The 112,965-nt window shown below is 72.5% G+C and carries 97 protein-coding genes and 1 tRNA gene (2 of these 98 cut by a window edge); 56 read left to right on the top strand and 42 right to left on the bottom strand.

Going from position 1 to position 112,965, the window contains the following annotated elements:
• The 4 genes from CR162_RS04180 to CR162_RS04165 all read right to left on the bottom strand — a co-directional run.
• Positions 1 to 938, bottom strand: the 5' portion of a protein-coding gene (locus CR162_RS04180) for an ABC transporter permease (RefSeq protein ID WP_099094260.1). Its footprint begins 67 nt before the window's first position; only the first 938 of its 1,005 coding nucleotides appear in the window; it begins with the start codon at positions 936 to 938; its stop codon lies beyond the left edge, outside the window.
• 60 nt (positions 939 to 998) lie between these two features.
• Positions 999 to 2,558 (bottom strand): ABC transporter substrate-binding protein, encoded by a 1,560-nt coding sequence (locus tag CR162_RS04175; RefSeq protein ID WP_099094259.1) that lies wholly within the window; start codon positions 2,556 to 2,558, stop codon positions 999 to 1,001.
• Between the two features lie 69 nt (positions 2,559 to 2,627).
• Positions 2,628 to 3,371 carry an SDR family NAD(P)-dependent oxidoreductase gene (locus CR162_RS04170; RefSeq protein ID WP_367604088.1) on the bottom strand — a complete coding sequence of 248 codons (744 nt, stop codon included), beginning with the start codon at positions 3,369 to 3,371 and terminating at the stop codon, positions 2,628 to 2,630.
• The gene (locus CR162_RS04165; protein ID WP_099094258.1) at positions 3,368 to 4,153 is read right to left on the bottom strand and encodes an IclR family transcriptional regulator; all 786 of its coding nucleotides are present in this window, start codon (positions 4,151 to 4,153) and stop codon (positions 3,368 to 3,370) included. The genes CR162_RS04170 and CR162_RS04165 overlap by 4 nt, the downstream gene beginning before the upstream one ends.
• Before the next feature lie 107 nt (positions 4,154 to 4,260).
• Between CR162_RS04165 and CR162_RS04160 the strand changes: the two genes are divergently transcribed.
• The 4 genes from CR162_RS04160 to CR162_RS04145 all read left to right on the top strand — a co-directional run bounded on the left by CR162_RS04160 (position 4,261) and on the right by CR162_RS04145 (position 11,273).
• On the top strand, positions 4,261 to 5,004 hold the full coding sequence (locus CR162_RS04160; RefSeq protein WP_099094257.1) for an SDR family NAD(P)-dependent oxidoreductase: 744 nt from the start codon (positions 4,261 to 4,263) through the stop codon (positions 5,002 to 5,004).
• 7 nt (positions 5,005 to 5,011) lie between these two features.
• A complete protein-coding gene (locus tag CR162_RS04155; RefSeq protein ID WP_176559708.1) occupies positions 5,012 to 6,244 on the top strand; it encodes an MFS transporter in 1,233 nt (410 codons plus the stop codon).
• A gap of 192 nt (positions 6,245 to 6,436) precedes the next feature.
• A complete protein-coding gene (locus CR162_RS04150) occupies positions 6,437 to 8,692 on the top strand; it encodes a two-component system response regulator (protein WP_099094255.1) in 2,256 nt (751 codons plus the stop codon).
• Between the two features lie 7 nt (positions 8,693 to 8,699).
• Positions 8,700 to 11,273: a hybrid sensor histidine kinase/response regulator gene (locus tag CR162_RS04145; RefSeq protein ID WP_099094254.1), complete on the top strand. Its 2,574-nt coding sequence runs from the start codon at positions 8,700 to 8,702 to the stop codon at positions 11,271 to 11,273.
• 63 nt (positions 11,274 to 11,336) lie between these two features.
• Here CR162_RS04145 and CR162_RS04140 read toward each other — a convergent pair whose 3' ends face one another.
• The gene (locus CR162_RS04140; protein WP_099094253.1) at positions 11,337 to 12,296 is read right to left on the bottom strand and encodes a crotonase/enoyl-CoA hydratase family protein; all 960 of its coding nucleotides are present in this window, start codon (positions 12,294 to 12,296) and stop codon (positions 11,337 to 11,339) included.
• Positions 12,297 to 12,511: 215 nt separating this feature from the next.
• Here CR162_RS04140 and CR162_RS04135 point away from each other — a divergent pair, with 215 nt between their 5' ends.
• A complete protein-coding gene (locus CR162_RS04135; protein WP_099094252.1) occupies positions 12,512 to 13,081 on the top strand; it encodes a sigma-70 family RNA polymerase sigma factor in 570 nt (189 codons plus the stop codon).
• 70 nt (positions 13,082 to 13,151) lie between these two features.
• Here CR162_RS04135 and CR162_RS04130 read toward each other — a convergent pair whose 3' ends face one another.
• Positions 13,152 to 13,559: a PRC-barrel domain-containing protein gene (locus tag CR162_RS04130; protein WP_245870113.1), complete on the bottom strand. Its 408-nt coding sequence runs from the start codon at positions 13,557 to 13,559 to the stop codon at positions 13,152 to 13,154.
• Positions 13,560 to 13,712: 153 nt separating this feature from the next.
• Here CR162_RS04130 and CR162_RS04125 point away from each other — a divergent pair, with 153 nt between their 5' ends.
• The 5 genes from CR162_RS04125 to CR162_RS04105 all read left to right on the top strand — a co-directional run bounded on the left by CR162_RS04125 (position 13,713) and on the right by CR162_RS04105 (position 15,888).
• Complete coding sequence (locus CR162_RS04125; protein WP_099094250.1) at positions 13,713 to 13,919, top strand: hypothetical protein; 207 nt, start codon at positions 13,713 to 13,715, stop codon at positions 13,917 to 13,919.
• 218 nt (positions 13,920 to 14,137) lie between these two features.
• Positions 14,138 to 14,428 carry a con-10 family general stress protein gene (locus CR162_RS04120; protein ID WP_245870112.1) on the top strand — a complete coding sequence of 97 codons (291 nt, stop codon included), beginning with the start codon at positions 14,138 to 14,140 and terminating at the stop codon, positions 14,426 to 14,428.
• A gap of 64 nt (positions 14,429 to 14,492) precedes the next feature.
• Entirely contained in the window at positions 14,493 to 14,705 is a 213-nt protein-coding gene (locus CR162_RS04115) for a hypothetical protein (RefSeq protein ID WP_099094248.1), read from the top strand.
• Between the two features lie 20 nt (positions 14,706 to 14,725).
• Complete coding sequence (locus CR162_RS04110; protein WP_099094247.1) at positions 14,726 to 15,028, top strand: hypothetical protein; 303 nt, start codon at positions 14,726 to 14,728, stop codon at positions 15,026 to 15,028.
• 218 nt (positions 15,029 to 15,246) lie between these two features.
• Positions 15,247 to 15,888: a PA2169 family four-helix-bundle protein gene (locus tag CR162_RS04105; RefSeq protein ID WP_141563065.1), complete on the top strand. Its 642-nt coding sequence runs from the start codon at positions 15,247 to 15,249 to the stop codon at positions 15,886 to 15,888.
• A gap of 60 nt (positions 15,889 to 15,948) precedes the next feature.
• On the opposite strand, the gene egtD is transcribed toward CR162_RS04105, so the two are convergent.
• Positions 15,949 to 16,896 (bottom strand): L-histidine N(alpha)-methyltransferase, encoded by a 948-nt coding sequence (egtD, locus tag CR162_RS04100; protein WP_099094245.1) that lies wholly within the window; start codon positions 16,894 to 16,896, stop codon positions 15,949 to 15,951.
• 5 nt (positions 16,897 to 16,901) lie between these two features.
• On the bottom strand, positions 16,902 to 18,098 hold the full coding sequence (gene egtB, locus CR162_RS04095) for an ergothioneine biosynthesis protein EgtB (protein ID WP_245870111.1): 1,197 nt from the start codon (positions 18,096 to 18,098) through the stop codon (positions 16,902 to 16,904).
• Positions 18,099 to 18,318: 220 nt separating this feature from the next.
• On the opposite strand from egtB, the gene CR162_RS04090 reads away from it, so the two are divergent.
• The 17 genes from CR162_RS04090 (at position 18,319) to CR162_RS04015 (ending at position 46,543) form a co-directional block, all read left to right on the top strand.
• Positions 18,319 to 21,549 carry a maltotransferase domain-containing protein gene (locus CR162_RS04090; protein ID WP_099094243.1) on the top strand — a complete coding sequence of 1,077 codons (3,231 nt, stop codon included), beginning with the start codon at positions 18,319 to 18,321 and terminating at the stop codon, positions 21,547 to 21,549.
• 3 nt (positions 21,550 to 21,552) lie between these two features.
• Positions 21,553 to 24,834 (top strand): maltose alpha-D-glucosyltransferase, encoded by a 3,282-nt coding sequence (treS, locus tag CR162_RS04085; RefSeq protein WP_099094242.1) that lies wholly within the window; start codon positions 21,553 to 21,555, stop codon positions 24,832 to 24,834.
• 3 nt (positions 24,835 to 24,837) lie between these two features.
• On the top strand, positions 24,838 to 27,006 hold the full coding sequence (gene glgB / locus CR162_RS04080) for a 1,4-alpha-glucan branching protein GlgB (protein WP_099094241.1): 2,169 nt from the start codon (positions 24,838 to 24,840) through the stop codon (positions 27,004 to 27,006).
• 4 nt (positions 27,007 to 27,010) lie between these two features.
• Entirely contained in the window at positions 27,011 to 29,125 is a 2,115-nt protein-coding gene (gene glgX / locus CR162_RS04075) for a glycogen debranching protein GlgX (RefSeq protein ID WP_218014829.1), read from the top strand.
• The gene (gene treZ, locus CR162_RS04070; RefSeq protein ID WP_099094240.1) at positions 29,122 to 30,903 is read left to right on the top strand and encodes a malto-oligosyltrehalose trehalohydrolase; all 1,782 of its coding nucleotides are present in this window, start codon (positions 29,122 to 29,124) and stop codon (positions 30,901 to 30,903) included. Before glgX ends, treZ begins: the two co-directional genes overlap by 4 nt.
• Complete coding sequence (malQ, locus tag CR162_RS04065; RefSeq protein WP_099094239.1) at positions 30,900 to 32,942, top strand: 4-alpha-glucanotransferase; 2,043 nt, start codon at positions 30,900 to 30,902, stop codon at positions 32,940 to 32,942. Before treZ ends, malQ begins: the two co-directional genes overlap by 4 nt.
• Positions 32,939 to 35,623, top strand: coding sequence for a malto-oligosyltrehalose synthase (gene treY / locus CR162_RS04060; RefSeq protein WP_099094238.1), 2,685 nt, complete (start codon positions 32,939 to 32,941; stop codon positions 35,621 to 35,623). The genes malQ and treY overlap by 4 nt, the downstream gene beginning before the upstream one ends.
• Positions 35,624 to 35,755: 132 nt before the next feature.
• Positions 35,756 to 36,790 carry an extracellular solute-binding protein gene (locus CR162_RS04055; protein WP_099094237.1) on the top strand — a complete coding sequence of 345 codons (1,035 nt, stop codon included), beginning with the start codon at positions 35,756 to 35,758 and terminating at the stop codon, positions 36,788 to 36,790.
• 228 nt (positions 36,791 to 37,018) lie between these two features.
• On the top strand, positions 37,019 to 37,273 hold the full coding sequence (locus tag CR162_RS04050; RefSeq protein ID WP_099094236.1) for a hypothetical protein: 255 nt from the start codon (positions 37,019 to 37,021) through the stop codon (positions 37,271 to 37,273).
• A gap of 73 nt (positions 37,274 to 37,346) precedes the next feature.
• A complete protein-coding gene (locus CR162_RS04045; RefSeq protein WP_099094235.1) occupies positions 37,347 to 38,123 on the top strand; it encodes an SDR family oxidoreductase in 777 nt (258 codons plus the stop codon).
• Positions 38,124 to 38,592: 469 nt separating this feature from the next.
• On the top strand, positions 38,593 to 40,431 hold the full coding sequence (locus CR162_RS04040) for an ELWxxDGT repeat protein (RefSeq protein WP_099094234.1): 1,839 nt from the start codon (positions 38,593 to 38,595) through the stop codon (positions 40,429 to 40,431).
• 417 nt (positions 40,432 to 40,848) lie between these two features.
• On the top strand, positions 40,849 to 41,022 hold the full coding sequence (locus tag CR162_RS22285) for a hypothetical protein (RefSeq protein WP_176559707.1): 174 nt from the start codon (positions 40,849 to 40,851) through the stop codon (positions 41,020 to 41,022).
• Positions 41,023 to 41,315: 293 nt separating this feature from the next.
• Complete coding sequence (locus CR162_RS04035; protein WP_099094233.1) at positions 41,316 to 42,575, top strand: ABC transporter substrate-binding protein; 1,260 nt, start codon at positions 41,316 to 41,318, stop codon at positions 42,573 to 42,575.
• Positions 42,576 to 42,592: 17 nt separating this feature from the next.
• The gene (locus CR162_RS04030; protein WP_218014828.1) at positions 42,593 to 43,522 is read left to right on the top strand and encodes a carbohydrate ABC transporter permease; all 930 of its coding nucleotides are present in this window, start codon (positions 42,593 to 42,595) and stop codon (positions 43,520 to 43,522) included.
• Complete coding sequence (locus CR162_RS04025) at positions 43,519 to 44,352, top strand: carbohydrate ABC transporter permease (protein WP_099094231.1); 834 nt, start codon at positions 43,519 to 43,521, stop codon at positions 44,350 to 44,352. Before CR162_RS04030 ends, CR162_RS04025 begins: the two co-directional genes overlap by 4 nt.
• 23 nt (positions 44,353 to 44,375) lie before the next feature.
• Positions 44,376 to 45,479: an ABC transporter ATP-binding protein gene (locus CR162_RS04020; protein ID WP_099094230.1), complete on the top strand. Its 1,104-nt coding sequence runs from the start codon at positions 44,376 to 44,378 to the stop codon at positions 45,477 to 45,479.
• An 80-nt stretch (positions 45,480 to 45,559) separates the two neighbouring features.
• Positions 45,560 to 46,543 (top strand): Bug family tripartite tricarboxylate transporter substrate binding protein, encoded by a 984-nt coding sequence (locus tag CR162_RS04015; protein WP_099094229.1) that lies wholly within the window; start codon positions 45,560 to 45,562, stop codon positions 46,541 to 46,543.
• 9 nt (positions 46,544 to 46,552) lie between these two features.
• On the opposite strand, the gene CR162_RS04010 is transcribed toward CR162_RS04015, so the two are convergent.
• From CR162_RS04010 to CR162_RS03980, 7 genes are all read right to left on the bottom strand, one after another.
• A complete protein-coding gene (locus CR162_RS04010; RefSeq protein ID WP_176559706.1) occupies positions 46,553 to 47,950 on the bottom strand; it encodes an amidohydrolase family protein in 1,398 nt (465 codons plus the stop codon).
• 87 nt (positions 47,951 to 48,037) lie between these two features.
• Positions 48,038 to 48,889, bottom strand: a complete 852-nt coding sequence (locus CR162_RS04005; RefSeq protein ID WP_099094227.1) for a transporter substrate-binding domain-containing protein — start codon at positions 48,887 to 48,889, stop codon at positions 48,038 to 48,040.
• Between the two features lie 50 nt (positions 48,890 to 48,939).
• Positions 48,940 to 49,839: a polysaccharide deacetylase family protein gene (locus CR162_RS04000; RefSeq protein WP_099094226.1), complete on the bottom strand. Its 900-nt coding sequence runs from the start codon at positions 49,837 to 49,839 to the stop codon at positions 48,940 to 48,942.
• On the bottom strand, positions 49,826 to 50,650 hold the full coding sequence (locus CR162_RS03995) for an ABC transporter substrate-binding protein (RefSeq protein ID WP_099094225.1): 825 nt from the start codon (positions 50,648 to 50,650) through the stop codon (positions 49,826 to 49,828). Before CR162_RS03995 ends, CR162_RS04000 begins: the two co-directional genes overlap by 14 nt.
• A 13-nt stretch (positions 50,651 to 50,663) precedes the next feature.
• Positions 50,664 to 51,428, bottom strand: coding sequence for an amino acid ABC transporter ATP-binding protein (locus CR162_RS03990; RefSeq protein WP_099094224.1), 765 nt, complete (start codon positions 51,426 to 51,428; stop codon positions 50,664 to 50,666).
• Positions 51,425 to 52,246, bottom strand: a complete 822-nt coding sequence (locus CR162_RS03985; protein WP_245870110.1) for an amino acid ABC transporter permease — start codon at positions 52,244 to 52,246, stop codon at positions 51,425 to 51,427. Before CR162_RS03985 ends, CR162_RS03990 begins: the two co-directional genes overlap by 4 nt.
• Before the next feature lie 32 nt (positions 52,247 to 52,278).
• Positions 52,279 to 53,232, bottom strand: coding sequence for an N-carbamoyl-D-amino-acid hydrolase (locus tag CR162_RS03980; protein WP_099094222.1), 954 nt, complete (start codon positions 53,230 to 53,232; stop codon positions 52,279 to 52,281).
• Positions 53,233 to 53,360: 128 nt separating this feature from the next.
• On the opposite strand from CR162_RS03980, the gene CR162_RS03975 reads away from it, so the two are divergent.
• The 3 genes from CR162_RS03975 (at position 53,361) to cysS (ending at position 57,792) form a co-directional block, all read left to right on the top strand.
• Complete coding sequence (locus CR162_RS03975; RefSeq protein ID WP_099094221.1) at positions 53,361 to 54,260, top strand: LysR family transcriptional regulator; 900 nt, start codon at positions 53,361 to 53,363, stop codon at positions 54,258 to 54,260.
• Positions 54,261 to 54,347: 87 nt separating this feature from the next.
• Positions 54,348 to 56,237, top strand: coding sequence for a putative bifunctional diguanylate cyclase/phosphodiesterase (locus CR162_RS03970; protein WP_099094220.1), 1,890 nt, complete (start codon positions 54,348 to 54,350; stop codon positions 56,235 to 56,237).
• A gap of 121 nt (positions 56,238 to 56,358) precedes the next feature.
• Positions 56,359 to 57,792, top strand: a complete 1,434-nt coding sequence (gene cysS / locus CR162_RS03965) for a cysteine--tRNA ligase (protein WP_099094219.1) — start codon at positions 56,359 to 56,361, stop codon at positions 57,790 to 57,792.
• A gap of 7 nt (positions 57,793 to 57,799) precedes the next feature.
• On the opposite strand, the gene CR162_RS03960 is transcribed toward cysS, so the two are convergent.
• A complete protein-coding gene (locus tag CR162_RS03960; RefSeq protein WP_245870109.1) occupies positions 57,800 to 58,669 on the bottom strand; it encodes a protein-methionine-sulfoxide reductase heme-binding subunit MsrQ in 870 nt (289 codons plus the stop codon).
• A 210-nt stretch (positions 58,670 to 58,879) separates the two neighbouring features.
• Between CR162_RS03960 and copM the strand changes: the two genes are divergently transcribed.
• Both copM and CR162_RS03950 read left to right on the top strand, forming a co-directional pair.
• Entirely contained in the window at positions 58,880 to 59,260 is a 381-nt protein-coding gene (gene copM, locus CR162_RS03955) for a CopM family metallochaperone (RefSeq protein ID WP_099094217.1), read from the top strand.
• Between the two features lie 88 nt (positions 59,261 to 59,348).
• Positions 59,349 to 60,179 carry an RNA methyltransferase gene (locus CR162_RS03950; protein WP_099094216.1) on the top strand — a complete coding sequence of 277 codons (831 nt, stop codon included), beginning with the start codon at positions 59,349 to 59,351 and terminating at the stop codon, positions 60,177 to 60,179.
• Between the two features lie 46 nt (positions 60,180 to 60,225).
• On the opposite strand, the gene CR162_RS22280 is transcribed toward CR162_RS03950, so the two are convergent.
• From CR162_RS22280 to CR162_RS03940, 3 genes are all read right to left on the bottom strand, one after another.
• A complete protein-coding gene (locus tag CR162_RS22280) occupies positions 60,226 to 60,372 on the bottom strand; it encodes a hypothetical protein (RefSeq protein ID WP_176559705.1) in 147 nt (48 codons plus the stop codon).
• A gap of 46 nt (positions 60,373 to 60,418) precedes the next feature.
• Positions 60,419 to 61,777: a glutathione-disulfide reductase gene (gene gorA, locus CR162_RS03945; RefSeq protein WP_099094215.1), complete on the bottom strand. Its 1,359-nt coding sequence runs from the start codon at positions 61,775 to 61,777 to the stop codon at positions 60,419 to 60,421.
• A gap of 102 nt (positions 61,778 to 61,879) precedes the next feature.
• On the bottom strand, positions 61,880 to 62,830 hold the full coding sequence (locus CR162_RS03940; RefSeq protein WP_099094214.1) for a Gfo/Idh/MocA family protein: 951 nt from the start codon (positions 62,828 to 62,830) through the stop codon (positions 61,880 to 61,882).
• 129 nt (positions 62,831 to 62,959) lie between these two features.
• Here CR162_RS03940 and secD point away from each other — a divergent pair, with 129 nt between their 5' ends.
• The 3 genes from secD (at position 62,960) to CR162_RS03920 (ending at position 67,212) form a co-directional block, all read left to right on the top strand.
• The gene (secD, locus tag CR162_RS03935; protein ID WP_099094213.1) at positions 62,960 to 64,546 is read left to right on the top strand and encodes a protein translocase subunit SecD; all 1,587 of its coding nucleotides are present in this window, start codon (positions 62,960 to 62,962) and stop codon (positions 64,544 to 64,546) included.
• A gap of 12 nt (positions 64,547 to 64,558) precedes the next feature.
• Positions 64,559 to 65,533: a protein translocase subunit SecF gene (gene secF, locus CR162_RS03930; RefSeq protein ID WP_176559704.1), complete on the top strand. Its 975-nt coding sequence runs from the start codon at positions 64,559 to 64,561 to the stop codon at positions 65,531 to 65,533.
• 446 nt (positions 65,534 to 65,979) lie between these two features.
• On the top strand, positions 65,980 to 67,212 hold the full coding sequence (locus tag CR162_RS03920; RefSeq protein WP_099094211.1) for an EAL domain-containing protein: 1,233 nt from the start codon (positions 65,980 to 65,982) through the stop codon (positions 67,210 to 67,212).
• Positions 67,213 to 67,233: 21 nt separating this feature from the next.
• On the opposite strand, the gene CR162_RS03915 is transcribed toward CR162_RS03920, so the two are convergent.
• On the bottom strand, positions 67,234 to 68,400 hold the full coding sequence (locus CR162_RS03915; protein ID WP_099094210.1) for an iron-containing alcohol dehydrogenase: 1,167 nt from the start codon (positions 68,398 to 68,400) through the stop codon (positions 67,234 to 67,236).
• A gap of 154 nt (positions 68,401 to 68,554) precedes the next feature.
• Between CR162_RS03915 and CR162_RS03910 the strand changes: the two genes are divergently transcribed.
• Positions 68,555 to 69,979: a hypothetical protein gene (locus CR162_RS03910; protein ID WP_141563064.1), complete on the top strand. Its 1,425-nt coding sequence runs from the start codon at positions 68,555 to 68,557 to the stop codon at positions 69,977 to 69,979.
• 19 nt (positions 69,980 to 69,998) lie between these two features.
• Here CR162_RS03910 and CR162_RS03905 read toward each other — a convergent pair whose 3' ends face one another.
• Positions 69,999 to 70,784, bottom strand: coding sequence for an enoyl-CoA hydratase-related protein (locus tag CR162_RS03905; RefSeq protein ID WP_176559703.1), 786 nt, complete (start codon positions 70,782 to 70,784; stop codon positions 69,999 to 70,001).
• Positions 70,785 to 70,932: 148 nt separating this feature from the next.
• On the opposite strand from CR162_RS03905, the gene CR162_RS03900 reads away from it, so the two are divergent.
• From CR162_RS03900 to CR162_RS23035, 3 genes are read left to right on the top strand one after another with little or no spacing between them, the layout of a single operon-like run.
• Positions 70,933 to 72,366: an aldehyde dehydrogenase family protein gene (locus CR162_RS03900; RefSeq protein WP_099094207.1), complete on the top strand. Its 1,434-nt coding sequence runs from the start codon at positions 70,933 to 70,935 to the stop codon at positions 72,364 to 72,366.
• A gap of 7 nt (positions 72,367 to 72,373) precedes the next feature.
• Complete coding sequence (locus CR162_RS03895) at positions 72,374 to 72,703, top strand: YnfA family protein (RefSeq protein ID WP_099094206.1); 330 nt, start codon at positions 72,374 to 72,376, stop codon at positions 72,701 to 72,703.
• Between the two features lie 53 nt (positions 72,704 to 72,756).
• A complete protein-coding gene (locus CR162_RS23035) occupies positions 72,757 to 72,882 on the top strand; it encodes a hypothetical protein (RefSeq protein WP_281254947.1) in 126 nt (41 codons plus the stop codon).
• Positions 72,883 to 72,915: 33 nt separating this feature from the next.
• On the opposite strand, the gene CR162_RS03890 is transcribed toward CR162_RS23035, so the two are convergent.
• A complete protein-coding gene (locus tag CR162_RS03890; protein ID WP_099094205.1) occupies positions 72,916 to 74,127 on the bottom strand; it encodes an MFS transporter in 1,212 nt (403 codons plus the stop codon).
• Positions 74,128 to 74,306: 179 nt separating this feature from the next.
• On the opposite strand from CR162_RS03890, the gene CR162_RS03885 reads away from it, so the two are divergent.
• The 4 genes from CR162_RS03885 (at position 74,307) to CR162_RS03870 (ending at position 77,974) form a co-directional block, all read left to right on the top strand.
• Complete coding sequence (locus tag CR162_RS03885) at positions 74,307 to 75,299, top strand: TRAP transporter substrate-binding protein (protein ID WP_099094204.1); 993 nt, start codon at positions 74,307 to 74,309, stop codon at positions 75,297 to 75,299.
• Between the two features lie 124 nt (positions 75,300 to 75,423).
• Positions 75,424 to 76,026, top strand: a complete 603-nt coding sequence (locus CR162_RS03880; RefSeq protein WP_245870108.1) for a TRAP transporter small permease — start codon at positions 75,424 to 75,426, stop codon at positions 76,024 to 76,026.
• Positions 76,023 to 77,300 (top strand): TRAP transporter large permease, encoded by a 1,278-nt coding sequence (locus CR162_RS03875; protein ID WP_099094203.1) that lies wholly within the window; start codon positions 76,023 to 76,025, stop codon positions 77,298 to 77,300. The genes CR162_RS03880 and CR162_RS03875 overlap by 4 nt, the downstream gene beginning before the upstream one ends.
• Positions 77,300 to 77,974, top strand: a complete 675-nt coding sequence (locus CR162_RS03870; RefSeq protein WP_099094202.1) for a DNA-3-methyladenine glycosylase family protein — start codon at positions 77,300 to 77,302, stop codon at positions 77,972 to 77,974. The genes CR162_RS03875 and CR162_RS03870 overlap by 1 nt, the downstream gene beginning before the upstream one ends.
• Before the next feature lie 15 nt (positions 77,975 to 77,989).
• On the opposite strand, the gene CR162_RS03865 is transcribed toward CR162_RS03870, so the two are convergent.
• The 7 genes from CR162_RS03865 to CR162_RS03835 form a co-directional block, all read right to left on the bottom strand.
• Entirely contained in the window at positions 77,990 to 78,997 is a 1,008-nt protein-coding gene (locus CR162_RS03865; protein WP_099094201.1) for a Bug family tripartite tricarboxylate transporter substrate binding protein, read from the bottom strand.
• A gap of 162 nt (positions 78,998 to 79,159) precedes the next feature.
• Complete coding sequence (locus CR162_RS03860; protein ID WP_099094200.1) at positions 79,160 to 79,960, bottom strand: SDR family NAD(P)-dependent oxidoreductase; 801 nt, start codon at positions 79,958 to 79,960, stop codon at positions 79,160 to 79,162.
• A 17-nt stretch (positions 79,961 to 79,977) separates the two neighbouring features.
• The gene (locus CR162_RS03855) at positions 79,978 to 80,787 is read right to left on the bottom strand and encodes an SDR family NAD(P)-dependent oxidoreductase (protein WP_099094199.1); all 810 of its coding nucleotides are present in this window, start codon (positions 80,785 to 80,787) and stop codon (positions 79,978 to 79,980) included.
• Entirely contained in the window at positions 80,784 to 81,323 is a 540-nt protein-coding gene (locus CR162_RS03850; RefSeq protein WP_099094198.1) for a carboxymuconolactone decarboxylase family protein, read from the bottom strand. The genes CR162_RS03855 and CR162_RS03850 overlap by 4 nt, the downstream gene beginning before the upstream one ends.
• A gap of 170 nt (positions 81,324 to 81,493) precedes the next feature.
• Complete coding sequence (locus CR162_RS03845; RefSeq protein ID WP_099094197.1) at positions 81,494 to 82,258, bottom strand: alpha/beta fold hydrolase; 765 nt, start codon at positions 82,256 to 82,258, stop codon at positions 81,494 to 81,496.
• 11 nt (positions 82,259 to 82,269) lie between these two features.
• Positions 82,270 to 83,133 carry a DMT family transporter gene (locus tag CR162_RS03840; protein WP_099094196.1) on the bottom strand — a complete coding sequence of 288 codons (864 nt, stop codon included), beginning with the start codon at positions 83,131 to 83,133 and terminating at the stop codon, positions 82,270 to 82,272.
• Between the two features lie 9 nt (positions 83,134 to 83,142).
• A complete protein-coding gene (locus CR162_RS03835) occupies positions 83,143 to 84,150 on the bottom strand; it encodes an NAD(P)H-quinone oxidoreductase (RefSeq protein WP_099094195.1) in 1,008 nt (335 codons plus the stop codon).
• Between the two features lie 90 nt (positions 84,151 to 84,240).
• Here CR162_RS03835 and CR162_RS03830 point away from each other — a divergent pair, with 90 nt between their 5' ends.
• Positions 84,241 to 85,566, top strand: coding sequence for an ABC transporter substrate-binding protein (locus CR162_RS03830; protein WP_176559702.1), 1,326 nt, complete (start codon positions 84,241 to 84,243; stop codon positions 85,564 to 85,566).
• Positions 85,567 to 85,660: 94 nt separating this feature from the next.
• Here the strand turns inward: CR162_RS03830 and CR162_RS03825 are convergent, their stop codons facing one another.
• Positions 85,661 to 86,647, bottom strand: coding sequence for a Bug family tripartite tricarboxylate transporter substrate binding protein (locus CR162_RS03825; RefSeq protein ID WP_245870107.1), 987 nt, complete (start codon positions 86,645 to 86,647; stop codon positions 85,661 to 85,663).
• 157 nt (positions 86,648 to 86,804) lie between these two features.
• Positions 86,805 to 88,238: an amidase gene (locus tag CR162_RS03820; protein ID WP_099094192.1), complete on the bottom strand. Its 1,434-nt coding sequence runs from the start codon at positions 88,236 to 88,238 to the stop codon at positions 86,805 to 86,807.
• 191 nt (positions 88,239 to 88,429) lie between these two features.
• On the opposite strand from CR162_RS03820, the gene CR162_RS03815 reads away from it, so the two are divergent.
• Positions 88,430 to 89,335: a polysaccharide deacetylase family protein gene (locus CR162_RS03815; protein ID WP_099094191.1), complete on the top strand. Its 906-nt coding sequence runs from the start codon at positions 88,430 to 88,432 to the stop codon at positions 89,333 to 89,335.
• Between the two features lie 82 nt (positions 89,336 to 89,417).
• Complete coding sequence (locus CR162_RS03810) at positions 89,418 to 90,581, top strand: diaminopropionate ammonia-lyase (protein ID WP_099094190.1); 1,164 nt, start codon at positions 89,418 to 89,420, stop codon at positions 90,579 to 90,581.
• A gap of 12 nt (positions 90,582 to 90,593) precedes the next feature.
• On the opposite strand, the gene CR162_RS23030 is transcribed toward CR162_RS03810, so the two are convergent.
• Positions 90,594 to 93,239, bottom strand: coding sequence for a response regulator (locus tag CR162_RS23030; RefSeq protein WP_099094189.1), 2,646 nt, complete (start codon positions 93,237 to 93,239; stop codon positions 90,594 to 90,596).
• A gap of 156 nt (positions 93,240 to 93,395) precedes the next feature.
• On the opposite strand from CR162_RS23030, the gene CR162_RS03800 reads away from it, so the two are divergent.
• The gene (locus CR162_RS03800) at positions 93,396 to 94,580 is read left to right on the top strand and encodes a M20 family metallopeptidase (protein ID WP_099094188.1); all 1,185 of its coding nucleotides are present in this window, start codon (positions 93,396 to 93,398) and stop codon (positions 94,578 to 94,580) included.
• Positions 94,581 to 94,622: 42 nt separating this feature from the next.
• On the opposite strand, the gene CR162_RS03795 is transcribed toward CR162_RS03800, so the two are convergent.
• The 5 genes from CR162_RS03795 to CR162_RS03775 all read right to left on the bottom strand — a co-directional run bounded on the left by CR162_RS03795 (position 94,623) and on the right by CR162_RS03775 (position 100,856).
• Positions 94,623 to 96,197, bottom strand: a complete 1,575-nt coding sequence (locus CR162_RS03795) for a hypothetical protein (RefSeq protein ID WP_099094187.1) — start codon at positions 96,195 to 96,197, stop codon at positions 94,623 to 94,625.
• Positions 96,198 to 96,328: 131 nt separating this feature from the next.
• Positions 96,329 to 97,966, bottom strand: coding sequence for an NAD(P)/FAD-dependent oxidoreductase (locus tag CR162_RS03790; RefSeq protein WP_099094186.1), 1,638 nt, complete (start codon positions 97,964 to 97,966; stop codon positions 96,329 to 96,331).
• Positions 97,967 to 98,105: 139 nt separating this feature from the next.
• Positions 98,106 to 99,242 carry a DegT/DnrJ/EryC1/StrS family aminotransferase gene (locus CR162_RS03785; protein ID WP_099094185.1) on the bottom strand — a complete coding sequence of 379 codons (1,137 nt, stop codon included), beginning with the start codon at positions 99,240 to 99,242 and terminating at the stop codon, positions 98,106 to 98,108.
• Between the two features lie 29 nt (positions 99,243 to 99,271).
• Complete coding sequence (locus CR162_RS03780; RefSeq protein WP_099094307.1) at positions 99,272 to 100,303, bottom strand: NAD-dependent epimerase/dehydratase family protein; 1,032 nt, start codon at positions 100,301 to 100,303, stop codon at positions 99,272 to 99,274.
• 172 nt (positions 100,304 to 100,475) lie between these two features.
• Entirely contained in the window at positions 100,476 to 100,856 is a 381-nt protein-coding gene (locus CR162_RS03775) for a RidA family protein (protein ID WP_099094184.1), read from the bottom strand.
• Between the two features lie 181 nt (positions 100,857 to 101,037).
• Between CR162_RS03775 and CR162_RS03770 the strand changes: the two genes are divergently transcribed.
• Entirely contained in the window at positions 101,038 to 101,646 is a 609-nt protein-coding gene (locus tag CR162_RS03770; RefSeq protein WP_176559701.1) for an exopolysaccharide biosynthesis protein, read from the top strand.
• A gap of 9 nt (positions 101,647 to 101,655) precedes the next feature.
• Here CR162_RS03770 and CR162_RS03765 read toward each other — a convergent pair whose 3' ends face one another.
• Positions 101,656 to 102,537 carry a metal ABC transporter permease gene (locus CR162_RS03765; RefSeq protein ID WP_099094306.1) on the bottom strand — a complete coding sequence of 294 codons (882 nt, stop codon included), beginning with the start codon at positions 102,535 to 102,537 and terminating at the stop codon, positions 101,656 to 101,658.
• Positions 102,537 to 103,292 (bottom strand): metal ABC transporter ATP-binding protein, encoded by a 756-nt coding sequence (locus CR162_RS03760; protein ID WP_099094182.1) that lies wholly within the window; start codon positions 103,290 to 103,292, stop codon positions 102,537 to 102,539. The genes CR162_RS03765 and CR162_RS03760 overlap by 1 nt, the downstream gene beginning before the upstream one ends.
• 345 nt (positions 103,293 to 103,637) lie before the next feature.
• Here CR162_RS03760 and CR162_RS03755 point away from each other — a divergent pair, with 345 nt between their 5' ends.
• The 6 genes from CR162_RS03755 to CR162_RS03730 all read left to right on the top strand — a co-directional run bounded on the left by CR162_RS03755 (position 103,638) and on the right by CR162_RS03730 (position 110,315).
• Entirely contained in the window at positions 103,638 to 104,930 is a 1,293-nt protein-coding gene (locus CR162_RS03755) for a DUF445 domain-containing protein (protein WP_245870106.1), read from the top strand.
• Positions 104,931 to 105,099: 169 nt separating this feature from the next.
• Entirely contained in the window at positions 105,100 to 105,666 is a 567-nt protein-coding gene (gene efp / locus CR162_RS03750; protein ID WP_099094181.1) for an elongation factor P, read from the top strand.
• Between the two features lie 140 nt (positions 105,667 to 105,806).
• Positions 105,807 to 106,652 (top strand): inositol monophosphatase family protein, encoded by an 846-nt coding sequence (locus CR162_RS03745; RefSeq protein ID WP_099094180.1) that lies wholly within the window; start codon positions 105,807 to 105,809, stop codon positions 106,650 to 106,652.
• A gap of 124 nt (positions 106,653 to 106,776) precedes the next feature.
• Positions 106,777 to 107,406, top strand: a complete 630-nt coding sequence (locus CR162_RS03740; RefSeq protein ID WP_099094179.1) for a hypothetical protein — start codon at positions 106,777 to 106,779, stop codon at positions 107,404 to 107,406.
• Entirely contained in the window at positions 107,403 to 108,563 is a 1,161-nt protein-coding gene (locus CR162_RS03735) for a coiled-coil domain-containing protein (protein ID WP_099094178.1), read from the top strand. Before CR162_RS03740 ends, CR162_RS03735 begins: the two co-directional genes overlap by 4 nt.
• A 33-nt stretch (positions 108,564 to 108,596) precedes the next feature.
• On the top strand, positions 108,597 to 110,315 hold the full coding sequence (locus CR162_RS03730; protein ID WP_245870105.1) for a peptidoglycan -binding protein: 1,719 nt from the start codon (positions 108,597 to 108,599) through the stop codon (positions 110,313 to 110,315).
• Between the two features lie 52 nt (positions 110,316 to 110,367).
• Here the strand turns inward: CR162_RS03730 and CR162_RS03725 are convergent.
• Both CR162_RS03725 and CR162_RS03720 read right to left on the bottom strand, forming a co-directional pair.
• Positions 110,368 to 110,449, bottom strand: a tRNA-Leu gene (locus CR162_RS03725).
• Between the two features lie 72 nt (positions 110,450 to 110,521).
• Positions 110,522 to 111,148, bottom strand: coding sequence for a glutathione S-transferase family protein (locus tag CR162_RS03720; protein ID WP_099094177.1), 627 nt, complete (start codon positions 111,146 to 111,148; stop codon positions 110,522 to 110,524).
• A gap of 209 nt (positions 111,149 to 111,357) precedes the next feature.
• Between CR162_RS03720 and cysE the strand changes: the two genes are divergently transcribed.
• Entirely contained in the window at positions 111,358 to 112,191 is an 834-nt protein-coding gene (gene cysE / locus CR162_RS03715; protein ID WP_099094176.1) for a serine O-acetyltransferase, read from the top strand.
• Positions 112,188 to 112,667: a disulfide bond formation protein B gene (locus tag CR162_RS03710; protein WP_099094175.1), complete on the top strand. Its 480-nt coding sequence runs from the start codon at positions 112,188 to 112,190 to the stop codon at positions 112,665 to 112,667. The genes cysE and CR162_RS03710 overlap by 4 nt, the downstream gene beginning before the upstream one ends.
• 10 nt (positions 112,668 to 112,677) lie before the next feature.
• On the opposite strand, the gene CR162_RS03705 is transcribed toward CR162_RS03710, so the two are convergent.
• A protein-coding gene (locus CR162_RS03705) for an HNH endonuclease (RefSeq protein ID WP_099094174.1) crosses the window boundary here: on the bottom strand, positions 112,678 to 112,965 show its 3' portion. Its footprint extends 288 nt past the window's final position; 288 of the gene's 576 nt are visible here — the last part of the coding sequence; its start codon lies off the right edge, out of view — the gene reads right to left on this strand; its stop codon occupies positions 112,678 to 112,680.

Below are 112,965 nucleotides of genomic sequence, written 5' to 3'. Positions count from 1 at the left end.
ATGGCGCCGGCCCAGAGGGTGAAGCCCATTACCGCGCGGTGGTCGGACTGGATGATGGAGATGACGGCGAAGGCGCCGAGGCCCGGCCAATCGAACACCGCCTCCACCACCACGGCGCCGGAAAGCAGCACACCGAAGATCAGGCCGATCTGGGTGACGGTGGAGATCAGCGCGTTGCGCAGCACGTATTTCCACGTCACCAGCGCGCCCGGCAGGCCCATGGCGCACTCGTAGAGGACATAGTTGCTGGTCACCACCTCCAGCACGCCGGCGCGGGTGAAACGGGCGATGGTGGCCGCCGCCGGCAGCGCCAGGGTGATGGCCGGCAGCGCGATGTGGCGCAGCGCCCCGCCAAGCGACTCCCAGTCCGCCTGCAACAGGGAATCGAGGATCATCATGCCGGTGAGCGGCTCCGGGCCGAAGCCGTCGATCCGCCCGTTCAGCGGCGCGATGCCGACCTTCATGGCGAAGAGGTATTGCAGCTGGATGGCCAGCCAGAAGCTCGGGATGGCCAGGCCCGAGACGGTGACGACGCGCAGCGCGTGGTCGATCGCGCTGTTGCGCCGCAACGCCGAGACGACGCCGAGCGGGATGCCGATGGCGGAGGCCAGCAGCACGGCGGCGAAGGTCAGCTCCAGCGTCGCCGGCAGCCGCGTGGCCAGTTCCTCGGCGATGGGCTGCTGGCTGAACAGGCTGACGCCCATGTCGCCCCGCAGCAGGTCCTGGAAATAGGCCAGGAGCTGCACGGGGAGCGGCCGGTCGAAGCCCAGCTCGCGGCGCAGGGCGGCGATCTGCTCGGCCGTGGCGTTCTCGCCCGCCAGGATGGCGACCGGATCGGTGGGAATGACATGGCTGATGAGGAAGGTGATGACGCCCAGACCGATGAGCGTCGGTACCAGCCACAGCAGCCGTGACAGGATGAGTTCCAGCCTTTTCATGCGGCGCCCCGGCGGGCCCCCGGCGCGGAAGGGCGCCGGGGGAGGATCAAGGAAGAAGGCTCAGGCGAAATGGGCCCAGCGCATGTCCTGCCCGCTGCCGACAGGGCAGAAGCGGATGCCGGCGATGCGCTTCGAATACGGCCCGAACCATTTCGTGTTGTAGATCCAGACGCCGGCCGCATCGTCGAACACCAGCCGCGCCGCCTCCTCGTTCAGCCGCTGGCGCTCCTCCTGGTCGGTGGAGACCAGCGCGCGCTCGATGCGCTTATCCACCTCCGGGTTGCTGTAGTAGGAGACGTTGCCGCCGCCGAGGTAGCGGGAGCCGTACAGCTCGCCCAGCCAGTTGTTGGGGTCGGCGTAGTAGGTGCTCTTCCAGTAGGGCACCATGTCGTATTGCTGGTCCTTGTTGCGCATGCGGGAGGAGACGGTGGGCCAGGGCGCGGATTCGATGCGCGCCTCGATGCCGATCTTGCGCAGGTTGGCCTGGAACACGGACGCCGCCTGTTCCGTCTCGCTGAAGCCCGCCAGTGTGCCGATGGTGATGGGCCGCAGCGGCGCCTTTACCTTCGCCAGCTCCGCCTTCGCCAGCTCGAGGTCGAACTTGTAGCCCTCGATCCCGGGCGGCGCGCCCCACATGTTGTTCGGGATGATGGTGGGGTTGCGCACCACCGAACCCTTCAGCACGTCGTTGATGAAGCCGTCATAGTCGAAGGCATGCACCAGCGCCTTGCGGAAATGGATGTCGTTCATCGGCGCGCGGTCATTGTGGATGCAGAAGTGGAACACCCGCATCGATTCCTGTTCCAGGATCTGCACCGTGTCCGAGGCGCGGAAGCGGTCGATCTGGTCCGGCGTCATGTAGCCGTCCGTGCCATGGTAGTCGCCACGGATCATGCCCAGCACCCGCGTGTTCGTCTCCAGTACCGTGCGGAACTCGATCTCGTCGAGGTATTTCGGCCCCCAGCCGGCGAAGTGGTCGGGGAAGCGCTGGGCGATGAAGCCCACTGCCGGGTCGTAGCGCCGCAGGCGGAAGCTGCCCGTGCCCGCGACGTTGCGCGCCAGCCAGGCGCGGCCCCAGTCGCCGTCGCGCTCGTTGCGCTTCACCAGCTTCGCATTCACCACCGTGATGTCGGGCACCAGCGAGCCGAAGATGGCGGAAGGCTCCTTCAGCCGGAAGCGCACCGTGTGCGGGTCGGCCGCCGTGGTGGCGCCCGGCTCCAGCAGCGGGCGGAACAGCGGCGCGGCGCCGAGGTTCAGCGCCAGGATGCGCTCGATGCTGTAGACCACGTCATCGGCGGTCATCAGGCTGCCGTCGTGGAACTTCACGTCGCGGCGCAGCTTGAACACCCATTCCAGCCCGTCCGCGCTCACCTCGTGGCTTTCGGCGAGCCAGGGGATCAGCTTGGGCGGGTTGTCCACCCAGCGGTACAGCCCGTCATAGAAGTTCAGCCGCACCGCCACGCGCGCGGTGTCGAACACGACATGCGGGTCGAGCGTGTCGAAGTTGCTGTTGTTGGCGTAGACGAAGCGGTTGGCCGCCTGCGCCTCGCGCGGCATGGCGGCGGTGGCCGCGGCGGCGGCGGCAAGCCCGAGGAGGGGCCGCCGGGAGATCGGCATCATCGCAGGCACCTTTCCTTCCGAAGGTTGCGGTCTTGGCGGCATGCCGCCGTCAGGCGATGGGACTTCCCGTCACCGGCAGCACCTGTCCGGTGATCCAGGAGGCGTAGTCGGAAGCGAGGAACAGCACGGCATGGGCAATGTCTCCGGCTCGCCCAGGCGGCGCATGGCGATGCCCTCCACCATGGCGCGCTGCCCCGCCGCGCCATAGGATTCCCATTGCCGCTCATAGTCCGGGCTGGTGCGCAGGAAGCCCGGCGCCACGGCGTTCACCGTGATGCCGAAGCGCCCCAGCTCGTGCCCGAGCTGCCGCACCAGGCCAAGCTGCGCGGCCTTGGCCGTGCCGTAGGACTGGATGCCCGTGCGGCTGACGCCGAGCCCGGCGCGGCTGGAGATGACGACGATCCGCCCGTATCCGGCCGCCTTCATCCCCGGCACCACGGCGCGGGCGGCGAGAAAGGCGCCCTTCACATTGGCGTCCTGGATCGCGTCCCACTCCGCCTCCGTCACCGCATCGAAGGGCTTCGGGCTCTGGCCGCGCACGCCGCCGGCGACATGCACCAGCACATCCGGTGCGCCGGTCGCGGCGACCAGCGCGGCGAAGGCGGCGGCGTCCGTCACGTCGAGCCGGCGCGTCGTCAGGCTGCCGCCCTCGCCCGGCGCCACGCGGCGGGCCAGCGCCGCAAGCTCCGCCTCCAGCAGGTCCGTTGCGACGACCCGCGCGCCGCGCTCCGCGAAGGCGGCCGCGATGCCGCCACCGATGCCGCGCGCCGCACCCGTCACCAGAACCGAGCGCCCCTCGAAGCCGATCCTCATGCGGCGCTCTCCATCGTGGCCAGGTGGCCCATGCGGAAGCTGAGCTGCCGCGCGGCCGCCACCACCAGCCCGATCATCCGCTCGCGGTTGGCGGCGTAGCGCTGGGTGACGACGCCGAGGTTGATCGCCGCCTCGACGCGCCCGCTGCGCGTCCGCACGGGCGCGGCGATGCCGGTGCCGCCCAGCACCATCTCCTCGTCGCTGATGGCATAGCCGTCGCGCCGCGCCGCCTCGATCAGGCCGCGCAGCGCGGCGCTGTCGGTCACGGTGTTGGGCGTCATCTTCTCGGGACGCAGCCGCGCGAGATAGGAATCCACGACGCCGGGCTCGGCGAAGGCGAGCAGCACGCGGCCCATGGCGGTGCAGTAGGCCGGCATCTGCGCCTCGTGCGTGGTGTCGTAGCGCACGGCCTGCAGGCTCACGACCTTGGCGCAGCGCTTCACATCCTGGTTCCGCATGCGCACGCCGAGCACGACGGTCTCGCCGCTCTCGTCGCGCAGCCGCTCCATCACCGGCCGCGCGACCGCGACGAGATGCGCCGTCGGCCCGCCGCTCCAGCCTGGCCCGCTGCGGCAGGCGGGGTTGAGCACGTAGCGGTCCCCTTCCTCGCGCAGCGCGTAGCCACGGCCAACCAGCGTCTGCAACAGGCCGTGCGCGCTGCTGCGCGGAAAGCCGAGCTCCAGCGCGACATCCTTGAGCGAGACGGGCTCCGAGGCGCTGGCGAGGAACTCCAGCAACTCCAGGATACGCCCCGCGGACTTCACTTCCAGATTCATGGACATGAATGTCAATCCCGTTGCTGAACGACGTTCGTTGGCGGAGAGTGTCGGTGTCAAGGCCAAATGAAGCGGGCGTCATCAAGCACGGCGCCGTCGAGGGGAATGCTTCCATGAGCAAGGTTGCGATCGTCACGGGTGGCGCGCGCGGCATCGGGCGCGCCTGCGCCCACGCCCTGGCGCGGCAGGGCTTCGACATCGCGCTGGTGGACCTGCTGGTGCCGGAGATGCAGCGCACGCAAGGCGAGATCGAGGCGCTCGGCCGCAGCGTGTCGATCCACGAGGCGGATGTGTCGGACTTCGCGCGCGCCGGCGAGATCGTCGCGGCGGTGACGCGGCAGCATGGCCGCGTCGACGTGCTGGTGAACAATGCCGGGCGCGGCAACCCCACTGGCATCCTCGACATCACCGAGGAGGAGTTCGACCGCACCATCGCGGTCAACCTCAAGAGCTGCTTCAACTACATCCGCCACGTGGCGCCGCTGATGAAGGCGCAGGGCTCGGGGCGCATCATCAGCATGTCGTCGCTGAACGCGCATTCGGGCGGCGTCACCGCGGCCGTCAGCCGCTTCTCCTACGCCGCCGCCAAGGCCGGCATCCTCGGCATGACGCGCGCGCTCGCCAAGGAGCTGGGGCCGGAGATCCTGGTCAACGCCATCTGCCCCGGCGTGATCGAGACGGAGCTGGGCAACAGCATCACCCGCGCGCGCGGGCCGGAGCTGGCGCGCGGCATCGCGCTGCAGCGTCTCGGCAAGCCGGCGGATGTCGCCAACATCGTGGCCTTCCTCGCCGCCTCGGAGCCCTGCTTCATCACCGGGCAGGACTTCGTCGTGGACGGCTTCCAGTACAACGTCTGACCGCCCGGTGCCGGAAGCCGAACCCCGTCCCCCCTGGGTCGCCGCGCTCGGTGTCGCGCTGCTGATGCAGACGGTGAGCGCCTGCCTGACGCGGGTCTTCCCCGTGCTGGCGCCGGCGCTGACGCAGGCGGCGGGCGTGCCGGAAGGCAGCATCGGCCTGCTCGCCTCGGTGGGCTCGGCCGGCACCATGGCGTGGCTGGTGCTGGGCAACGGGGTGATGGCGCAGCTCGGCGCCGTCCGCACCCTCCAGTTCGGCGCCGTGCTGGGCGTGGCGGGGCTGCTGCTGGCGGTGGCCGGAAGCTGGGCGGCGCTGCTGCTGGCCTCGCTGCTGATCGGGCTGGGCTATGGCCCCTCGCCGCCCGCCGGAAGCGACCTGCTGCGCCGCCACGCGCCGGCGCGGCACCGCTCTCTCGTGTTCTCCATCAAGCAGTCGGGCGTGCCGCTGGGCGGCGCGGTGGCCGGCCTCGCCGTGCCGTTGCTGCTGCTGGGCGGGGACTGGCGCTGGGCCTGCCTGGGCATCGCCCTGCCCGCCCTGGCCGCGACGCTGCTCTCCGAGGTCTTCCGCCGCCGCATCGACCGCCCCGGCCCCGCGCGCTTCTCCCTGCGCGCCGCGCTGCGCCCGGCCCAGATGGCGGCGCCGTTCCGCCTGCTCGTCGCGCAGCGGGGGCTGCTCGGCGTCAGCTATGTCAGCCTCGCCTTCGCGGTGGCGCAGGGCAGCGTCTTCGCCTTCCTGGTCCTCTACCTGACGGCCCGGCACGGGTTCAGCCTGGCCGAGGCGGGCTCGGCCTTCGCCGCCATGCAGGGGGTGGGGGTCGCCGGCCGCATCCTGGTGGGCTGGCTGGCCGACCGGGCGGGTTCCGCGCGCCATGTGCTGGTGATGCTGGCCTTCGCCTCCGCCGCCGTCACCGCCCTGCTCGCGGCGATCGGCCCCGCCTGGCCGGCTGCGGCGGTGGTGGGGCTGAGCGCGCTGGGCGGCATCGCCATCGCCAGCTGGAACGGCGTGTTCATGGCGGAGGTGAGCGGCATGGTGCCGGAGCCGCAGGTGGGCGAGGCCACGGCGGCCACCACCTTCGTCACCTTCATCGGCTATGTGCTGGGCCCGGCGCTGGTCGGGGCCTGCCTGGCGCTGGGCACGGGCTACGGCGCCGCCTTCCTGGCCGTGGCGGCGCTGCCCTTCACCGGCGGGCTGGTGCTGCTGCTGTCGCGCGCCGGCCCCGCCGCCTCCCAACCGGACCGGTAAAGGAGCCGAGGCGGGCACCACCGCAGGATGCCGGGACTGCTCCAGGAATCGCCCCGGTTTACCAGAGCTGACCGAACGCACCACATTGTGGGCCTCATCTTTGGTGCAAGACGGCGGCAGATCGTATACCCTGGCGGTCTCTCGCGCCCGCCGCCGGTGGGCGCCGCACGGCGCAGGCTTAAGATTAGAAATATGGCAACGATCCTGATCCTGGACGACAGGACGACCAACCGGGATATCTTCGCCAGACTCGCCGTGTCGCTCGACAAGGATGTCCGGGTCGAGGCTTTCGGGGACCCGCGCGAGGCGCTGGCCTGGCTGCGCGACAACAGCGCCGACCTGGTGGTCACCGATTTCCGCATGCCGGAAATGGATGGGGCGGAGTTCACCCGCCAGCTTCGTGCCCTTGGCCCCGCCTCCGGCGCCTCGGACGTGCCGGTGATCGTCATCACCGCCTACAATGACCGCGCCTACCGGCTGCGCGCGCTGGAGGCCGGCGCCACGGACTTCCTGCTCAGCCCGGTGGACCATTACGAGTTCATGACGCGGGCGCGCAACCTGCTGCGCATGCGCTGGCAGCAGCAGGTCATCCAGCGCCGCGCCGCCACGCTCGAGCAGGAGCTGGAGGACAGCGCCCGCTCGCAGGAGGAGCTGCTCCGGCACAGCCGCCGCGCCCTGGCGCAGGTGATCGACACCGTGCCGGCCATGATCAGCGCCGCTGACCGCCAGGGGCGCTGCGTCTTCGTCAATGCCTGGCAGGCCCGCTTCTCCGGCTCCACGCCCGACGCCCTGGTGGGCAACGCGGTGGAGGCCCTGTTCGGGCCGGAGCGCGGCCGCCGCTCCCGCGCGCTCGACCTGCTGGTGTTCGAGTCGGGCGAGGCGCTGCCCGGCCGCGAGGAGGAGGCGGTGGACGCCGACGGGCAGGCGCGCATCTTCATCACCACCAAGGCCCCGCTGCGCGGGGTGCGGGGGGAGATCGAATCCGTCCTGACCACCTCCCTCGAGATCACCGACCGCAAGCAGGCCGAGCAGCGCCTGGGCCACCTGGCCCATCACGACACCCTCACCGGCCTGCCCAACCGCGCCTTCCTGCGCAACCGGCTGCGGCGCGAGCTGGCGCGCGGCCGGCGCGGCGACCACATCTTCGCCCTGCTCTTCCTCGACCTCGACCGCTTCAAGCCGGTGAACGACGCCTTCGGCCACCACCTGGGGGACGAGCTGCTGCGCGCCGTGGCCGAGCGGCTGCGCCAGGTGGCGCAGGAGAACGACATCATCGCCCGCCTCGGCGGCGACGAGTTCGCCATCGTGCAGACCGGCATCAGCCAGGCGGAGGAAGCCGCCGCCCTGGCCGAGAAGGTGGTGGCCAGCCTGTCGCAGCCCTTCCATTGCGGCGGCCAGACGCTGACGGTGGGCGCCAGCATCGGCATCACCCTCTACCCGCGCGACGGCACGGACGCCGCAGAGCTGCTGCGCAACGCCGACCTCGCCATGTACCGCGCCAAGGCGGAGGGGCGGAACGGCTGGCGCTTCTTCGCCGCCGCCATGGACGCGCGGGCGCGCGAGGCGATGCAGATCGAGGCGGCGCTGCGCGAGGGGCTCGCGCGCGGCGAGTTCCTGCTGCACTACCAGCCGCAGGTGGATTTGCGCACCGGCCGCATCACCGGCGCGGAGGCGCTGCTGCGCTGGCAGCGCTCCGGCCAGACCCTGATGGGCCCCGGCCGCTTCCTGCCGGTGGCCGAGGAGACGGGGCTGATCGGCCCGATCAACGAATGGGTGCTGGGCGAGGCCTGCCGCCAGGCCGTGCGCTGGCGGGAGGCGGGCCTGCCGCCGATCCGCATGGGGGTGAACCTCTCGCCCGTGCAGTTCCGCCGGCAGGACGTGGCGGCGATCGTGCTCCGGGCGCTGGCCGAGAGCGGTCTGAACCCGGCGCAGCTCGACCTGGAGCTGACCGAGGGCATCCTGATGGAGCAGGCGCCGGAAACGGCGGCGGTGCTGCAGGCGCTGCGCGCCCGCGGCATCCGGATCTCGGTGGACGATTTCGGGACGGGCTACTCCTCCCTGAACTACGTCAAGAACTTCCCGATCGACCGCCTCAAGATCGACCAGTCCTTTGTGCGCGGCATGACCACGGAGCCGAACGACGCGGCCATCGTGCGCACCATCGTGGAGCTCAGCCACATGCTGCGCCTCCAGGTGATCGCGGAAGGGGTGGAGACCGAGGCGCAGCTGCTGCAGCTGAAGGCCGAGGGCTGCGACGAGGTGCAGGGCTTCTACTACAGCGAGGCCGTGCCGCCCGAGCACTTCGCCGAGATGCTGCGCCATCCCGTGGCGCTCCCCCGCGCCACCGTCGCGCAGGATGCCGGGCCGCCCCGGATCGGCGACCTCGTGACCGGCGCCGCCCCGGAGCGCGAGGCCATGGCCCATCCACAGCTGCTGCGCGGACCCTGAGGACGCCATGAGCGCCCCGCCTCCCCGGCGCGGCCTGCTTTCCCGGCTGCGCGAGCGGCTGCGCGGGCGGCCCGACACCGAGCACGAGATGCGGTTCAACGGCCTGATCTTCGCCGTGATCATCATCCTCGTGCTGCTGGCGGACGGCACCGCGGAATCCCGCACCTCGCTGATCGGGATGGCGCTCTACGTCTCGCTGGCGCTCGGCATCCTCGCGCACATCATCGCCTATCCGGGCGTCTGCCGGCCGAGGCGCTTCGCCGCCGTGCTGCTCGATTGCGGCTTCCTGTCCTGGCAGATCTACCTGGGCGGCGAGCCTGTGGCCATGTTCTGGCCCATTTATCTGTGGGTGGTGTTCGGCAACGGCTTCCGCTTCGGCATCGCCTGGCTGCGCATCGCCATGGTGGCGGCTCTGGCGGGCTTCGGCGCCGTCATCCTCACCACGCCCTACTGGTACGGCCAGCCGCATCTGGCGGTGGGGCTGCTGATCGGGCTGCTGATCCTGCCGCTCTACGCCGGCACGCTGATCCGCAAGCTTTCCCTGGCCAAGCAGCAGGCGGAGGAGGCGAACAGCGCCAAGTCGCTCTTCCTGGCCAGCGTCAGCCACGAGCTGCGCACGCCGCTCAACGCCATCATCGGCATGGGCGGCCTGCTGCGCGGCACCAGCCTGGATGACGAGCAGCGGGAGATGACGCGGACGGTGGACAGCGCCGCCCGCTCCCTGCTGGCGCTGATCGACGACATCCTCGACCTGTCCCGCATCGAGGCGGGCCGGATGCCGACCGAGGACGCGCCCTTCGAGGTGGCCGGGCTGCTGACGGAGCTGCGCGCCCTCCTGGCCAGCCAGTGCCTCGACAAGGGGCTGCGCTTCTCCGTCCATGTCAGCGCCCGCACGCCCCTGGTGCTGCGCGGCGACCGGCGGCACCTGCTGGAGGTGCTGCTGAACCTGGCCAGCAACGCCGTGAAGTTCACCACCACCGGCGGCGTGACGGTGGCGCTGGATGCCGGCCCCGCCGCTTCCGGCAGCCGCCAGCTTCGCCTCACCGCCGAGGTGACCGACACCGGCATCGGCATCGCGCCCGAGGCGCAGGAGCGCATCTTCGAGGCCTTCACCCAGGCCGATTCGAGCATCATCAACCGCTTCGGCGGCACCGGGCTGGGCCTCGCCATCTGCCGCCGCCTGGTGGGGCTGATGGGGGGCGAGATCGGTGTCCGCTCCAGCCCGGGCCAGGGCAGCACCTTCCATTTCAGCCTGCCCCTGGAGCCGGCCGAGGCATTGGCACCCTCCGGCCTCGCCGGCCTGGCCGTGGTGCTGCTGGACCCGGCGCCGATCCGCGCCGCCGCGCTGACGGAGACGCTGGCCGGGCTCGGCATCGAGGTCCGCCACGCCACCGTCCCGACCGAGGCCGCCGCCCTGCTGCGCCTGCGCCCCGAAGGGCCGGAGGGGCGCTGCCTGCTGCTCACCTATGGCGGGCCGGGCGCCGCCCTGCCGCCGGAGGCGCCGCTCCATCCGCGCGTGCTGATCACGCCGCTGCCCGAGGCCCTGGCGGCGGAGCCGGCGCGGCGCGACCACGTCACCGCCCTGGCCCCGGAGGCAGGGCCCGAGGAGATCGCGCACGCGCTGCGGCTGGCGCTCGCGCTCGGCGCCCCCCCCGTTGCCGCTCCCTCCCTCGCCAGGGCCGCCGCGGAAGCCACCCCCCGGCCGGCCGCGGGCACAGAAGCGGCGGAAGCCGCCGCCGAGCGGCCGGCCGGCCCCGCGCCCATCGCGCTGCCGGGCCGCAAGCTGCGGGTGCTGGTCGCCGATGACAGCCGGGTGAACCAGCGCGTCGTGGCCAAGATCCTGGAGCGTTCCGGCCACGAGGCGCGGCTGGCCGATGACGGCGATGCCGCGCTCGACATCCTGGAGCAGGAGGCCGACAGCTTCGACCTGGTGCTGATGGACGTGAACATGCCGGGGCTGGACGGCATCGAGGCGACCAAGCTGTTCCGCGTCATGGCGCTGGGGCAGCCGCACCTGCCGATCCTGGCGCTGACGGCCGATGCCACGGAGGAAAGCGCCAGGCGCTGCGCCGAGGCCGGCATGGACGGCCACGTGATCAAGCCCGTGCAGCCGGAGGAGCTGCTCCGCATCGTCGAGGCGAATGCCAGGCCGCCGCGCGGCGGGGCGGCCGGCGCCGCCGCCCCGGTGGCCGACATCGCCTCGCACCCGCGCTTCCGCATGACCAGCCCGGCGCTGGACGCCGAGACGCTGGAGAACCTGCGCAGCCTGGGCGGCGAGGAGTTCGTGGACGGGCTGGCGCGGGACTTCCTGTCGGACGCGGCGCAGCTCATCGAGTCGATCTCGGCCGCCGCCATCGCCGGCGATGCGTCCCGCTTCCACGCGGAGGCGCACGCCCTGCGCAGCAGCGCCGCCAATATCGGTGCCGCCGCGCTGTGCCGGCTTTGCGAGGAATGGCGCAAGATGGGGCGCGAGGCGCTGATGCGCGAGGGGGCGGAGCTCGCGCTGCGCGCCCGCGCCGAGCTGGAACGCACGCGCCGCGCGCTGCTGCAGGAAGTGGACCCGCAAAGTCACCGCGGCTGAACGCCCCTCCCCTGGCGTGCAGCCACGATCGACCCTGGCAGGGATCCGGCCGGCGCGTGGCCCTCACTCCGCCGCGGTGGCCAGACCCGGCGAGCCGAGCGAACCCAGCCGCCGCTCCTGCGCCGCCACCAGGCGGCCCATCTTCTTCAGGTCCGCCTCGCCGAGGTTCATGGCGGCGGCGGCCCACATCTCCACCACGTCGCGCAGCTCCTCCAGCGTCACCGGATTCACCCGCCGGCGGGCGCGGTAGAGGGTGGTGTGGGCGTTGTGCTTGCGGCTGTGGCGGGCGATGTACTCGCGCACCGTCACCTCGCCCTCGCCATCCTCGGCCAGCACGTCCACCACGCCCATGGCATGCAGCTCCTCCGCGCCATACAGGCGGCCGGAGGTGATCATCTCCTCGGCGGCCCGCCGGTCGATGCGGCGCGACAGGAAGCTGTAGGCGCCCATGCCGGGGAACATGTTGAACAGGATCTCGGGCAGGCCGAGCTTGGCGCTGCGCTCGGCCACGATCAGGTCGAAGGACAGGGCGTGCTCGAAGCCGCCGCCCAGCGCGTCGCCCTGCACCAGCGCCATGGTCACCATGGGCAGGCCGAAGGCGATGTGGTTGCGGTGGATGGCCTCGACGGCGATGTGGCCGTAGCGCACCAGCGAGGCATGGTCGCGCGAGCGGATGCGCTCGGCGAAATGGGCGAGGTCGCCGCCGAGATTGTAGATGCCCGGCACCGCCGAGGCCATGACGAACCATTCCGAGGGCGCCTGCCCCGCCGCCACCTGCTCGGCATGGAAGCGCGCCATGATGTCCTGCATGCGGTGGACATCCTGCATCAAGGCCAGCGTGTAGCTCGGCCGGCCCTGCGGGCGCATGGTGCACCAGGCGGTGCGAGTCGCCGCCTCCAGCCGCAGTTCGAGGTTGTCGAGGCGCGCCTCCATCGGCAGCGTGCCGGAAGCGGCGCCGAGGGCGGCGTCGCGGCTGGTGGCGTTGCTGTCGGCCTGCGGGGCGGCGGTGCGATCGAGGTACATGCGGAACTCTCCTGCTGGGCGGCCAGGCCGCCCTGTTGGGCGAGGCACCCATCCGCCGACCGCCGGCAGATGTGATGGCGCAGCTCGCTGGCTCCATCCTAGCCTCCGAAGATGCCCGCGCGCCCGCACCGCTTCGCGGTGGCGTAAATCCGGCCGCCGCAACTTCCCGCAGATGGCGGTGTTTCCTGTTTGTCTCCGCTGCATGACAGGTCACTATGACGCAGATCGACGACGAGCTACTCCGCTGTCTTCCTGATCTCCGTGCCTATGCACGATCTCTGACACGCAACCGTCATGACGCCGACGACCTCGTGCAGGACGCCGTGCTCCGCATCCTCCACGCGGCGGACCGCTACCAGCCGGGCACGAATTTCAAGGCGTGGGCCTTCACCATCCTCCGCAACCGCTTCCTCAACGAGTTCGTGGCCAAGCGCCGGGCGACGCGGGAGTTCGACGAGGGGGAGATGGAGCGCGTTCCCGTGGGGGCGCGGCAGGAGGACGGGCTGGAGCTGTCGGACTTCCAGCGCATCTTCCACCGCCTGCCCGAGGACCAGCGCTCGATCCTGACCCTCGTTTCCGGCTCCAACCTTCCCTATGAGGACGTGGCGCGCGTGCTGAACTGCGCGGTGGGAACGGTGAAGAGCCGGGTGCACCGCGCCCGCTCCGCCCTGCTGGCGCTGCTGGAGGAGGAGAAGCTCCAGCGCGCCGTGCCGCGCCGCCCGCCGCCACCCCGCGCCAGCCTCCGCGCCATGGCCGCGGAGGAGCAGCGCCGGCTGAGCTTCTGAGACGCTCTCCCGGCCCCCTCCTCCCCACCCTGCCCTCTCGGGCGGCGCCTGCCGCCGGGCCCGCTCCGGCTCAGAGCCCGTCGCGCGAGCCATAGGGCGAGGGGCCGTAATAGCCGCGCACCTCGCTGCCCCACCGTTCGTCGGACCAGTCGATCGCCTCGTCCGGCTTGAAGGAGGGAGCCTCGGCGAGCTGCTCCTCGGTGACATCGACCACATAGCCGCCGAGCCCGGTGTCGTAGCGGAGCTGGTCCCAGGGCAGCGGGAAGCGCGACCCGCCGAAGCCCAGGAAGCCGCCGAAGGACAGCACGGCGTATTCCACCCGCCCCCGGACCTTGTCGATCATCAGGGTGGAGATGGAGCCCAGCCGGTTGCCCGAGGTGTCGAAGACCGCCGTGCCCTCGACGCGGTCCGACGAGATCAGCCCGGACGCGCCCCGCTGCGGCGCCTGGCCGCCCGGATCTGTCATTGGCTCTGCCATGGGAAAACCTCCCCTGAGGGTTGCTTGTCTCGGCCAGAACAACGCCATGGCCGGTTCGGGGTTCCAGCTCTGGCGATGCAACTCTCCGGGGGGCGGGGCTTTCTCCCCTCATCACGGGGCCTCACCCCGTGCCGCGAGAGGAGTTCCGCCGGTATGTCCGACACCAACAAAGATATGCCCGCGCGCGAGCGGGTGATCGAACCGCCTCCAGGCCCGCACCAGGCCCCCATGCCGGAGAAGTCGATCCCGACCACCAAGGCCCGCCAGGGCGTCACCTTCGGGCATATGCGCTGGGTGCTGCTGGCGTCGCTGATCCTGGTGATCGTCGCCTTCATCCTGGCCCGGGTCTTCACCGTCTAGGCGGGCCGGCGGCGTGGCCATGGGCTCCATCGCCACGGCCTTGATGAGCATGGCCTTCATCACAGGGAAGTTTTCGGCTGGAACGGCCACGCTGGCCGTTGAACCGGAACTTGGCCACGGCCGGGCGGTTGATGACAAGCCTGGGCCGAGCGGTGCCGGGCACCGTCAACCAATCCTGCCCGCGTGGCATGCCGCGCGGCGCCCCTAGGGAGATTTCCATGCCCCAGTCCCGAACCGGCAGTGGCAAGCAGGGCTTTGCCTCGATGGACGAGGCGAAGCAGCGGACCATTGCCTCCAAGGGCGGCCAGAGCGTGCCGGCGGCCAAGCGCAGCTTCGCGCAGGACCCCGCCCTGGCCGCAGAGGCCGGCCGCAAGGGTGGCCAGGCCGTGCAGGCCGCCGACCGCTCCTTCTCGCGCGACCGCACCCTGGCGGCCCAGGCCGGCCGCAAGGGCGGCCAGGCCACGCATGGCCGCGCCCAGCAGAAGAACCCGCCCGCCGGCGAGAACTGAACCCGAGGCCGGCGCCGCCGCGCCGGTCCCGCCTCGCCCGCAAAGGCCCCACCAGGAGTTCACCATGGCCAGCGAGAGCATCGCGCCCCTGACCACCCGTTCCGCCGCCGACAGCCCTTCCTATGCCCTGCGTGCCGCCCTGGCGGAACGCCTGGCGGCGCACCGCCTTCTGGCGCGGGAGGCGGGGGCGATGCTGACGCGGGCGCTGCCCTACCGCTCCCTGGCCTTCAGACCCGGCATGGCGTCGCCGCCCGCCAAGGCCCCGGGTGTGGCCTGAGCCGGAGGAGGATGTCCGACATGTCCAACGCAAGCCCGCCCCCCCGTCCGCCACGCGGCGAGGCTGAGACCCAGGTGCCCGAGGGACAGCGCGACCGGAAGCAGGCGCAACTCACGCCGGAAACGCCGGCCCAGGGCGTGGCGCCCGAGGAGCCCGCCAAGGCCCCGCCCCCGCCGCAACCCGAGCCGCCCTCGCAGGGCACGGCGCATGAGAACGAGCCGGAGCCGAAGCCGCTTCCCGCCTCGGCGCAGCAGCAATTGCCGGAAGCCAAGTACGGCAAGGGCGACCCGGTGAATCCGCCACCCGAGACGGTGAAGCGCTGACACCCCGGCGGCGGGAGCGAAGCCTCCGCCGCTGCTTCCTGGCGCGGCCGCGAGCGCCCTCGCCTGGCGGTGGCCATCCACCGCCCCCGGGCGGCTCCGGGACCGGAACCCTGCGGCTCCGATCAAGCCGTCCGGCAAGCTGGAACGATCGATGCCCCCAGGCGTTGTTGCGGCAGAGCGGCCGCGCCCGGCGCGGCTTCCGGACAGTGGAGACCAGCATGAAGACAATCGAGGACAGGCTCGTCGCCGCCGCCGATGGGATCAAGCCCTCGGCCCTCAAGACGCTGAGCGCCTATCTGCATGACAGCCACCGCGGCTACGACCAGGGCCGCCACCTGACGCATGACCGCTTCCTGCGCATCGAGTTCACCGAGCTCGCGGAGAAGCGGGAGAAGATGGCGCAGGACGTGGACGCCCTGCTCCGCCAGCATGACGAGGTCCCGAGCAAGGAAGGCAGCACCCTGGGCGCCGCCCACCGCGCCTTCCTCGACCTGAAGGGCGCGCTGTTCGGCCAGGGGCGCCAGCGGGTGCTGCGCGAGGTGGTGCGCGGCGAGTCGGCGCTGGAGGATGCCTATGACGCGGTCCTCTCCGGCGATCTGCCGCCCGAGACCCGCCAGTTCCTGCAGCGCCAGCACCGGCAGGTGCGCGCCACCCGCGACCGCTACGCCGCCATGCTGGACGACAGCGACGAGCCGCGGGACAACGCCCTGGCCCTGCAGGGCGACGGTCTGATCGCGCGCTTCAACCGCCTGACCCACCCGGTGACGAGCAACCCCATCCTCTCGGCCATTGTTGTCACGGCCGTCTCGGCGCTGACCGCCCGGCTGCTCAGGAGCCGCTCCTCCTACCGCTACCGCTGACAAGGGAGGCGGGGGAGGCAAGCCCCTCCCCCTTGGGCTTTTCCCCCTTCGGGCTCCGGTTCAGGCGGCCAGCAGGTGCAGGGAGAACAGACCCTCCGGGTCCTGCCACACCGCCTCGCTCCGCCAGCCGGTTTCCTGCGCCATGGCCTGGAACGCCTCCGGCGCGCGCTTGTAGCTGTTCTCGGTGTGGATGGTCTCGCCCGCCTCGAAGCGGACGCTCTCCCCGGCCACGGAAACGGTCTGCGCGGCGAGGCTGCGGAGATGCATCTCGATCCGGCTTTCCGCCGCGTTCCACACCGCCTGGTGCGCGAAGCCCGCCAGGTTGAAATCGGCCGCCGCCTCGCGGTTCAGCCGGTGCAGCAGGTTCATGTTGAAGGCGGCGGTGACGCCGGCGGCGTCGTCATAGGCGGGCACCAGCACATCGGGCGATTTCGGCAGGTCCACCCCCACCAGGAAGCGCGCCCCCTGCCCCAGCGAGGCACGCACCGCGCGGAGGAAGTCGAGCGCCGCGCCGGTGTCGAGGTTGCCGATGGTCGAGCCGGGAAAGAAGCCCAGCAGCGGCGCAGGCAGCAATGGCAGCGCGATGCGCCCGTTGAAGTCGCAGACCTGAGGGTGCACCGCGACTCCCGGGAAGCGCGCGCGGATCTCGCGGGCCGAGGCGCGCACCGCGCCCTCGGCGATGTCGAGCGGCACATAGGCAGCCGGTGCCTCCAGGGCCGAAAGCAGCAGCGCCGCCTTGGTGGCCGAGCCCGCGCCATATTCCACCACCGACGCGCCACGGCCGACATGCGCCCGCAGCTCCGGCCCCACCCGCTTCAGCAGCGCCAGCTCGGTGCGGGTGACATAGTATTCCGGCAGGGTGGTGATGGCCTCGAACAGCCGGCACCCTTCCGGGTCGTAGAGCAGGTGGGGCGGCAGCGTCTTGCGCGGCGCGGTCAGGCCGCGCAGCACCGTCTCGGCAATCAGCGGGTCGAAGGCGGAAGCGGCGGCGGGGGCAACGGCGCGCATGCGGTTCACAGCTCCTCGGCGAGGCGCAGGCCGGTGAACTGCCAGCGCTTGTCGGGGTGGAAGAAGTTGCGGTAGGTCAGCCGGGCATGGCCGGGCGGCGTGGCCAGCGAGCCGCCGCGCAGCACCATGGTGTTGATCATGAACTTGCCGTTGTACTCGCCGACCGCGCCGGGCGGCGGGCGGAAGCCCGGATAGGGGCGGTAGGCGCTGCCGGTCCATTCCCAGACGAAGCGGCCGGCATCCTCCAGCAGGCGGCGCCGGGCGGCGGTCTCCCATTCCTCCTCGGTCGGCAGGCGCTTGCCGGCCCAGCGGGCAAAGGCATCCGCCTCGTACCAGCTGACATGCCGCACCGGCGCCACAGGGTCGAGCGGGCGCAGGCCGCCGGGCGTCATCTGCCACCACTGGCTGTCCCGCTTCTCCCAGTGGAGCGGCGCCTCCCAGCCTTCCTGCTGCGCCGCGGCCCAGCCCTCGGCCATCCAGAGCAGCGGCTGGCGGTACCCGCCATCGGCGATGAAGGCGCACCATTCGGCGTTGCGCACGAGCTGGGAGCTGATGCGGCCCGCCGGCACCAGCGCGTCGTGGCAGGGCCGCTCATTGTCGAAGGCGAAGCCGGAATGCAGCGCGCCGATGCGGACGATGCCGCCTTCCAGCGGCTGCATCGCCGCCGTCTCGCGCGAGGGGGCCGGCGGCTCCCGCCAGTCCGGCAGCATGGCCGGCCGCAGCGGGTTGAAGGAAAAGGCGTGCAGCAGGTCGGTGACCAGCAGCTCCTGGTGCTGCTGCTCGTGCTGCAGGCCGAGCTCGACGAGTTCCGCCAGCTCCGGCGCCGCCTCGCGCTCCAGCAGGCGCTCCATCGCCGCGTCCACATGCGCGCGGTAGGCGCCCACCTCGGTGGCGGAGGGGCGGGTGAGCAGGCCGCGATGCGGCCTGGCGTGGCGCGGGCCGACCTGCTCGTAATAGGAGTTGAAGAGATAGGAGAAGCGCCCGTCGAACGCCTCGTAGCCGGGCAGGTTCGGCCCCAGGACGAACTGCTCGAAGAACCAGGTGGTGTGCGCCCGGTGCCACTTGGCCGGGCTCGCATCCGGCATGGACTGGATGCACTGGTCCTCGTCGCTGAGGGCGGCGGCGAGGTGGTCCGTGTGCCGGCGCACCTGCCGCCAGCGCGCGACAAGGGCGATGTCCTCCGTCAGCGCCGCGCTCAGCATCGGCGGATGGTCCGCCGGCGGGATGGATGGCCGGGGCGGAACGCAGGCATGGTTGCCCTCCCTCATGCGGCTGACCGGAGGCGGCTGGTCAGGGGGCTAACACGCGCCTGCGCGGGTGGTTGCCACGCCGGGGCCTTTCCTTGCGCAACCCTCGGCGCCACGCTGCGTTGCCGAACCCGACAGCCCTCCCCCGCTCCCGGCGAAAAAGGACGCATCTCTCTTGCCTGATGCCGCTCTCCCCAACGCCATCTATTATGTGAACCCGCTTGCCATCGGCCCGCTCAACGGTTGGGATTCGGAGTTCGAGCGCATCGCCGCGCTGGGCTTCGACAGCGTGGCCCTGGCGCCGCCCTTCGAGCCCGGCACCGGAGGCGACCTCTTCCAGACGCGCGACCACGCCCGGCTCCACCCGGCACTGGGCGGCGGGGAGGCGCTGGCGGGCTTGCGGAGCCTGGCCGAGGCGGCCAGGGCGCGGGGACTTTCCCTGCTGCTCGACCTGCCGACACGGCGCATGGCGCGCGACGCCCTGCCGTTGCGGCACAACCATGGCTGGCAGGAGCGTGGCACCGAGCCCGACGCGCCGCCCGACCCCCGTGCCGAGCCCGGCGTGGCGCTGGCCAGCCCCGCGCCGGAGGGGCTGAAGGCCTGGTGGGCGGAACGGCTGGAGGAATGGGCGCTGGCCGGTATCGCCGGCTTCCGCTGCGTCTCGCCCGGCATGGGCGCCGGCTTCTGGGAGCAGGTGATCGGGGCGACGCGGCAGGCCGTGCCGGGGGCGGCCTTCATCGCCTGGGCACCCGGCCTGCCCGCCGGCGCGGTGCCGGAGCTGAGGGATGCGGGCTTCGACCTGATCGCCTCATCCCTGCCCTGGTGGGACTTCTCCGCCGGCTGGTGGCAGGACGAGGCCGGCCGCCTCGGCGCCGTGGCGCCGCTGCTCGCCGCGCCCGAGGCGCCCTTCGCCCCGCGCCTGGCCGCGCGTCACCCCGACCGCGCCGAGGCCGGCCGGGCCGCGCTGCGCGCGCTGCGCTTCGCCGCCCTGTCCGGCACGGCCTGGATGCTGCCGATGGGCTACGAATACGGCGCCATCCACCGCATGGGGCATGGCGCGGGCGAGGCGCGGGCCTTCGCCGCGCTGCGCCAGTCGCCGCGCCTCGACCTGTCCGCCGCGGTGCGCGAGGCCAATGCCGAGCGCGCCCGCCTGCCGGCGGCGCGGGGCCGCGCCACGCCCACCCCGCTCTCCGCCCCCCGCGCGCCCGTGGCGCTGCTGCGCGAGGCGGGCGCGAAGCGCATGGTGGTTCTGGCCAACCCGTCGCTGCGCCGGCCCGCGCGGCTTTCCGCCGCGCAGGTCATCGGCCTCCTGCCGCGCCCCGGCAGCCTGCCTGAAAACGCCATCACCCCCGAGGGGCGCCTCGAGCTGGCGCCGGGAGAGGTCCGCAGCATGCCGATCGACGACGTGGCCGAGATCCGCCTGAAGCTGCGGGACGAGAAGGAGGCGGTGGGCCAGGCGGTGGCCGCGCCCCGCATCGCCATCGAGAACATCCAGCCTTCCGTGGACATGGGCCGCTTCCCGGTGAAGCGCCCGGTGGGCCAGGCGGTGATCGTCACCGCCGACGTGTTCACCGAGGGGCATGGCAAGATCGCCGTCCGCCTGCTGTGGCGCACCGCCGATGCCGATGGCTGGCGCGAGCTGCCGATGGTTCACACGGTGAACGACATCTACACCGCCGCCTTCGTGCCCGAGCGGATCGGCCGCCACGAATACACGGTGGAGGCCTGGGTCGACCACTACGCCGCCTTCCGCGACGAGATCGCCAAGAAGCACGCGGCCGGCGTGCGCATCGTGCTGGAGCGGCAGGAGGGGCTGATCCAACTCGAGGAGGCGAAGCGTGTCCTGAGCGGCGCCGAGGCGGAGGCGATGGCCGGCCTCATCGCGCAGATCCGCGGGGCGGACGACGCGACGGCGGTCGCCCTGTTCACCGCGCCCGAGACGGTGCGGCTGATGACCCTGGCCGACAGCCGCCCCTTCCGGGTGCGCGAGGCCGCGATGCCGCTCGACGTGGAGCGGCGCGGCGCCGGCTTCTCCTCCTGGTACGAGATCTTTCCCCGCTCCCAGAGCGGCGACGCCAACCGCCACGGCACCTTCGACGACGTGATCCGCGCCCTTCCGCGCGTGCGCGACATGGGCTTCGACGTGCTCTACTTCCCGCCCATCCACCCGATCGGGAAGAAGAACCGCAAGGGCCGCAACAACACCCTGACGCCGGGGCCGGACGATCCTGGCAGCCCCTACGCCATCGGCGCGCCGGAGGGCGGGCATGACGCGCTGCATCCCGAGCTTGGCACCTTCGAGGATTTCCGCCGCCTGCGGGACGCCGCCACGCAGCACGGGCTGGAGCTGGCGCTCGACTTCGCCATCCAGTGCTCGCCCGACCATCCGTGGCTGAAGGAGCACCCCGAGTGGTTCGACTGGCGGCCCGACGGCTCCATCCGCTACGCCGAGAACCCGCCCAAGAAGTACGAGGACATCGTCAACGTCGATTTCTACAAGCCGGGCGCCATGCCGGCGCTGTGGCTGACGCTGCGCGACGTCGTGCTGTTCTGGGTGAAGCAGGGCGTGAAGCTGTTCCGTGTGGACAACCCGCACACCAAGCCGCTCCCCTTCTGGGAATGGATGATCGGCGAGGTGCGGGCGCGCGACCCGGAGGTGGTGTTCCTGTCCGAGGCCTTCACCCGCCCCAAGGTGATGTACCGGCTGGCCAAGGTGGGCTTCGGCCAGTCCTACACCTACTTCACCTGGCGCAACACCGCCTGGGAGATGCGGCAATATCTGGAGGAGCTGAACCAGGCGCCGGTGCGGGACTTCTTCAAGCCGCATTTCTTCGTCAACACGCCGGACATCAACCCGGTCTTCCTGCAGAACAGCGGGCGGCCCGGCCACCTGATCCGCGCCGCGCTGGCGGCCACGCTGTCCGGGCTGTGGGGCGTCTATAACGGCTTCGAGCTGTGCGAGGCGCGCCCCGTCCCGGGCAAGGAGGAGTATCTCGACAGCGAGAAGTACGAGATCAAGGTCTGGGACTATGACCGCCCCGGCAACATCACCGGCGAGATCACCGCGCTGAACCGCATCCGCCGGCAGAACCCGGCGCTGCAGACCCATCTCGGCGTCACCTTCCTCCGCTCCAACCACGACGGCATCCTGCTCTACGTGAAGATGACGCCGGAAAAGGAGAACGTGATCCTCGTCGCCGTCTCGATGGACCCGCAGCAGCCGCTGGAGACGCATGCCGAGCTGCCGCAATACGCGATGGGCCTGCCCGATGGCGCGCCCCTCGTGGTGGAAAACCTGATGCAGGGCGGCGAGGAGGTCTGGCACGGCACGCACCGCCACCTCCGCCTCGACCCGCATTCCATGCCCTTCGCCATCTGGCGCGTCCGCGCCGCCGACAAGGCCTGATCCATGCCGCGTAACGACAAGCCGCACATGCCGGAAGATCCGCTCTGGTACAAGGACGCCGTGATCTACCAGCTCCACATCAAGTCGTTCTTCGATTCGAACGACGACGGCGTGGGCGACCTGCCCGGCCTGATGGCGAAGCTGGACTACATCGCCTCGCTCGGCGTGGACGCGGTCTGGCTGCTGCCCTTCTATCCCTCCCCGCGGCGCGACGACGGCTACGACATCGCCGAATACAAGGCGGTGCATCCCGAATACGGCTCGATGGCCGACATCAGGCGCTTCATCGCCGCAGCCCATGCGCGCGGCATCCGCGTCATCACCGAGCTGGTCATCAACCACACCTCGGACCAGCACCCGTGGTTCCAGCGCGCCCGCCGGGCCAAGCCGGGCTCGGTGCACCGCGACTACTACGTCTGGTCGGACACCGACAAGAAGTACGAAGGCACGCGCATCATCTTCCTCGACACCGAGAAGTCGAACTGGACCTGGGACCCGGTGGCCGGCGCCTATTTCTGGCACCGCTTCTACAGCCACCAGCCGGACCTGAACTTCGACAACCCGCAGGTGATGAAGGAAGTGCTCTCCGTCATGCGCTTCTGGCTCGACGCCGGGGTGGACGGGCTGCGGCTGGACGCCATTCCCTACCTGATCGAGCGCGACGGCACCAACAACGAGAACCTGCCCGAGACGCATGTCGTCCTGAAGAAGATCAGGGCGGCGCTGGACGCGCACGCACCCGGCCGGATGCTGCTGGCCGAGGCCAACCAGTGGCCGGAGGACACGCAGCAGTATTTCGGCGACGGCGACGAGTGCCACATGTCGTTCCACTTCCCCCTGATGCCGCGCATGTACATGGCGATGGCGCAGGAGGACCGCTTCCCGATCACCGACATCCTGCGCCAGACCCCGGACATCCCGGAGAACTGCCAGTGGGCCATCTTTCTGCGCAACCATGACGAGCTGACGCTGGAGATGGTCACCGACAAGGAGCGGGACTACCTCTGGGAAACCTACGCCTCCGACAAGCGGGCGCGCATCAACCTCGGCATCCGCCGCCGCCTGGCGCCGCTGCTGGAGCATGACCGCCGCCGCATCGAGCTGATGAACTCGCTGCTGCTCTCCATGCCCGGCACGCCCGTGCTGTATTACGGCGACGAGATCGGCATGGGCGACAACATCCATCTCGGCGACCGCGACGGCGTGCGCACGCCGATGCAGTGGTCCCCCGACCGGAACGGCGGCTTCTCCCGCGCCAACCCGGCGAAGCTGGTGCTGCCCGCCATCATGGATCCCGTCTATGGCTACGAGGCGGTGAATGTCGAGGCGCAGTCGGCCGACCAGCACTCGCTGCTGAACTGGACGCGGCGGATGCTCGCCGTGCGCCGACGGCACAAGGCCTTCGGCCGCGGCAGCTTCGGCTATCTTTATCCCGGCAACCGCAAGGTGCTGGCCTATCTGCGCGAGCATGAGGGCGAGACCATCCTCTGCGTCTGCAACCTGTCGCGCACCGCGCAGGCGGTGGAGCTGGACCTGTCCAACTTCGCCGGCCGCGTGCCGGTCGAGCTGCTGGGCGGCACCTCCTTTCCGCCGATCGGCCAGCTCACCTACCTGCTGACGCTCCCGCCCTACGGCTTCTACTGGTTCGTCCTCGCCACAGAGGCGGCGATGCCCGCCTGGCACAACCCGGCGCCGGAACCCATGACCGAACTTTCCACCCTGGTGATGCGCAGCGGCCTGGGCGAGGTGCTCGCCCCCGCCTCGCGCAAGGTGATCGAGCAGGACGCCCTGCCGAAATACCTGACGAAGCGGCGCTGGTTCGCCGGCAAGGATGCCGGGGCGCTGGAGCCGCGCCTGGCCTTCGCCGAGGCGCTGGCCGGCCGCACCGTGGAGGTGCTGCTGGCCGAGGTGGAGGTGGCGGAGGGCACGAGCCATGCCCGCTACCTGCTGCCGCTCGGCATCGCCTGGGAGGACGAGACCAGCGCCGCCCTACCGCAGCAGCTGGCGCTCGCCCGCATCCGCCGCGGCCGCCGCGTCGGCGTCCTGACCGACGCCTTCGCCCTCGATGCCCTGCCCTGGGCCGTGCTTCGCGGCCTGGCCGAGAAGGCGGTGATGCCGCTTTCCGAGGGCGAGATCCGCTTCATGCCCACCACCCTGTTCGATGCCGCCGCCTTCTCGCAGGATGCGGAGATCCGCCGCCTCTCGGCCGAGCAGTCCAACTCCTCGCTGATCATCGGCGACCAGGCGGTGCTGAAGCTGGTCCGCCGCGTCACGGAAGGCATCAGCCCCGAGACGGAGATGACCCGCCACCTGACCGAGAAGGGCTTCGGCCAGACCGCGCCGCTGCTGGGCGAGGTGGTGCGGGTGACGCCGGACGGCACGCCGCGCACGCTGGTCGTGGTGCAGGGCTTCGTCCGCAACCAGGGCGACGGCTGGGGCTGGACCACCGACTATCTGAGCCGCACCGTCGGCCAGATCGCCATGACCGAGGCACCGGCGGGCGAGCAGGAGGACGTGTTCTCCAACTACACCATGTTCGCCACCGCCCTTGGCCGGCGCCTGGCCGAGATGCACGCGCTCCTGGCAGAGGACAGCGACGACGCGGCCTTCAGCCCCGAGCCCGTGACGGCGCAGGACGCGCGGGCCTGGGCGCAGGCGGCACGCACCCAGATCGAGGCCGCGCTGAAGGCGATCGGTGCCGCCAGGGACTGGGCGAACCCCGAGGACGCCGAGCGCGCCCAGCGCCTGCTGGCGGGCAGGGACGGATTGCTGGCCGCGGTGGACGGCCTCGCCGCCGCCGCCGAGGGCGCGCTCAAGACGCGCATCCATGGCGACTTCCATCTCGGCCAGGTGCTGGTGGTGCAGGGCGATGCCTGCATCATCGACTTCGAGGGCGAGCCGGCCAAGACGCTGGAACAGCGCCGCGCCAAGTCCTCGCCGCTGCGCGACGTGGCGGGGCTGCTGCGCTCCTTCGACTATGCCGTGGCGACGGTGATGCCGGAGCTGGAGGCCACCGCGCCGGAAGGCGATGGCCGCCGCGCCGCGCTGCTGGCGGAGTTCCACGGCCGCGCCAGCGCCGCCTTCCTCGACGCCTACCGCGCCGTGCATGCCGAGACGCCGCGCCCCTGGGTGCGGCCCGAGGCGGAAGCCGCGCTGCTCGACCTCTTCCTGCTGGAAAAGGCCGCCTACGAAATCTGCTACGAGGCCGCCAACCGCCCGACCTGGCTGCGCATCCCGATGCGCGGTCTGGACGAGCTGGTCGGCCGCCTCCCGGCGAAGGACTGACGCATGGCCGAGACCACGCTGATCCCCGAGGCCATCCACGCCCTGGCGGAGGGCCGCCATGGCGACCCCTTCGCCGTGCTGGGCCCGCACGACACCCCGGCCGGGCGGGTGGTGCGCGCCATGCTGCCCGGAGCCGTCTCCGTCGCGGCTCTGGCGCCGGACGGCACGGCCCACCGCCTCGCTCCCCTGCACGCGGCGGGTCTGTTCGAGGGGCCGGTGCCGGCGGGCGGGCGCTACCTGCTGCGCATCGACTGGGGCGGGGCGGTGGAGGAGGTCGAGGATCCCTATTCCTTCGGCCGGCTCCTGGGCGAGCTGGACATCCACCTGCTGCGCGAGGGCACCCACCGCGACATCGCCCGCTGCCTCGGCGCCCACCCGATGGAGGTGGATGGCGTGCAGGGCGTGCGCTTCGCCGTCTGGGCGCCCAATGCCCGGCGCGTCTCGGTCGTGGGGGACTTCAACAACTGGGATGGCCGCCGCGCGCCCATGCGGCTGCGCCAGGAATGCGGCGTGTGGGAGATCTTCCTCCCGCGCCTCGGCCCGGGCGCCGTCTACAAGTTCGAGCTGCTGGACCCGAATGGCAGCCTGCTGCCGCTGAAGGCCGACCCTGTCGCCTGGCAGGCCGAGCCCGCCCCCGCCACCGGCTCCGTGGTGGCCGACACGGCGGCGATCCGCGTGGCGCCGCGCCCCATCCCGCCCGGTGATCCGGCGGCGCAGCCCATCTCGGTCTATGAGGTCCATGCCGCCTCCTGGATGCGCGGCGAGGACAACCTGCCCCTCTCCTGGGAGGAGCTGGGCGACAAGCTCATCCCCTATGTGAAGGAGATGGGCTTCACCCATGTCGAGTTCCTGCCCGTCATGGCGCATCCCTTCGGCGGGTCCTGGGGCTACCAGCCGCTCGGGCAGTTCGCGCCGCAGGGCGCGCTCGGCCCGCCGGAGCACTTCGCGCGGCTGGTGGAGCGGTTCCACGAGGCCGGCATCGGCGTCATCCTGGACTGGGTGCCGGCGCACTTCCCGACCGACACGCACGGCCTCGCCCATTTCGACGGCACCGCGCTCTACGAGCACACCGACCCGCGCGAGGGCTTCCACCAGGACTGGAACACGCTGATCTACAACCTCGGCCGGCGCGAGGTGCGGAACTTCATGATCGGCAGCGCGCTGCACTGGCTGGAGCATTACGGCGTGGACGCGCTGCGCGTCGATGCCGTGGCCTCCATGCTCTACCGCGACTACAGCCGCAAGGAAGGCGAGTGGGTGCCCAACATCCATGGCGGGCGCGAGAACCTCGAGAACATCTCCTTCCTCCAGGAGCTGTCCAACGTCGTCGCCGAGCGCTGCCCGGGCAAGCTGCTGATCGCCGAGGAATCCACCGCCTTCCCCGGCGTCACGCGCAAGGCCCATGAAGGGGGGCTCGGCTTCGACTTCAAGTGGAACATGGGCTGGATGCACGACACGCTCCACTACATGGAGCGCGACCCGATCTACCGGCAGTACCAGCATGGCGGCATGACCTTCGGCATGGTCTATGCCTATTCCGAGCGCTTCATGCTGCCGCTCTCCCATGACGAGGTGGTGCACGGCAAGGGTTCGCTGATCGGCAAGATGCCCGGCGACGACTGGCAGAAATTCGCCAACCTCCGCGCCTACCTGGCCTTCATGTGGACGCATCCGGGCAAGAAGCTGCTGTTCATGGGCGGCGAGATCGGCCAGTGGCGCGAATGGAGCCATGACCGCTCGCTCGACTGGCACCTGCTGGACGAGCCGCGCCATGCCGGCCTCCAGCGCATGCTGCGCGACCTCAACCGCCTCTATGCCCGCACGCCCGCGCTGCACGCGCTGGACTGCGACCCGGCCGGCTTCCGCTGGGTGGTGATGGACGATGCCGCAAACAGCGTCCTCGCCTTCCTGCGCCTCGGACCGGAGGGCAGCAGCCCCGTGCTGGTGGTCTGCAACATGACGCCCGTCAGCCGCTCCGGCTACCGCCTCGGCGCGCCCGCGGGCGGCGCATGGCGCGAGGTGTTCAACTCGGACGCGGCGATCTATGGCGGCGCCAATGGCGGCAATGGCGGCCGCGTGCAGGCGCAGGAGATGGAATCGCACGGCCTGGATGCCTCGCTGGTGCTGGAGCTCCCCGCCCTTTCCACGCTGGTGCTGACGCCGGAGGAGTGATCCCTTGCCCCTGCTCCCCGACTGGCTGCTGCCGGGCCGGCCCGCCCCGCTCGGCGCCACCTGGGACGGGCTGGGGATCAACTTCGCCGTCTTCTCCGCGCATGCGGCCCGGGTGGAGCTTTGCCTGTTCGACCCCTCGGGCCGCAAGGAGGTGGCGCGCCTCGACCTGCCCGAATGCACGGACGAGGTGTGGCACGGCTACCTCCCCGAGGCGCGCCCCGGCCTGGTCTATGGCTACCGCGCGCACGGCCCCTACCAGCCGGAGCAGGGCCACCGCTTCAACCCCAACAAGCTGCTGCTCGACCCCTATGCGCGGCAGATCTCCGGCGCGCTGCGCTGGTCGGATGCGCTGTTCGGCCACCGCCACGGTCCCGGCCGCACCGATCTCAGCTTCGACCGGCGGGACAGCGCCGCCGCCATGCCCAAGGGCGTGGTGGTGGACGATGTCTTCAACTGGGGCGATGACCGCCCGCCCAACGTGCCATGGGACCGCACCGTCATCTACGAGACACATCTGCGCGGCCTGACCATGCGGCGGGACGACCTGGCGCCGCGCGAGCGGGGCACCTTCGCGGCGCTGGCCAGCCCGCCGGTGATCGAGCACCTGCTGCGGCTCGGCGTCACGGCGGTGGAGCTGCTGCCCGTGCAGGCCTTCCTGCAGGACCGCTTCCTGGTGGAGCGGCGGCTGCGCAACTACTGGGGCTACTCCCCCCTCTCCTATTTCGCGCCGGAGCCGGGCTATCTCGCCAGCGGCGGGCTGGACGAGATCCGCGTGGCCATCCGCCGCCTGCACGCCGCCGGCATCGAGGTGATCCTCGACGTGGTCTACAACCACACCTGCGAGGGCGATGGGCTCGGTCCCACCCTCTCCTGGCGCGGCCTCGACAATGCCAGCTACTACCGCCTGCAGCCGGGGGAGGAGCGGCGCTACATCGACGAGACGGGCTGCGGCAACACGGTCAACCTCTCGCACCCCCGCGTGCTGCAGATGGTGATGGACAGCCTGCGCCACTGGGCCACCGCCTTTCATGTCGATGGCTTCCGCTTCGACCTGTGCAGCACGCTCGGGCGCGAGGCGCATGGCTTCGACCCGGGCTCCGGCTTCTTCGACGCCATCCGGCAGGATCCGGTGCTGTCCCGCCTGAAGCTGATCGCCGAGCCCTGGGATCTCGGGCCCGGCGGCTACCAGCTCGGCAACCACCCGCCCGGCTTCTCCGAATGGAACGACCGCTTCCGCGACGGCGTCCGCCGCTTCTGGCGCGGCGATGCGGGGCTCCGCCCCGATCTCGCCGCGCGCCTTTCCGGCTCGGGGGACCTGTTCGAGCGCCGCCGGCGCCGCCCCTGGGCCTCGGTCAACTTCGTCGCCGCGCATGACGGCTTCACGCTGGAGGACCTCGTCAGCCACGAGGAGCGCCACAACGAGGCCAATGGCGAGGGCAACCGCGACGGGCATGGCGAGAACTTCAGCGCCAACTGGGGCGCCGAGGGCGCGACCGACGACCCCGACATCCTGTCGCTGCGCCGCCGGCTGAAGCGGGCCATGCTGCTCACGCTGTTCGCCGCGCATGGCACGCCAATGCTGCTCGGCGGCGACGAGTTCGGCCGCACCCAGCACGGCAACAACAATGCCTATTGCCAGGACAACGAGACCTCCTGGCTGGACTGGAGCCTGGCCGCGGCGCCCGAGGGGCGGAAGCTCGCGGCCTTCGTCGCCCGCCTGGCCGCGCTGCGCCGCCAGCACCCGACGCTGCGCAGCCCCGTCTTCCGCCACGGCGTGACCGAGCCCCTCCCGGGCCTGCCCGACACCGCCTGGTTCGACGCGGACGGCACGCTGATGACGCCGGAGCGGTGGAACGACCCGGAGGGCCGCGTCCTGCAACTGCGGCGCGCCGGCGCGGCCGAGGCGGGGGGCGTCGAGGTCACGCTGCTGCTGCTGAACGCCTCCGAGCGCGACCGGGTGGCGACGCTGCCCGCCCCCGCCCTGGCCTGGGTTTCCGTCCTCGACACGACGGACCCGGAAGCGCCGGGCCACCCGGTGGCCGGCGCAACCCTGCGTCTGGCCGCACGTTCCGCCCGTCTGCTGGTGGCACTACCGCCCCTTGAGGATATCTCCGGATGACGCGACGCTTCTCCTACGGGCCCTCGCCTGACGCCAAGGGCAAGGGCGGTTCCAGCCGGACCGGGTTCCGTCTCTGGGCGCCAGGGCAGCCGGGCGTCACGCTGCAACGGCGCGATGCCGAGCCCGTCGCCATGCAGGCCACCGCCGGTGGCTGGTGGGAATGCGAGGCGGCGGCCGCGCCCGGCACCCGCTACCGCTACGCCCTGGGCAACGGCCCCACCGTGCCCGATCCCGCCTCCCACGCGCAGGATGGGGACGTGGATGGCTGGAGCGTGGTGGTGGACCACCATGCCTATCGCTGGAAGCATGGCGACTGGCGCACCCATCCCTGGCCGCAGAGCGTGGTGTACGAGCTGCACGCCGGCGCCATGGGCGGCTTCCGCGGGCTGGTCGGGCACCTGCCGCGCCTCGCCGCGCTCGGCGTCAACACCATCGAGCTGATGCCGGTGAACGACTTCGCCGGGAGCCGCAACTGGGGCTATGACGGCGTGCTGCCCTATGCGCCGGACGAGACCTATGGCACGCCGGACGACCTCAAGGCGCTGGTGGACGCCGCGCATGGCCACGGCCTCGCCGTGATGCTGGACGTGGTCTACAACCATTTCGGCCCGGCCGGGAACTATTGGCACGCCATCGCGCCCGACTTCTTCCGCAAGGACATCAGGACGCCCTGGGGCGACGCCATCGACTTCCGCGAGAAGCCGGTGCGGGATTTCTTCATCGAGAACGCCATCTTCTGGCTCACCGAATACCGTTTCGACGGGCTGCGGCTCGATGCGGTGCATGCCATTCCGGACGACACCTTCCTGCCCGAGCTGTCCCGCCGCGTGCGGGAGGCCTGTGGCAGCCGGCGCGTCTACCTGGTGCTGGAGAACGAGAACAACGACGCCACGCTGCTGGAGAGCGCCTTCGACGCCCAGTGGAACGACGACGCGCATCACTGCCTGCACGTGCTGCTGACCGGCGAGAAGGACGCCTACTACGCCGACTACGCCGACCGCCCGGCCGAGCATCTGGCGCGCTCGCTGGCGGAGGGCTTCGTCTATCAGGGCGAGGTTTCCGCCAATCTCGGCCATGCGCGCGGCAAGCCGAGCGGCCACCTGCCGCCTTCCGCCTTCGTCAACGCGCTGCAGAACCACGACCAGGTGGGCAACCGCGCCTTCGGCGACCGCATCCACAGCCTCGCACCCTCCGACGGGGTGCGCGCCGCGCTGCTGCTGAAGCTGCTCTCCCCCTTCGTGCCGATGCTGTTCATGGGCGACGAGTTCTTCTCCGAGCGTCCCTTCCTGTTCTTCACCGGCTTCCCCTCGGAGGATCTGGCAAAGGCGGTGCGCGAGGGGCGGCGCAAGGAATTCGCCAAGTTCGCCGCCTTTGCCGACCCGGAGAAGCGCGAGCGCATCCCCGACCCCAACGCCCCCGGCACCTTCGAGGCCAGCCGCCTCGACCTGTCCGAGCGCGACAAGCCGGCCCAGGCCGAGGCGGAGCGCTTCGTGACGGACCTGCTGCGGCTGCGCGCCCGCCGCCTCGCCCCACACCTGGCCGAGGCCCGGGCGGTCGGCGCCGAGGCGCTGGGCACGCAGGGCGTGCGGGCGCAGTGGAGGCTGGGCGACGGCTCGCTGCTGACCATCCTGGCGCAGTTCGGCGACACGGCCATTCCCGTCCAGCCCGGCCCGGGCACGCTGCTGGCGGAATCCCTGCCCGGCCTGGGCGCGGCCGTGGCCGAGAACGGCATCGGCCCGCGCGCCGCCATCGCCTGGCTGCAGGAGCCCGCGGCATGAGCGACGATCTGGCCCTGCGGCGCCTGGCCCGTGCCGTCGGGCTGATGATCGACTGGGAGGACGCCAATGGCCGCAGGCAGCAGACCACGCCCGAGACGCTGCGCAGCGTGCTCGGCGCGCTCGGCCTGCCGGCCAATGGCGCGGGCGCGCTGCGCGACAGCACCGCGCGCTTCCGCGAGGCCAGCCGCGCCCTGCCGCCGCTGCGCACCGCCGAGCCCGGCATCGACATCCGCCTGGCGCTGCCGCCCGGCCGCTACAGCCTGACCGCCGAGGACGGCACGCAGGTGGAAGGCATGGCCGAGGCCGCGCCGGGCGGCGCCCGCCTCACCGCCCCTGCCCTGCCCGGCTACTACACGCTGGAGCTGTCCGGCCACGCCCTCACCCTTGCTGTGGCTCCCGCCCATGGCCACCGCATCGAGGATGCCTGCGAGGGTCAGGCGGCCTGGGGGCTGGCGGTGCAGCTCTATTCGCTCAAGCGCACGGGCGATGGCGGCGTCGGCGACTATGCCGCGTTGTGCGCCTTCGCCGCGGCGGCGGCCGCGCAGGGCGCGGATGCCATCGCCATCTCCCCCGTGCACGCGCAGTTCAGCGCCGACCCGAGCCGCAGCAGCCCCTACGCGCCGTCAAGCCGCCTCTGGCTCGACGTGCGCCACGCCGATGGCGAGGACCTGCTGCCGGCCCTGCCGCCCTTCGGCGCCGGGCTTGCGGCGGAATGGGCGCGGCTGGAGGCGCTGCCGATGGTGGAGTGGCCCGCCGTGGCGAAGGCCCGGCTGGCCCGGCTGCGGCAGCTCCACCGCGCCTTCCGCGAGGCGCCGCGCAGCGAGGCGCATGCCGCCTTCGAGCGGTTCCTGGCCGGGGGCGGCACATCCCTCACCCGCCATGCCCGCTTCGAGGCGCTGCATGCCGCCCAGCTCGCCGCCGACCCCGCCCGCTGGCACTGGCGCGACTGGCCCGCCGCGCTGCGCGACCCGGACAGCCCCGAGGTCGCCGCCTTCGCCGAGGCGAATGCCGAGGCGGTGGCCTTCCACGCCTTCGCGCAGTTCCTCGCCGATCGCGGGCTGTCCGCCGCGCAGCGGGCGGCGCGCGAGAATGGCGCGCGCATCGGCCTGATCGCCGACCTCGCCATCGGCGTCGATGGCGGCGGCGCCGATGCCTGGGCGCGGCAGACCGAGTTCCTGTCCGGCGTCGAGATCGGCGCGCCGCCGGACATCTTCAACGCGCAGGGGCAGAGCTGGGGCATCACCACCTATTCGCCACACGGGCTGGCGGCCAACGGCTTCGCCGCCTTCCGCGAGATGCTCGCCGCCGCCTTCCGCAACGCGGGCGGGGTGCGGCTCGACCATGTGCTGGGGCTGCGCCGGCTGTGGCTGGTGCCGCAGGGCGGCGGGCCGGCGAGCGGCTGCTACCTGCGCTACCCGCTGGAGGACATGCTGCGGCTGGTGGCGCTGGAATCGCACCGCCACCGCGCCATCGCCATCGGCGAGGATCTCGGCACGGTGCCGGAGGGCTTCCGGCCAAGGATGCAGAAGAGCGGCATCGCCGGCATGCGGGTGATGTGGTTCGAGCAGGCCGGCAAGGGCTTCAAGGAGCCCTCCCGCTGGAGCCGCGAGGCCGTCGCCATGACCTCCACACACGACCTGCCGACGGTGGCGGGCTGGTGGGAGGGGCGCGACCTGCTCTGGCGCGAGACGCTCGGCACCACGCTGGAAGGCCAGGCGGAAACCCGCCGGGAGGAGCGCCCGAAGCTGTGGGCCGCCTTCCGCAAGGCGGGCGTGGCCGAGGGGCCGATGCCCGCTCCGGAAGAGGCCGCGCGCGTGGCCGATGCCGCCGCCGCCTATGTCGGCCGCGCCCGCTGCGCCCTGGCGCTGCTGCCGCTGGAGGATGCCGTGGCGGCGGTGGAGCAGCCCAACATGCCCGGCACCACCGATGAGCACCCCAACTGGCGGCGCCGGCTGGACCCGCCGGTGGAGCGCCTTTTCCACGACCCCGCGATTGAACAGCGCCTGCGCGGCCTCGCCCGGGCGCGGAGAGCCCCATGAGCCACGCGCAGCCCCACCCGGCCGCCAACGCCACCCCCGCCGCCACCCGGCCCCGCGCCACCTACCGCATCCAGTTCCATGCGGAGTTCACGCTGGACGACGCGGTGGCCATCGTCCCCTACCTGTCGCGGCTGGGGGTGAGCCATCTCTACGCCTCGCCCCTGCTGCCGGCCGCGCCCGGCTCCACCCATGGCTACGACATCACCGCGCATGACGCGGTCAACCCGGCGCTGGGGGGCGAGCCGGCGCTGCGCCGCCTGGTGGCCGCGCTGCGCGCCGAGGGCATGGGGCTGCTGCTCGACATCGTGCCCAACCACATGGGCGTGGACGGCCCGCACAATGCCTGGTGGCAGGACGTGCTGGCAAAGGGGCAGGAGAGCGACTACGCCCGCTTCTTCGACATCGACTGGAATTCCGACGACCCTTCGCTGAAGGGACGCATGCTGGCCCCCTTCCTCGGCCGCCCCTATGGGGAGGCGCTGGCCGAGGGCGAGCTGACCCTGGTGAAGGACGGCCCGACGGGCCTGTCCGTCGCCTATTTCGACAACCGCTTCCCCATCGCGCCGCGCGATGCGGAGGCCATCCTCGACGACCCGGAGGGCCTCGCCGGACACGATCCGAAGAGCCTGACGGGCGCCGCGCGGCTGCACGCGCTGCTGGAGCGGCAGAACTACCGCCTCGCCTGGTGGCGCACCGCGACGGACGAGATCAACTGGCGCCGCTTCTTCGACGTCACCGGCCTGGCCGGCCTGCGCGCCGAGGAGCCGGCGGTGTTCGACGCGACGCACGCGCTGATCCTGCGCCTCTACGCCGAGGGGCTGATCGACGGCGTGCGCATCGACCATGTGGACGGGCTGGCCGATCCGGGTGGCTATTGCCGCAAGCTGCGCCGCCGCATGGAGGCCATCGCCCATCGCCGCCCGGCCGAGGCTCCCGCCGGGCCGCCCTACATCCTGATCGAGAAGATCCTGGCGCCCGGCGAGCCGCTGGAGACGCGGTGGAAGACCGACGGCACCACCGGCTACGACTTCATGGACCAGGTCTCGGCCGTGCTGCACGACCCGGCCGGCGAGGCGCCGCTTTCCGCCCTGTGGCGCGAGACCAGCGGCAGCGAGGCGGATTTCCACGCCGAGGAGATCCAGGCCCGCAAGCAGATCCTGCGCGACAACCTCGCCGCCGAGCTGGATGGCTGCGCCCGCGCCTTCCACCACCTGGCGCGCGGCCATCTCCGCTCGCGCGACTTCTCCTTCAACGCCATCCGCCGCGTGCTGGCGCAGCTTCTGGTGCATTTCCCGGTCTACCGCGTCTATGTCCGCAACGGCGCGCCCACGGCGCAGGACGTGGCGGTGCTGCGGCAGGCGGCCGATGCCGCCCGCGCCAGCCTGCGGACCACCGACCACGTCGTGCTGAGCCACCTGCTCTACTGGCTGGCGGAGGAGCCGGTGCGGGAGCGCTCGGCCGGCGAGGCCCGCCGCGCCCTGCTGGTGGCCCGCACCCGCTTCCAGCAGCTTTCCTCCCCCACCGCCGCCAAGTCGGTGGAGGACACGGCCTTCTACCGCTATGGCCGGCTGCTCTCGCGCAACGAGGTGGGCTCCAATCCCGGCCAGTTCGCGCTGCCGCCGGAGGGCTTCCACGCGCTCATGGCCGCCCGCGCCACGGACTGGCCGGGCGCGCTGCTCGCCACCGCCACGCATGACCACAAGCGTGGCGAGGATGTGCGGATGCGCCTCGCCGTGCTGTCCGAGATCCCGGATGAATGGGCCGCCGCGCTGCGCGGCTTCCTGGCCGAGAGCCGGGAGCTGGTGCAGGCGCTGCCCGAGGGGCCCGCCCCCTCGCCGGGCGACGCGGTGATGCTGTTGCAGATGGTCGTCGCCTCCTGGCCGCTGGGCCTGCCGGTGACGGACCGCGCCGGCGTCGATGCCTGGGTGGAGCGGCTGTCCGGCTGGCTCCAGAAGGCGATGCGCGAGGCCAAGCGCCGCTCCGGCTGGGCGATGCCGGACGAGGCCTATGAGGCCGCCACCGCCGGCTTCCTGCGCGGCGTGCTGGATGTCTCGGCGCGCCCCGCCCTGGCCACCGGGCTGCAGGGCCTCGCCGCGCGCATCGCCCTGCCCGGGGCGCTGAAGAGCCTGGCGCAGACCACCCTGCGCATGACCTGCCCGGGCGTGCCGGACCTCTACCAGGGTGCCGAGTTCTGGGACGAATCCCTGGTGGACCCGGACAACCGCCGCCCCGTGGACTACGCCGCCCGCCGCGCCGCGCTGGAGCGGGGCGCGGAGCCACTCGGCCTCCTGGCCGACTGGTCCTCGGGCGCGGTGAAGCAGGCGCTGATCCACCGGCTGCTGCTGGCGCGGGCCGAGGCGCCGTCGCTGTTCACCGGCGGGCACTATGTTCCGCTGCGGCTGGAGGGCCGCCAGGCGGACGCCATGCTGGCCTTCCTGCGCCAGGAGGCGGGCGAGGCCCTGCTGGTGGCGGTGCCGCGCCTGGCCGTGCCGCTGCTCGGCCATGCCGAGACGCTTTCCGTGCCCGACACGGCCTGGAGCGACACGCGCCTGGTGCTGCCCGCGGAGCTTTCCGCGCGCTCCTGGCACTGCCTGCTGACGGGCGCCACCCTGCCCGCCGGCGGCACGCTGCCCCTCGCGGGCAATCCGCTCCCGCTGCGGGTGCTGCGCGCCACAGGTTGAGGCGGGGCCGCCCATGCGGAACGAGCCAGGGCCGGGAAAACACTTCCTGGCCCTGGCGCCGGATTTTCTTGCGAAGCGTTCTCAGTTCCAATAAGCATCCCCACCAAAAGCCCGCCAGAACGAGGACATGCCATGCTTCGCCGCACGATGCTCGCCGCCCTTTCGGTGCTCGCCCTGTCCGCGCCCGTGGCGGCGCGGGCGCAGAATGCGGGGGAGATCAACCTCTACTCGGCCCGCCACTACGACACCGACCGCGCCCTCTACGAGGCCTTCACGCAGGAGACGGGCATCCGCGTGCGGCTGATCGAGGGGCAGGCGGACCAGCTCATCGAGCGCATCCGCAACGAGGGCGCCAACAGCCCGGCCGACGTGTTCCTGACCGTCGATGCCGCCCGCCTCGCCCGTGCCGCGCAGGCCGGCATCCTGGCGCCGCACGGCTCGGCCGTGATCGCCGGGCGCGTTCCCGCCGCGCTGCGCGACCCCGAGGGGCTGTGGTTCGCCTTCAGCCAGCGCGCCCGCCTGATCATGTATGACCGCGAGAAGGGCCGGCCCGAGGGGCTCGACCGCTACGAGGACCTGGCCGATCCGCGCTTCAAGGGCATGCTCTGCACGCGCAGCGGCGCCCATCCCTACAACACCAGCCTTGGCGCCTCGATCCTGATGGCGGACGGGCCGCAGAAGACGGAGGAATGGGCGCGCGGCGTCGTCGCCAATTTCGCCCGCCCGCCGCAGGGCGGCGACCGCGACCAGTTCCGCGCCATCCCCTCCGGGCAGTGCGGCCTCGCCATCGCCAACAGCTATTATCTCGGCCATTTCGGCCGCTCCGAGAAGCCGGAGGACCAGGCGCTGTTCAGGCGCATCGGCGTCATCTTCCCCAACCAGGGCGAGGGCGACCGCGGCACGCATGTGAACATCTCGGGCGGCGGGCTGGTGAAGTCGGCGCCGAACCGCGCCAACGCCATCCGCTTCCTGGAGTTCATGACCACGCACAAGGCGCAGGAAGCCTTCGCCCTCGGCAACATGGAATATCCGGTGGTGGCCGATACGCCGCTGCACCCGGCGCTGGCCGCCATGGGCAGGTTCCGCGCCGAACCGGTGAACGCGGCCGGCAATCTCGACAAGACGCCCGAGGCGCTCCAGATCATGCAGCGGGCCGGCTGGAACTGAGAGGGAAGTAAAGGCCGGGCAGGCATCCTCCCGGCCGGCTTCCTCTTCTTCCTGGCAGGCCGGGGCGCTCCTTCGGGGGCGCCTTTTTCTTTCGGCTCCGCTCAAGGTTGACGGCGCGGGCCTGATCTGTTCCCACCCTCCTGCCTTCTCTTCGCCAGCGTTCAGGGTCGCCATGTCCGCTTCGCCGCCTCCTTCCCGCTTCTTCCATCCGCCGCAGGGGGGCGCGGCATGACAGGCACCACGCCCCGCAAGCCGGCCCCACGCCGGCGCCCCGCCAAGGCCCCGGAGCCCATGGCCGCCAAGGCGCCACGCCGTGCCAAGACGGCCGCGCCGAAGGCCGTTGCCCGCCGCAAGGCCGCGCCGCGCGCCACGCCGCCGGCGGGCGGCAACCCGATCTGGCGCGAGGTGGCCGACTACCTGGCCGGCGTCGCCATGCTGGGCGCCGCCGCCTGGGGGCTGATGGCCTTTCTCGACGTGATCTGAACCGCCCTTCCCCCGCTGGCCCGATCGGCCGCGCTGCGGCAGGCTGTGCCGGTCAACGGGAGGAAGGGTCACCATGGAAATCAGTCTGCGCGGCCGGGCGGCCGTCATCACCGGCGGCAGCAAGGGGCTCGGCCTGGCCATGGCCCGGCGCTTCGCCGCCTCGGGCGCCGATGTCGCCATCCTGGCGCGCGGCCAGGCGGCGCTGGAAGCGGCCGAGCGGGAGATCCGCGCCACGGCGCAGGGGAAGGTCGCCGCCATCGCCTGTGACGTCGCCACCGCCGAGGGCATCCAGGCGGGCCATGACGGCGCCATGGCGGCGCTGGGGCGGATCGACATCGTGGTGAACAATGCCGGCGCCTCCCGCACCGGCGCCTTCGAGACGGTGACGGACGCGGTCTGGCAGGAGGATCTGGACCTCAAGCTGTTCGCCGCCATCCGGCTGACGCGCCTGGCCTGGCCGCAGATGCGCGAGCGCGGATGGGGCCGTGTCATCAACGTGCTCAACACCCATGCCAAGGCGCCCCGCGCCGGCACCGCCCCCACCGCCATCAGCCGCGCCGCCGGGCTGGCGCTGACCAAGGTGCTCTCCGGCGAGGGCGCGCCGCACGGCATCCTGGTCAACGCCCTGCTCGTCGGGCTGATCGAGAGCGACCAGTGGCGCCGGCGCGCCGAGGCCGCCGGCCGGCCGCTCGACGCGCTGCTGGCCGAGATGGGGCGGGGCGTGCCGCTCGGCCGCGTCGGGCGGGCGGAGGAATTCGCCCAGGCCGCCTGCTTCCTGGCCTCGGACGCGGCCTCCTACATCACCGGCACGGCGATCAACGTCGATGGGGGAAGTTGCCCCATCCCCTGACCCGGAGGCGGTGCGCGGGGAGGAGGGCACCGCCTTCATCGCCGCCCTGCGCGCACCGAATCGGCAAGGCCTGGGGGCGATTTGCCCAGCCACTCCACAACCGGCGGCCAGGCCAGTGTGGCCAGGGGAAAACCGCCGGCTGCGGGCCTGGTCAGGGACGGAACGGCGGCTCCAAGCAATTCTTGGCGATCAGGAAGCCGGGCATCGCCGCGCCAGACGGGACGGCCGATGGTTTTCGAGACAGGCCGCACCGCCGGATGCCTTGCGGCGCAAGGCCGGCGGGCCGCTTTCCCGCCGGCAAGAGCCGCCCGGCGCGGCTTTTGGAGCGGGCCGCCACCCTCCCCCGCCCTGCCTTCATTGCCGTTGACCCGCCCCGCCGATCCTGCGGACAAACGGGGATAGGCAAGCGGAAGCCACGCCCCATCGCCGGTTCCTCCGCTCCTGCCCGGATGGGAACGAGGAGTGACGCATGGCCTTGCGTGACGGATTTGTTTTCCAGGCTGGCGACCCCGACCACGGCACCGAGCTCTGGCGCACCGACGGCACCGCCGAAGGCACCTTCCTGCTGCGCGACATCCGCTCCGGGCCGGCGGGCTCCTTCCCCTTCTCCCTGGCCGCGACGGTGGGCGGGCGCCTGCTCTTCACCGCTGATGACGGCATCCACGGCCAGGAGCTGTGGGTGACCGACGGCACGGAGGCGGGCACCACCCTGCTGCGCGACATCCTGCCCGGCGCCTCCGGCGGCTCCCCCTTCGGCTACTTCACCATGGCCGACGGCACGGTGCTGTTCAGCGCGCAGGGCCAGGACTTCAACGCCGAGTTGTGGAGGAGCGACGGCACCGCCGCCGGCACCTACCTGCTGCGGGAACTAGCCCCCAGCGAGACCGGCTCCTTTCCCGGCGGCTTCACCGCCCTGCCCGATGGCCGCGCCGTCTTCACCGCCCACGATCCGCAGGCCGGCGGCCAGCTCTGGATCACCGACGGCACGGCGGCGGGCACCCGCCTCATCACCGCCACCCCGAACGAGAGCGGCATCTCCGACCCGGGCGACCTGGTGGCGCTGGGGAATGGGCGCATCCTGTTCAAGGCTTCCGGCCCGCTGCCCGAGACGGAGGTCTGGGTCACGGATGGCACGGCGGCCGGCACCATCCCCCTCATCGGCCTGCCGCCGGGGGAGAGGCCCTATTACGGCAGCCCCGACTTCACGCCGCTCGGGGCCGGGCGCGCGGTCTTCCACGCCGACAACGGCACGGAAGGGCGCGCGCTCTGGGGCACGGACGGCACGCCGGCGGGAACCGCCCTGCTCCGGCAGTTCGGCACCGGCTTCAGCGGCCAGGGCCCGCAGGAGCTGACGGCGCTGGGCAATGGCCGCGCGGTCTTCGCCGCGGGCGATGCCGAGCACGGCATCGAGGTCTGGGTGACCGATGGCACCGCCGCCGGCACCGTGCTGCTGCGCGACATCGTTCCGGGGGAGCAAGGCTCCGGCCCCATCGGCTTCCAGGCGCTGGGCAATGGACGCGTGGCGTTCACGGTCCAGCAGGCGCCGGAGAATTCCGGCGAGCTGTGGGTGACGGACGGCACCCGCGAAGGCACCACCCTCCTTGTCGCCCTGCCCGAGGGGAGCCGCTTCGCCGCCGAGCTGGTGCCGGCGGGAGATGGCGGCCTGCTGTTCTCCGCCGTCACCGAGAAGACCGGCCGCGAGCTCTGGTATTCGGACGGCACCTCCGCCGGCACGCGGCTGGTGGAGGACATCACCCCCGGCATGGAGGGCTCCTTCCCCACCGGCTTCACCGCCCTGCCCCGGAGCCCGGCCGGAGAGCCGGAGCCGCCGCCCGCCAGCCCCTCCTGCTTCGACGCCGGCTTCTACCTGGCGCGGAACCCGGACGTGCTGGCCGCCGGCCTCGACCCGCGGGCGCATTACGAGGCCTTCGGCTGGGCGGAGGGGCGCGATCCCAGCGCGCTGTTCAGCATCAGCCACTATCTCGGCCAGAACCCCGACGTGCTCGCCGCCCGCATCGACCCGCTGGCGCATTTCAACATGTTCGGCTGGCGCGAGGGGCGCGACCCGAACGCCTTCTTCGACAGCAGCTACTATCTCGCCGCCAATCCGGACGTGGCGGCCGCCCGCCTCGATCCGCTCTGGCACTATGCCGAGCATGGCTACCGGGAAGGCCGTGACCCGAGCATGGCGTTCGACGCGGGAGCCTATCTCGCGGCGAACCCGGATGTGGCCGCCGCCGGGCTGAACCCGCTGGCGCATTACCTACTCCACGGCGCCGCCGAGGGCCGGGAAGTCTTTCCGGTGTGACCTGAAGCGCGGCCCTGCTCCGGCAAGCGGGGCCGCCCGACCGTCCTTCCAGGCCTCGCCCTCCTCGGGGCAGCGCCGCCCTGCGCGCCGGGGCTTTGGCCGCTCCCGGATCTGCATCCGGCGACTCCGCGGCAGGTTGCCGGCGGCGCCATGAAGCGCTGGTTGTGTGCGGGCGTCAGGCTTGGCGATGCATGCCCCATTCCGCCATTTTCCCGCCACATTTGAGATCCACCGCATCAAGCCCCTGATTAATAGGGCTGTCTTGCGAGGCTTTTGCTCCTCCCCGGGCGCTTTCCGGCTGCCGCCCCTTGTTCCTCCAGACCCAATTATGGCGTGAACGTGACGCTGCCTGCCAAATTGGGGCTGGAATAAGGCAGGCATTCGCCCTAATTGTGTTCTCAGCAAAGGAGGCCAGCCATGATGGACCGCACCCAGATCATCGCCGACACGGCCGCCGACCGCCGCCAGGCCGCCGAGGCCGAGAGCCGCCGCGAGGAAAGCTGGCGCAACGAGGCGTCGGGCCTTTACGCCTCCTGGAATTCCTGGGGTGAGCGCAGCCCCTTCGCGCTGGGCGCCACGGGCCGCTGGTAAGCCGCCCCACCCCAATCCGCCTGATCGGCTGAAAGCCCGGCCCCAGCCGGGCTTTTTCATGTTCGCTTGCGCCAGGGCTGGCACCCCAGCCAATCGGCCAGCGGGCGGGTTGCATCATCGGGCAGGCGGGGCTAGCGATTCCGGCGCCCGTCATGGCCAGCGCCCTGGCCATGCACCCCGACCGGAACCCGCCACGCGCCCCGCCGCGCGGCCCTGGAGGAGACGGCGCCGCGCTCCAGCCTTCGTGCCCGGCCCGGTGCCTTCCCGCCAATCCTTGCTGGGAGGACACCGTCATGCGCCTGCTCAGGGCGTTGCGCATCTGCGGCCTGCTTGCCGGCCTTTCCTCCCCCGCGCCCGCGGCGGAGATCACCATCTCCTGCGGCGCGCTCGGGCAGGAGCTGGAGCTGTGCCGCGATGGCGCGGCGGCCTGGGCCCGGCAGACCGGCCACACGGTCCAGACCGTCTCGGTGCCCAATTCCGCCAGCGAGCGCCTGGCGCTCTACCAGATGATGCTGGCCGGCGGCGCCGCGCGGATCGATGTCTACCAGATCGACGTGGTGTGGCCCGGCATCCTGGCCAGCCACTTCATCGACCTGAAGCCTTACAGCCAAGGTGCCGAGGCGGCGCATTTCCCCGCCATCATCGAGAACAACACGGTGGAGGCGCGGCTGATCGCCATGCCGCTCTACACCGATGCCGGCGTGCTGTTCTACCGCCGCGACCTGCTGGAGAAGCACGGCCGCCCCGTTCCCGCCACCTGGGGCGAGATGGAGGAGACGGCGCGGGTGATCCAGGAGGCGGAGCGCGCGGCGGGGAATGGCGGCCTCTGGGGCTATGTGTTCCAGGGCCGCGCCTATGAAGGGCTCACCGTCAACGCTCTGGAATGGGTGGCTAGTTCCGGCGGCGGCACCATCGTCGATGAGGAGGGCAGCATCACCATCGACAATCCTCGTGCCGCCGGGGCCATCGGCCGTGCCGCCGGCTGGATCGGCCGCATCACGCCCGAGGGGGCGCTGACCTACACGGAGGAGGAGGCGCGCGGCATCTTCCAGTCCGGCAACGCGGTGTTCATGCGCAACTGGCCCTATGCCTGGGCGCTGGCGGAAGGACCGGACAGCCCGGTGCGCGGCAAGGTGGGCATCACCGGCCTTCCGCATGGCACGGAAGGGCGGCAGACCGGCGTGCTCGGCGGCTGGAACCTCGGCGTCTCGCGCTATTCCCGCCACCCTGAAGCGGCGGCGGCCCTGGTGATGCACCTCACCGGCGCGGCCGAGCAGAAGCGCCGCGCCGTGGTGGCGGCCTACAACCCCACCCGCCCCGCGCTCTACGAGGATGAGGAGGTGATCGCGGCCAACCCCTTCTTCCGGGCCCTGTACGGCACCTTCAGCAACGCGGTGGCACGGCCTTCCCGCGCCACGGGCACCCGCTACAACCGCGCCTCCCACGCCTTCTGGAGCCGGGTGCATGCCGTGCTCTCGGGGCAGCAGCAGGCCGCGCCGGCGCTCGAAGCCTTGCGCCACGACCTCCGCCGCCTCAGCCGGCGCGGCTGGTGAGCGGAGGCATGGACCGCATGGCGAAGGACGATCTGGGCCTGGCGCGGGTGCGGGTGCGCGCCGCCTGGCTGTTCCTGGCACCCACCCTGGCGGTGCTGGCGGCGGTGGCCGGCTGGCCGCTGCTGCGCACCGTCTGGTTCAGCTTCACCGATGCCGAGCTGATCGAGCTGGAGAACTACCGCTTCATCGGCTTCGCCAACTATCTCGAATACTACGAGGGGGAATGGCTCGGCCTGCTGGCAGACCCGCAATGGTGGCGGGCGGTGTGGCGCACCGTGTGGTTCGCCGCCGTCTCGGTCTCCATCGAGGCGGTGCTGGGCATGGTGGTGGCGCTGGCGCTGAATGCCCGCTTCCCGCTGCGCGGGCTGGTGCGCGCGGCCATCCTGATCCCGTGGGCCATCCCCACCATCGTCTCGGCGCGGATGTGGGCCTGGATGCTGAACGACCAGTTCGGCGTCATCAACCACGCGCTGCTCGCCATCGGCGCAATCGACGCGCCGGTCGCCTGGATGGCCGACCCGGACCTCGCCATGTGGGCCGTCGTCATCGTCGATGTGTGGAAGACCACGCCCTTCGTCGCCCTGCTGATCCTGGCCGCGCTGCAGATGCTGCCCGCCGATTGCTACGAGGCGGCGCGGGTCGACGGCATCCATCCCATACGGGTCTTCTTCCGCGTGACGCTGCCGCTGATCCGCCCCGCCCTGGTGGTGGCACTGGTGTTCCGCGCGCTGGACGCGCTGCGGGTGTTCGACCTCATCTATGTGCTGACGGCCAATGCCTCGGGCACGCAGTCCATGTCAGTCTATGCCCGGCAGCAGCTCGTGGACTTCCAGGATGTGGGCTACGGCTCCGCCGCCTCCACCCTGCTCTTCCTGGTGATCGCGCTGCTCACCCTGTCCGTGGTGCTGCTCGGGCGGCTGCGGCTGGAAGGGGAGAGCGCCCGATGAACGCCCGCACCCTGCTCGCCCGCGCGGGTTTCGCGCTGCTTCTGCTGGCGATCGGCGCCTTCGCGCTGTTCCCCTTCTACCATGCCCTGGTCACCTCCTTCCGCTCCGGCACCGCGCTGTTCTCGCCCTCCCTCTGGCCCGAGACGCTGGATCTCTCCAACTACGCGCAGGTCTTCACCCAGCTCGATTTCGGCCGCACCATCCTCAACTCGGTGCTGGTGGCGGCGGTGGTGGTGGCGCTCTCGCTGCTGCTGGCCGTCACGGCGGCCTATGCGCTGGGGCGGGTGCGCTTCCGCGGCCGCGGGGCGCTGATGCTCGCCATCCTCGGCGTGTCGATGTTCCCGCAGGTGGCGGTGCTGTCCGGCATGTTCGAGCTGATCCGCGCGCTTGGCCTCTACGACACGCTGCCCGGCCTGGTGCTGGCCAACCTGGTGCTGACCCTGCCCTTCACGGTGTGGGTGCTCACCACCTTCATGCGCGAGCTGCCGAAGGAGCTGGAGGAGGCGGCCTATGCCGACGGCGCCTCGCCGCTCACCGTCATCCGCCGCGTCTTCCTGCCGCTGCTCTGGCCGGCCATGGCGCCCACCGCGCTGCTCGCCTTCATCGTCTCCTGGAACGAGTTCCTGTTCGCCTTCACCTTCACCCTCTCGGCCGAGACGCGCACCGTGCCCGTCGCCATCGCGCTGCTCAGCGGCGGCAGCCGGCAGGAACTGCCCTGGGGGCTGGTGATGGCCGCCTCCGTCATCGTCACCATCCCCATCGTGCTGCTGGTGCTGGCCTTCCAGCGCAAGATCGTCTCCGGCCTCACCGCCGGCGCGGTGAAGGGATGAGCATCGCGGAAGGAGAGCGCCACATGGCAGACGTCGAACTGCGCGGGGTGCGGAAGCGCTTCGACGGCACGCAGGTGATCCGCGACGTCGATCTCCGGATCGGCGATGGCGAGTTCTGCGTCTTTGTCGGCCCCTCGGGCTGCGGCAAGTCCACCCTGCTGCGGCTGGTGGCGGGGCTGGAGAGCGTCAGCGCCGGCTCGGTCCATATCGGCGGGGAGGACGTGACGGCCAGGCCCCCGCGCGAGCGCGGCATCGCCATGGTGTTCCAGTCCTACGCGCTTTATCCGCACATGACGGTGCGGGAGAACATCGCCTTCGGGCTGGAGATGGGCCGCGCCAGGCGCGCCGAGATCGACGCCCGCGTGCGCGACGTGGCCGGGAAGCTGGAGCTGGCGCCGCTGCTGGACCGGCTGCCGAAGCAGCTCTCGGGCGGGCAGCGGCAGCGCGTGGCGATCGGCCGCGCCATCGTGCGGGAGCCGAAGGTGTTCCTGTTCGACGAGCCGCTTTCCAATCTCGACGCCAGCCTGCGGGTGCAGATGCGCATCGAGATCGCGCGCCTGCACCAGTCCATGCGCAGCACCATGATCTATGTGACGCACGACCAGGTGGAGGCGATGACGCTGGCCGACCGGATCGTGGTGCTGAACGCCGGCCGCGTCGAGCAGGCCGGCGCGCCGGTGGAGCTGTACCGGCACCCGCGCAACATCTTCGTGGCCGGCTTCATCGGCAGCACGCGGATGAACTTCCTGGCCGTGCGGGCCGAAGGCGGTTCGGAGGGCACGGTCGCCGTCAGCCTGCCCGGCGGGGCGCGGCTCGACGTACCTGTGGCGGGCGCGGGCGCGCGGCCGGGCGAGGCGCTGACGCTCGGCATCCGCCCCGAGCACGTCCGGCTGGCAGGCGATGGCGCCGCCCTGTCCGGGCCCGTCGAGGTGGTGGAGGAGCTGGGCGACGAGCAGCTCGCCTATCTGCGCGCCTCGGACGGCACGCTGCTGACGGCGCGCATCCCCGAGGGCGTGCGGCTGCGCGAGGGCCAGCCGGGACGGTTCCACCTTCCCCCCGCCGCCTGCCACCTGTTCCGCGAGGACGGCACCGCCCTGCCCCGCCCCCGGACTGACGAGCGGGATTGAAGGCTGGACGGCGCCGCCCCCCTGGCCGATCCTCTCCCTGTGGCGCCGCAACGAACGGCGCGAAACGGGAGAAACGAACCATGATCGAACGCCGCGCCCTGCTGCGCGCCGCCGCCTTCGCGGCACCCGCCGTCCTTTCCGCGCCCGCGCTGGCGCAGGGCCTCGCGGGGCAGCGCCCGATCCGGCTGATCGTGCCCTATCCGCCCGGCGGCTCCACCGACGTGCTGAGCCGCCTCTATGCCGAGCGCATGGGCGCCGTGCTGGGCCAGCCCGTGGTGGTGGAGAACCGGGCGGGCGCCAGCGGCAATCTCGGCACCGACGCGGTGGCCAAGGCGGCGCCGGACGGGCTGACCATCGGCGCCGTGACGGCCAGCATCATGGCCATCAACCAGTTCCTGTTCCAGAGCATGCCCTTCGACCCCGAGAAGGACCTGGTGCCGATCGGCCTGGCCTGGGACACGCCCAACGTCGCCGTCATCGCGCCCGACAAGAATCCGTCGAAGACGCTGGCCGAGTTCATCGACTGGGCGAAGAAGAAGCCGGACGGCATCACCTACGGCTCGACCGGCATCGGCCAGACCACGCACCTGTCCAGCAGCATGCTGTTCAGCCGCACCGGCGTGAAGGCGACGCATGTGCCCTACCGCGGCGCGGCGCAGACCGTTCCGGCGCTGCTGGCGGGCGACGTGGACATCGCGCTGGACAACCTCGCCTCGCATATCGGGCTGATCCAGGAAGGGCGGATGCGCGGCCTGGCGGTGACCGGCGCCACGCGCTGGCCCACCCTGCCCAACATCCCCACCATGGCGGAAGCGGGCATCCCGGACTTCGTCATCAGCGTCTGGGGTGCCTTCGTGGCGCCGGCCGGCACGCCGGCACCCGTCATCGAGCGGCTGAACAACGCCATGCGGCAGGTAGCGCAGGACGAGGCGATGCAGAAGCGCTTCATCCAGGGCGGCGCGCAGGCGCTGTGGACCACGGCCGCGGACGCCGCCGCCCGCGCCAACCGCGAGCGGCCGATGTGGAAGCAGGTGGTGCAGGCTTCCGGCGCGCGCGCAGACTAAGGGAGCGGATCAAAGCTCCAGCCAGGGCAGCTCGGAGGCCGGGCGCGCGAGATCGGGGTTCTGCTCGATCATGCGCGCCCAGACGCGGCGGGTGACGGCATCGGCCTCGCGCAGCAAAGCGGGCTCGTCCACCGTCAGGACCCGGCGGTCGCGCAGGATGAACGCGCCATCCACCATTACCGAGTGCACCGCGCCGGGATGGCCGTAATGGACGATGTTGGAAACGAGGCGGATCACCGGGCGCAGCGCCGGCGTGTTGAGGTCGAGGAAGGTCAGGTCCGCCTTCCAGCCCGGCGCGACGCGGCCGATCTCATGGCCCGCGCCGACGCTCGCGGCGGCATCGCGCGTCACCGCGTCCAGGATGGCGTCGGGCCCCGGCAGCACGCCGCCCTCCTCCTCGCGGCCGCGCCCGGTGCGGTGCAGGATGGAGCCGATGGTCATGGCCTGGAACATGTCCTCGGTCATGTTGTCCGTGCCGAAGGCGACGCGCACGCCGGCATCGCGGATCGGGCCCAGCAGGGCGCGGTGCATGCCGCGGCGGCGGGAGATGCTGGCCGGCGTGTGCGCCATGGTGACGCCACGCGCGGCGAGGATCTCGATGTCCTCGCGGTTGCAGAAGGTCCAGTGCGCGGCGGTGAGGTCCGGGCCGAGGAAGCCCTCGCGGTCCAGGTAGCCGGCGGAGGTGGTGCCGCGCGCCGCGCGCACCGCCTTCTCCTCGCCCGGGCTCTGCGAGAGATGCACGGTGCGGGTGAGACTGTGCCTCGCCGCGAGGTCCAGCAGCTTGCGCAGCATGGCGGGGGAGCAGTTGTCCGGCGCGTGGGCGGCCACCTGGCAGCGCACGCGGTCTCCATGGCTGCCGTGCAACCCCTCGATCATCGCCTCGGCGCGGTCCAGGAACTGCGCGCCGAAGGCCGGGTCCTCGCGGTAGTCGCCATGGCGGATGCGGCGCGTATCGATGTCGGCGCAGCTTTCCGAAAGCCACAGGCGCAGCCCGGTAGAGGCCATGGCGCGGCCATAGGAGAGCACGTGGCGGAAGGGATCGACCAGGGTGGTGCTGCCGCTGCGGATGGCCTCGACGCAGCCGAGCATGGCCATCACGGCCCGCTCCTCGTCGGTCATGGTGTAGGAGATGGGCGACATGTAGCCGTAGATCATGTCGCCCTCCCAGTCCTCGACCGAGCCGCGCAGCGCGGTCAGCACGGTGTGGGTGTGGGCGTTGATCAGCCCCGGCAGCACGGCCAGCCCGTGCGCATCGAAGCGCGGCACGCCGGGATGCGCCGCCTCAAGCTCCACGCTCGGCCCGAGGCCCTCGATGCGGTTCCCCCGGACGAGGATGGCGTGCCGCCCCAGAACCCGCCTTTCATCGTCGCAGGTGACAACGGCGGCGTTGGTGATCAGCAGGTCCATGGAAGGCATATCCGGAAAACTGATGGCGGGGTCCGGGGTGACACTGTCACTCCGGCGGGGGCCAGGGGGCAGCGCCCCCTGCATTGTTCAAGGCTGCCCGGCGTCGATCGAGACGGTGCGGATCGCCTGCCCCTCGATCCCGTGCTTTTTCAGGATCTCGGCGTAGGTCCCGTTGTCGATGAGCCTTTGCAGCGAGGCCGCGATGGCGTCGCGCAGCGCGGTCGAATCCTTCGGGAAGGCCAGCCCGGACAGGTTGTTGGTGATGGGCTTGCCGACCGCCACCCAGTTCTCCGGCTCGGTGCGCTGGAGATGCGCCACGAACTCGGCGCCGAGGATGGCGCCCTGGTTGCGCTCCTGCCGCAGATCGGTGCGGGAGGCGGTGGCGCCGTTGCTGCCCACCACCTGCATGGGCTGCCGGCCGGCGCAGGCGCGCTCGCTCCAGGCCTGGGCGGAGGGGAAGTAGTTGGTGAAGCGCGGCGTGGAGACGGACTTGCCGCAGAAATCCGTCGCCTCGCGGATGGAGGCGGCCAGCGCCCGCGTGGTGAAGAGCTGCCCGCCCGTGGTGATGTAGTCCACGAAGGTCAGCTTCTCGCGCCGCGCCGGCAGGTCGGTCATGGAGGTGCCGCTGAAGTCGATGCGGCCGGTGGTGAGCGAGTTGACGATCTGCTCGAAGGACATCTCCTCCCAGCGGATCTCGATGCCGAGGTCGCGGCCGATGGCGGTGACGAGATCGACATTGACGCCGCGCCGCTCATTGGTGGCGGGATCCTTGTAGGCCATGGGCGGATAGGTGGCCTCGATGCCGACCCGCAGCGCGCCCGCGCTGCGGACGGCGTCCGGCAGCGCGGCGTTCTGCTTGTCCGTTTGGGCGGCGGCGGGCAGCGCCCCCGCCAGGGCCATGGCGAGCCCCACCGCCAGCATACGCTTGAAGGGAATCATGCGATGTCTCCGGTGTTGGGTCGTGCCGTGGCGCTGGCGAGAGGGCCGGTTCAGCCGGCCTTCCGCTCGCAGTCGGTGAAGTGCGCGGCGATCTGCTCGCCGGTGGCGATCCAGACGTCGCCGCAGCCTTGGGCGTATTGCAGGAACTCGCGCAGCAGGCGCAGCCGCATCGGCCGGCCGCTGCATTGCGGGTGCAGCACGGTGGTCACCATGGCGCCCCAGTCGCGGATCTCGTCCAGCTCGTCCTTCCACATGGACAGCACGGCCTCGCGCGGCTGGATGGTGTGGCGGCTGTAGCGCTGCGACAGCCCCAGCAGCCAGTCGTCGTAGCTGGCGGTGACGGGCAGCTCCACCAGCCCCGGCGTGCCATCGGCCAGCAGGTGGCGGTAGGGACGCACATCGTCGCGGAAGGAGGAGGTGTAGAGCAGGCCGCGCTGCTTCAACAGGACGCGCAGCGCCTCGCAGAACTCGCCCGAGGGCGCGCGGTAGCCCTTCGGCACCACGCCGAGCCGCCGCTTCAGCACCTCCAGGCCGCGGTCCACCTCCTCCGCCAGCATCGGGTCGCCCGGCTGCGGCATCAGGTGGTGGAAGCCGTGGTGGCCGATCTCGTGGCCATCCCTCAGGATGGCCTCGCACATGGCGGGGTGCGCCTCGACCGACCAGCCGGTGATGAAGAAGGTGGCCTTCAGACCGAGCTGGCGCAGCATCTCCAACAGCTTCGGCGTGCCGACCCGCGCCTCGTAGCCGCCGAAGGACATGGTCACCAGCTCGCCATAGCGGGCGGGGTCCTTGGCGGTCCAGGCGCTCTCGGCATCGACGTCGAAGCTCAGGAACATCGCCGCGCCGTGCCCCGCCGGCCACGGGAACTCCGGCGCCAGTGGCGCGCGGTTGGCGGGCAGCAGCGGCAGGGCGTCGAGCCCTGCCTTCAGCGCCAGGTCACTCGCCGCCATTGATCTGCACCTCGGGGATCTTGGAGGGCGAGAGCTGCCACTTCTCGGCCAGCTTCGCATAGGTGCCGTCCGCCATCAGCCCGCGCAGCCCCTCGGCCAGCGCCTGCTGGAGCTGCGTCTCCTCCTTGCCGACCGCGATGCCCATCAGCGTGAAGCGCACCGGCTCGCCGACGGGGGCGTAGGTGTTGGGCTCGAGGCCCATGATGTAGGGCAGCGTCTCGCCACCCTGCATGGCGGCGTCGATGCGCCCCTGGCGGAGCTGGGTGCGCGCATCGGCCGAGCCCTCGGTGGGCACGTACTCGATGGCGGGCTTGCCCTTGCCCACGCAGTTCGCGTCGCTGAAGGCCTTGATGTCGTTCGGCAGGGCGGTGCGGCGGCTGGCGCCCACGCGCTTGCCGCACAGCGCCTCGGGGTTCGGGAACTCGGCGGCGCGGCTGGCCTGGGTGAAGAACTGGCTGCCCGAGCGCAGGTAGTCGATGAAGGTCGCGGTTTCCTGGCGCGACTTCAGGTCGGACATGCCGGACAGGATGATGTCCACGCGCCCCGTGCGCACCGAGGCCAGCATCTGGTCGAAGCTGGTCTCCTGCCACTGCATCTTCACGCCGAGCTTCTCGGCCAGGGCGTTGCCCAGCTCCACGTCGAAGCCGGTGAGCTGGTTGGTCTGCGGGTCGCGCAGGTCCAGCGGCGGATAGTTCGGCACGATGGCGGCGACGATGGTGCCGCGCGACTTGATGCGGGACGGCAGCTCGGCCGCCTGCGCCGCGACGGGCAGGGCGAGGACGGTGGCGGCCAGCAGCAGCTTCTTGAACATGCTCAGATTTCCTTCAGGCGATGACAGCGGAGAGAAAGGCCTTCAGCCGGGCTTCCTTCGGGTTGCCGAGCACCTCGGCGGCCGGGCCGGATTCGACGATGGCGCCGCGGTCCATGTACACGACGCGGTCCGCCACCTCGCGGGCGAAGCCCAGCTCGTGCGTCACCACGATCATGGTCATGCCGGAAGCGGCCAGCTCCTTCATCACTGCCAGCACCTCGCCCACCAGCTCGGGGTCGAGGGCGCTGGTCGGCTCGTCGAACAGCATCAGCTTGGGCTTCATGGCGAGCGCGCGGGCGATGGCCACGCGCTGCTGCTGGCCGCCCGAGAGGTTGGCCGGGTAGGCGCCGGCCTTGTCGGCCAGGCCGACGCGCGCCAGCAGCGCCTCGGCCTCGCGCGAGGCCTCGGCGCGGTCCCTGCCCTGCACCTGCACCGGCCCCTCGATGATGTTCTCGAGCGCCGTCATGTGCGGAAAGAGGTTGAAGCGCTGGAACACCATGCCGGTGGCCAGGCGCTGCCGGGCGATCTCCTTTTCCGGCAGGGCATGCAGGCGGTTGCCGTCGATGCGCCAGCCGGTCAGCTCGCCATCCACCCAGATGGCGCCGCCATCGATGGTGACGAGCTGGTTGACGCAGCGCAGCAGCGTGGTCTTGCCCGAGCCGGAGGCGCCGATGATGCAGAGCACCTCGCCGGCATGCACGTCGAGCGAGACGCCGTCCAGCGCCTGGAAGTCGCCGAACTTCTTGCGGACATCGACGATCGAGACGAGGGGGCTCACCGGCTTCCTCCCGTGCCGCGGGCGAAGCGGCGCTCCAGCAGCATCTGCAAGGGCGTCAGGACCGAGACGATGATCAGGTACCAGATGGCGGCCACGATCAGCAGCTCGATGACGCGGGAATTGGCGTAGTAGATGTTCTGCGCGGCGTGCAGGATCTCGGCGAACTGGATGACGCTGGCCAGCGAGGTCAGCTTCACCATGCCGATGAACTCGTTGCCGAGCGGCGGGATCACCACCCGCATCGCCTGCGGGAAGATGATGCGCCGCAGCGCCCGCAGCCGCGTCATGCCGATGGCCTTGGCCGCCTCGTACTGCCCGGCATCGACCGAGAGCATGCCGGCGCGGATCACCTCCGAGGTGTAGGCGCCCTGGTTGATGCCGAGGCCGAGCAGGGCGGCCAGCGCCGGCGTCATCACGTCCACCGTGCGCACCGAGAAGTCGCCGAAGCCCAGGCGCGGGAAGATCAGCGCCAGGTTGAACCACAGCAGCAGCTGCAGGATCACCGGCGTGCCCCGGAACAGCCAGGTGTAGCCCATCGCCACGCCCTGGAGCACGGGGTTGGGCGACATGCGCATCACCGCCGTGACGACGCCGAGCGCGATGCCCAGCGCCATGGCGCCGAAGGTCATCCACAGCGTGTTGGCGAGGCCCGCCATGATGGCCGGTGCCGTGAAGAAGGCGCCCACGAAGCGCCACTCGATGTCGCCCACCGCGAAGGCCCGGGCGAGCCCGGTCAGCAGCAGCAGGATGATGGCGACCGCCGCCCACCGCCCCCAGTGCCGGTTGGGCACATGGGTGTAGTGGGCGATGTCCGGCAAAGCGGAAGGGGTCTTTCCCTGCCCCATCGGCCTCAGCCCGCCTTGCGCGGCGGCGCCACGGCGCCGGTGCGGCTGGTGATCAGCCCGTACATCTCCGGCCGGCGGTGCTGGGCGAAGTTGAACATCTTCTCCTTGCCCTGGGCGCACAGGTCGAGGTCGCAATCGGCCACCACCACCTCGTCGCCCAGCGTCCTCGTCTCGGCGACGATGCGGCCGTTGGGATCGACGATGCAGGAGCCGCCGATCAGGCCGGAGCCGTCCTCGTCGCCCGCCTTGGCCACGGCCACCGCCCAGGCGGCGTTCATGTAGGCGTTGGACTGGGCGGCGAGCTGCGAATGGAAGGTGCGCAACCCGGCATCCTCGGTGTTGCCGCCATTCGGGTCGTAGGCCGCCGAGTTGTAGCCGACGAGCAGCATCTCCAGCCCCTGGAGACCATAGACGCGCCAGGCCTCCGGCCAACGGCGGTCGTTGCAGACCAGCATGCCGAGCACCGGCGCGCCCCATTCCTCCGGCCCGCGGAAGGCGGGGAAGCCCAGGTCGCCATACTCGAAGTAGCGCTTCTCCAGCTGCTGGAAGCGCGAGCCCTCGCGCGGCTCCACCGAGCCCGGCAGGTGCACCTTGCGGTACTTCTCCAGGATGGCGCCGTCCGGCCCCACGGTGACGGCGCTGTTGAAGCGCTTGCCGTCCGCCGTCCGCTCCGCGTAGCCGACATAGAAGCCGACGCCGAGCGCCTTGGCGCGGTCGAACAGGGGCTGGGTGTCGGGGCCGGGCAGCGCGCTCTCGAAATACTGGTCCAGCTCCGCCTCGCTCAGCAGCCAGCGCGGAAAGAAGGTGGTGAAGGCCAGCTCGGGAAACACCACGAGCCGCGCGCCCTGGGCAGCCGCCTGCTCCAGCAGCGCGATCATGCGCGAAAGGGTGTGCTCGCGGCTGTCAGCCCGTTGTGTGGGGCCCATCTGGGCGGCGGCGACACGCAGGATACGGGGCATCGGTGAACCTCATGCAAGGCCGGTATGCGGCAATCGGCGCATCGTCGCACGCTTTTCAGGCAGCGCAATTGTCCTGATTATGATGAATCACCCGGCTCTATCCATTCTGGTTATATGCTGCCCAAGACATGACCTTGCGCCAGCTCGAGATCCTCCGCGCCGTCATCCGGCACCAGACCACCATGGCGGCGGCGCGCCTGCTCGGCATGTCGCAGCCCGCCGTCAGCAACGCGGTCAAGCAGCTCGAGGGGCAGCTGGGCTTCCCCCTGTTCGAGCGCGTCAACAACCGCCTCTTCCCCACCGAGGCGGCGCGGGTGATCCACGCCGAATCCGAGCCGCTCTTCGCCCAGCACGCGGCGCTGGAGGCGCGGCTCCGCGCGCTGCGCCAGGACAAGACGGGGCGGCTGCGGCTGCTCTCCACCCCGCCGCTCGGACATGGCGTGGTGCTGCGCGCCATGCGGCGGATGCTGGCCCGCCAGCCCGGCCTGCGCATCACCTTCGACGTGCGGCGGCTGGACGAGGTGGTGGCGGGCGTGGAAGGCGGCGACGCGGAACTCGGCTTCGGCCTCAGTCTGGAGGAGCGGCCGGGCCTCGCCACCCGTCCGCTGGCCGAGGCGCGCATGGTCTGCGTCTGTCCGGCCGGCCATCCGCTGGCGCGGGAGAGCCTGGTCACGCCCGGGCTGCTGCGCGCCTGGCCCCTGATCGCGCTGGACGGCGGCACGCGCATGGGGCGCGCGGTGCGCGAGGCCTTCCTGGCGGCGCGCGAGCCCTTCTCCGCCGCCGTCGAGGTGCGCTACGCCGACACCGCCTGCGCCATGGCCGAGGCGGGGGTGGGTGTCGCGGTGGTGGACCCCTTCTCCGCCCGCAACCGCCACCGCCCCCTGGCGGTGCTGCCCTTCGAGCCCGCGATCCCAGCCCGCGCCCTCGCCTTCTGGACCGCCGGGCTGCCGCTCTCCCAGACGGCGCAGGGCCTGCTGCGGGAGCTGCACGGCATGCTGGGCAACACCGGCGACGGCGCCAGCGGTTAACAGCCTGTTCAGGGACCGCCCCTGAAAGTCGGCGGCCACGGCGCTCCGGCCTTCCGCCTCTCCCGGCGCCGGCAACAGGAAGATGCCGTGCAGCACAGCCTCGCCTTGCCCCTGCTGGACCGTCTGCGCATCCGCTCCCCGCGCCGCCAACTTGAGTTCCCGCTCCGGCGCTCCGGCATGTCCGGCTCCCTGCTCGGGCTGATGCTGGGTCTTGCCGCGCTGGCGGCACTGGCCGTGGCGCTGGTGCCGCCGGCCAGCTACCTGCTGGCCCTGCGGGCGCATGAGGCGGGGCGGCTGGAGGCGCGGGCGGCCAGCCTGGCCCATGAGCTGGGCCGCCGCTCCTGGCTGGTCGAGCGGGAGGACCATCGCGGCGCGCGCGGCATCCTGCGCCAGGCCGCCGCCCCCGGAGCGGTGCCGGAGCACGTCCGGCTGCTCGGCGCGGATGGCGCGGTGCTGGTGGAGGTCGCCCCGCCCGAGCCGCTCGCGGCCCCCATCCTCACCCGCCGCGCCGTGGTGCCGGACGGAGCCGCGGCGCGGGGCGAGGTGGAGGTGCGGCGCTCGCTGCGGCCGGCGTTGCGCAAGGCGGGGCTGCTGTCCCTGCTCTGCCTGCTGCTGGCGGGGGGCGTGTTCACGCTGCTCCGCCTGCTGCCGATGCGCATGCTGCGGCGCGCCCTGGGGGAAGCCTCCTACCTCGCCACCCACGACACGCTGACGGGCCTGTCCAACCGGCAGGCCTTCCAGGACCGGCTGGGCCAGGCGCTGCTGTCGGCGCAGCGGGAGGGCCGGTCGGTGGCCATGCTGATCGTCGACATCGACAGCTTCAAGGAGGTGAACGACGCCCAGGGCCATGCCGCCGGAGACATGCTGCTGCGCGAGGTGGCCCGGCGCATGGGCCAGGGGATGCGCGCCAGCGACACCCTGGCGCGGATCGGCGGCGACGAGTTCGCCATCATCCAGGCGGCCGAGAACCAGCCGCAGGCGGCGGCGGGGCTGGCGCGGCGCCTGCTGGCCCTGATGGAGGAGCCGGTCATGCTGGAGGGCCAGCCCTGCCAGGTGCGGCTGAGCATCGGCATCGCGCTGAGCCGGGCGGGCCAGCCCACCGACCCCGCCCAGCTCGCGCACGACGCCGACATGGCGATGCACCAGGCGAAGCAGGCGCGCCAGGGCGGCTACCACTTCCACTCGCCCGAGCTGGGCCGCAAGCTGCGCGAGCGCCGGCAGCTGGAGCAGGATCTGCGGGAGGCGCAGGCGCAGCACCAGTTCCGCCTCGCCTACCAGCCGCTGGTCTATCTCGGCACCGGCCAGGTTTCGGGCGGCGAGGCCCTGCTGCGCTGGCACCGCCCCGGCCATGGCGACGTGCCGCCCGACCGCTTCATCCCCGTGCTGGAGGAGAGCGGGCTGATCGGGGCGGTGAGCGCCTGGGTGCTGGAGACGGCCTGCCAGGAGGCCGCCCGCTGGCCGGCGCGGATGAGCGTGGCGGTGAACGTCTCCACCGCCCAGTTCCGCCAGCCCGGCCTTTACGAGGCGGTGGAGGGCGCGCTGCGCCGCTCGGGCCTCCAGCCCCACCGGCTGGAGCTCGAGATCACCGAGAGCGTGCTGATGCAGGACACACCGGAAACCCTGGCGACCCTGCGGCGGCTGCGCGCCATGGGGGTGCGCATCGCCATGGACGATTTCGGCACCGGCTATTCCAGCCTCGGCTATCTCCGCCGCTTCGCCTTCGACAAGATCAAGATCGACCGCAGCTTCGTCCAGCACATGGCGCAGGACCCGAACGCCAAGGCCGTCATCCGCGCCGTGGTGAACATCAGCCAGACGCTGGGCATCCGCGCCCTGGCCGAAGGGGTGGAGAACGCCGAGCAGGCGGAGCTGCTGCGGCAGGAAGGCTGCGCCGAGGTGCAGGGCTACCTGTTCGGCCGGCCCATGACACCCGAGCAGTTCGCCACGCTGCACGGCCCCGGCCAGCGCGCCACCTGACCGGAAAGCGGCGCTTCCACCAGGGTGGCCCGGACGGGGCCGCGTTCGAGGTTGACGCGGGGCGCCGATCTGGCGCACAGCCCCCGGGCTTGCCCGCAACCAGCCCCGACAAGGCAGAGTGATGACCGAACTGGCCTTCCACAACAGCGCCACGCGCCGGCGGGAGATCTTCGCCCCGCTCGATCCGCAGCATGTGCGCCTCTATGTGTGTGGGCCGACGGTCTATGACCTGGCGCATCTGGGCAATGCCCGCCCCGTCGTGGTGTTCGACGTGCTGACCCGGCTGCTGCGCCGGCGCTACCCGCGCGTCACCTATGTCCGCAACATCACCGACGTGGACGACAAGATCAACGCCCGCTCCCAGGAGAGCGGCGAGCCGATCTCGGCCATCACCGCCCGCACCACGGCCGACTTCCACCGCGACATGGCGGCGCTCGGCTGCCTGGCGCCGGACGAGGAGCCGCGCGCCACCGACAACATCGACCGCATGATCAGCCTGATCGAGCGGCTGATCGCCAATGGCCATGCCTATGCGGCGGAGGGGCATGTGCTGTTCTCCGTTTCCAGCTTTCCGGAATATGGCCGCCTGTCCGGCCGTTCCACCGAGGAGATGCTGGCCGGTGCCCGCGTTGAGGTCGCGCCCTACAAGCGCGAGCCGGGCGATTTCGTGCTGTGGAAGCCCTCCACCGCGGGGCTGCCGGGCTGGGACAGCCCCTGGGGCCGCGGCCGCCCCGGCTGGCACATCGAGTGCTCCGCCATGTCCTGGCGCTATCTCGGCACCGAGTTCGACATCCATGGCGGCGGGCACGACCTGCTCTTCCCGCACCACGAGAACGAGCTGGCGCAGTCGGTCTGCGCCTTTCCGGGCAGCCGCTTCGCCCGCTACTGGCTGCACAACGGCATGCTGCTGGTCGATGGCGAGAAGATGTCGAAGTCGCTCGGCAATTTCCGCACGGTGCGCGACATCCTGGAGCGCGGCGCCTGGGCGGGCGAGGCGTTCCGCCTGCTGCTGCTCAAGACCCACTACCGCGCGGCGCTCGACTACACGGCGGAGCGGCTGGACGAGGCCCGCGCGGAGCTGGACGATTTCTATGCCCTGCTCGCCCGCGACCTGCCCGCGCCGGAGGCGGAGGACGCGCTGGTGGCCGAGATGGCCGAATGGGCGCTGGAGCCGCTGGGCGACGACCTGAACACCCCCCTCGCCCTGACCCGGCTGCGCGACCTGCGCACGCTGGAGAACGTGGCGACGGTGGGCGGCTCGGCCACCAACCTGCTTTCCCGCATCGGGCGGAGCTGGCAGCCGCAATCCGGCCAGGCGGCGGCGGCGCTGCGGCAGGCGGCGGCGGTGCTGGGCCTGCTGGGCACCGACCCCCGGGCCTGGCGCCAGGGCGGCGCCGAGGACGACACGGCCGCGATCGAGGCCGCCATCGCCGCGCGCCTCGCCGCGCGCCGCACGAAGGACTGGGCGGAGGCGGACCGCATCCGGGCGGCGCTCGCCGCCCAGGGCGTGGTGCTGGAGGACGGGCCGGGCGGCACCACCTGGCGCCGGGGCTGAGGCCCCCTCAGGCGGCGCGGCGGGCGGGGCGGGGCGGCGAGAGCCGCTCGCGCAGCAGGTGCAGGCTCCGCAGCGCCAGCGCCCCCGCCCCCGCCAGCCCAACCCACAGGGCGGGGCGCAGGCCGAAGGCGGTGTCGAGATTGGCCTGCAGCACCGGCAGCGGCGGCACGCCCGTGGCTACCGCGTACCAGCCCGCCTCGACCATCGCGGTGCCAAGCGCGGCGCCAAGCCCCAGCAGCGCCAGCCGGCCGAGGCCCGGCGCGCCGCCCTTGGGCGCCAGCAGCCGGTAGCCCAGCAGCCACAGCAGCAGCCCGGCCATCAGCACCGCCTCGGTCACGTCGATCTTGGATTGCAGGGCGAAGTGCAGCACCGCCAGCCCCGCCAGGACATAGACCACCCGGTGCAGCGCCTGCCAACGCCGCCCGCCGAGGCGCCGCACCCAGCCATCGGTGGAGGTGGCGCCCAGCACCGCAAGCCCCAGCAGCGCCACGAAGCCGATGGTCAGGTAGATGCGCAGCACCACCTCGCTGGCGAGCTTCGGCAGGTCCCATTTCAGCTCGGCGGCGTAGAGCACGAGGTGCAGCAGCGCATAGGCCATCGCCCCCAGCCCCACCATGCGGCGCACCAGCATCAGCCGCGGCCAACGCAGCATCTGCCGCAGCGGCGTCACCAGCAGCGACAGCCACAGGATGCGCACCGCCCACAGCCCGGTGAAGTGGATGGCCTCCATGATCGGCCGCCCGCCCAGCCTTCCCTGCCCCGCCTGCGCCGCCAGCCACAGCCCGGGCAGGAACAGCGCCACCAGCACCGCCAGCTTAAAGGGGGAGAAAGCGCCCTGGCGGTCCCGCCAGGGTGGGGCAAAGGCAGGGGCGGCCATGCGGGCTCCGGGGCTGCGCGGTTCGGCCCAGCATGTGGGCATGGCCCCGCGTGGCGCCAGCCGCCCGGGCTGTATCGGCTTGTGACGGAAGGCTGCCACGATAGGCTACGGGGGCCGCGCCAGCGGGCTTGATCGTCGTTCCCCTTGCCTTCCCGTGGGGGGAAGCCCCCATCTCTTCCGCCAGACACCACTGCCGGAGTGACCGTGCCGATGAACCGCCATCTTCTCTTGGTGCCCGCCCTCGCCGCGCTGCTGGCCGCCACCGCCCTTTCCCCCGCCACGGCGCAGCATGCCCAGCACGGCGCGCGTCCCGGCACCGCCGCCGGACCGGCCGATCCGCCCGCCACCGCCGCGCTGAAGGAGGTGACCGCGCGGATGCACAAGGACATGGACATCCGCTACAGCGGCGACCCGGACCGGGATTTCGCGCGCGCCATGATCCCGCACCACCAGGGCGCGATCGACATGGCCAGGGTGCAGCTCCAGTATGGCAAGGACCCGGTGCTGCGCCGGCTGGCCGAGGAGATCATCCAGGCGCAGGAGCGCGAGATCGCCCTGCTGCGCACCATGGTGGACCCGCCGCGCCGCTGACCGCGCCTTTCGCGGCCTGGCCCCTTTCGCGGCCGATCCCGGGCGGCTATCGGGAGCGCCTTGCGCGAAACCCAGGAGATCATCGCCCATGACCGGCCGCGACGGTGGCGCCGACCTGAAGCCCATGCCGGGCGAAAGCCCGATCATCGTGCTGGTGCGCCCGCAACTGGCCGAGAACATCGGCGCCACGGCGCGCGCCATGGCCAATGGCGGGCTGTTCCACCTGCGCCTGGTGGCGCCGCGCGACGGCTGGCCGCAGGAGCGCGCCTGGTTCGTCTCCTCCGGCGCCCAGCGCATCCTCGACGCCGCCACGGTGCATGAGACGGTGGCCGAGGCGGTGGCGGACTGCCACCGCGTCTTCGCCACCTGCCCGCGGCCGCGCCATGTGGTCATCCCCGTCCACACCGCCCGCGGCGCGGCGGAGGAGCTGGTGGAGATCTGCCAGGGCCGGGCGCTGCGCAGCGCCGTGCTGTTCGGCCCCGAGCGCGCCGGCCTCGAGAACGACGACATGGCCTGCGCGGACTCGCTGGTCCGCTACCCGCTGAACCCGGAGCACATGTCGCTCAACCTGGCCCAGGCGGTGATGATCCTGGCCTATGAGTGGTGGAACGCGGCGGTGGACCGCACGCCGCCCCGCCAGCTCATGACCAACGAGACCCATGTGGCCACCAAGGGCGAGCTGGAGGGCTTCCTCGGCCGGCTGACCGCCGAGCTGGATGCCTGCGGCTTCCTGGACAACCTGCCGAAGCGCCCCGGCATGGTGCGCAACCTGCGCCACTGGTTCCAGCGCGGCGAGGTGACGGAGCAGGAGCTGCGCACCCTGCACGGCGTCGTCACCGAGCTTTCGCGCGGGCGGATGCGGCGCGGCCGCCCGGCGGAGCAGGACCCGCCCCTGCCCTGGGCCGAGGAGGCGAAGTAGGAACAGGGCCGGGAGAAGCGCCTCCCGGTCCCGTACCGTTCTTGCCTCAGGGGCCGAGGCGCCGCATCGGCACCCGCTCGGTGCGCAGGGCCTCGGGCCAGCCCCAGAGCCGCTCCACCAGCACCAGCCCGACCGCCAGCGCCAGCGCCCCCAGCATCACCAGCGCCACGCGGCGCGAGGGCGGGCGGCGCACCAGCCGCGACAGGAAGAACAGCAGGCGGGTGAACGGGTCCAGCGCCTCAGCCCACCTGCCGGGTCAGCGTCCGCATCGTCACGAACTCCTCCGCCGCCGTCGGGTGGATGCCGATGGTGCGGTCGAAATCCTCCTTGGTGGCGCCGGCGACGATGGCGACCGCGATGCCCTGCATGATCTCCGCCGCGTCCTCGCCCAGCATGTGGGCGCCCAGCACCCGGCGGGTGCGGCGGGACACCACCAGCTTCATCATGGTCCGGCGCGCCGCCTTGCTGATGGTGTGGCGCATCGGCGTGAAGCGGGTGACATAGACGTCCACCGGCCCCTGCGCGGCGGCCACCTCCTCGCTCAGCCCCACCGTGGCGGCGGGCGGCGAGGTGAAGATGGCCGTCGGTACGTTCTGGAAGCTGGCGGTACGCGCGTTGCCCCCGAACAGCGTGTCGGCCAGGGCATGGCCCACGGCGGTCGCCACGGGGGTCAGGTTGAGCTGGTCCGTCACGTCGCCGATGGCGAAGATGTGCGGCTGGGTGGTGGCCTGCTCCAGCGTCACGGGCACGCAGCCCGAGCGGCCGGGCGCGATGCCCGCGCGCTCCAGCCCGAGCCCGTCCGTGTGCGGCACGCGGCCGGTGGCGAACATCACCTGGTCGGTTTCCAGCGCCAGCCCCGCCTCGGTGATCAGGCGCAGCCCTTCCCCGGCCTTTTCCAGCCGCGCCGGCATCTGGCCGGGGTGCAGGCGGATGCCCTGGTGGCCCAGCGCCTCCGCCATCGCCTCGCGCAGGTCGCCATCCATGCCGCGCAGCGGCAGGGGCTGGCGGTAGAGCAGGTCCACCTCCGGGCCCAGGCCGCGCAGCAGCGAGGCGAATTCCAGCGCGATGTAGCCGCCGCCCACCACGACGATGCGGCGCGGCCGCTCCTTCAGGGTGAACAGGTCGTCCGAGACGAGGCCCAGCTCGGCGCCCGGGATCTCCGGCCGCTGCGGCCGGCCGCCCACCGCGATGACGATGCGCTCGGCGGTGACGCGCTGCCCGCCCACATCCAGCGTGTGGGGGTCGATGAAGGTGGCGCGGGCGTTGAAGCTGGTGACGCCGGCATTGCCCAGCAGCCGGGCGTAGATGGCGTTGAGCCGCGCCACCTCGGCGTCGCGCGCCGCCACCAGGGTGGCCCAGTCATGCGCGCCCTTCTCCGCCTGCCAGCCGAAGGCCGGCGCCTCCCCGGCCCACTGCCCGTACTCGGCGGCGTGCACCATGATCTTCTTCGGCACGCAGCCGACATTGACGCAGGTGCCGCCCCAGAAGCGCTCCTCCGCCACCGCCACCCGCGCGCCATGCCCGGCCGAGATGCGCCCGCACCGCACGCCGCCCGAGCCGCCCCCAATGACGAACAGGTCGAAATCATAGGCGCTCATGCGGCGGAACCCCTCTGCGATGCTGGCGCCGCAAGAAGGGGCCGCCCCGGTGCCCGCGTCAACCCATCAGGGCGGTCCGCCGGCCGGCGGGGCACCGCCCGCTCAGCCCGCGCAGGCGGCCTCCACGCGCAGCGCGGCATCCAGCGCGGCGCGGCCGGCCACGCCATCCACCACCACCGGCGCGCCGTCCAGGCAGGCGGCGACGAAGGCGGCCTGCTCGGCCTCGAGGTTGTCGTGGTCCTGCCAGGACAGCGTCTCGATGCCGTGGCCGGGAAGCTGCTCCAGCGGCGCCCCCTGCCCCTTGCGAACCAGCGTCATCTCGCGGGCCAGGAAGTCGAGCCGGGCGATGCCCTCCGTGCCGTGCACCACCAGCCGCCGCTCCATGGCCAGGCTGGCGCGGCTGGCGGTGACGGTGGCCTGCGCGCCATTGGCGAAGCGCAGCCGGGCATTGGCGAAGTCCGTCCGCTCCGAGACCAGCGTGGCGCCGAACGCCTCCACCCCCACGAGGTCCGCGCCCGCCAGGGACAGGACCAGGTCGATGTCGTGGATCATCAGGTCCAGGATCACGGTGATGTCGAGGCTGCGCGGGCGGAAGGGTGCGACGCGCACCGCCTCCATGTAGAGCGGCCGGCCGACGCCCGCGCTGCCCCCGAGCCTCGACATCAGCGTGGCCATGCCGGCGCCGAAGCGCTCCACATGGCCGATCTGCAGCACGCGGCCGAGCGCCGCGGCCTCGGCCACCAGCGCGTCCGCCTCGGCCAGGGTGGCGGCGATGGGCTTCTCGATGAACACGTGGCAGCCCGCCGCCAGCGCCGCCATGCCCAGCCCGTGGTGGAAGGCGGTGGGGGCGGCGACGATCACGGCATCGGCCGCCGCCATCAGCGCCTGCGCGCTGTCCCAGGCGCGGCAGCCGGCCTCGGCCGCCACCTGGGCGGCGCGCGCCGGGTCGGCATCGGCCAGGCCCAGGAACTCCACGCGTGGCGCGCGGGCCGCCTTCAGCGTGTGGAACCGCCCGAAATGCCCCGCCCCGATGACGCCCAGCTTCAGCCGCATGCCCTGCCCGATCCCTGCTTCCGAGGCGCCCGCATGTAGCAGAGAGTTGCCGCCGATGCATGGTGGGTTGCATCGGCGGCGGCGGGGCAGCATTTTCCGCACCCTCTAGCTTGGGGGGCCTTCTCGGCCATGCTGTATTTCGCGCGGTGGAAGGTCGCCGCCATTCTCGGCGTCATCCTGCTGGGTGTTCTGCTGACACTGCCCAACCTGCTGCCCCGCTCGGCCATTCCCTCCTGGGTGCCGGCGCGGCAGATCGCGCTCGGCCTCGACCTGCGCGGCGGCTCCTACCTGCTGCTGGAGGTGGACCTGAACGCGGTGGTGCGCGAGCGGCTGGAAAGCCTGGCCGACGGCGCCCGCACCCGGCTGCGCCAGGCCAATATCGGCTACCTCAACCTGCAGGCCCAGCCCGCCGCCAACCGGCTGACACTGCGCGTGCGCGAGCCGGGCCAGGTGCAGGCCGCGCTCGCAGCCCTGCGCGAGCTGGCCAATCCCGTGCCGGTGGGCGGCGGCGCCACGGCGCCGGATGTGGACCTCGCCAGCGAGCCGGACGGCACCATCACCGCCACGCTCAGCGAGGCCGCGCTCCGGGCGCGAGCCAGCGGCGCGGTGGAGCAGTCCATCGAGATCGTCCGCCGCCGCATCGACGAGACGGGCGTGGCCGAGGCGCTGATCGCCCGCCAGGGCGCGAGCCGCATCCTGGTGCAGCTTCCCGGCGTCGAGGACCCCAACCGGATCAAGGACCTGCTGGGCCGCACCGCCCGCATGACCTTCCGCCTGCTGGACGAGAACGCCAACATGCAGGCCGCCGTGCCGCCGCCCGGCGTCGAGTTCCTGGAGGGCGAGCAGGCGGGCACGCGCTACCCCGTTCGCCGCCGCATCGAGGTGGACGGCGCCAACCTCTCCGACGCCCGTGCCGGGCAGGACAGCCGCAACGGCGAATGGGTGGTGAACTTCTCCTTCGACTCGGTGGGCACCCGCCGCTTCGCCGACATCACCCGGCAGAATGTGGGCCGCCCCTTCGCCATCGTGCTCGACAACAAGGTGATCACCGCCCCCGTCATCCGCGAGCCGATCACCGGCGGGCGGGGCCAGATCAGCGGCAACTTCACCGCCGCCGGCGCCAACGACCTCGCCGTGCTGCTGCGCGCCGGCGCCCTGCCCGCCCCGCTCACCGTGGTGGAGGAGCGCACCGTGGGGCCCGAGCTGGGGGCGGACGCCATCCGCGCCGGCCTGCTCAGCCTCGCGGTCGGCGCCGTCTTTGTGCTGGGCTACATGGGGCTGGCCTACGGGCTGTTCGGCTGGTTCGCCAACCTCGCCCTGGTGGTGAACATCCTGCTGCTGATGGCCGCGCTCTCGGCCCTGGGCGCCACGCTCACCCTGCCCGGCATCGCCGGCATCGTGCTGACGCTGGGCACGGCGGTCGACGCCAACATCCTGATCAACGAGCGCATCCGCGAGGAGGTCCGGGCCGGGAGGCCGCCCGTCAGCGCGCTGGAGGCGGGCTTCACCAAGGCTTCGGGCACCATCATGGACAGCAACCTGACCAACCTGATCGCCATGGCCTGCCTCTACGTGCTGGGCTCCGGCCCGGTGCGCGGCTTCGCCGTCACCGTCGCCATCGGCACCATCGCCTCGATGTGGTCGGCCACCGTGCTGGTGCGGCTGATGGTCTCCGCCTGGTACCGCTCCCGCCGCCCCAAGACCCTGCCGGTCTGAGGAGACGCGCCCATGTTCCTGTCCCGCCCGCTGTTCCGGATCGTCCCGGACAACACCCAGATCGCCTTCATGCGCGGCCGCGTGCTGGGCATCGCCTTTTCCGCCCTGCTCTCGGTGATCTCCCTCGGCCTCGCCTTCTATCCTGGGCTCGAGAAGGGCATCGACTTCCGCGGCGGCATCATCATGGAGATCCGCACCCCCGGCCCGGCCGATCTCGGCGCGCTGCGCGGCACCATGAGCGGCCTCAACCTCGGCGATGTCGGGCTGCAGCAGTTCGGCGACGACAGCACCGTGCTGCTGCGCCTGCCGGTGCAGGGCGAGGAAGGCTCCACCCAGGGCGCCGTCAACGCCGTGCGCGGCGCGCTGGAGCAGGTGGCGCCGGGCGCGCGCATCCTGCGCACCGAGGCGGTGGGCAACCGCGTCTCGGCCGAGCTGTTCGCCAACAGCCTGATCGCGCTCGGCATCTCGATGCTGGCCATGCTGGCCTACATCTGGTTCCGCTTCGAATGGCAGTTCGCCGTCGGCGCCATCGTCACCCTGGTGCTGGAAACGACCAAGGTGGTGGGCTTCCTCGCCATCACCCGCATCGAGTTCAGCCTGACCACGGTGGCGGCGGTGCTGACCATCATCGGCTTCTCGATCAACGACAAGGTCGTGGTCTATGACCGGATGCGGGAGAACCTGCGCAAGTACAAGACCATGCCGCTGCGCCAGCTGATCGACCGCTCGATCAACGAGACGCTGAACCGCACCGTCGGCACCTCCATGACGCTGCTGCTTTCCGCCCTGCCGCTGGCGCTGTTCGGCGGCGACGCGCTGTCCGGCTTCGCCTGGACGATGGTGTTCGGCATCATCGCCTCCACCTCCTCCTCGATCTTCATCGCCGCGCCGATCCTGCTCTTCCTGGGCGAGAACCGGCTGCGGCGCGGCACCGAGGCGCCCGCCCCCGCCAGCCCTGGCGCATCCGGCTCCGCCACGGGCCGCTGAACGGGGGCCGCTGAACGGGGGCCGCTGAACGGGGGCCGCTGAACGGGGGCCTTGGCCCTGCGGCACCGCGCCTTGCTGGCCCTGCCGGCACTCGCCGCGGCGCGCGACCCGGCGGCCGCGGCGGAGAGCGCCACGCTGCTCCTCGCCGCCCCGGCGGACAGCGCAGGCGCCCTCTGGGCCGGCGCCTTCGCGCCCTTCCTCGAGCGCCACGCCCGCCGCGCTTCCGCTCTCGCCGCTGCCCTTTCCCAGTGCCGCCGCGGCGCGGCAGGCGGCCCGCGCCGCCTCAGAGGGCGAGATCGCCCGCTGGCGACCGGAATGGGCAGCCGCTCCCTGAGGTACCACGCGGACCAGCGGGAACAGGGGCATACCAAAAAAGAGAAATAAATTATTTTTGCAGTAGAGACAGCGTGTGGCAACACTATTATGATGCGGCCCGAAGGAATCCGATGCCGCACCCCTCGCCCCTGCGCCAGACTGCGCTGCCGTCTCGCACCCTGGTGCTGGCCGACGACCCCGCCATCGTGGCCGCCGCCCGCATGGCCTCGCGCGCCGTGGGCGATGCCGCGCCGCTCCTGGTGGCATCCGGGCGCGAGGCGCTGCGCCACCTCTTCCGTGCCGAGAACCGCCCCTCCCGCCTGATCTGCCAGCCCTCCACGGCCGGCGCGTGCTGGCCGGCCCTGATGGCCACGGCACGCGACCCCTTCGCGCCCACCGGGCTGGTGCTGGTGCGAGAGAAGCGCCGGCCCCGCCAGGGCATGGCCGACCTCATCAGCGTGCCGCCGGAGGTGGAGGCGCTGGCCGAGGCGCTGCGCACCCTGCCCGCCTGGCCGCCGCAGATGCCCATCGACGACCCGCGCGAGCTGGCGCTCGGCCTGGCGCGGGGCGAGATCGCCGTCCGCTACCAGCCCGTGCTGCGCATCGCCGACCGGCGGCCGGTGCTGCTGGAGGGCCTGGCCCGCTGGCAGCGGCGCGACGACACTCCGCTCAGCCCCGACCTCTTCGTGCCGCTGGCCGAGCGCCACGGGCTTTCCCGCGCCCTGGCGCAGTCCGTGGCGCTGGTGGCCTTCACCGAGATGGCGCCGCGGGCGGCGCGGCTGGGTGGCCAGCTCAGCCTGAACCTGCCGCTGGAGCTGATGCTGGAGCCCGCCACGCTCGGCTGGCTGCGCAGCCTCCTGGCCAGCACGCGCTTCCCGCCCCGGGCCCTGGTGCTGGAGCTGACCGAGACCAGCCCGGTGCGGGACCGCGCCGCGCTGCGCCGGGCCCTGCACCATTTCCGCGCCGCCGGCCACGCCGTGCTGATCGACGACATGAGCCTGGACGAGGACCGCTCAGCCCTGCTGGAGCTGCCCTTCGCCGGCATCAAGCTGGACCGGCACCTGGTCGCCGCCATGCCGGGCAGCCGCCGTGCCCGCGCCCTGGTGCAGCGCCTCGTGGCCAGGGCCCATTCCCGCCGCATGACCGTCACGGCGGAAGGCGTCTCCAGCGCCGCGCTGTGGCGCGCCGCCGCCCTGGCGGGGGTGGACCAGGCGCAGGGCTACGCCATCAGCCGCCCCCTCCCCGCGCCCGCCCTGCCGGCCTGGACCGCCGCGCACAGCCTGCCCCGCGGCATCGTCTCGCGTGGGGCCGGGCCGCATGGTGCCCGCGCGCACAGGCCGCACTCGCGGGCAGGCACGGCCTGAAGGGCCCGGCCGGGTCCCGCTTCAGCCGAAGCACTCGCGGTAGAGCGCCACGATCTCCTCCGCCTCCGGCACGCGCGGATTGTTGCCGGGGCTGCCCGAGGCCAGCGCCTGCGCCGCCATGGTGCCCAGCAGCGAATCCCACACCGCCGGGTCGATGCCGAACTGGCGCGGGCTCGGCACGCCCAGCTCCGCGTTCAGGGCGCGCAGCTCGGCCAGCAGGGCATCGGCGGCGGCGGCGTCCGGGGTGCCCGGCTCTGCCAGCCCCATGATGCGCGCCGCCTCGGCATAGCGCGCCTGCCCCGCCTTCAGGCCGAAGCGGGTGACCGCCGGCAGCAGCATGGCGTTGGAAAGCCCGTGCGGCACGTGGAAATGCGCGCCGATCGGCCGGCTCATGCCATGCACCAGCGCCACGGAGCTGTTCGAGAAGGCGAGGCCCGCGAGCGTCGCGCCCTCCATCATCGCCGCCCGCGCCGCGCGGTCCTGCGGGTTGGCATGGGCGGCGCGGAGGTTGCGCGCGATCAGCGGCATGGCGGCGCGGGCATACAGGTCGGAAAGCGGGTTGGCGCGCTTCGAGACGAAGGCCTCCAGCGCATGGGTCAGGCTGTCGATGCCGGTATCGGCCGTGATGCGCGGCGGCACGCTGAAGGTCAGCTCGTAATCCACCACCGCCGCCAGCGGCAGGGCGCCGAGGCCGGCGATCAGCATCTTCTCGTCCCGCTCCGTGTCGGTGACGATGGTGAAGCGCGTGGCCTCGCTGCCCGTGCCGGCGGTGGTGGGGACGCAGATCACCGGCAGCGCGGCGCGGTCGGCACTGGCCGGCACCTTGAAGTCGCGCATGTGCTGGCCGGGCGCGGCGGCCGCCAGGATCGCCATGGCCTTGGCCGTGTCCATCGGGCTGCCGCCGCCGAAGCCGATCAGGCAGTCATGCGGCGCCTCGTGCAGCACCGCGACGCCCGCGGCCACGGTGGTGTCGGTCGGGTCCGCCACCGTGTCGGAAAAGACGCGGGGCGCGATGCCGGCGGCGGCCAGCGGCGCCAGCACGCGGTCGATCATGCCGGAGGAGACCATCCAGGGGTCCGTCACCACCAGCGGCTGGGAAAGGCCGAACTCGCGCAGCAGCGCCGGCAGCTCCGCCAGCGCGCCGCCGCCGATCAGCAGCTTGCGGGGGGCGACGAGGGATACGCTCATGGGTGCTTCCTCCTGGCTTCGTTGCCGCCGGCCCGCGGCGCCGGCGCGGCGTTTCCCCGGCTTAGCCCCGCCCGGAGATCCCGTCAGCCCCCCGCTTTCCCGCCGCCTCACCCCCTGGCGGAAGCGGCCGCGCTCGGGGAGGATGCGGGCCGTCATGCTCCTGCTGCTGCAATCCGCGCCGCTGCTGCTGCTCCTGGCGCTGCTCCTTTCCGGCCGGGCCGGGCCGGTGGGCGCCTGCCTCGCCGCGCTCGCCGCCGCCCTGCCGGCCATCGCCCTGACCCTGCCCGAGGCGGCCGCCCTGCCCGGCTTCCTGGCGCGCGAGCTGGTGCGCGGGGCCTATCTGGCGGCGCAGCCCATGGCGGTGCTGCTGGGCGGGCTGCTGTTCCACGCGGCGGTGACGCGGCTCGCACCCGCCGATGCCGCCGCCCACCCGGCCACGCCGCGCCGCGTCTTCGCCGCCACGCTGCTGGGCGGCGCCTTCGTGGAAAGCGTGACCGGCTTCGCGGTCGGCGCCGTCTTCGCGCTGGCCAGCCTGCGGCGCATGGGCCTTTCGGGGGCGCCGGCCGGGGCGCTGGCGCTGCTGGCGCTGGTGCTGGTGCCCTGGGGCGGGCTCGGCCCCGGAACGGCGCTGGGTGCCGCGCTGATCGGCGAGCCGGCGCAGCGCGTGGCGCTGGCCACCGCCTGGCCCAGCGCGGCATGGATGCTCTGCCTGGCGCCGGTGCTGTGGCGCGTCTCGGCGGCGGCCGGCGTGCCGGTGCCGGGGCCGGAGCGGCTGCGCCAGCTCGGGCTGATGACGGTGGTGGCGGCGCTGCTGCTGGCCGCCAACCTGTTCCTGCCCTTCGAGGCGGCGGGCATCATCGCCACCGGCCTGCCGCTGCTCTGGGTGCTGTGGCGGCTCGACCCGCCGCAGGGGCCTGAGGGCTGGCGGCGCGCCGCCACGGCGCTCGCACCCTGGGCCGGGCTGACGCTGGCGCTGCTGCTGGCCCGCTCCTGGCAGGGCGCGCCGGCCATCCGCCCCTTCCCCGACCTGCCGGCGCTGCCCGCCACCCATGTGGCGGTGGTGCTGTGCTGCGTCTCGGCCGTGCTGCTGGCGCTGCGCGCGCCGGGGGCGCTGCCCGCCGCCGGAGGCGCGCTTTTCCGGGCCCGGCGGCCTGCGCTGGCCATGCTGCTCTATGTGCTGCTGGGCCGGCTGCTGGCGGGGGCGGGGGTCGCGGCGGCGCTGGCGGGGGCGGCCGCGCAGGCGCTGGGGCCCTTCGCGGCCTATGCCCTGCCGCCGCTCGGGCTGGTCTCGGGGCTGGTCACGGGCAGCAATGTCGGCTCCAACGCGGCGCTGATGCCGGTGCAGGTGGCACTGGGGCAGGCCGCCGGCCTCACCTCCGTGCAGGCGGCCGGGCTGCACAACTTCGCCGGCTCGGCGGGGGCGGGGCTGAGCTTCGCGGTCACGGCCATGATCGCCGCGCTGCTGGCGGATGGCACGCGGCCGGCACGGTTCTGGCGATTGCTCGCGCCGGCCCTGGCGGCGGTGCTGCTGATCGGCTGGGGCATCCTCGCGCTGGAGGCGGGAGCGGGGAAGGGCTAGCCCCTCCCCCCTCGCCGCCTCAGGCCCAGCCGGGGCGGCGCTTCTCGCGGAAGGCGGCCAGCCCCTCGCGGCCCTCGGGGGAGGCGCGCTGCATCCAGGATTCGGTGGCGAGCTGCGCCATCTCGCGCGGCGAGAGCGCCAGCCCGTTCGCCTCCAGCAGCGAGCGCTTGGTCACCGCGATGGCGCCGGGGGCGGACAGCATGGTCTCGGCCAGGATCTCCTCGAGCCGGGCGTCGATCGCCTCCGGCGCGTGGACCTCGTGCACCAGCCCGATGCGCAGCGCCTCCGCCGCGTCGAACCGCTCGCCGGTGATGGCGTAGCGCCGCGCCTGCCGCAGCCCCATGGCGTGCACCATGTGCGTCGAGATCGGCGTCGGCGCCACGCCCACCCGCACCTCGCTCAGCCCGAACAGCGCCGCCGGCGTGGCCAGCGCCACATCCACGCAGCACACCACCCCGCAGCCGCCGCCGAAGCAGGCGCCCTGCACCACGGCGAAGGTGGGGCGCGGGAACTCGTTGAGCCGCGCCATGGCCTCCGTTGTCGCCATGGAGGCAGCGAAGGCCTGCTCGGGCGTGGCGCCGACGGCCTCGCTCAGCCAGTCGATGTCGGCACCGGCCTGGAAGTGCTTCCCCGCGCCGCGGATCACCAGCGCCCGCAGCGCCGTGTCCCGCCCGAGCTGCTCCAGCCCGTCGGTCAACGCCGCCAGCAGCGCGCCGTTATAGGCGTTGCCGCGCTGCGGCCGGTTCAGCGTGACGGTGGCCACGCCGCGCGCATCGACCTCCAGCAGCACCGGTTCCTCGGACATGACGGAGTCTCCTTCCCTGTTTTCTGGCCGGCGCATCCTGCCACGCGCGGCGGGGCGGAGCGAAGCCACCCCCGTTCCCGCGCGCGCCCGTCTACTCTAGATCAGCGCCGGAACAGAGCCCCCCGGGGCACGGAATCGAGGAAGCGCCATGCAGACCTTTGGCCATTGGATCGGCGGCAAGAGCATCGCCGCGGAGCGGCACATCCCCGTCATCAACCCCTCCAACGGGCACGCCTTCGCGCAGCTCGCCCGCGGCGGCGCGGCGGAGATCGAAGCCGCCGTGCGCGCGGCGCAGGCGGCGCTGGACGGCCCCTGGGGCCGCCTGTCCGCCACCGAGCGCGGCCGGTTGCTGACCCGGCTCGCCACCCTGATCGAGCGCGACGCCGAGGCGCTGGCCCAGGCCGAGAGCCGCGACGTGGGCAAGCCGATCCGCCAGGCCCGCGCCGATGCCGCCGCCTGTGCCCGTTACTTCGAGTTCTACGGCTCCAGCGCCGACAAGATGCATGGCGACACCATCCCCTATGCCGACGGCATGACGGTGATGAGCATCTGGGAGCCGCACGGCGTCACCGGCCACATCGTGCCGTGGAACTACCCTATGCAGATCGTCGGCCGCTCGGTGGGTGCCGCACTCGCCATGGGCAATGCCTGCGTGCTGAAGCCGGCCGAGGATGCCTCCCTCTCCTCGCTGATGCTGGCGGAACTCGCCGCCGAGGCCGGCTTCCCCGAGGGGGTGTGGAACGTCGTCACCGGCCTGGGCGAGGAAGCGGGGGCTGCGCTGACGGCGCATTCCGGCATCTCCCACGTCTCCTTCACCGGCAGCCCGGAGGTGGGCACGCTGGTGCAGGCGGCGGCGGCGAAGCACACCATCCCCGTCACGCTGGAGCTGGGCGGCAAGAGCCCGCAGATCGTGTTCCAGGACGCCGACCTCGACACGGCGGCCGGCACGGTGATGAACGGCATCATCCAGAATGCCGGCCAGACCTGCTCGGCCGGCTCGCGTGTGCTGATCCAGGCGCCGGTCTTCGACCGCCTCGTGGCCGACCTCGCCGGCCGCTTCGGGCGCCTCGAGGCCGGCCCCGCCGAGCGCGACCTCGACCTCGGCCCGGTGGTGAACGCGGACCAGCAGAAGCGCGTCAACGGCTTCCTCGACTTCGCGCGGAATGACGGGCTGAACATCGCCGGCCAGGGCCGCATCGCCTCCAACGCGCCGGAGGGGGGCTACTACGTGCAGCCCACGCTGCTGGCCGACGTGGCGCCCAACCACAAGCTGGCGCAGGAGGAGGTGTTCGGCCCCGTGCTGACCGCCATCCGCTTCCAGGACGAGGCCGAGGCGCTGGCCATCGCCAACGGCACGCAGTTCGGGCTGGTGGCCGGCGTCTGGACGGCCGATATCGGCCGCGCCATGCGCCTGTCGCGCGGCATCAAGGCGGGGCAGGTCTTCGTCAACAACTACGGCGCCGGCGGCGGCGTGGAGCTGCCCTTCGGCGGCGTGAAGCGCAGCGGGCACGGGCGCGAGAAGGGCTTCGCGGCGCTGGCCGGCTTCGCCGCGCTCAAGACCATCGCCATCCGGCACGGCTGAGGCCGGCATGGCGCGCACCGCCCTGGTCTATCTCGCCGCCGCGCTGGCGGAGATCGGGGGGTGCTTCGCCGTCTGGATGGTGCTGCGCCTCGGCCGCTCCGCCTGGTGGCTGTTGCCGGGGCTGGGCAGCCTGGCGCTGTTCGGCGCGCTGCTCACCCTGGTGGAGAGCGGCGCCGCCGGCCGCGCCTTCGCCGCCTATGGCGGGGTCTACATCGCGGCCTCGCTGGCCTGGCTTTGGGCGGTGGAGGGCGTGCGGCCGGACCGCTGGGACATGCTCGGCGCCGCCCTCTGCCTGGCGGGCGCGGCGGCGATCCTGCTCGGGCCGCGCGGCGCCTAGGGAACCCCCGTCGCGCTGGGCCGTTCTCTTCCTGCCAGCCCGGAGGAACGGTGATGACCGAGCAGAGCAAGCCCGCCGACGACAAGGCCCAAGCGCCGAAGCCCGGCCAGAAGCCTGTTGACGAGAAGACGCAGGAGGAGGCGGCGAAGGAGCGCGAGAAGACCGGCGGCTACCAGTAGCCGCAGCCCCTCACGCGCGCGGGCGGTGCCGCTTCATCCGGCGCCGCCCAGCCGCGTCAGCCGGAGCGAGATCAGCAGCGCCGTGGCCAGCGCCGCGCCGACCAGGCCCGCCACCCCCGCCCATCCGGCCGCCGCCCAGGCGAAGCCGCCCGAGGCGCCCATCACGCTCGCGCCCATGTAGTAGGCGAAGAGGTAGAGCGAGGAGGCCTGCGCCTTGGTGGCCCCCGCGCGCTGCCCCACCCAGGCGCTGGCCAGGGCGTGCGAGCCGAAGAAGCCGAAGGTGAGCAGCACCAGCCCCAGCACCAGGAGCGGCAGGCTCGCTGCCAGGGTCAGCGCCAGCCCGGCCAGCATGGCCAGCACCGTGAGCCACAACACCCGCCGCCGCCCGAGGCGGTCCGACAGCCCGCCCACGAGGGCCGAGCTGCCGATGCCCACGAGGTAGACGCTGAACACCAGCGCCACCACGCCATGCGGCAGGCCGAAGGGCGGCGCGAGCAGCCGGAAGCCGATGTAGTTGTAGGTCGTGACAAAGCTTCCCATGAACAGGAAGCCCAGCGCGTAGAGCCAGCGCATGCCCGGGTCCCGCAGATGGGCGGCGAAATTGGCGGCGAGCCCGCCCCAGGCGAGCGGGCGCGGGTGGAAGTGCCGCGAGGGCGGCAGGCTGCGCCAGAACACCAGCGCCGACACCAGCCCCAGCAGCCCGATGCAGGCCACCGATCCGCGCCACCCGCCGACTTCCAGCAGCAGGCCGGACACCACGCGCCCCGCCATGCCGCCCATGGCCGTGCCGCTGATGTAGAGGCCCATGGCGTAGCCGCTGGAGCGCGGGTGCAGCTCCTCGGCGATATAGGCCATGGCCACCGCCGGCAGGCCGCTCAGCGCGATGCCGAGCAGGGCGCGCAGCAGCAGGAAGCTTTCCCACCCCGGCGCGAAGGCGGCGGCGATGGTCAGCAGCGCCGAGGCCAGCACCGAGACCAGCATCACCGGCTTGCGCCCCAGAGCCTCGGAGGCGGCACTGGCCAGCAGCATGCACACCGCCATCACCGCCGTCGGCAGGGAAAGCGCCAGGCTGCTCGCCGCCGGGCTGACAGCGAAGCCCTCGGCGAAGGCGGGCAGCAGGGGCTGTGCGCAGTAGAGCAGCGCGAAGGTGGCGAAGCCGGCGCAGACGAAGGCAAGGTTGGTGCGGCGGAAACCAGGGGTGCCGCGTTCGATGTAGGGTGCCTCGTCGGCGGCGGGCGGGTTCATGCGGGAGGTCCGGCGCGGTTGCACGCGCAACATGCGGCATGTCCCTCCCCCGGTCACCAGCAGCGGGCTTTCCGCCGAAGCGGTTGCATCGCAACATGTTGAAACGCACCGGCGCCTCCCCTAGAAGTGACGCCAGGAAGCGGCCTGGGCCCAACCACGCCGCGGGAGGAGAGGACGCAATGAACATGCTGCGCCGCCAGGCGCTGGCCCTCGGGCTGGCCACCGGCTTCACCGCCCTTCTGGCCGCCGGCTCCGCCCGCGCCCAGACCGAGATCACCGTCCAGCACCCCTTGCCCACCGCCAACAGCCACTACGGCGCCGGCGCGATGGCGTTCAAGGAGTCGCTGGAGAAGGCCTCGGGCGGCAAGTACCGCGTCACCATCCAGCGCAACGACAATGAGCGCGAGATGATCGAGAGCGTGCAGATCGGCACGCTGGACTTCACCATCACCTCCACCGGGCCGGTCGGCAACTTCGTGCCCGAGGTCCGCACGGCGGACGTGCCCTTCCTGTTCCGCGACTACGCCCATGCGCGCGGCGCGCTGGATTCCGCCGTCGGCCAGGAGATCCTGGCGAAGTTCCCGGCGCGCGGGCTGGTCGGCGTGATCTGGATGGAGAACGGCTTCCGCCACCTGACCAACAGCCGGCGCGAGGTGAACACGCCCGCCGACATCCGCGGCCTGAAGGTGCGCACCATGGAGAACCAGGTGCACATGCGCGCCTTCTCCACCCTGGGCGCGCTGCCGACACCCATGGCCTTCTCCGAGCTCATCCCGGCGCTGCAGCAGGGCACGGTGGACGGCCAGGAGAACCCGATCCCCGTCATCGTCGCCAACAACATCAACCAGGTGCAGAAGTACCTGACGCTGACCGGCCATGTGTACTCGCCGGCGCTGATGATCGGCTCGCCCTCGCTCTGGGGCCGGCTGAGCGCGGCGGAGAAGGCGATGTTCATGGAGGCCGCCCGGGTCGGGCGCGACGCCAACCGCGCCAAGGTGACGGCCGACGAGCAGAGCGGCGTGGACGAGCTGCGCCGCCGCGGCATGACCGTGGTCACCAGCGTCGACACCGCGCAGTTCCAATCCGCCCTCGCCACTGCCTTCGCCCAGTACGAGAAGGAGCTGGACGGCAAGCTGCTGAACCGCCTGCGCGACTGGAAGCCCGCCCAGTAAGGCAGGCCCGGGCCTGCCAAGGCCACCCGCCGCCCGCCGCCCTCAGGCGGGTGGCCCCTCACCGCCACACGCCCTCGCCGCGAAGCCAGGAACAGCCCATGCCGCATCCGCACCGGGCCACCACATGGCGCTGCCTGCCATGAACACCGTCAATGCCATGCCATTGCTGGTCATCGGCGCCGCCAGCCTGCTCGGCACGCTGCTGGCGCTGTGGGCTGGCGCCCGCGCCGAGCCGGCGCGCCGCGCCGTGCTGGCGGTGGACCGGGTGGTGACGGAGATCGCGGCCATCCTCGCCTGCGCGGCTCTGGCCGTCGCCTGCCTCGCCGGGCTGTGGCAGGTCATCGCCCGCTTCGCCACCGAGACGCCCGCGATCTGGAGCGAGGCGCTGGTCCGCACCGCGCTGATCTGGATGGCCATGCTGGGCCTCGCCGTGGCGCTGCGCGCGGGCGCCCTGGTCTCGATCGACGCGGCGTACCGCTTCAGCCGCGGCGGGCTGCGCCGCGGGCTGGAGGCGGCGGCGCTGGCGGCCAACTGGTCGCTGATGGGGGTGCTGTTCTGGTTCGGCTGGAGCATGGCGCAGCGCGTGCGGTTCCAGGAGATGGCGGGTCTCGAGGTGTCCATGTCCTGGGGCTACGCGGCCATTCCGCTCGGCGCGCTGTTCGCCATGCTGGGCGCCCTGGCCAACTTCCTCGACCGCCGCTCGGCGGAGCTGGAGGCCGCTGTATGACCGGCGCCATGATCACCCTGATGCTGGTGGGCTTCGCCGCCAGCATCCCCGTCGCCGTCGCCATCGGCCTCGCCGCCATCCTCGGCATCGAGGGCTGGACGCGCTTCCCGATGATCGTGGCGGCGCAGCAGATCTTCGTGGCGCTCGACAAGTTCCCGCTCGCCGCCATCCCCTTCTTCATCCTGGCCGGCAACCTGATGGATGTGGGCGGCATCAGCCGCCGCCTGGTCGAGTTCGCCAAGTCGCTGGTGGGCGGCGTGCAGGGCGGGCTGCCGGCCACCTGCATCGTCACCTGCATGATCTTCGCCGCCATCAGCGGCTCCTCGGTGGCCACCACCTTCGCCATCGGCACCATCATGATCCCGGCCCTGGTCCGGCATGGCTACCCGGTGGGGTTCGCGGCCGCGCTGCAGGCCACCGCCGCCGAGCTCGGCGTCATCATCCCGCCCTCCATCCCGATGATCCTCTATGGCGTGACCACCCAGGTCTCGATCCCGGAGCTGTTCATCGCCGGCTTCGTGCCGGGCGCGCTGGTGGCGGGCGCGCTGATCGCCACCGTGCTGGTCTGGTGCCGCATCAAGGGCTGGGGGCGCCAGGACGGCGACGGGCGACTGCCCTTCCTCACCGCGCTGCGCCAGGCGGGCTTCGCGCTGCTGATGCCGGTGGTGGTGCTGGGCGGCATCTATGGCGGCATCACCACGCCGACCGAGGCCAGCGTCATCGCGGTGTTCTACGCCATCCTCGTCGGCATGTTCCTCCACCGCGAGCTGTCCTGGCGCGACCTCTACCCGATCTTCCGCAAGTCGGTGATCTCCTCGGCGGTGATCCTGTTCATCATCGCCTGCGCCGCGCTGTTCTCCTACCTGCTCAACCGCCAGGGCGTGCCGGACGCCGCCGCCGCATGGCTGGTCGAGACCTTCGACAGCGCCAACAGCTTCCTCTTCGGCGCCAACATCTTCCTCTTCGTCGTCGGCATGTTCGTCGAGACCAGCGCCAGCATCATCGTGCTGGCGCCGATCCTGGCGGACGCGGCGCAGCGCTTCGGCATCGACGGCGTGCATTTCGGCACGGTGATGGTGGTGAACCTGGCGCTGGGGATGATCACGCCGCCCTTCGGCGTGAACCTCTTCGCCGCCGCGCAGGTGGCGGGCTGCGGCATCGAGACGATGATGCGCTACCTCTTCGTCTTCATCGCCGTCATCCTCGCCTGCCTGATGCTCATCACCTACGCCCCCGCCCTGACGATGGCGCTGCCGAACCTGGTGTTCCGCTGATGCTGGCGCCCGCGCGCCCGGCCGCGAAGGGCCTCTCGCCCCGCGCGGCACGGGCGCATCTCGCCACCGACCCCATCCTGGGGCCGGTGGTGCGGCAGGTGGGCGCCATGACGCTGAAGCCCATCCAGCGCGAGCCCTATGAGGCGCTGGTGCGCGCCATCGCCCACCAGCAGGTGCATGGCCGCGCGGCGGAGGCGATGCTGAACCGCCTCATCGCCCTCTTTCCCGGCCAGGACTTCCCGCACCCCGAGGGCATCCTCGCCTTGCCGGAGGAGGGCTTGCGCGGCTGCGGCTTCTCGGGCGCCAAATGCGCCGCCATCCGCGACATCGCGCTGAAGAGCGTGGGCGGGCTGGTGCCGACCCGGCGCGCCGCCGCGCGCCTGGCCGACGAGGAGCTGATCGAGCGGCTGGTGGCGCTGCGCGGCGTCGGCCGCTGGACGGTGGAGATGCTGCTGATCTTCACCCTGGGCCGGCCGGACATCCTGCCGGTGGACGATTTCGGCGTGCGCGAGGGCTACCGCCTCGCCGCCGGGCGCGAAACCCAGCCGAAGCCCAAGGAACTGGCCGGGATCGGGCTGGCCTGGGCGCCCTTCCGCTCCGCCGCCGCCTGGTATCTCTGGCGCGCGGCGGATCTCAACAAGGAAGGCCGGTTCAGGGCGCCCCAGGCGATCTGAGGCGCCCTTTCCGCCTCAGTCGGCCCGGATGTTGGCCGCCTGGGCGATGTCCTTCCACCCGGCGATCTCGCGCCGCAGCCGCTGCGCCACCGCGTCCGGCCCCTCGAAGCGCACCAGCGAGCCGGCCTCGAAGGCGCGGCGGCGCAGCCCCTCATCGGCCAGCGCCGTCTCCATTGCCCTGGAAAGCTGCTCTCGGATCTCCGGCGGCACGGCCTTGGGCGCATAGAGGGCGAACCAGACATTCAGCGGCAGGTCGCGCAGGTCGGTCGCCTCGGCCAGTGCCGGGATGTCGGGAAGGCCGGGGTGGCGCTCGTTGGAGCTGACGCAAAGCGGCCGCACCCGCCCGTCCCGCACCAGCGACACCAGCGGCGGCGGCGAGTTCATGTAGAACTGGATGCGCCCGGCGACGAGGTCGCTGATCGTCTCGCCCGTGCCGCGATAGGGCACGTGCAGCAGGTCGATCCCGGCGCGGGACTTCAGCAGCTCCGTGCCGAGATGGTGCATCGAGCCGTTGCCGGCCGAGGCGTAGGTCATCTTGCCGGGATTGGCCCTGGCATGGGCGATGAACTCCGGCAGCGTCTTCGCCGGCACGCTGGGATGCACCACGAAAAGCTGCGGCGTGTCCGAGACCTGGCCGATCGGCACGAAATCCTCGGCGGTGCTGACGCTGCCCGTGCCGCCGATGGCGGCGCGCCCCGCCATGGTGCCGCAATAGCCCATCAGCAGGGTGTGGCCGTCGGGCTGCGAGCGCGCCACATGCATCAGCCCGATCACGTCGTTGCCGCCGGGGCGGTTCTCCACCACCACGGGCTGGCCGAGGATCTGCGCCATGGGCTCGGCGATCAGCCGCGCCGCGTAGTCCGTGCCGCCGCCCGCCGGGATCGGCACCACGATGCTGATGGGCCGGTTGGGGAAGCGTGCTTGCGCAATGGCCGGCCGCGCGCCCGTCCATGCCGCGGCGATGCCCGCAGCGCCCGCCAGCGCGCCCCGCCGGCCGATCCGGTTCCGCGTGAAATCGGTCATCCTCGTTCTCCTCCCGCTCGCGCCGGCTTGTTTCGCCGGTCGCGCTGTTGTGGCGCCCAGGGCATTTCCCGTCCGCCCTGGCTCAGTCCAGCCTGCTCCAGGCTTCTGTTCCCGCGAGCATCTTCAGCCGTCCAGATGGCTTCACCCGGAACGGGATCCGCCCTAGGGCATCGCCGCGGAGATCCCTCCATCGACCACGATCTCGGTGCCCGTGATGTGCTTCGCCTCGTCGGATGCCAGGAACAGCACGGCGTGCGCGATGTCCCAGGCATCGCCCATCCGGCCCATCGGCACCTGGGCGTTGCGGCGGGCGATGAGCTGCTCGGCGTCGTTGGCGCCGAGCTGGCGCACCAGCCGGTGCTCCACCAGCGGCGTGTGCATCAGCCCCGGCACCACGGTGTTGCAGCGCACGCCCTGGCGCGCCTGCTCCATGGCGACGGACTTCGTCAGCGCCAGGATGCCGTATTTGGACGCGCTGTAGGCGATGTGCGGCCGGTCCGCGCTCATCCGCAGCGCGGCGATGGAGGAGAGGTTGACGATCGCCCCCCTGCCCCGCGCCCGCAGATGCGGCATGGCGTGCTTGCAGCACAGGAAGGCGCTGCGCAGGTTGAAGTCGATCTGCCGCTCCCAGTCCTCCTCCGAGAGGCTTTCCGCGCCGCCGGGAAAGGAGCCGCCCACATTGTTCACCAGGATGTCGATGCCGCCATAGGCGGAGACGCAGGCCGCCACCGCCTCCGCCACCTGCGCCGCGGCCGTGACATCGGCCACATGCGCCATGGCCTCGCCGCCCTCGGCGCGGATGATGGCGACCGTCTCCTCCGCCGCCTCGGCGCGGTTGTCGAGAGCGAACACCCAGGCCCCCTGGCGCGCCATCAGCACCGCCGTGGCCTTGCCATTGCCCCAGCCCGGGCCCGCCGAGCCGGCGCCGGTCACGAAAGCCACCTTCCCGTCCAGCCGCAGCATGCCCGGCGCCCTCCCGCTCATGCCCGCACGGCGGCGCAGAGCCCGCCATCCACCAGGATCTCGGTGCCGGTGATGTATTTCGCGGCGTCGGAGGCCAGAAACAGCGCGGCCTCCGCCACGTCCCAGGCCTCGCCCATATGGCCCATCGGCACCTGGGCGTGGCGGCGCTCGTAGAAGGCGTCGCGGTCCAGCCCCGTCTCGCTGCTGGCGAACTGGGTGGCCAGCTTCTCGACGAGCGGCGTGTTCATCAGCCCCGGCAGCACGCAGTTGAGCCGCACGCCGCGCCGCGCGTAATCCACCGCCACCACGCGGCTGAACTGCACCAGCCCCGCCTTGGCCGCCGCATAGCCCGCCTGCGGCTTGCCCGTGTAGCGGATGGCCGCCGTGGAGGCGACCGAGACCACCGCGCCCTTCCCCTGCTTCTCCATCAGCGGCAGCACCGCCTTGCAGCAGAGGAAGGCGCTCTTGAGGTTGACGTCGATCTGGCTGTCCCAGACCTCCTCTGTCATGGTCGCCGGGTCGCCGGGCAGCGAAAGCCCGACATTGTTGACCAGCACATCGATCCGGCCGAGCTGCGCGACGCAGTCGGCCACCAGCGCCTCCACCGCCGCGCGCTCCGTCACGTCGCCCGTGCCCACGAGCATCTCGCCGCCCTCGGCCGCGACGATGCGCCGGGTTTCCTCCGCCGCCGCGCGGTCCCGGTCCACGCCATAGACCCTGGCGCCGTGGCGCGCGAAGGTGACGGCGATGGCCTTGCCGTTGCCCCATCCCGGCCCCTGCGAGCCGCAGCCGGTGACAAAGGCGACGCGCCCTTCCAGCGCCTTCACGCGCTCACCGCCGGCAGCGGGTCGCGCGCATCGACGCCCATCGCCTCCAGGAAGCGCGAGACCATGTTGTAGGCGCCGATGGTCGCCGTCAGCTCCACCAGGTCGCGCGCGTCGAGCCGCTCCCGCACGGCGGCGAACACCGCGTCCGGCACATGCACCTCACGCGTCATGGCGTCGCAATAGGCGAGCACGGCGCGCTGCGTGTCGTCGAAGGCATCGCTGCCGCGCCAGTCGGTCAAAGCGTCGAGCTGCGCCTGGGTCATGCCCTCCTTCAGCGCGATGGGGGCGTGCTGCTCGGCCTCGTAGGGCGCGCCGTTGAGATGGGCGATGCGCATGATCACCAGCTCGCGCAGCGCGCCGGGCAGCGCGCATTCGTGGCGGATGGCGGTCAGGTAGCGCAGCCAGCCCTCGGCCACCGGGCCGCTGTGCAGCAGCATGGCGTAGAGGTGCAGCAGGCTGCCGCGCTCGCGCACGATGCGCTCCACCAGCGGGCGCGTCTCGGGCGCGTTCGGATCGGCGTAGGGGATGCGGGCCAAGGACGTTTCCTCATGGTTCCGGCCGCCCCGGTGCGGAGTTCTCGGGGCGAGGCTCTCGGCGTGGCGGTTCCGTTGGCCGGAACTGCGTTTCCGCTCACGGAACACCATGCCCTGGCCCCGGTCAACCGCCCCGCGGCCCGATCCGGCGAACCGCCGGCCCAGGCATGGCCTCAACCCAGAAAGGCCAGCAGCGCGGCGACGAAGCCTTCCGGCTTTTCCGCGTGCAGCCAGTGCCCGGCGCCCTTCACCGTGCCGAAGCGGGCGGCGGGAAACAGCGCGCGGAACAGCGGCCGGTGCTCGTGGCGGATGTAGTCCGAGGCTTCGCCGGCCAGCACCAGGGTGGGCCCCTCGAAGCGGGCGCCCTCCGGCAGGGGTGGCGCCGCCTCGATGGCGGGCAGCGCCTCCGCGATGGCGCCAAGCCCGATGCGCCAGGCAGGCGGATCGGCATTGAGGTCGAGGTTCTGCAACAGGAAGCCGCGCACCCCCGCCGAGGGCACCGCCGCCGCGAGCGCCGCATCCGCCTCGCGCCGGGTCAGGCCGGGCCGGAGCGGCAGGGCGCGCATCGCCTCGGCATAGGCCCGGAAGGCCGGCGGATACCCGACCGGCGCGATGTCGGCCACCACGAGGCGGGACACCAGGGCGGGCTCCTTCAGCGCCAGGGTCATCGCCACCTTGCCGCCCATGGAGTGGCCGAGCAGGTCCACCGGGCCGGGACCGAGCGCCGCCAGCGTTTCCGCCACATCCGCCGCCATGGCGGGGTAGTCCATCGCCTCCTCGTGCGGCGACTGGCCGTGGTTGCGCAGGTCGAGCGCGATGACGCGCCGCCGCGCGGCCAGCATCCTCTGCACGCTGGCGAAGTTCTGCGCCTGGCCGAACAGCCCGTGCAGCAGCACCAGCGGCGCTCCCTCGCCCATCTCCACCGCGCGCAGCCGCATGGCTCCCTCCCTCAGCCGCGCGTGGCGACGACAACGCTGGCGGCGATCAGCGCGCCGCCGGTGATGACATCCCAGCCCACCGGCTCGCCCAGCCAGATGGTGGAGATGATGACGCCGATGGCCGGCGCCAGCAGGAAGCCCACCGCCGCCACCGCCCCCGGCAGGCGCCGCCCCGCCTCGATCACCGCCCAGGTGCCGACCGGCGCCACGATCCCGCCGATCAGCGCCGCGTGCCAGTAGGCGCCGGGCCCGATGCCGCCATTCGGCTCGAGCAGCAGCGCCAGCGGCAGCAGCACCAGCCCGCCCAGCAGGAAGCACCAGGGCAGGTTCTCCAGCATGGTCTGGTGCGGCGGGAAGCGGCGCGTGGCGATGATGGCGCAGGACCAGAGCAGCGCCGCCAGCAGCAGCATGCCATGGCCCAGCACCATGTCCGGATCGCTCCAGTCCACCGCCCAGGGGCCGGCCAGCGCGGCCACGCCCGCCAGCCCCAGCCCCGCCGCCGCCCAGCGCCGCGCCGAGACGCGCTCGCCCAGCAGCAGCACCGACATGGGCACCAGCCAATAGATGGTGACATTGGCCAGCACCGCGGTGCGGCCCGCCGGCACCAGCGCCACCGCCAGGTGCGAGAGCGCGAAAAAGCCGCCAAGCTGGAGGAAGCCGACCCCGAGCACCGCCGGCCAGTCCTGCCGCGCCGGCCAGCGCAGCCGGCGCGTGGCGGCCAGCAGCAGGAAGGCGACCGATGCGCCCAGCAGGGTGCGCGACACGGCAAACCACAGCGGCGTGGCATCCGCCAGCGCCGCCTTGGTGACGGGCCAGGCCCCGCCGAACAGCGTGACAGCGATGAGAAGCAGGCGCAGGTCGGCGAGACGGAGCATGCGGCCCGGCTACCCGGCGACGGTCAGCATGATCTTGCCGACATGCACGCTGCTCTCCATGAGCGCATGCGCCTCGCTGGCCTTGGCCAGCGGGAAGGTGGCGTGGATCACCGGGCCGCACTCGCCGCGGGCCAGCAGCGGCCACACCTTCTCCTCCAGCGCGCGGGCGATCTCGCCCTTCTCGGCGGTGCTGCGCGGGCGCATGGTGCTGCCCGTCACCGTCAGGCGCTTCACCATGATCGGGCGGAGGTCCACCTTCTCCGCCTCGTGGCCGGACAGGAAGGCGATGATCACCAGCCGCCCGTCCTTGGCCATGCAGCGCAGGTTGCGCTGGAAGTAGTCGGCGCCCACCATGTCGAGCAGCACGTCGACGCCGCGGCCATCGGTCAGCCGCTTCACCTCGGCGGCGAAGTCCTGCTCCCTGTAGTTGATGGCCACATCCGCGCCGAGCTTCAGCATCGCCTCGCACTTGGCGGCGCTGCCGGCGGTGGCGAAGACGCGCGCGCCGAAGGCCTTGGCGAGCTGGATGGCGGTGACGCCGATGCCCGAGGTGCCGCCATGGATCAGCACCGTCTCGCCTTCCGCCAGGCGGCCGTGGCCGAACAGGTTGGCCCAGACGGTGAAGTAGGTCTCGGGTAGCGCGGCGGCGCGCAGCGCGTCGAAGCCCGCCGGCCAGGGCAGGGTCTGCGCCTCGGGCGCGGTGCAGTACTCGGCATAGGCGCCGCCATTGGCCAGGGCGCAGACGCGGTCGCCCGGCTTGTAGCGGCGCACATCGGCGCCCACGGCCACCACCTCGCCCGCCATCTCCAGCCCGGCCACCGGGCTCGCGCCGGGAGGCGGCGGGTAGAGGCCCTTGCGCTGCTGCACGTCGGGCCGGTTCACGCCCACCGCCATCACCCGCACCAGCACCTCGTCCGCCTTCGGCTGCGGCACGGGGCCGCGCGCCGGCACCAGCACCTCGGGGCCGCCGCCCGCGCCATGGTCGATATAGGTCATCTCCGCGGGCAGAGTCGCCATGGTGTCGTTCCCTTGTGCGTTCCGGTGTGGCAGGCTCCGGAAGGTCAACGCCCCGCCGCCTCCCGTCAAGCCAAGCACGAGCATGTCACGATGAAGCATCATGGCGGCCAAGCCTCTGCCGCGCCGGCTCCGCGCCGTGCCCTGCTGGCTTTGCTGGCCGCCCCCGCCCTGGCGGGCCATGCCGCGGCGCAGACGCGGGGGGCTGCGGGCAACCCGGCCAGTCCCGCCGCCGGCCCCTCCACCGCTTCCCCGCCCGGTCCCGCCCCCGCCCCCCCCACGGGCGCGGAGCTGCGCATCGGCGCGCTTTATCCCGCCTCCGGCCCGCTCGCCTTGCTGGGGGATGAGAGCTTCCGCGGGCTGGAGCTGGCGGTCGAGGCGCGCAACGAGGCGGGCGGCGTGTTCGGCCGGCCGCTGCGGCTGGTGAAGGCCGAGGCGAGCGACGCCGCCCAGGCCGGCGAGGCGGCCCGGCGCCTGATCGGCACGGAGCGCGTGGCGGCGGTGTTCGGCAGCGGCGTCTCGCCCCTCTCCTTCGCCGCCTCGCAGGTGACGGAACTGGCCGGCATCCCCTATTTTGAGCTCGGCGCGGTGGCCGACTCGATCACCGCGCGCGGCTTCCGCTACCTGTTCCGCAGCTGCCCGCGCGGGCAGGACCTGGCCGCCCTGTCGCTCCGCGCCGCGCGCTGGCTGCTGCCGCTGCTGTGGCGCGCGCCGCTGGCGGGGATGCGGCTCGCCATCCTGCACGAGGACGCGCTCTTCGGGCAGAGCGTGGCCACCGCGCAGGAGGCGGGGCTGCCGCCCGAGGCGACGCTGCTCGGCCGCTTCGCCTATGGTCCGGGCGGGCAGGACCTGCCGGGGCTGGTGCAGCGGCTGCGCGCCGCCGATGCGCAGCTCCTGCTCCACACCGGCCACGAGGCGGATGTCCTGCTGCTGTTCCGCGCCATGAAGGAGGCCGGCTGGCGGCCGCGCATGGTGATCGGCGGCGGCGCCGCCTACAGCATGGTGGACACCGCGCGCAGCATCGGCTCCGGCTTCGAGGGGGTGATGGTGGTGGATTTCCCGCCCTATGCCGCCGCCGGGCGCATGGGCGCGGATGCGCGGCGGCTCGCCGAGGCCTACAGCGCCAAGTACGGGCACGAGCCGCGCTCCTGCCACAGCCTCGCCAACCATGCGGGGGCCCGCATCTTCCTGGACGCGCTGCACCGCGCCGGCTCGGCCGACAAGGAGAGGATCCGCGCCGCCGTGCTCGCCACCGATGTTGAGGAGCGCGACGCGCCCTTCGGATGGGGCGCCGCCTTCGACGAGGCGGGGCAGAACCTGCGCGCCCTGCCCGTGCTCGCGCAGTGGCAGGCGGGGCGGGCGCTGGCCGTGTTTCCGGATGGCTGCGCGGCGGCGCTGCCGCGGGGCGAGATGGGATGAGGAAGCGCCGGGGAAGCCTCCCTCCCCGGCGCCCCCCGCGCGTTGCCCGGCCAGCGCCGGTGCCAGCCGGCCCCGGTGCCGGCCGGCCCTGACGTCAATCGGCCTTGATGCCGGCTTCCTTGATGATCGGCTCCCACTTGGCGATCTCGTCGGTCAGCCACTTCCTGGCCGAGGCCGGGGTGCTGTCGCTGCGGGTCTGCATGGTGAGGTCGGCGAGGCGCGCCTTGACCGAATCCATCGCCATCACCTGGTTGATCAGCCCGTTCAGGCGCGTGACCACCGGCTCCGGCGTGCCGGCGGGCGCCAGCACCATGTGCCAGGTATAGGCCTCGTAGCCAGGCACGCCGGCTTCCTGGAAGGTCGGCATGTCGGGCAGCTGCGGGAGGCGCTGGGCCGAGGAGATCGCCAGCCCCTTCACCTCGCCGCTGCGCACGAAGGGCAGCGCGCTGTTGGCCACGTCCAGCATCATCGTCACGGTGCCGTTCAGCAGGTCCGGGATCGCCGCCGCCGAGCCGCGATAGGGGACGTGGTTCACCTTCAGGCCGCCCGCCTGCTTCAGGAACAGCTCGCTGGCCAGGTGCAGCGCCGCGCCGTTGCCGGTGCTGGCGTAGTCATACTTGCCGGGGTTCTTCTTGAAGAACTCGATCAGCTCCTGCAGCGAGTTCACCGGCACGTCCTTGTTCACCATCATCAGCATCGGGATGGTGCCGGCGAGCGCCACGGGCGTGAAGTCCGCCACAGGGTCGAAGGGCAGGCTCGGATAGATGGCGCGGATCGCCGCCTGGGCGATGGTGGTGTAGAGGAAGGTGTGGCCGTCGCGCGCCTTGGCCACGGCGTCGGCGCCCACCACCGTGCCGGCGCCGGTGCGGTTCTCGACGATCACGCGCTGGGGCAGCAGCTTGGACAGCTCCTCGGCGACCAGCCGGGCGGGAATGTCGGTCGGGCCGCCGGCGGAGAACGGCACCACGAGGCGGATCGGCTGGCTGGGCCAGCCATCCTGCGCGCGGGCCAGACCGGGAAGCAGGGCGGGCGCGGCCAGGGCGGCGCCCAGCCCCATCAGGTTCCGACGGTTCAGCTTCATGGTCTCGTATCCCCGGTTCTGAAAACTGGCGCCTATATCGTTGTCCGGGGGGGCTGCCGTCCAGCCCTCATCAACCTGCCGGATGGATGCGGCGGCCCCGCGGGGCGCGCCGCCGCCCTGTACGGAGTGCCCTGCGAGGGCACCCTGGAGCGTCCGGTCAGTGGTGGTGGTTGGCGCAGGCCTGCGCCCCCGCCTGCAGCTCCGGCCGGGCCACCGGCACCGCCACGGCACGCTCGATCACCCGCGCGGCGCGGAAGCAGAGGTCGTCGCGCAGCTGCGCGGCGGCGAGCTGCACGCCGCGCGGCATCCCCTCCTCGTCCAGGCCGAAGGGGACGGTGATGGCGGGCTGGCGGGTCAGGTTGAAGGCGAAGGTCCAGGGCGCCCAGTCCCGCCACAGCGCCTCGGTGGGCCGGATGGTGGGGGCGTCGGCATCGAAGGCGGCGGTGGGCGTGGTGGGGCAGAGCACCAGGTCGTATCTCAGGTGGAAGCGCGCCATGGCGTGCGCCGCCTCCGTCCGCATCGCCTCGGCGCCGAGGTAGTCGATGGCGGACATGCCGCCCTCGCGCTCCGCCACCTCCTCCAGCCCGCGGTCCAGCAGGGCGCGCTTCTCGGGCGCCATGGTGTTGACCAGCCGGGCCAGCGCCACGCCCCAGACGCGGCCGAAGACGTGGCGGGTGTCCGGCAGCTCCGGGTCCGCCTCCTCGACGATGGCGCCGTGCTCGGAGAGCACCCGCGCCGCGGCCAGCATCGCCGCCTCGCCCTCGGCGTCGATCGGCGGGGCGTAGCCCAGGCGGCGCACCACCGCCACGCGCAGCCCGGCCACGCCCGCCTCGATGCCCTCGCGCCAGTCGCGCGGCTCGTCATGCACGCAGAACGGGTCGCGCACGTCCGGAATGGCCATGGCGGACATCATCAGCGCCGCGTCGCGCACACCGCGCGTCATCGGGCCGGCGCAGGAGACATGGCCGAAGGCGCTGTGCGGCCATTGCGGGATGCGGCCATAGCTCGGCTTCATCCCCACCAGCCCGCAATAGGCGGCGGGGATGCGGATGGAGCCGCCGGCATCGGTGCCGATGTGCATCGGCCCGAAGCCCGCCGCCCCGGCGGCGCCCGCGCCGGAGGAGGAGCCGCCCACCGTGCGCTGCGGGTTCCAGGCGTTGCGGCTGATGCCGTGCAGCGGGCAGTCGCCCGGCGTCTTCCAGCCGAACTCGGTGGTGGTGGTCTTGCCCAGGATGACGGCGCCCGCCGCCTTGAGCCCCATCACCGCCGGCGCGTCCTCGGCCGCCGGAGTGGCGTCGGTGGTCTTGCTGCCGCGCCGCGTCGGCATGCCCTGCACGTTCAGCAGGTCCTTCACCGTCACCGGCACGCCGTCGAGCGGCCCCATGGGGCGGCCGGCGGCCCAGCGCGCCTCCGATTCGCCGGCCTGGGCCAGGGCGCGCGGGTTCAGCATGGCGAAGGCGTTGACCCAGGGGTTGTAGCGCGCCACCCGCTCCATCACCGCCTGCAACGCCTCCACCGGCGAAAGGCGGCGCCGGGCGTAGAGGCCGAGAAGCTGCTCGGCGGACATCAGGGCGGGATCGGTATCGGACATGCTGGGTTCCGCTGTGGTCGTCGGGCAGGAAGGGCGGCACGGGCCACCGGCCCATGCCGCGCAGCTTGCCCCGGCGGCGCGCCGCGCGCCAGCGGGCGAGGGGACGGGCGGGAGCGGGGGGCCGGTTGGGGGGTAGGCGGCGGGCCGAGGGCGGCGCAGGATCGGCCCGCACCCGCGCAGGAGTTTCCGCCATGAGCACATCCGAGCAACCGCAGAAGCCCTGGGAATGGCCGGAGGAGCGCTGGCGCCAGATCGTCGGCCGCGCCTATGCGGGCCGCAGCCTGGCGCCGCGGTCCTGGCCGAACGGGGCGCGCTGCTGCGTGGCGCTGTCCTTCGACGCCGACCACGAGACCATCCCGCTGCGCGACTCCGACGAAAGCCCGATGCGCATCAGCCAGGGCCAGTACGGCGCGCGCCAGGGCGTGCCGCGCATCCGCCGGCTGCTGGAGCGGCAGGGCATCAAGGCCAGCTTCTTCTATCCGGCCGTTTCCGCCCTGCTGCACCCGGAGGAGGTGCGCGGCGTGGCCGGGGCGGGGCATGAGATCGGCATCCATTCCTGGATCCACGAGGCCAACACCACCCTGCCCCCCGGCATGGAGCGCGAGCTGACGCTGCGCGCGGCCGACACGCTGGAGAAGGTCTCCGGCACCCGGCCCGTGGGCATCCGCACGGCGAGCTGGGACTTCTCGGTCGATACCATGTCGATCATCCGCGAGATGGGCCTGCTCTACGACTCCTCGCTGATGGCCGATGACGAGCCCTACGAGCTGACCGCCAATGGCGAGGCCACCGGCATCGTCGAGCTGCCGCCCGAGTGGATCCGCGACGACGCGGTGTATTTCAACATGGTCCGCTTTTCCGGCCTGCGCCCCTACACCCCGCCCTCCGCGGTGGAGGAGATCTTCAAGGCGGAGTTCGACGGCGCCTATGCCGAGCGCGGCACCTTCCTGCTGACCATGCACCCGCACATCATCGGCCACCGCAGCCGCATCACGCTGCTGGAGCGGGTGATCGACTACATCAAGGGCCATGAGGGCGTGTGGTTCGCCACCCATGCCGAGCTGGCGCAATGGTGCAAGGACCAGGCGGCTTCCTGACCCCCGGGGAAAAAGCGGCGGCGCGGGGGAATCCCTTCCCCCGCCCTTCCCTCTCCCGCCGGCCTCGCCCAATCTGCCGGGCATGATCCCCGCCCGTCCCTTCCGCCTCCTCCCCAATTCCCGCCATGGCACGCCCGGCGTGGTGGTGCTGCCCGAGAGCGGCTTCCGCCGCGCCGCCGCCGAGATCGCCTCCTGGCCGGGCTATGCCGAGACGCCGCTGCACCCGCTGGCGGAGGTGGCCGAGGCCGCCGGGATTGCGGCCCTGCACTACAAGGACGAGGGCGGCCGCTTCGGCCTCGGCAGCTTCAAGGCCCTGGGCGGCGCCTATGCGGTGGCGCGGCTGCTGGTGGCCGAGCTGGCGCGGCGCGGCGTGGCTCCCGCCGCGCGCGTCGCGGAGCTGATCGAGGGCCGCTACGCCGAGGCCACGGGCGCCATCACCGTCACCTGCGCCACCGACGGCAACCATGGCCGCTCCGTGGCCTGGGGCGCGCAGCGCTTCGGCGCGCGCTGCGTCATCTTCGTGCATGAGACGGTCAGCCAGGGGCGGCGGGACGCCATCGCCGCCTATGGCGCCGAGATCCGCGAGGTGCCCGGCCATTACGACGACGCGGTGCGCGCCGCAGCCGCCATGGCGGAGCGGGAAGGCTGGTTCGTCGTCTCCGACACCTCCTGGCCCGGCTACACCGAGGTGCCGCGCGACGTCATGCAGGGCTACCGGCTGATGGCCGAGGAGGCGCTCGCCGCCCTGCCCGCGCCGCCCACCCATGTGTTCGTGCAGGGCGGCGTCGGCGGCGTCGCGGCGGCGGTCTCGGTGCAGCTGCGCGCCCGCTTCGGTACCGCGCCGCGCCTCGTCGTGGTGGAGCCGGAGCGCGCCGCCTGCCTGCTGGCCAGCGCCGAGGCCGGCCACGCCGTTTCCGTTCCCGGCGACCTGGACACGCTGATGGCGGGCCTCGCCTGCGGCGAGCCGAGCCTGCTGGCCTGGCAGGAGCTGGAACGCGCCGCCTTCGCCTTCATGGCGGTGCCGGATGCCTCGGCCGTCGATGTGATGCGCCTGCTGGCGCGCCGCGCGCCGCCGATTACCGCGGGCGAGAGCGCGGTGGCCGGGCTCGCCGGGCTGCTGCTGGCGGCGGCGGACCCGGCGGCGCGCGCCGCGCTCGGCCTCGACGCCGCGAGCCGCGTGCTGGTCTTCGGCACGGAAGGGGCGACGGACCCGGCCCTCTATGCGGCGCTGGTGGCGGAAGGCTGAGCCTTCCCCGCCCTATTGCGTCACGCCCTGGCGCCAAAGGGCGAGCAGCGCCTTCTCCAGCTGCAGCATGGCGAAGGGCTTGCCCAGGAAGCCCGGGCCCGGCCGCAGCTCGGGTGGCACCGTCACCGCCGCCTCGCTGTGGCCGGTCACCAGCAGCACCGGCAGGCGCGGATGGATCCGGCGCGCCTCCACCGCCAGCGCGATGCCGTCCATGCCAGGCAGGGTGAGGTCGGTCAGCATCACGGCCGGGGCCGGGTTGTCGCGCAGCCAGGCCAGCGCCTTCTCCGCCCGCTCCGCCTCGGCCGGCTGGAAGCCCAGGATCTCGGTCATCTGCGCCAGGTTCATGCGGATCAGCGGGTCGTCCTCGACGATCAGCGCGACGCTGCCTTCGGGCCAGCGCCCCTCATCCTCCTGCACGCTGCCCAGCTGGCCGCCGGGCGGGAAGGCGGGCGGCGCGGCGGGGGCGGCCCGGACGGCCGGCACCTCCGCCGGGGGGGCGGAGGCGGTGGCCGGGCCCGGCGCGTCCAGCAGGCGGCGCACCTGCCGGGCCAGGTCGTCCCGCCGGTAGGGCTTGCTCAGGAGCTGCACGCCCGTGTCCAGCTTGCCGTGATGGATCATGGCATCGGCGGTGTAGCCCGAGGTGAACAGCACCTTCAGCCCCGGCAGCATGGCCTGCGCCCGCCGCGCCAGCTCACGGGCGCGGAGGGGGCCGGGCATCACAACGTCGGTGAACAGCAGGTCGACCCGCACGCCGCTGGACAGCACCGTCAGCGCCGCCTCGGCATCCTCGGCGCGCAGCACGCGGTAGCCCATCTCGCGCAGCATATCGACCACGGCGTTGCGCACCTCGGCATCGTCCTCCACCACCAGGATGGTCTCGCTGCCGCCGACGACCGGACCGGCCGGCGGGCCACCGATCGTCTCCTCCGCCTGCAGGGAGCGCGGCAGATAAAGCTTCACCGTCGTCCCCTGCCCCGGCTCGCTGTAGATCCTCACATGTCCCCCTGACTGCTTCACGAAGCCATAGACCTGCGACAGGCCGAGCCCGGTTCCGTGCCCTTCCGGCTTGGTGGTGAAGAATGGCTCGAACACCCGCGCCATCACCTCCGGCGGCATGCCGACGCCCGTGTCGCTCACCGCCAGCACCACATACTGGCCAGGCTCCACCTCCAGATGGCCGCCAGGGCCGGTCTCGTCCAGAAAGGCGTTGGTCACTTCGATCGTGAGCCGCCCGCCCTCCGGCATGGCGTCGCGCGCGTTGATGGCAAGGTTGAGCAGCGCGTTCTCCACCTGGCTGGGGTCGATCCGGGTGTTCCAGAGGCCCTCCTCCACCACCGCCTCCACCGCCACCCGCTCGCCCAGGGTGCGGCGCAGCAGGTCGATCATCTCCTGCACCAGCCGGCCTGCGTTCACCACCTTCGGGTCGAGCGGCTGCCGCCGGGCGAAGGCCAGGAGCTGCGCCGTGAGCCGCGCGCCGCGCTCGGCGCCGGACAGGGCGTTGCGCAGGTGGCGGCGCGGCTTCTCCGCTTCCCCGATCTCGCGCCCGAGCAGGTCCAGATTGGCCGTGATCACCTGCAACAGGTTGTTGAAGTCATGCGCGACGCCACCGGTGAGCTGGCCGATCGCCTCCATCTTCTGGCTTTGCCGCAGGATGGCCTCGGCCTGCGCGCGCCGCGTCACGTCGATGCAGGAGACGACGAAGCCGCCATCCGGCATCGGGTTGCGGTAGATCTCCAGCTCCGCGCCGGCATGGAGCAGCGTCATGTGCTGGCTGCCGCCGCCCGGACCAGGGGCCGCGCCGGGCGCCGCCAGCACCGGCTGCTCGCGCCGGCGGTCGATCGCCAGGAAGGCGCTGAGCGGCGTGCCCGGCCGCGCCAGGGCGTGCGGAAAGCCCAGCAGGTCGAACAGGCGGCGGTTGCAGGCGGCCAGGATGCCCCTGGCGTCGAAGGCCACCACGCCGTCATGGATGTTGTCGAGGGTGGCCTGCAGCACGGCGCTCTTCTGGGCGACCGCCGCCTCGGCGCGGCGCAGCCGGCCATTGCCGTAGATCAGCACCACCGCCCCGCCCAGGATCACCGTCAGCGCCACGGCGAAGCCGATCAGGGCGAGGAGGACGTTGCTGTCCTCCTCCCGGTTGGCCTCGGCGATGTGCTCGCTCAGGGTCTGGCTCTGGTCCGCCAGCAGCGTGTTGACCAGGGCATGGATGGACCGCGTCGCCTCACGCCCCGTCTCGGTATGCAGCATCGCCCGCCCCGCGGCCGCGCCATGCTCGCGCGCCGCCGCCACGCTGCGGGCCAGCTCCCGCAGCTTGACCCCGATCAGCTCCTCCAGGGCGCGCACCTGCGCGCGCTGCGCGGGGTTGTCCGCCACCAGGGCGGCGAGCTGCGCGAGGCTTTGCGGGATCCGGGCCAGCGCCACCTCATAGGGCGCGAGGTAGCTCCCCCGCTCCGTCAGCACGAAGCCATGCTGGCCGGTTTCCGCTTCCTGCATGTCGGAAAGCAGGACGCGCGCCGCCTCGGCGATGCGGAAGCTCTGCCACACGGCCTGGCGGTTCTCGCGGAGCCGGGCGTTCACATGGACGGTCAGCAGCACGCCCATGGACACCGTCAGCAGCGTCACCGCCAGGAACAGCACGGGTAGACGGCGCCGCAGGCGCATTCCGAGGCCCCCCTGGGATATCGCGACGAACCGCGCCTCTTAGCGTGGCAAGCTGTGGCGCGTCCATGCCGGGGCGCGGCGGGCTTCACGCGCGGCGCCATTTTCGCCACCCTGCGCGGCCCCTGCATGGGCATGGGCAGGAGCATGGAGAGACGCATGAGCGCCACCGAGGACAAGATCGCCGCCTGGCTCGCCGCGCGGCAGCCGGAGATGCTGGCCGAGCTGGAGGCGATGGTGAACACCGATGGCGGCAGCTACGACAAGGCGGGCGTCGATGCCGTGGGCGCGCGAATCGCCGATTTCTGCGCCCGCCACGGCATCCCTGTGGAGCGCGTGCCGGGCGCGCTGCATGGCGACTGCCTGCGTGCCCTGGTGGATGGCGGCGAGACGGCGGGCGGCGGCGGCAACGCGCGGCGCAACATCGTGCTGATGGGCCACCGCGACACCGTCTTCCCCAAGGGCGAGCCGCAGCGCCGCCCCTTCCGGGTGGAGAACGGCATCGCCACCGGCCCGGGCGTGGCCGACATGAAGGCGGGGCTGGTGCAGAACATGTTCGTGCTCGCCGCATTCCAGGCCTGCGGCGGAGCGCCGGGCCCGCTGGTCGGGCTGTTCACGGGGGATGAGGAGATCGGCTCGCCGGAAGGCCGGCCGGTGATCGAGCGCGAGGCGCGCGCCGCCCGCGTGGTGTTCAACAGCGAGCCGGGCCGGCCCTCGGGCAATGTGGTGACGGGGCGCAAGGGCGGCGTGTTCATGGTGCTCGACATCGAGGGCAAGGCCGCGCATTCCGGCGCCAACTTCGAGGCCGGCATCAGCGCCATCGAGGAACTGGCCCGCAAGGTGCAGGCGCTGCACGCGCTGACCGACCTGCCGCGCGGCATCACGCTGAATGTGGGCCTCGTTTCCGGCGGGCAGAGCGTCAACACGGTGGCGCCCTGGGCGCAGGGCCAGATCGACCTGCGCTACGTCCATCCCGAGGACCGCGACGAGGTGATGGGCCGCATCCACGCCATCGTGGAAAAGAGCTTCCTGCCGGGGACGAAGGCGCGGCTGACGATCAAGGGCGAGTTCCTGCCGCTGGCGAAGAACCCCGGCACGGAGGCGGTGCTCGCGGCCTACCAGGCGGCGGCGGCGGAAAGCGGCTTCGCCACGGAGGGCGAGTTCGCCGGCGGTTGCGCCGATAGCGGCTTCACCGCCGCCATGGGCGCGCCGACGCTCTGCGCCGTGGGCCCGGTGGGCGGCAAGGCGCACAGCCCGGAGGAATACCTGGAGGTGGCCTCGCTGGTGCCGCGCGCCCAGGCGCTGGCGCGGGCCATCCTGAAGCTGGAAGCCGCCGGCCTCTGAGGGAGGGGCAGGCCGGCGGGAGGGTTCCGCCGGCCTTCCGGTTCAGCCCAGCCCGGCCTGCTGGCCGCAGCCCTCGCCCTGCCGCCGGTAGACCTGGAGCCCATCGACGATGGCGATCTGCCGGTAGCGCGCCCAGACGGCCGCGAAGCCCGGATTGGCCTGGGACAGGATGGCCGGGTAGTTGATCGCCTCGCCGCGGCGGTCCACCACCACGAGGTCGGGGCAACCTTCCATGAAGTCCTGCACCACCCAGTGGCGGATCGGCCATTCGGCCGGCGCCTGGCCGTCCTGGCGGGCGCGCCACAGCTCGCCGCGCAGCGCCCACATGGAGTCGAAGCGCGAGGCCCAGGTGACGTTGGTGTCGTTCAGCACGGGGAAGCCGAGGCCGATCCACTCGGAGAAGGCCACGTAGCTCCGCACCTTCTCCCGCTTGATCAGCTTCTCCAGCCGCACCTCGGTGGAAAGGTCGGGCTCCACGGCCAGCACCACGCGCTCATACAGGCGGTGGGAGGTCTTCTGCACGTAGAGGGCCAGCGGCACCATCGCCAGCGCCATCAGCGCGCCGCGCCAGCGGATCGGCGGCAGCTGCTGGCGGGCGGCCTCGGCGCACCAGAAGAGCAGGGCCAGCACCACGGTCATCATCGCCGGGATGCGGTGGTAGAACCAGTTCTTGCCGTCCAGGAACATGGCGATGGTGGCGGCGGCGGCGAAGGCCGTCAGCACCAGCATGACGCCGGCGGCGGGCGTGCCGCGCGGCGTGCGCAGCGTCAGCAGCGCCGCCACGGACAGCCCCAGCAGCAGCAGCCAGGATTCCCGCACGAGCTGCCACAGCCCGGTGTCGGTGCCGCCATACAGGGTGACGGCGAGCGGAATGGCGCGCTCGATGAAGGCGGGCACCAGCAGCACGATGCTGGCGACGTAGAGCGCCGCCGCCAGGAAGGCGATCACCGGCGCCAGGCGGATGCGGAAGCCGCGGTGCAGCCAGCCGGCCAGCTCGATGGCGGCGAGGCCGAGCAGGTAGCGCGGCTTCAGCGCGCAGCCCAGGCCCGCCAGCACGGCGCTGCCGACCAGCGCGCGCGGCGAGACGGGCAGCCCCTCCAGCCCGCGGATCAGCAGCGCCAGATGCGGCAGCACGGCGATGACCAGCAGGTGCTCGCGCTGGGCGAACTCCACCCCCGGCATCGCCAGCAGGACGCAGGAGATGGCGGCGAAGGTGACGGACGGGCGCTCGAACACCGGCGAGGTGCCGCGCAGCCAGCGGGCGCTGGCCCAGGCGGAGGCCAGCGCGGTGGCCGCCACCATGGGCAGCGCCACCTGCTTGGCGGTCAGCCCCAGCGTGTCGGCGATCATCACCGGCACGGCGCTGAGCCAGATGATCAGCGGCGGGTTGACCTCGACGAGATCGACATAGAGCTCCTGCCCGAGCAGCCATTGCCGGGCGACCCAGAGCAGCCAGGCGACGTCGTCCTTCATCGGCGCGCGCAGCAGGGTGAACAGCACCACCGCCAGCGTGACGCCGACGACGCCCAGGCTCAGCACCGTCCAGCGCGTCTCCTGACGCATCAGGCGGCGGACGGGAGCGAAGTTCTGCGGCGCTCCCGGAAGGCTTTGACTCACGCGAATCCCCCTCGACCCAGCCCCTGCGGCCCATTTCTCAGGATGCGCTCGCATTCGGGTGAGATTGCGGCAAGCCGCGCCTCAAAGCGACAGCCTGACAAAAAATTCATGTTTGTTTTCAGGGGACAACCTCAGGCTGCACGCGGCGCGGCCTCTACCCCCAGGAGGCTGCGCGCCACCGCCTCGGCGGTCTTGATGCCGTCCACCCCGGCCGAGAGAATGCCGCCCGCATAGCCCGCCCCCTCCCCGGCCGGGAACAGGCCGCGCGTGTTCAGGCTGTGGCCGTCCGCGCCGCGCTTGACACGCACGGGCGAGGAGGTGCGCGTCTCCACCCCCGTCATCACCGCGTCCGGCCGCGCATAGCCGCGGATCTGCCGGTCGAAGGCGGGCAGCGCCTCGCGGATGGCGGCGGTCACGTAGTCCGGCATGAAGGCGGCGAGATCTGTCGGCGTCACGCCGGGCTTGTAGGAGGGGATCACCTCGCCAAGCCCGGTGGAGGGGCGGCCGGCCAGGAAGTCGCCCACCGTCTGGGCGGGGGCGCGGTAGTCGCCGCCGCCGGCGTGGAAGGCGGCCTCCTCCAGCCGGCGCTGCAGGTCGATGCCGGCCAGCGGCCCGCCCGGATAGTCGTCCGGCGTGATGCCGACCACGATGGCGGCGTTGGCGTTGCGCTCGGCGCGCGAATACTGGCTCATGCCGTTGGTGACGACGCGCCCCGGCTCGGAGGTGGCGGCCACCACCGTGCCGCCCGGGCACATGCAGAAGCTGTAGACCGAGCGGCCATTGCCGCAATGGTGCACCAGCTTGTAGTCGGCCGCGCCCAGCGTCCTGTTGCCGGCGAAGTCGCCGAAGCGGCAGCGGTCGATCATTCCCTGCGGGTGCTCGATGCGGAAGCCGATGGAGAAGGGCTTGGCCTCGATGTAGACACCGCGCCGCGCCAGCAGGTCGAAGGTGTCGCGCGCGCTGTGGCCCACCGCCAGCACCACGTGGTCCGCCTCGATGACGCCGCCATCGGCCAGCATCACGCCGCGCATGGCGCGCGTGCCGTCCGGCGCGGTGTCGATCAGCAGGTCGGTCACGCGGCTCCCGAAGCGGTACTCGCCGCCCAGCGACTCGATCGTCTCGCGCATGCTCTCGACCATCGTCACCAGGCGGAAGGTGCCGATATGCGGCTTGGAGACGGTGAGGATCTCCTCCGGCGCGCCGGCGCGGACGAACTCCTCCAGCACCTTGCGGCCATGGTGCTGCGGGTCCTTGATCTGGCTGTAGAGCTTGCCGTCGGAGAAGGTGCCGGCGCCGCCCTCGCCGAACTGCACGTTGGATTCGGGGTGCAGCACGCCGCGCCGCCACAGGCCCCAGGTGTCCTTGGTCCGCTCCCGCACCACCTTGCCGCGCTCCAGGATGATGGGGCGGAAGCCCATCTGCGCCAGCAGGAGGCCCGCCAGCAGCCCGCAGGGCCCGGCGCCGATCACCACCGGCCGGCGCGCGAAGCCGGAAGGCGCGTGGCCGACGAAGCGGTAGCGCATGTCGGGGGACGGGTTCACATGCGGGTCGGCGGCGAAGCGGCGCAGCAGGGCCGCCTCGTCGCGCAGCGTGAGATCCACCGTGTAGATGAGGTGGATGGCGCTCTTGCGGCGCGCATCGTAGCCGCGGCGGAACACATGCAGGTCCAGCAGGTCGGAACCGGGAATGCCGAGGCGCGCCAGCACGGCCTCGCGCAGCGCCTCCGGCGCATGGTCCAGGGGCAGCTTCAGTTCGGTCAGTCGCAGCATCGGGGGGTTGTTATCCACCAGGGTGAGCGAAGGCGCGCTGTATAGCGCCCCCGCCCGGAGCGGGGGAATGACTTCCCCCGCACCCCTCCCCCGCCCGCCATGCCGGGCTCGCTTCCGCCCCGCGCTCCCCGCGCCCGCCTCAGCCGGCGGCGACGCGCAGCGCGGCGCAGACCGTCTCCACCTGCGCGTCGGTCAGCTCCGGGTAGATGGGCAGGCTGAGCACCTCGCGGCTGGCCATCTCCGTTTCGGCGCAGCCGGCGGGGCCGGTGGGGGTGCGGCCGCGATAGGCCTCCTGCTGGTGCACCGGCACCGGGTAGTGGATGCCGGTGGCCACGCCCTGCGCCCGCAGCCGCGCCGCCAGCTCGTCGCGCTCCGGGCTGCGCACCACATACTGGTGGAACACATGGATGTCGCCGGCCCGGCGGTGCGGCGCGGCCAGGGCGGTGCCGGCCAGCGCCGCGTCATAGGCGGCGGCGATGGACTGGCGGCGGGCATTGGCGGCGGCCAGCAGCGGCAGGCGCACCCGCAGCACGGCCGCCTGGATCTCGTCCAGCCGGCTGTTCACGCCGATGCTGTCCGACAGGTAGCGGTGCTTCCAGCCATATTGCCGGATGGCGGAGATGCGCTCGGCCAGGGCCTCGTCATCCGTGGCCAGGATGCCGGCATCGCCCAGCGCCGCCAGGTTCTTGGTGGGGTAGAGGCTGTAGGCCGCGGCATCGCCGAAGGTGCCGAGCATGCGGCCCGCCTGCATCGCGCCATGCGCCTGGGCGCAGTCCTCGATCACATGCACCCCCGCCGCGCGGCAGGCGGCCATGATGCGCGCCATGTCGCAGCCCTGGCCGTAGAGATGGACGGGGATGACGGCGCGGATCGGCGGCAGGCCCGGCGGCGGGTCCTCCAGCACGGCGGCCAGCTCGTCGGGGTCCATGGTGAAGGTGTCGGGGTCGATGTCGAGCAGCAGCGGCGTGGCGCCCACCATCTCGATCGCCGCCACGGTGGCGACGGCGGTGTGCGAGACAGTCGCCACGCTCATGCCGGGGCCGATGCCGAGGCCGCGCAGGATCAGCATCAGCGCGTCCGTGCCGTTGGCGCATCCCACCGCGCGGGAAAGCCCCGCCCATTCGGCGAATTCCCGCTCGAAGGCGGCGCATTCGGCGCCCAGGATGTACCAGCCGGAGCTGAGGGCGCGCGAGAGCGCCGCGTCGATCGCCGGCTGATGGGCGCGGTAGGCGGCGCCCGGGTCGGCCTGCGGAACGGTGATCACGGGCATGTCCATCTGCCCTTCTCCTTGGAGCGTATCGCCAGTCAGAGATAATCGTTGAGACGCGGGCGGAACCAGTCGAGGCTGCGGCGCAGCCCCTCCGGCAGGGTCACGGCCGGGGCCCATCCGGTCGCGCTGCGGAAGCTCGTGTCGTCGGCGTGGAAGCTGCCGATGTCGATGGGCGCGCGGTCGGCGGGGAATTCCCGCGTGACGTAGCGCCCCTGGCCGCCATTGGCGGCGATGGCGGCCTCGGCCAGCCCGGCCAGCGAGACCGGGCTGGCGCCGCCCAGGTTGAAGGCGCGGCCGGCGCAGGCGGGGTTCTCCGCCGCCAGCAGGAAGGCCGCCACCACGTCGTCCAGATAGGCGAGGTCGCGGAGCTGCGCGCCGCCCCACACCTCGAAGGGCTCGCCCTCCAGCAGGCGGCGGAACCAGATGCCCAGGAAGGTCTGCCGCGCATCCTTCACCCGCAGCCGGGGCCCGTAGCAGTTGGTCAGCCGCAGCGAGACCACGGGGCGGCCATGCACCCGGCCTTCCATCAGCCAGTACTGCTCGCCGGCCAGCTTGGAGACGCCATTGGCGTCGGGCGGGTTGAGCGGATGCCGCTCATCCACCGGCAGGTATTGCGGGCGGCCGTAGAACTGGCGGGTGGAGGCGTGCACCACCACCGCGCCCGGCGCCCCGGCGCGCAAGGCGCCGATAAGGCGGAGCTGCGCCGTGGCGTTGATGGCGAGGTCGGTGAAGGGGTCGGCCATGCTGCCGGCATGGCTGGTCTGGGCGGCCATGTTGAACAGCACGTCCAGCCCCTCGACATGCGGCGCGAGGTCGGCCTCCCGCAGGTCCGCCTCCACCAGGGGGATGCCGCTGCCGGCCAGGTTGGCGCGGCTGGCGCCGCCATCGGGCAGCATGGCGTCGAGCGCCGTGACGCTGGCGCCGAGGCCGGCCAGCGCATGGCACAGCCCGCTGCCGAGAAAGCCCGCGCCACCCGTCACCAGCACCCGCTTGCCACGCCAGAAGGCGGCCCCTCCGGCGGGAGCCGGGGCGGAAGGGGCGGAGGCGGGAATCGCCGGGACAGGCATCACGCGGTTCTCTGTCTGGAAGATGCAAGCCTGGCCAAGGATTGCGGCGGAAGCGGGGCCGCGGAATGGCGGCACGGCGCCCATCGCTCCCCCGGGCCCGCCATGTTCCTTACGGCCGCGTTCAGGTTCACATTTCCGCGATTCGCACGCAAGCGGCCGGTGCGGTCAGGCTTCAGGTTTTCGCCGGTTGCGGCGCCAGCGCCACGCCGGTGATCTCCACCTTCCAGCGCGAATCGACCAGCGCCCCCTGAATGGTCATGCGCGCCGGCTTGTGCGCCGGGTCCAGCCATCGGTCCCAGGCGCGGTTCATGGCCGGGGCGTCGGCGATGTCGGCCAGCACGATGTTCACCTGCAGCAGGGCGCGCTTGTCCGTGCCGGCCTCGGCCAGCAGCGCGTCGATCTGGGCCAGGATGTCGGCGGTCTGGCCCTCGGCGTCGAGCGAGACGTCGTCGGCCACCTGTCCGGCCAGGAAGACGAGGCCATTGGCAACGGTGGCGCCGCAAAGGCGTTCCTCCTCGGCCAGGCGGCGGATGGGCGCGTTCGTCCCGGTCATGGGCAATCCTTTCGAATCGGATGGGAAAAAGCGTGGCATGGGCGTGCGGATGGGGCGAGAGGCGGCCGGCGGCGGCCAGGGTCGATCCCCCAGCCAATCCGCGAGCCCGCCGGCAGGCCGCTTTGAGCTCCGCCGTCCCGGCCTCAGCCGCGACGTCATCGCACGGGCCTTCCAGGGCACCATGCGGCGGCGCCCCACCGCGCCCCGGCCGCCGCCCTGCAACCTCGGCGGCCTGCTCGACTGCATCGAGGAGGCCTGCGCCCATGCCGAGACGGTGTCCGGCCAGGCGATCCTGAACGAGATCGGGCAGCGCTCCTTCGGCGCGCTGCTGCTGCTGCCGGCGATCATCGTGGTCTCGCCGCTGTCCGGCATCATCGGCCTGCCCACGGTGATGGCGGTGATCATCGTCGCCATCTGCGGGCAGATGCTGCTGGGCCGGCGGGAATTCTGGGTGCCGCGGGCGGTGACGGGGCGCAGCGTGCCCTGCCGCCGGGTGCACCAGGCGCTCCGCTTCCTCCGCCCGCCCGCCCGGCTGGTCGACCGCGTGCTGAAGCCGCGCCTGATCCTGCTGACGCAGGGCATCGGCACGCGGCTCATCGCGCTGGCCTGCCTGCTGCTGGCGCTGCTGATGCCGCCCATGGAGATGGTGCCCTTCACCACCAGCATCGTGGCCGGCGTGATCAGCGTCTTCGCCCTGGCGCTGGCCTCCAATGACGGGCTGATGGCCCTGCTGGGCTATGGGCTGAGCCTCGCCCTGGCGGGCAGCCTCGCGGGCCTCTTCCTGTTCTGAGGCGCCCGCTCAGCCGGTCAGGTGCGGGCGGCGCAGCAGGCGGGGCAGGATGCCGTCCACCGGCCCGGCCAGGGCGGAGACCACCCAGGCGCCGCCCGCCACCAGCACGATGGCCGGCCCCGTCGGCAGGTCGAGGTGGTAGGAAAGCAGCAGCCCACTGAGACTGGAGGCGAGCGCGATGCCCACCGCCGCATAGGCCATGCCGCCCACGCTGCGGCCCCAGTGGCGGGCCGCCACGGCGGGCAGCATCATCAGCCCCACCGCCATCAGCGTGCCCAGCGCCTGGAAGGCGGCCAGCACGTTCAGCACCACCAGCACCAGGAACAGCAGGTGCCACAGCCCGCCCCGCGCCCGCGCCGCGGCGGCGAAGCCCGGGTCGAAGCATTCCAGCACCAGCGGCCGCCAGGCGAAGGAAAGCGCCAGCAGCGTCAGGCTGGCGATGCCGGCCATCATGTAGAGCGCCGGGTCGTCCACCCCCAGCACGCTGCCGAACAGCAGGTGGGACAGCTCCACCGAGCCGGCGCGGGTGGAGATCAGCGTGACGCCGAGCGCCAGGGCCAGCAGGTAGAGCGCGGCCAGCGCCGCATCCTCCCGCCCGCCGGTGGCGCGGGAGATGGCCCCCGCCCCCACCGCCACCACCAGCCCAGCCAGCAGCCCGCCGACCGACATGGCGGTGACGGAAAGCCCCGCCACCAGGAAGCCGGCGGCGATGCCGGGGAGGATGCCATGCGCCAGCACGTCGGCCGTGAGGCTCATCCGCCGCAGCACCAGGAAGACGCCGAGCGGCGGCGCGGCCAGCGACAGAGCCAGGCAGCCCACCAGCGCCCGGCGCAGGAAGCCGAACTCGGCGAAAGGAGCCCAGAAAAGGTCGTACAGGGAGAGTTCAGGCATCAGGCCGCGCTGCGCGTGCCCGGGCCGGCCGCGCAAGGCTCCGCCTCCGCGTCCCATTCCTCGGCCATCATGCGGGCCTTGAGGCGGTTGGCGGCGGTCAGCACCTCGGCGGTCGGCCCCCAGGCGACGGGCTCGCGCGCCAGCAGCAGGGTGCGGGGGAATTGCTGGCGCACCAGATCCAGGTCGTGCAGCACGGCCAGGATGGTGCGGCCCTCGCCATGCCAGCGGTGCACCAGCGCCAGCAGGTCGGCCGCCGTGCGCGAATCGACGGCGTTGAACGGCTCGTCCAGCAGGATCACCGGCGCGTCCTGCACCAGCAGCCGCGCGAACAGCACGCGCTGGAACTGGCCGGTGGAAAGGCTGCCCACCGGGCGCCCCTCGAAGCCTTCCAGCCCGACGGCGCCCAGCGCCTCCCGCGCCGCCCGCTTCTCGGCCGGGCGCAGCGCGCGGAAGGCCCCGGCGCGCGCCCAGTGGCCGAACATCACCACGTCGAGGCAGGAGATCGGGAAGGCGCGGTCCAGCGCCGCCGCCTGCGGCAGCAGCGCGATGGCGTGGCGCGGCGCGCGCAGCCCGCCCTCCCGCGCCGGGTGCAGCCCGGCGATGGCGCGCAGCAGGGTGGACTTGCCGGCGCCGTTGGGCCCGACGATGGCCGTCAGGCTGCCCGGCGCGAAATGGCCCGAGATGTGGTGCACCGCCGGCCGCCGCCCATGCGTCAGCGTCAGGTCGGTGAGGGTGATGCCGTCCGCCTGGCTCATGCCGCCCCGTTCCTGCCGCCCGTTCACGCCGAAAGGGCCCAGAACACGCCGCCCCACAGCAGCGCCAGCAGCAGCGCCGCCAGGGCGAGGCGTGCCAGGGCTCCTGAGGACAGGGCCAGAGGGTCGGTCGGGGTGATCGCCATATGTTATGAAATAACATTTTCTCTCCGGCAGGCAAGCACCTCCGCCCGGCTGTGCCGCCGGCCCGCGCGGATTGTGCGCCGCCCCGCCTCCCGCCCGGCGGCGCGGCGCACTACCTTCGGGAGCGATGCCCGTCACGCCCCTCCCGCCAAAGCCTCCTCCAGAGCCCCTTCCCCGGTTTCCCCCTCCCTGGAACGCGCCCCGTTGAACGGCTTCCCGCCGGCTGCCGCGCCGCCCGACCCCGATGCCGAGCTGCGCCGCAACCTCATCCGCCACAGGCGCTTCGCCACGGGGCTGCTGCTGCTGATGGCGGCGCTGATGCTGGGCGCCTACCAGCTGCCGCCGGGCTACTGGGCCGAGCTGCTGCAGGCCTCGGCCAAGGCGGGGCTGGTGGGTGGGCTGGCCGACTGGTTCGCCGTCACCGCCCTGTTCCGGCGGCCGCTCGGCCTGCCCATCCCGCACACCGCCATCATCCCCAACCAGAAGGCGCGGCTGGGGCGCGGCCTCGGGCGCTTCGTGGCCAACCACGTCTTCACCGAGGCCGAGCTGCAGCGGGTGATGGCGCGGGTGGACGTGGCGGGGCTGCTGCGCCGCGTGCTGGCCGACCCGGCCACGGCCCGCCCCGCCGCCGAGGCGCTGGCCGCCAGCCTGCCCACCCTGCTGAACACGCTGGAGGATGGCCGCGCCCGCCGGCTGATCCAGCGGCTCCTGCCGCGCATGGTCTCCGGCCCCGGCGCCGCGCGGCTGCTGGCGCGCATGCTGCGGGCGCTGATGGCGGGCGGCCAGCACCAGGCGGTGTTCGGCCTGGCGCTGGCGCAGCTCAAGGCGCTGCTGGCGGCCAAGGAGGACGACCTGCGCGCCGCCATCCAGGCCCGCGTCCGGGCCGAGGGCGGCGCGCTGGTGGGGTGGCTTGCGGGCGCCGCCGTGGCGCGCCGCATCCTCGGCACCATCAACCAGGAGCTGGACCGCACCCAGCCGGGCGACAGCACGCTGCGCATCGCCTTCGAGGCCTGGCTGAACACCGAGATCGAGCGGCTGGAGACCGACCCGGAGCGGGCCGCCGCCATCGGCCGCGCGCTGCGCGACGCGGTCTCCCACCCCACCGTGGCGGCCTGGCTGATGGATGTCTGGGGCCGCCTGAAGCGCAGCCTGGCCGCCGACGCCGCTTCCCCCGACGGCCGCGCGGCGGCGATGATGGAGGGGTTGTTCGCCAATGTCGGCACCCTCCTGGAAGAGGACCCGGCGGCGCGGGAGCGGGTGAACCGCATGGCGCAGCAGGCGGTGCGCGGCACGCTCGGCGCGGCGCAGGGCCAGCTCGCCGACTTCATCGCCGGCGTGGTGGCGCGCTGGGACACGGCGACGGTGGTGGAGAAGATCGAGCTGCGGGTCGGCCGCGACCTCCAGTTCGTGCGGGTGAACGGGACGCTGGTGGGGTTCCTGGCGGGGGGCGCGCTGTTCATGCTGCTGACCGCGCTGTTCGGCCATGTGGCGCACTGAGCGGCGGCCTTCACCGCCGCGCCCGCCGCGACCCTGCCCCGCGCCGCGCCGGCCCGCCGCCAAGGTTGCTTCCGTCTGCGCGGAAGGCTAAACGCGCGCCGCCCGGGCTGTGGCGGCGATGCGCCATGCCCAATCGTTCCTTCAGCCCGATGAAGCAGGTGCCAAGCCCATGAAGCAGCAGGCCAACCAGATGCGCCCCGGTCAGGTCATCGAGTACGAGGGCCGTCGCTGGACCGTGCTGAAGATCCAGATCATCACCCCGGGCAAGGGCGGCGCCTTCATCCAGGTCGAGATGCGCGACATCAAGACCGGCACCAAGAAGGACGACCGCTGGCGCACCGCCGACACCGTCGAGCGCCTGATGACCGAGGACAAGGAGTTCACCTACTCCTACGCCGACGGCGAGAACCTGGTGCTGATGGACCCCGAGACCTTCGAGCAGACCATCGTGCCCGCCGCCATCCTGGGCGACCGCCTGCCCTTCCTGGCGGAGAACATGACCGTCTCCGTCAAGCTGATCGAGGGCGACCCGGTGGCCATGGAGCTGCCGCAGACCGTGACGCTGGAGGTGGCCGAGGCCGACCCGGTGGTGAAGGGGCAGACCGCCTCCTCCTCCTACAAGCCGGCCCTGCTGTCCAACGGCGTCAAGACCATGGTGCCGCCCTTCGTCACCGCCGGCGAGAAGATCGTGGTGAAGACCGAGGACGCCTCCTACGTCGAGCGCGCCAAGGGCTGAACGCCCGCCGCCCGCCGCCGGCCCCGCGCTGCCCGGGGCCGCCGGCGGGGCCAGGGCCGCGTGCCCTGGCCGATGAGACGCGAAGGGGACCTCCTCCCCTTCGTGGAGCAGCGCCTCCCGTTTTCCGGAGTTCCCCCGCCGTGGCCGCATCCGCCCGCCTTTCCCCCGCCCTCAACGTCGTCGTGGCCGCCGCCCAGAAGGCGGGCCGCCGCCTGCTGCGCGATTTCGGCGAGGTGGAGCAGCTGCAGGTCAGCATGAAGGGTCCGGGCGACTTCGTGTCCCAGGCCGACCTCCGCGCCGAGGAGACGCTGCGCGCCGAGCTCGGCCGCGCCCGCCCCAACTTCGCCTTCCTGGGCGAGGAGCAGGGCGAGAGCGGCTCGGAGGACTGGGAATGGCGCTGGGTGATCGACCCGCTGGACGGCACCACCAACTTCCTGCACGGCATCCCGCACTGGGCCATCTCCATCGGCATCGAGAAGCGGCTGACGGAAACCACCAGCGAGGTCGTCGCCGGCGTGGTCTACAACCCGGCGGCCGACGAGCTGTTCTGGGCCGAGAAGGGCAATGGCGCCTTCCTCAACGACCGCCGCCTGCGCGTCTCCGGCCGGCGCGACATGCTCTCGGCCGTCTTCGCCACCGGCATCCCCTTCGCCAAGGTGCAGCGCAAGGCCGAGTTCTCCGCCACGCTGGCCAGGCTGATGCCGCAGGTGGCGGGCGTCCGCCGCATGGGTTCCGCGGCACTCGACCTCTGCTGGACCGCCGCCGGCCGCTACGAGGGCTACTGGGAGCTGGGCATGGCGAAGTGGGACATCGCCGCCGGGCTGATCATCCTGAAGGAGGCGGGCGGCTACGCGACCGACCCCGAGGGCGGCGACTGCTACGCCAACGGCCATGTGGTGGCCGGCAACCCCCACCTGCAGCCGAAGCTGCGCGAGGTGGTGCAGGAGGGCATCGCCGCCGTCAGCCGCGCCCGCGGCGAGGGCTGACGCGCCGCCCCGGCGGCGGGGCCGGCGTGGGGCAGAGCGAATGTGTGGGGGGGGGGCCGGCCCGGCCATCACGCCGAGGGCGCGTTTCCCCTGCGGCCCGTTGTCGGCTAGGCTGCGCGGCACAATGCCTGCGCGCTCCCGCTTCCTCCGCCCCCTCCTCCTGCTGGCCGCGCCGCTGTGGCTGGCGCAGCAAGCCGTCCAGGCGCAGCAGGCTGGCCCGGGGCAGCCGGAGGGGCCGCCCCTGCCCGCCGCCCCGCCCGAGAGCGCGCCCCTGCCGCCCGATCTCAGCCGCCCGCCCCGCCCGGCCGAATCCCTGCCGCAGCCGGCCATCGCCCTGCCGCGCGGCATGGAGGCCCTGCCCGGCGGCGGCTGGCGGCTGCATGGCGAGGCGGCGCGCGGCCGGCCGGACGCGGCCGGCCGTGCCGCCCTCGCCGAGATCGGCCGCTGGCTCGCCAGCCGCACGGAAGGCCGCGTGACGCTCCTGGCCCAGGTGGCGGGCCCGGCCGAGGACGCCTCGGTGGCGCGGCGCGATTCGCTGGCCAACGGCCTGGCGCTGCGCCAGCTCCTGGAGGCCGCGGGGCTGGACGGCACCCGCATCGATGTCCGCCCCCTCGGCCGCACCGAGGAAGCGCGCGACGGCATCGTCCTGCTGCCGCCCGGCGCCGCTTCCCGAGGCGCCGCCCCCGCCAGCGACCGGTCCGCCAACGGCGATCCCGGCACCAACCGCCAGACCCAGAGCCAGGCCCGCCCATGACCCGCCCGACCCACTACCTGCTGCGGATGCTCCTCTTCCTGGCGGCCGTGCTGGCGCTGGCGGCGCTGCTCTCGGAGGAGCTGCTGCGCGCCTTCGCCGCCAACCCGCTGCTGAACGGCGTCATCCTCGCCGTGCTGGCCATCGGCATCGCCTGGAACATCCGGCAGGTGCTGGCGCTGAAGCCCGAGGTGGAATGGCTGGAAGGCTTCCGCGCGCCCCGCGCCGCGGGCGCCGCCCCGCGCCCCGCGCCCCGCCTGCTCGCGCCGATGGCCTCGATGTTCGCCGCGAGGCGCGGCGAGCGCATCTCGCTGTCCGCCTCCTCCATGCGCGCCATGCTGGACGGCCTCGCTTCCCGCCTCGACGAGAGCCGCGAGCTGTCCCGCTACATGACGGGGCTGTCGATCTTCCTGGGCCTGCTCGGCACCTTCTGGGGCCTGATCCTGACGATCGGCGCCGTGGCCGATGTCATCAACTCCATGTCCGTGGGCTCGGGCGACCTGAACCAGCTCTTCAACCAGCTCAAATCCGGCCTGGCGCAGCCGCTCACCGGCATGGGGGTGGCGTTCTCCTCCTCCATGCTGGGCCTCGCCGGCGCGCTGGTGCTGGGCTTTCTCGACCTGACCGCGGGGCAGGCGCAGAGCCGCTTCTATTCCGAGCTGGAGGAATGGCTGGCGGGCGTCACCCGCCTTTCCTCCGGCGTGCTGGGCGGCGATGGCGAGGCGGGCGGCTCGGTGCCGGCCTATGTCCAGGCGCTGCTGGAGCAGACGGCCGAGAACCTGGAGAACCTGCAGCGCATCATGGCGCGCGGCGAGGAAGGCCGGAACGCCTCCTCCCAGGCGCTGCACACCCTGACCGAGCGCCTCGCGGTGATGACCGAGCAGATGCGCGCCAACCAGGTGCTGATGCAGCGCATGGCCGAGGCGCAGTCCGGCCTCGCCCCCACCCTGGCGCGGCTGGCCGAGGCGCAGGCGCACGCACAGACGCATGGCGCGCTGGACGATGCCTCGCGCGCCCATCTGCGCAACCTGGAGGTCTACATGGCCCGCCTCGTGGAGGACCTGGCCCAGGGGCGTGCCCAGTCCACCGCCGAGATCCGCGGCGAGATCAAGATCCTGGCGCGCACCATCGCGGCACTCGCCGAGGAAGGGCCGCGATGACACCTCCCCTCCCGCGCGGCGGGCGTTGAGGCCGTGGCGCTCGGACGGCGCGGCCCGCGCGAGGGCATGAATGCCTGGCCCGGCTATGTGGACGCGCTGTCCACCCTGCTGATGGTCATCATCTTCGTGCTGCTGGTCTTCGTGCTGGCGCAGGGCTTCCTGTCGGTCGCGCTGTCATCGCGCGACCAGGCGCTGGACCGGCTGAACCGGCAGGTGGCCGAACTGGCCGAGATGCTGGCGCTGGAGCGGGGCCAGGGCGAGGAGCTGCGCGCCAATCTCGGCCGCATGACCGAGGAGCTGCGCCTCGCCGCCGCCGCGCGCGACACCGCGCTTTCCCAGGTCTCGGGCCTGCGCGAGGAGCGCGACCGCAGCGCCGCGGACCGGGAGGCGCTGCGCTCCGAGCGGGACCGCCTCGCCGCCCGGCTGGCCGATCTGGAGCTTTCCGCCGGCGGCGCCGCGAGCCGCATCGCCAGCCTGGAGGAGCGCCTGGCCGAGGCGCTTTCCCGCGCCGAGGCGATGGGGGGCAACACCGCGCAGGTGCTGCGCGACCTGACCGAGGCGCGCCGCGCGCTGGCCGCCGAGCGCGGCGCGCTGGAGGCGGCCCGCGCGCAGCTGGCCGAGACCCAGGCGCGCGCCGGCGGTGCCGAGCAGGCGCGCGACCGCACCGCCGCCGAACTGGCCGAGACCCGCCGCCAGCTGGCCGAGGCGCAGCAGGCCATGGCGGCGCTGCGCCAGGAGATGGAGGCGCTGAACCGCACCGTGGCGGCGGACCGCGCCACCATCGAGGCGCGGCTGGCCGACATCGCCCGGCTCAGCCAGCAGGTCCGGCAGCTCGCCGCGCTGCGCGACGAGATGGAGCGCCGCGCCGCCGAGGCGCTGGCGCGCGCCGGCGCCGAGGAGGCCGCCCGCGCCGCCGCCGAGCAGGCCGCCCGAGACGAGGCCGGGCAGCGCCAGCGGGCCGAGGCCGCCATCCGCGCCGCCGAGGCGGCCCGCCAGCAGGCGGAGGCCCTCGCCGCCCGGTCCGACCAGGCCCGGCAGCAGGCCGAGGCCAGCGCCGCCCAGGCCACCCAGGCCCGCCAGCAGGCCGAGGCCGCGGGCGGCGAGCATGCCCGGCTGGCGGAGAGCGCCCGCGCCCAGGTGGCGCTGCTCACCCAGCAGCTCGCCACGTTGCGCGCCGAGCTTTCCCGCATCGCCGCGCTGCTGGATGCCGAGGAGCAGTCCGGGCGCGACAAGGACGCGCAGATCAGCCAGCTCGGCCAGCGGCTGAACGCCGCCCTCGCCGCCCGGGTGGAGGAGCTGCAGCGCTACCGCAGCGACTTCTTCGGCCGGCTGCGCGAGGTGCTGGGGGACCGGCCGGAGATCCGCACCGTGGGCGACCGCTTCGTGTTCCAGAGCGAGGTGCTGTTCCCGGTGGGCAGCGCCGAGCTTTCGGCCGCCGGGCAGCAGCAGCTGCGCTCACTGGCGCAGGTGCTGCTCGATGTCAGCCGCCGCTTCCCCCCCGATCTCGCCTGGGTGCTGCGCGTCGATGGCCATGCGGACCGCAACCCGATCCGTGGCGGGCGCTTCGCCAGCAACTGGGAGCTGTCGGCGGCCCGCGCCATCGCCGTGGCGCAGCTGCTGATCAATGAGGGGCTGCCGGCCAACCGCGTGGCGGCCGCGGCCTTCGGCGAGAACCAGCCGATCGACGAGGGCGAGACGCCCGAGGCCCTGGCGCGCAACCGGCGCATCGAGCTGCGCCTGACGGACCGGTGACGGGTGGCGTGACGCCCGTCATCTCGGCCCTGGCCGGTGGCCTGCGGGAAAATGCGAGAGGCGGGACTCGAACCCGCATGACCTGAGGCCGGACGATTTTGAGTCGTCTGCGTCTACCGTTCCGCCACTCTCGCGCGCGCGGCGCGGCCTTTCCTGTAGCGCAAGCCGGGGGCGGCGTCACGGGGTCGCGCGCCGCCGGCCATGCTTCAGGTCATCGGCACCATGACATGCCGCGCGAAGCCCGGCCGCCCGGCCAGCGAGCCGTACCAGCGGCGCAGCTCCGGCAGCTCCGGCCGCTCGAGCGGCAAGGCGTGCCAGCGATGCGCGAAGATCCCGAGGGCGATGTCGGCCAGGGTGAAATCCTCCCCCTCGATGAAGGGGCGGCCCTCCAGCTGGCGGTCCAGCAGCGTCCACAACGCGGCCGCCTCGCGCCGCGCCGCCTCGGCGGCCGGCCAGTCCCGCTCCGGCTCGGGGATGCGGACATGGGTGAAGAACAGGGTGGTCATCGGCTTCGAGAGATGGGCGAGCTGCCAGTCCATCCAGCGCTCGATGCCGGCGCGAGCACGGGGCGCGGCCGGGTAGAGCGATGCCGCGGCCGGCGTGGTGCTGGCCAGGTAGCGCAGGATGGTGTTGCTTTCCCACAGCGCCCAGCCATCCGGCTCCTCCAGCGTCGGCACCAGGGACATCGGGTTCTTGGCGGTGTAGCCGGCTTCCCGGGTCACGCCGAAGGCGCCGCCGGCGTCGCGGCGCTCGTGCTCCAGCCCGGTCTCGTCGCAGAACCAGAGCAGCTTCATGACGTTGCTGCTGTTGGCGCGGCCCCAGATGATCCGCATGCGGTCCTTTCCTCCCCCGGATGATGTGGCGCGCGGCCCGGCGGGGCCGCCGGGCGGGGACGGTATGCGTTTCACGCCAGCCGGTCCAGCCAGCGTGGCGCTTGACCCGGCGGGATGGCGGCGCGAATTTCCGGCTCCAGGCCCCCTTCCTTCCCCGGCCCCTCCCGCAGGCGGTGCCCAGGCGGCGGCCCGTCCGCCCAGGAGCCAGCATGAACCAGAGCGTCCCCCAGCCCCTCCCCCTTCGCGACGCCGACGGCATGCTGGACCCCGTCTGGTCGCGCATCCGGCGCGAGGCGGAGGCGGCGGCGGCGCAGGAGCCGGAGCTGGCCGGCTTCCTGCACGCGGCGGTCCTGCAGCATGAGAGCCTGGAATCGGCGCTGGCCACCCGCGTCACGGCGCGGCTCGACCATGCGGACCTCCCCGCCGCCCTGCTGCGCCGCAGCCTGGAGCGCTTCCTGGAGGAGGACCCGGCGCTCCGCGAGGCGGTGCGCAGCGACATCATGGCCGTGGTGGACCGCGACCCGGCGACCTCCCGCGCGCTGGAGCCGCTGCTCTACTACAAGGGCTTCCACGCCCTCACCACGCACCGCATGGCGCATGTGCTATGGCGCCAGGGCCGGCGCGACATGGCGCTGTGGCTACAATCGCGCAGCTCCGCCGTGTTCCAGACGGACATCCACCCGGCGGTGCGCATGGGCCGCGGCATCTTCCTCGACCACGCCACCGGGCTGGTGGTGGGCGAGACGGCGTTGATCGAGGATGACGTCTCGATCCTGCAGGGCGTCACCCTCGGCGGCACCGGCAAGGAGGGTGGCGACCGCCACCCCAAGATCCGCCGAGGCGTGCTGATCGGCGCCGGCGCCAAGGTGCTGGGCAATATCGAGGTGGGCGCCTGCGCGCGCATCGCCGCCGGCTCGGTGGTGCTGAAGGCGGTGCCCTCCTGCACCACCGTGGCGGGCGTGCCGGCGCGGGTGGTGGGCCAGGCGGGCTGCGCCGAGCCGGCCCGCGCCATGGACCAGATGCTGGACCCCGCCGAGGAATGATGCCCCGCTCCCTGCCGATTCCCCTGGCCGTGGCGGCGCTGGCCGCCGCCGCGCCGCTCCTCGCCATGGCGAGCGAGCGCTGGGGCGGGCTGAACCCCTGCCTGCTCTGCCTGTGGCAGCGCTGGCCCTACTGGCTGGGCGCGGTGCTGGCGCTGCTGGCGCTCTGGCTGCCGCGGCGGCCGATGCTGGCGCTGGCGGGCATCGCCATCCTGGGCGCCGCCGCCGCCGGCCTGGTGCATGTCGGCGTGGAGGCGAAGTGGTGGCCCTCGCCCCTGCCCGGCTGCGCCGCCCCCGCCGCCGGCGGCGCGCGCAGCGTGGAGGATCTGATGAACAGCCTCGCCCCCGCCCCCGCCAAGCCCTGCGACGAGCCCACCTACCTCATCCCCGGCCTGCCCGTTTCCATGGCGGCGATGAACCTGGTCTACGCGCTGGGACTGGGGGGCGTCGCGCTCCTGGCATCGCGACGCCAGCGCTGAAGGCGGGCGCTCAGTTCTCCAGCTCGGTGTCCCAGTAGAGATAGTCGCGCCAGCTCTCATGCAGGTAGTTGGGCGGGAAGCTCCGGCCGTTGTCCTGCAACTCCCAGCCCGTGGGCTGGCGCGGCACGCGGCGGGGGAACATGCGGATCTCCTGCGGCAGCTTGGAGCCCTTGCGCAGGTTGCACGGCCCGCAGGCGGTGACGACGTTCTCCCAGCTGGTGCGCCCGCCCCGGCTGCGCGGGATCACATGGTCGAAGGTCAGCTCCTGGGTCGGCCGCTCCTCGCCGCAATAGACGCA

Source organism: Teichococcus rhizosphaerae (genome assembly GCF_002631185.1).
Lineage (GTDB): Bacteria > Pseudomonadota > Alphaproteobacteria > Acetobacterales > Acetobacteraceae > Pseudoroseomonas > Pseudoroseomonas rhizosphaerae.
The sequence above is the reverse complement of the archived record's forward strand: the minus strand, read 5'-3'. Positions and strand labels throughout refer to the sequence as shown.

Bases quoted from the DNA above. Each gene is read 5' to 3' on its own strand.
- CR162_RS04175 (WP_099094259.1), bottom strand. From the start codon at position 2,558: ATGATGCCGATCTCCCGGCGGCCCCTCCTCGGGCTTGCCGCCGCCGCC.
- CR162_RS04170 (WP_367604088.1), bottom strand. From the start codon at position 3,371: ATGAGGATCGGCTTCGAGGGGCGCTCGGTTCTGGTGACGGGTGCGGCG.
- CR162_RS04165 (WP_099094258.1), bottom strand. From the start codon at position 4,153: ATGTCCATGAATCTGGAAGTGAAGTCCGCGGGGCGTATCCTGGAGTTG.
- CR162_RS04160 (WP_099094257.1), top strand. From the start codon at position 4,261: ATGAGCAAGGTTGCGATCGTCACGGGTGGCGCGCGCGGCATCGGGCGC.
- CR162_RS04150 (WP_099094255.1), top strand. From the start codon at position 6,437: ATGGCAACGATCCTGATCCTGGACGACAGGACGACCAACCGGGATATC.
- CR162_RS04145 (WP_099094254.1), top strand. From the start codon at position 8,700: ATGAGCGCCCCGCCTCCCCGGCGCGGCCTGCTTTCCCGGCTGCGCGAG.
- CR162_RS04140 (WP_099094253.1), bottom strand. From the start codon at position 12,296: ATGTACCTCGATCGCACCGCCGCCCCGCAGGCCGACAGCAACGCCACC.
- CR162_RS04135 (WP_099094252.1), top strand. From the start codon at position 12,512: ATGACGCAGATCGACGACGAGCTACTCCGCTGTCTTCCTGATCTCCGT.
- CR162_RS04130 (WP_245870113.1), bottom strand. From the start codon at position 13,559: ATGGCAGAGCCAATGACAGATCCGGGCGGCCAGGCGCCGCAGCGGGGC.
- CR162_RS04125 (WP_099094250.1), top strand. From the start codon at position 13,713: ATGTCCGACACCAACAAAGATATGCCCGCGCGCGAGCGGGTGATCGAA.
- CR162_RS04120 (WP_245870112.1), top strand. From the start codon at position 14,138: ATGCCCCAGTCCCGAACCGGCAGTGGCAAGCAGGGCTTTGCCTCGATG.
- CR162_RS04115 (WP_099094248.1), top strand. From the start codon at position 14,493: ATGGCCAGCGAGAGCATCGCGCCCCTGACCACCCGTTCCGCCGCCGAC.
- CR162_RS04110 (WP_099094247.1), top strand. From the start codon at position 14,726: ATGTCCAACGCAAGCCCGCCCCCCCGTCCGCCACGCGGCGAGGCTGAG.
- CR162_RS04105 (WP_141563065.1), top strand. From the start codon at position 15,247: ATGAAGACAATCGAGGACAGGCTCGTCGCCGCCGCCGATGGGATCAAG.
- egtD (WP_099094245.1), bottom strand. From the start codon at position 16,896: ATGCGCGCCGTTGCCCCCGCCGCCGCTTCCGCCTTCGACCCGCTGATT.
- egtB (WP_245870111.1), bottom strand. From the start codon at position 18,098: ATGCTGAGCGCGGCGCTGACGGAGGACATCGCCCTTGTCGCGCGCTGG.
- treS (WP_099094242.1), top strand. From the start codon at position 21,553: ATGCCGCGTAACGACAAGCCGCACATGCCGGAAGATCCGCTCTGGTAC.
- glgB (WP_099094241.1), top strand. From the start codon at position 24,838: ATGGCCGAGACCACGCTGATCCCCGAGGCCATCCACGCCCTGGCGGAG.
- treZ (WP_099094240.1), top strand. From the start codon at position 29,122: ATGACGCGACGCTTCTCCTACGGGCCCTCGCCTGACGCCAAGGGCAAG.
- malQ (WP_099094239.1), top strand. From the start codon at position 30,900: ATGAGCGACGATCTGGCCCTGCGGCGCCTGGCCCGTGCCGTCGGGCTG.
- treY (WP_099094238.1), top strand. From the start codon at position 32,939: ATGAGCCACGCGCAGCCCCACCCGGCCGCCAACGCCACCCCCGCCGCC.
- CR162_RS04055 (WP_099094237.1), top strand. From the start codon at position 35,756: ATGCTTCGCCGCACGATGCTCGCCGCCCTTTCGGTGCTCGCCCTGTCC.
- CR162_RS04050 (WP_099094236.1), top strand. From the start codon at position 37,019: ATGACAGGCACCACGCCCCGCAAGCCGGCCCCACGCCGGCGCCCCGCC.
- CR162_RS04045 (WP_099094235.1), top strand. From the start codon at position 37,347: ATGGAAATCAGTCTGCGCGGCCGGGCGGCCGTCATCACCGGCGGCAGC.
- CR162_RS04040 (WP_099094234.1), top strand. From the start codon at position 38,593: ATGGCCTTGCGTGACGGATTTGTTTTCCAGGCTGGCGACCCCGACCAC.
- CR162_RS22285 (WP_176559707.1), top strand. From the start codon at position 40,849: ATGATGGACCGCACCCAGATCATCGCCGACACGGCCGCCGACCGCCGC.
- CR162_RS04035 (WP_099094233.1), top strand. From the start codon at position 41,316: ATGCGCCTGCTCAGGGCGTTGCGCATCTGCGGCCTGCTTGCCGGCCTT.
- CR162_RS04030 (WP_218014828.1), top strand. From the start codon at position 42,593: ATGGCGAAGGACGATCTGGGCCTGGCGCGGGTGCGGGTGCGCGCCGCC.
- CR162_RS04025 (WP_099094231.1), top strand. From the start codon at position 43,519: ATGAACGCCCGCACCCTGCTCGCCCGCGCGGGTTTCGCGCTGCTTCTG.
- CR162_RS04020 (WP_099094230.1), top strand. From the start codon at position 44,376: ATGGCAGACGTCGAACTGCGCGGGGTGCGGAAGCGCTTCGACGGCACG.
- CR162_RS04015 (WP_099094229.1), top strand. From the start codon at position 45,560: ATGATCGAACGCCGCGCCCTGCTGCGCGCCGCCGCCTTCGCGGCACCC.
- CR162_RS04010 (WP_176559706.1), bottom strand. From the start codon at position 47,950: ATGGACCTGCTGATCACCAACGCCGCCGTTGTCACCTGCGACGATGAA.
- CR162_RS04005 (WP_099094227.1), bottom strand. From the start codon at position 48,889: ATGATTCCCTTCAAGCGTATGCTGGCGGTGGGGCTCGCCATGGCCCTG.
- CR162_RS04000 (WP_099094226.1), bottom strand. From the start codon at position 49,839: ATGGCGGCGAGTGACCTGGCGCTGAAGGCAGGGCTCGACGCCCTGCCG.
- CR162_RS03995 (WP_099094225.1), bottom strand. From the start codon at position 50,650: ATGTTCAAGAAGCTGCTGCTGGCCGCCACCGTCCTCGCCCTGCCCGTC.
- CR162_RS03980 (WP_099094222.1), bottom strand. From the start codon at position 53,232: ATGCCCCGTATCCTGCGTGTCGCCGCCGCCCAGATGGGCCCCACACAA.
- CR162_RS03975 (WP_099094221.1), top strand. From the start codon at position 53,361: ATGACCTTGCGCCAGCTCGAGATCCTCCGCGCCGTCATCCGGCACCAG.
- cysS (WP_099094219.1), top strand. From the start codon at position 56,359: ATGACCGAACTGGCCTTCCACAACAGCGCCACGCGCCGGCGGGAGATC.
- CR162_RS03960 (WP_245870109.1), bottom strand. From the start codon at position 58,669: ATGGCCGCCCCTGCCTTTGCCCCACCCTGGCGGGACCGCCAGGGCGCT.
- copM (WP_099094217.1), top strand. From the start codon at position 58,880: ATGAACCGCCATCTTCTCTTGGTGCCCGCCCTCGCCGCGCTGCTGGCC.
- CR162_RS03950 (WP_099094216.1), top strand. From the start codon at position 59,349: ATGACCGGCCGCGACGGTGGCGCCGACCTGAAGCCCATGCCGGGCGAA.
- gorA (WP_099094215.1), bottom strand. From the start codon at position 61,777: ATGAGCGCCTATGATTTCGACCTGTTCGTCATTGGGGGCGGCTCGGGC.
- CR162_RS03940 (WP_099094214.1), bottom strand. From the start codon at position 62,830: ATGCGGCTGAAGCTGGGCGTCATCGGGGCGGGGCATTTCGGGCGGTTC.
- secD (WP_099094213.1), top strand. From the start codon at position 62,960: ATGCTGTATTTCGCGCGGTGGAAGGTCGCCGCCATTCTCGGCGTCATC.
- secF (WP_176559704.1), top strand. From the start codon at position 64,559: ATGTTCCTGTCCCGCCCGCTGTTCCGGATCGTCCCGGACAACACCCAG.
- CR162_RS03920 (WP_099094211.1), top strand. From the start codon at position 65,980: ATGCCGCACCCCTCGCCCCTGCGCCAGACTGCGCTGCCGTCTCGCACC.
- CR162_RS03915 (WP_099094210.1), bottom strand. From the start codon at position 68,400: ATGAGCGTATCCCTCGTCGCCCCCCGCAAGCTGCTGATCGGCGGCGGC.
- CR162_RS03910 (WP_141563064.1), top strand. From the start codon at position 68,555: ATGCTCCTGCTGCTGCAATCCGCGCCGCTGCTGCTGCTCCTGGCGCTG.
- CR162_RS03905 (WP_176559703.1), bottom strand. From the start codon at position 70,784: ATGTCCGAGGAACCGGTGCTGCTGGAGGTCGATGCGCGCGGCGTGGCC.
- CR162_RS03900 (WP_099094207.1), top strand. From the start codon at position 70,933: ATGCAGACCTTTGGCCATTGGATCGGCGGCAAGAGCATCGCCGCGGAG.
- CR162_RS03895 (WP_099094206.1), top strand. From the start codon at position 72,374: ATGGCGCGCACCGCCCTGGTCTATCTCGCCGCCGCGCTGGCGGAGATC.
- CR162_RS23035 (WP_281254947.1), top strand. From the start codon at position 72,757: ATGACCGAGCAGAGCAAGCCCGCCGACGACAAGGCCCAAGCGCCGAAG.
- CR162_RS03890 (WP_099094205.1), bottom strand. From the start codon at position 74,127: ATGAACCCGCCCGCCGCCGACGAGGCACCCTACATCGAACGCGGCACC.
- CR162_RS03885 (WP_099094204.1), top strand. From the start codon at position 74,307: ATGAACATGCTGCGCCGCCAGGCGCTGGCCCTCGGGCTGGCCACCGGC.
- CR162_RS03880 (WP_245870108.1), top strand. From the start codon at position 75,424: ATGGCGCTGCCTGCCATGAACACCGTCAATGCCATGCCATTGCTGGTC.
- CR162_RS03875 (WP_099094203.1), top strand. From the start codon at position 76,023: ATGACCGGCGCCATGATCACCCTGATGCTGGTGGGCTTCGCCGCCAGC.
- CR162_RS03870 (WP_099094202.1), top strand. From the start codon at position 77,300: ATGCTGGCGCCCGCGCGCCCGGCCGCGAAGGGCCTCTCGCCCCGCGCG.
- CR162_RS03865 (WP_099094201.1), bottom strand. From the start codon at position 78,997: ATGACCGATTTCACGCGGAACCGGATCGGCCGGCGGGGCGCGCTGGCG.
- CR162_RS03860 (WP_099094200.1), bottom strand. From the start codon at position 79,960: ATGCTGCGGCTGGACGGGAAGGTGGCTTTCGTGACCGGCGCCGGCTCG.
- CR162_RS03845 (WP_099094197.1), bottom strand. From the start codon at position 82,258: ATGCGGCTGCGCGCGGTGGAGATGGGCGAGGGAGCGCCGCTGGTGCTG.
- CR162_RS03840 (WP_099094196.1), bottom strand. From the start codon at position 83,133: ATGCTCCGTCTCGCCGACCTGCGCCTGCTTCTCATCGCTGTCACGCTG.
- CR162_RS03835 (WP_099094195.1), bottom strand. From the start codon at position 84,150: ATGGCGACTCTGCCCGCGGAGATGACCTATATCGACCATGGCGCGGGC.
- CR162_RS03830 (WP_176559702.1), top strand. From the start codon at position 84,241: ATGAAGCATCATGGCGGCCAAGCCTCTGCCGCGCCGGCTCCGCGCCGT.
- CR162_RS03825 (WP_245870107.1), bottom strand. From the start codon at position 86,647: ATGAAGCTGAACCGTCGGAACCTGATGGGGCTGGGCGCCGCCCTGGCC.
- CR162_RS03820 (WP_099094192.1), bottom strand. From the start codon at position 88,238: ATGTCCGATACCGATCCCGCCCTGATGTCCGCCGAGCAGCTTCTCGGC.
- CR162_RS03815 (WP_099094191.1), top strand. From the start codon at position 88,430: ATGAGCACATCCGAGCAACCGCAGAAGCCCTGGGAATGGCCGGAGGAG.
- CR162_RS03810 (WP_099094190.1), top strand. From the start codon at position 89,418: ATGATCCCCGCCCGTCCCTTCCGCCTCCTCCCCAATTCCCGCCATGGC.
- CR162_RS23030 (WP_099094189.1), bottom strand. From the start codon at position 93,239: ATGCGCCTGCGGCGCCGTCTACCCGTGCTGTTCCTGGCGGTGACGCTG.
- CR162_RS03800 (WP_099094188.1), top strand. From the start codon at position 93,396: ATGAGCGCCACCGAGGACAAGATCGCCGCCTGGCTCGCCGCGCGGCAG.
- CR162_RS03790 (WP_099094186.1), bottom strand. From the start codon at position 97,966: ATGCTGCGACTGACCGAACTGAAGCTGCCCCTGGACCATGCGCCGGAG.
- CR162_RS03785 (WP_099094185.1), bottom strand. From the start codon at position 99,242: ATGGACATGCCCGTGATCACCGTTCCGCAGGCCGACCCGGGCGCCGCC.
- CR162_RS03780 (WP_099094307.1), bottom strand. From the start codon at position 100,303: ATGCCTGTCCCGGCGATTCCCGCCTCCGCCCCTTCCGCCCCGGCTCCC.
- CR162_RS03775 (WP_099094184.1), bottom strand. From the start codon at position 100,856: ATGACCGGGACGAACGCGCCCATCCGCCGCCTGGCCGAGGAGGAACGC.
- CR162_RS03770 (WP_176559701.1), top strand. From the start codon at position 101,038: ATGCGGCGGCGCCCCACCGCGCCCCGGCCGCCGCCCTGCAACCTCGGC.
- CR162_RS03765 (WP_099094306.1), bottom strand. From the start codon at position 102,537: ATGCCTGAACTCTCCCTGTACGACCTTTTCTGGGCTCCTTTCGCCGAG.
- CR162_RS03760 (WP_099094182.1), bottom strand. From the start codon at position 103,292: ATGAGCCAGGCGGACGGCATCACCCTCACCGACCTGACGCTGACGCAT.
- efp (WP_099094181.1), top strand. From the start codon at position 105,100: ATGAAGCAGCAGGCCAACCAGATGCGCCCCGGTCAGGTCATCGAGTAC.
- CR162_RS03740 (WP_099094179.1), top strand. From the start codon at position 106,777: ATGCCTGCGCGCTCCCGCTTCCTCCGCCCCCTCCTCCTGCTGGCCGCG.
- CR162_RS03735 (WP_099094178.1), top strand. From the start codon at position 107,403: ATGACCCGCCCGACCCACTACCTGCTGCGGATGCTCCTCTTCCTGGCG.
- CR162_RS03720 (WP_099094177.1), bottom strand. From the start codon at position 111,148: ATGCGGATCATCTGGGGCCGCGCCAACAGCAGCAACGTCATGAAGCTG.
- cysE (WP_099094176.1), top strand. From the start codon at position 111,358: ATGAACCAGAGCGTCCCCCAGCCCCTCCCCCTTCGCGACGCCGACGGC.
- CR162_RS03710 (WP_099094175.1), top strand. From the start codon at position 112,188: ATGATGCCCCGCTCCCTGCCGATTCCCCTGGCCGTGGCGGCGCTGGCC.